Source organism: Siminovitchia sp. FSL W7-1587, from assembly GCF_037963795.1.
GTDB lineage: Bacteria > Bacillota > Bacilli > Bacillales > Bacillaceae_C > Siminovitchia > Siminovitchia thermophila.
The window spans coordinates 1,268,772-1,384,114 of the sequence record NZ_CP150169.1; the positions used below are offsets into that span (position 1 = coordinate 1,268,772).

At 43.0% G+C, this 115,343-nt stretch carries 90 protein-coding genes and 4 pseudogenes (1 of these 94 only partly in view); 30 read left to right on the forward strand and 64 right to left on the reverse strand.

The features are described from left to right. Positions 1–4: 4 nt before the first annotated feature. Complete coding sequence (locus tag NST31_RS05980) at positions 5–1,465, reverse strand: aldehyde dehydrogenase family protein (protein ID WP_339164543.1); 1,461 nt, start codon at positions 1,463–1,465, stop codon at positions 5–7. A gap of 2 nt (positions 1,466–1,467) precedes the next feature. Continuing rightward, positions 1,468–3,201 carry a thiamine pyrophosphate-requiring protein gene (locus tag NST31_RS05985; protein ID WP_339165488.1) on the reverse strand — a complete coding sequence of 578 codons (1,734 nt, stop codon included), beginning with the start codon at positions 3,199–3,201 and terminating at the stop codon, positions 1,468–1,470. A gap of 143 nt (positions 3,202–3,344) precedes the next feature. On the opposite strand from NST31_RS05985, the gene NST31_RS05990 reads away from it, so the two are divergent. The 5 genes from NST31_RS05990 (at position 3,345) to NST31_RS06010 (ending at position 10,532) form a co-directional block, all read left to right on the forward strand. Beyond that, positions 3,345–4,226, forward strand: a complete 882-nt coding sequence (locus tag NST31_RS05990; RefSeq protein ID WP_339164544.1) for a LysR substrate-binding domain-containing protein — start codon at positions 3,345–3,347, stop codon at positions 4,224–4,226. Between the two features lie 975 nt (positions 4,227–5,201). Beyond that, on the forward strand, positions 5,202–5,684 hold the full coding sequence (gene rraA / locus NST31_RS05995) for a ribonuclease E activity regulator RraA (protein ID WP_339164545.1): 483 nt from the start codon (positions 5,202–5,204) through the stop codon (positions 5,682–5,684). Between the two features lie 162 nt (positions 5,685–5,846). Continuing rightward, entirely contained in the window at positions 5,847–6,833 is a 987-nt protein-coding gene (locus NST31_RS06000) for a LacI family DNA-binding transcriptional regulator (protein WP_339164546.1), read from the forward strand. Between the two features lie 1,059 nt (positions 6,834–7,892). Continuing rightward, complete coding sequence (gene hisD, locus NST31_RS06005) at positions 7,893–9,179, forward strand: histidinol dehydrogenase (RefSeq protein ID WP_339164547.1); 1,287 nt, start codon at positions 7,893–7,895, stop codon at positions 9,177–9,179. 33 nt (positions 9,180–9,212) lie between these two features. Then, positions 9,213–10,532 (forward strand): SLC13 family permease, encoded by a 1,320-nt coding sequence (locus NST31_RS06010; protein ID WP_339164549.1) that lies wholly within the window; start codon positions 9,213–9,215, stop codon positions 10,530–10,532. 237 nt (positions 10,533–10,769) lie between these two features. Here NST31_RS06010 and NST31_RS06015 read toward each other — a convergent pair. From NST31_RS06015 to NST31_RS06025, 3 genes and pseudogenes are all read right to left on the reverse strand, one after another. Further along, a pseudogene (locus NST31_RS06015) lies at positions 10,770–10,969 on the reverse strand (IS3 family transposase); the annotation flags it as partial. 22 nt (positions 10,970–10,991) lie between these two features. Beyond that, positions 10,992–12,953: a TRAP transporter permease gene (locus NST31_RS06020; RefSeq protein ID WP_339164550.1), complete on the reverse strand. Its 1,962-nt coding sequence runs from the start codon at positions 12,951–12,953 to the stop codon at positions 10,992–10,994. 238 nt (positions 12,954–13,191) lie between these two features. Next, positions 13,192–14,202 (reverse strand): TAXI family TRAP transporter solute-binding subunit, encoded by a 1,011-nt coding sequence (locus tag NST31_RS06025; protein WP_339164552.1) that lies wholly within the window; start codon positions 14,200–14,202, stop codon positions 13,192–13,194. Between the two features lie 514 nt (positions 14,203–14,716). On the opposite strand from NST31_RS06025, the gene NST31_RS06030 reads away from it, so the two are divergent. Together NST31_RS06030 and NST31_RS06035 are read left to right on the forward strand one after the other, a co-directional pair. Further along, entirely contained in the window at positions 14,717–15,817 is a 1,101-nt protein-coding gene (locus tag NST31_RS06030; protein WP_339164553.1) for a tetratricopeptide repeat protein, read from the forward strand. Beyond that, a complete protein-coding gene (locus NST31_RS06035; protein WP_339164555.1) occupies positions 15,814–15,969 on the forward strand; it encodes a hypothetical protein in 156 nt (51 codons plus the stop codon). The genes NST31_RS06030 and NST31_RS06035 overlap by 4 nt, the downstream gene beginning before the upstream one ends. 317 nt (positions 15,970–16,286) lie before the next feature. Here NST31_RS06035 and NST31_RS06040 read toward each other — a convergent pair. Beyond that, positions 16,287–17,090 (reverse strand): annotated as a pseudogene (locus NST31_RS06040) (type I restriction-modification enzyme R subunit C-terminal domain-containing protein); the annotation flags it as partial. Between the two features lie 79 nt (positions 17,091–17,169). On the opposite strand from NST31_RS06040, the gene NST31_RS06045 reads away from it, so the two are divergent. Further along, positions 17,170–18,398, forward strand: a protein-coding gene (locus tag NST31_RS06045; protein ID WP_212951973.1) for an IS3 family transposase whose coding sequence is annotated in 2 segments (ribosomal slippage) — positions 17,170–17,458 and positions 17,458–18,398 — 1,230 coding nt in all. Because the reading frame shifts where the segments join, the coding sequence is not laid out codon by codon here. Between the two features lie 291 nt (positions 18,399–18,689). Here the strand turns inward: NST31_RS06045 and NST31_RS06050 are convergent. From NST31_RS06050 to NST31_RS06100, 11 genes are all read right to left on the reverse strand, one after another. Then, positions 18,690–18,959 carry a hypothetical protein gene (locus NST31_RS06050; RefSeq protein ID WP_339164557.1) on the reverse strand — a complete coding sequence of 90 codons (270 nt, stop codon included), beginning with the start codon at positions 18,957–18,959 and terminating at the stop codon, positions 18,690–18,692. 836 nt (positions 18,960–19,795) lie between these two features. Then, on the reverse strand, positions 19,796–21,760 hold the full coding sequence (locus tag NST31_RS06055) for a TRAP transporter permease (protein WP_339164559.1): 1,965 nt from the start codon (positions 21,758–21,760) through the stop codon (positions 19,796–19,798). 4 nt (positions 21,761–21,764) lie between these two features. Then, entirely contained in the window at positions 21,765–22,190 is a 426-nt protein-coding gene (locus NST31_RS06060) for a DUF1850 domain-containing protein (RefSeq protein ID WP_339164561.1), read from the reverse strand. Positions 22,191–22,258: 68 nt separating this feature from the next. Then, positions 22,259–23,254 (reverse strand): TAXI family TRAP transporter solute-binding subunit, encoded by a 996-nt coding sequence (locus NST31_RS06065; protein WP_339164563.1) that lies wholly within the window; start codon positions 23,252–23,254, stop codon positions 22,259–22,261. Positions 23,255–23,383: 129 nt separating this feature from the next. After that, positions 23,384–24,763 carry a sigma-54 dependent transcriptional regulator gene (locus NST31_RS06070; RefSeq protein WP_339164564.1) on the reverse strand — a complete coding sequence of 460 codons (1,380 nt, stop codon included), beginning with the start codon at positions 24,761–24,763 and terminating at the stop codon, positions 23,384–23,386. Next, complete coding sequence (locus NST31_RS06075; protein WP_077113101.1) at positions 24,744–26,789, reverse strand: transporter substrate-binding domain-containing protein; 2,046 nt, start codon at positions 26,787–26,789, stop codon at positions 24,744–24,746. Before NST31_RS06075 ends, NST31_RS06070 begins: the two co-directional genes overlap by 20 nt. A 79-nt stretch (positions 26,790–26,868) precedes the next feature. Beyond that, on the reverse strand, positions 26,869–27,399 hold the full coding sequence (locus NST31_RS06080; protein WP_077113100.1) for a chromate transporter: 531 nt from the start codon (positions 27,397–27,399) through the stop codon (positions 26,869–26,871). Continuing rightward, on the reverse strand, positions 27,400–27,999 hold the full coding sequence (locus NST31_RS06085; RefSeq protein WP_077113099.1) for a chromate transporter: 600 nt from the start codon (positions 27,997–27,999) through the stop codon (positions 27,400–27,402). 173 nt (positions 28,000–28,172) lie between these two features. Then, on the reverse strand, positions 28,173–29,327 hold the full coding sequence (locus tag NST31_RS06090; protein ID WP_236016996.1) for an ROK family protein: 1,155 nt from the start codon (positions 29,325–29,327) through the stop codon (positions 28,173–28,175). A gap of 237 nt (positions 29,328–29,564) precedes the next feature. Beyond that, positions 29,565–32,189 (reverse strand): ABC transporter permease, encoded by a 2,625-nt coding sequence (locus tag NST31_RS06095; RefSeq protein ID WP_339164565.1) that lies wholly within the window; start codon positions 32,187–32,189, stop codon positions 29,565–29,567. Continuing rightward, complete coding sequence (locus tag NST31_RS06100) at positions 32,186–32,869, reverse strand: ABC transporter ATP-binding protein (RefSeq protein WP_339164566.1); 684 nt, start codon at positions 32,867–32,869, stop codon at positions 32,186–32,188. Before NST31_RS06100 ends, NST31_RS06095 begins: the two co-directional genes overlap by 4 nt. A gap of 147 nt (positions 32,870–33,016) precedes the next feature. Here NST31_RS06100 and NST31_RS06105 point away from each other — a divergent pair, with 147 nt between their 5' ends. Then, positions 33,017–33,283, forward strand: coding sequence for an ATP-binding protein (locus NST31_RS06105; RefSeq protein WP_339164567.1), 267 nt, complete (start codon positions 33,017–33,019; stop codon positions 33,281–33,283). A gap of 163 nt (positions 33,284–33,446) precedes the next feature. Here the strand turns inward: NST31_RS06105 and NST31_RS06110 are convergent, their stop codons facing one another. Further along, the gene (locus NST31_RS06110) at positions 33,447–34,067 is read right to left on the reverse strand and encodes a putative bacteriocin export ABC transporter (protein WP_339164569.1); all 621 of its coding nucleotides are present in this window, start codon (positions 34,065–34,067) and stop codon (positions 33,447–33,449) included. A gap of 299 nt (positions 34,068–34,366) precedes the next feature. Between NST31_RS06110 and NST31_RS06115 the strand changes: the two genes are divergently transcribed. Beyond that, a protein-coding gene (locus tag NST31_RS06115; RefSeq protein ID WP_212951973.1) for an IS3 family transposase occupies positions 34,367–35,595 on the forward strand; the annotation gives its coding sequence in 2 pieces (ribosomal slippage) (positions 34,367–34,655 and positions 34,655–35,595; 1,230 coding nt in all). 291 nt (positions 35,596–35,886) lie between these two features. On the opposite strand, the gene NST31_RS06120 is transcribed toward NST31_RS06115, so the two are convergent. The 4 genes from NST31_RS06120 to NST31_RS06135 all read right to left on the reverse strand — a co-directional run bounded on the left by NST31_RS06120 (position 35,887) and on the right by NST31_RS06135 (position 42,027). Then, positions 35,887–37,848 carry a hypothetical protein gene (locus tag NST31_RS06120; protein ID WP_339164570.1) on the reverse strand — a complete coding sequence of 654 codons (1,962 nt, stop codon included), beginning with the start codon at positions 37,846–37,848 and terminating at the stop codon, positions 35,887–35,889. A gap of 622 nt (positions 37,849–38,470) precedes the next feature. After that, on the reverse strand, positions 38,471–39,472 hold the full coding sequence (locus tag NST31_RS06125; protein ID WP_339164571.1) for a HAMP domain-containing sensor histidine kinase: 1,002 nt from the start codon (positions 39,470–39,472) through the stop codon (positions 38,471–38,473). 1 nt (position 39,473) lies between these two features. Beyond that, on the reverse strand, positions 39,474–40,157 hold the full coding sequence (locus tag NST31_RS06130) for a response regulator transcription factor (protein ID WP_077113092.1): 684 nt from the start codon (positions 40,155–40,157) through the stop codon (positions 39,474–39,476). Positions 40,158–40,413: 256 nt separating this feature from the next. Continuing rightward, complete coding sequence (locus tag NST31_RS06135; protein WP_077113091.1) at positions 40,414–42,027, reverse strand: gamma-glutamyltransferase family protein; 1,614 nt, start codon at positions 42,025–42,027, stop codon at positions 40,414–40,416. 690 nt (positions 42,028–42,717) lie between these two features. Between NST31_RS06135 and NST31_RS06140 the strand changes: the two genes are divergently transcribed. The 3 genes from NST31_RS06140 to NST31_RS06150 are packed head-to-tail and all read left to right on the forward strand — an operon-like array spanning position 42,718 to position 44,349. After that, positions 42,718–43,179, forward strand: coding sequence for an Lrp/AsnC family transcriptional regulator (locus tag NST31_RS06140; protein WP_077113185.1), 462 nt, complete (start codon positions 42,718–42,720; stop codon positions 43,177–43,179). A gap of 40 nt (positions 43,180–43,219) precedes the next feature. Continuing rightward, positions 43,220–43,810 carry a chromate transporter gene (locus NST31_RS06145; protein ID WP_077113184.1) on the forward strand — a complete coding sequence of 197 codons (591 nt, stop codon included), beginning with the start codon at positions 43,220–43,222 and terminating at the stop codon, positions 43,808–43,810. Then, positions 43,807–44,349 carry a chromate transporter gene (locus tag NST31_RS06150; protein WP_077113090.1) on the forward strand — a complete coding sequence of 181 codons (543 nt, stop codon included), beginning with the start codon at positions 43,807–43,809 and terminating at the stop codon, positions 44,347–44,349. Before NST31_RS06145 ends, NST31_RS06150 begins: the two co-directional genes overlap by 4 nt. 483 nt (positions 44,350–44,832) lie before the next feature. On the opposite strand, the gene NST31_RS06155 is transcribed toward NST31_RS06150, so the two are convergent. Further along, the gene (locus NST31_RS06155) at positions 44,833–46,071 is read right to left on the reverse strand and encodes a MerR family transcriptional regulator (RefSeq protein WP_339164573.1); all 1,239 of its coding nucleotides are present in this window, start codon (positions 46,069–46,071) and stop codon (positions 44,833–44,835) included. Between the two features lie 172 nt (positions 46,072–46,243). On the opposite strand from NST31_RS06155, the gene NST31_RS06160 reads away from it, so the two are divergent. Beyond that, positions 46,244–47,917, forward strand: a complete 1,674-nt coding sequence (locus NST31_RS06160) for an amidohydrolase family protein (protein WP_339164574.1) — start codon at positions 46,244–46,246, stop codon at positions 47,915–47,917. 3 nt (positions 47,918–47,920) lie between these two features. After that, a complete protein-coding gene (locus NST31_RS06165; protein ID WP_077113088.1) occupies positions 47,921–48,979 on the forward strand; it encodes a spermidine/putrescine ABC transporter substrate-binding protein in 1,059 nt (352 codons plus the stop codon). A 602-nt stretch (positions 48,980–49,581) separates the two neighbouring features. Here NST31_RS06165 and NST31_RS06170 read toward each other — a convergent pair. The 6 genes from NST31_RS06170 to NST31_RS06195 are packed head-to-tail and all read right to left on the reverse strand — an operon-like array spanning position 49,582 to position 57,429. Next, a complete protein-coding gene (locus NST31_RS06170) occupies positions 49,582–50,919 on the reverse strand; it encodes an aspartate aminotransferase family protein (protein WP_339164576.1) in 1,338 nt (445 codons plus the stop codon). A gap of 27 nt (positions 50,920–50,946) precedes the next feature. After that, on the reverse strand, positions 50,947–52,488 hold the full coding sequence (locus NST31_RS06175) for a BCCT family transporter (RefSeq protein ID WP_339164579.1): 1,542 nt from the start codon (positions 52,486–52,488) through the stop codon (positions 50,947–50,949). Positions 52,489–52,518: 30 nt separating this feature from the next. Beyond that, entirely contained in the window at positions 52,519–53,967 is a 1,449-nt protein-coding gene (locus tag NST31_RS06180) for an aldehyde dehydrogenase family protein (RefSeq protein ID WP_339164581.1), read from the reverse strand. 18 nt (positions 53,968–53,985) lie between these two features. Then, positions 53,986–55,194, reverse strand: coding sequence for an amidohydrolase (locus tag NST31_RS06185; protein ID WP_339164583.1), 1,209 nt, complete (start codon positions 55,192–55,194; stop codon positions 53,986–53,988). Between the two features lie 21 nt (positions 55,195–55,215). After that, a complete protein-coding gene (locus NST31_RS06190; RefSeq protein WP_339164585.1) occupies positions 55,216–56,223 on the reverse strand; it encodes a cyclodeaminase in 1,008 nt (335 codons plus the stop codon). Positions 56,224–56,235: 12 nt separating this feature from the next. Beyond that, a complete protein-coding gene (locus NST31_RS06195) occupies positions 56,236–57,429 on the reverse strand; it encodes a M24 family metallopeptidase (protein ID WP_339164586.1) in 1,194 nt (397 codons plus the stop codon). 334 nt (positions 57,430–57,763) lie between these two features. On the opposite strand from NST31_RS06195, the gene NST31_RS06200 reads away from it, so the two are divergent. After that, the gene (locus NST31_RS06200) at positions 57,764–58,162 is read left to right on the forward strand and encodes a hypothetical protein (RefSeq protein ID WP_339164587.1); all 399 of its coding nucleotides are present in this window, start codon (positions 57,764–57,766) and stop codon (positions 58,160–58,162) included. Between the two features lie 19 nt (positions 58,163–58,181). Here the strand turns inward: NST31_RS06200 and NST31_RS06205 are convergent, their stop codons facing one another. The 8 genes from NST31_RS06205 to solA all read right to left on the reverse strand — a co-directional run bounded on the left by NST31_RS06205 (position 58,182) and on the right by solA (position 67,024). Next, positions 58,182–59,369, reverse strand: coding sequence for a M24 family metallopeptidase (locus NST31_RS06205; protein WP_339164589.1), 1,188 nt, complete (start codon positions 59,367–59,369; stop codon positions 58,182–58,184). Between the two features lie 32 nt (positions 59,370–59,401). Beyond that, positions 59,402–60,166, reverse strand: a complete 765-nt coding sequence (ehuA, locus tag NST31_RS06210; RefSeq protein WP_339165490.1) for an ectoine/hydroxyectoine ABC transporter ATP-binding protein EhuA — start codon at positions 60,164–60,166, stop codon at positions 59,402–59,404. Positions 60,167–60,241: 75 nt separating this feature from the next. Beyond that, positions 60,242–60,940 (reverse strand): ectoine/hydroxyectoine ABC transporter permease subunit EhuD, encoded by a 699-nt coding sequence (gene ehuD, locus NST31_RS06215; protein ID WP_339164590.1) that lies wholly within the window; start codon positions 60,938–60,940, stop codon positions 60,242–60,244. Beyond that, positions 60,937–61,644: an ectoine/hydroxyectoine ABC transporter permease subunit EhuC gene (gene ehuC, locus NST31_RS06220; RefSeq protein WP_339164591.1), complete on the reverse strand. Its 708-nt coding sequence runs from the start codon at positions 61,642–61,644 to the stop codon at positions 60,937–60,939. Before ehuC ends, ehuD begins: the two co-directional genes overlap by 4 nt. Positions 61,645–61,693: 49 nt before the next feature. Further along, on the reverse strand, positions 61,694–62,578 hold the full coding sequence (gene ehuB, locus NST31_RS06225) for an ectoine/hydroxyectoine ABC transporter substrate-binding protein EhuB (protein WP_339164593.1): 885 nt from the start codon (positions 62,576–62,578) through the stop codon (positions 61,694–61,696). Between the two features lie 372 nt (positions 62,579–62,950). After that, on the reverse strand, positions 62,951–64,645 hold the full coding sequence (locus NST31_RS06230) for a PucR family transcriptional regulator ligand-binding domain-containing protein (protein WP_339164595.1): 1,695 nt from the start codon (positions 64,643–64,645) through the stop codon (positions 62,951–62,953). Between the two features lie 40 nt (positions 64,646–64,685). After that, positions 64,686–65,666 (reverse strand): hydroxyectoine utilization dehydratase EutB, encoded by a 981-nt coding sequence (gene eutB / locus NST31_RS06235; protein WP_339165492.1) that lies wholly within the window; start codon positions 65,664–65,666, stop codon positions 64,686–64,688. Between the two features lie 227 nt (positions 65,667–65,893). Continuing rightward, complete coding sequence (gene solA, locus NST31_RS06240) at positions 65,894–67,024, reverse strand: N-methyl-L-tryptophan oxidase (protein WP_077111932.1); 1,131 nt, start codon at positions 67,022–67,024, stop codon at positions 65,894–65,896. Between the two features lie 204 nt (positions 67,025–67,228). Here solA and NST31_RS06245 point away from each other — a divergent pair. Continuing rightward, positions 67,229–67,474, forward strand: a pseudogene (locus NST31_RS06245) (AAA family ATPase); the annotation flags it as partial. A gap of 450 nt (positions 67,475–67,924) precedes the next feature. On the opposite strand, the gene NST31_RS06250 reads toward NST31_RS06245, so the two are convergent. The 14 genes from NST31_RS06250 to NST31_RS06315 all read right to left on the reverse strand — a co-directional run bounded on the left by NST31_RS06250 (position 67,925) and on the right by NST31_RS06315 (position 82,094). After that, positions 67,925–68,554: a nucleotidyltransferase family protein gene (locus NST31_RS06250; RefSeq protein WP_077111935.1), complete on the reverse strand. Its 630-nt coding sequence runs from the start codon at positions 68,552–68,554 to the stop codon at positions 67,925–67,927. Positions 68,555–68,568: 14 nt separating this feature from the next. Further along, complete coding sequence (locus NST31_RS06255) at positions 68,569–69,393, reverse strand: XdhC family protein (RefSeq protein WP_236016991.1); 825 nt, start codon at positions 69,391–69,393, stop codon at positions 68,569–68,571. 21 nt (positions 69,394–69,414) lie between these two features. Further along, positions 69,415–69,744: an XdhC family protein gene (locus NST31_RS06260; RefSeq protein WP_236016990.1), complete on the reverse strand. Its 330-nt coding sequence runs from the start codon at positions 69,742–69,744 to the stop codon at positions 69,415–69,417. Positions 69,745–69,859: 115 nt separating this feature from the next. Next, positions 69,860–70,018: a hypothetical protein gene (locus NST31_RS06265; RefSeq protein WP_171973909.1), complete on the reverse strand. Its 159-nt coding sequence runs from the start codon at positions 70,016–70,018 to the stop codon at positions 69,860–69,862. An 827-nt stretch (positions 70,019–70,845) separates the two neighbouring features. Further along, a complete protein-coding gene (locus NST31_RS06270) occupies positions 70,846–71,082 on the reverse strand; it encodes a hypothetical protein (protein WP_077111936.1) in 237 nt (78 codons plus the stop codon). Between the two features lie 84 nt (positions 71,083–71,166). Further along, complete coding sequence (locus tag NST31_RS06275; RefSeq protein ID WP_171973910.1) at positions 71,167–72,633, reverse strand: sodium/proline symporter; 1,467 nt, start codon at positions 72,631–72,633, stop codon at positions 71,167–71,169. A gap of 12 nt (positions 72,634–72,645) precedes the next feature. Further along, complete coding sequence (locus NST31_RS06280) at positions 72,646–73,059, reverse strand: hypothetical protein (protein ID WP_077111938.1); 414 nt, start codon at positions 73,057–73,059, stop codon at positions 72,646–72,648. Between the two features lie 543 nt (positions 73,060–73,602). Beyond that, a complete protein-coding gene (locus NST31_RS06285) occupies positions 73,603–75,132 on the reverse strand; it encodes an acyl-CoA carboxylase subunit beta (protein ID WP_077111940.1) in 1,530 nt (509 codons plus the stop codon). A 22-nt stretch (positions 75,133–75,154) separates the two neighbouring features. Next, a complete protein-coding gene (locus NST31_RS06290) occupies positions 75,155–75,367 on the reverse strand; it encodes an acetyl-CoA carboxylase biotin carboxyl carrier protein subunit (RefSeq protein ID WP_077111941.1) in 213 nt (70 codons plus the stop codon). A 25-nt stretch (positions 75,368–75,392) separates the two neighbouring features. Continuing rightward, positions 75,393–76,745 (reverse strand): acetyl-CoA carboxylase biotin carboxylase subunit, encoded by a 1,353-nt coding sequence (accC, locus tag NST31_RS06295; protein ID WP_339164599.1) that lies wholly within the window; start codon positions 76,743–76,745, stop codon positions 75,393–75,395. Positions 76,746–76,764: 19 nt separating this feature from the next. Further along, complete coding sequence (locus tag NST31_RS06300) at positions 76,765–77,559, reverse strand: enoyl-CoA hydratase (RefSeq protein WP_339164601.1); 795 nt, start codon at positions 77,557–77,559, stop codon at positions 76,765–76,767. An 18-nt stretch (positions 77,560–77,577) separates the two neighbouring features. Next, positions 77,578–79,161: an ATP-dependent acyl-CoA ligase gene (locus NST31_RS06305; RefSeq protein WP_339164603.1), complete on the reverse strand. Its 1,584-nt coding sequence runs from the start codon at positions 79,159–79,161 to the stop codon at positions 77,578–77,580. Between the two features lie 174 nt (positions 79,162–79,335). After that, entirely contained in the window at positions 79,336–81,018 is a 1,683-nt protein-coding gene (locus NST31_RS06310; RefSeq protein ID WP_339164605.1) for a sigma 54-interacting transcriptional regulator, read from the reverse strand. Between the two features lie 128 nt (positions 81,019–81,146). Further along, positions 81,147–82,094, reverse strand: a complete 948-nt coding sequence (locus NST31_RS06315) for a YafY family protein (protein ID WP_339164607.1) — start codon at positions 82,092–82,094, stop codon at positions 81,147–81,149. Positions 82,095–82,196: 102 nt separating this feature from the next. Between NST31_RS06315 and NST31_RS06320 the strand changes: the two genes are divergently transcribed. From NST31_RS06320 to pruA, 4 genes are all read left to right on the forward strand, one after another. Further along, positions 82,197–83,069 (forward strand): SDR family oxidoreductase, encoded by an 873-nt coding sequence (locus NST31_RS06320; protein WP_339164609.1) that lies wholly within the window; start codon positions 82,197–82,199, stop codon positions 83,067–83,069. A gap of 1,359 nt (positions 83,070–84,428) precedes the next feature. Further along, on the forward strand, positions 84,429–85,748 hold the full coding sequence (locus NST31_RS06325; protein WP_339164610.1) for a globin-coupled sensor protein: 1,320 nt from the start codon (positions 84,429–84,431) through the stop codon (positions 85,746–85,748). Positions 85,749–86,712: 964 nt separating this feature from the next. Continuing rightward, the gene (locus tag NST31_RS06330) at positions 86,713–87,612 is read left to right on the forward strand and encodes a LysR family transcriptional regulator (protein WP_339164613.1); all 900 of its coding nucleotides are present in this window, start codon (positions 86,713–86,715) and stop codon (positions 87,610–87,612) included. Positions 87,613–88,648: 1,036 nt separating this feature from the next. After that, positions 88,649–90,193, forward strand: a complete 1,545-nt coding sequence (gene pruA, locus NST31_RS06335) for an L-glutamate gamma-semialdehyde dehydrogenase (RefSeq protein ID WP_339164615.1) — start codon at positions 88,649–88,651, stop codon at positions 90,191–90,193. Positions 90,194–90,665: 472 nt separating this feature from the next. On the opposite strand, the gene NST31_RS06340 is transcribed toward pruA, so the two are convergent. From NST31_RS06340 to NST31_RS06360, 5 genes are all read right to left on the reverse strand, one after another. Beyond that, positions 90,666–91,076, reverse strand: coding sequence for a DUF3021 domain-containing protein (locus NST31_RS06340; RefSeq protein ID WP_339164616.1), 411 nt, complete (start codon positions 91,074–91,076; stop codon positions 90,666–90,668). After that, positions 91,066–91,530: a LytTR family transcriptional regulator DNA-binding domain-containing protein gene (locus tag NST31_RS06345; RefSeq protein WP_339164618.1), complete on the reverse strand. Its 465-nt coding sequence runs from the start codon at positions 91,528–91,530 to the stop codon at positions 91,066–91,068. The genes NST31_RS06340 and NST31_RS06345 overlap by 11 nt, the downstream gene beginning before the upstream one ends. Positions 91,531–91,555: 25 nt before the next feature. After that, positions 91,556–92,302, reverse strand: a complete 747-nt coding sequence (locus NST31_RS06350) for an ABC transporter permease (protein WP_339164619.1) — start codon at positions 92,300–92,302, stop codon at positions 91,556–91,558. Positions 92,303–92,323: 21 nt separating this feature from the next. Next, positions 92,324–93,229, reverse strand: coding sequence for an ABC transporter ATP-binding protein (locus NST31_RS06355; RefSeq protein ID WP_339164621.1), 906 nt, complete (start codon positions 93,227–93,229; stop codon positions 92,324–92,326). Positions 93,230–93,611: 382 nt separating this feature from the next. Next, positions 93,612–94,112 carry a PucR family transcriptional regulator ligand-binding domain-containing protein gene (locus tag NST31_RS06360; RefSeq protein ID WP_339164623.1) on the reverse strand — a complete coding sequence of 167 codons (501 nt, stop codon included), beginning with the start codon at positions 94,110–94,112 and terminating at the stop codon, positions 93,612–93,614. Positions 94,113–94,630: 518 nt separating this feature from the next. On the opposite strand from NST31_RS06360, the gene putP reads away from it, so the two are divergent. From putP to NST31_RS06395, 7 genes and pseudogenes are all read left to right on the forward strand, one after another. After that, the gene (gene putP, locus NST31_RS06365; protein ID WP_339164625.1) at positions 94,631–96,097 is read left to right on the forward strand and encodes a sodium/proline symporter PutP; all 1,467 of its coding nucleotides are present in this window, start codon (positions 94,631–94,633) and stop codon (positions 96,095–96,097) included. 102 nt (positions 96,098–96,199) lie between these two features. Beyond that, positions 96,200–97,429 carry a helix-turn-helix domain-containing protein gene (locus NST31_RS06370; protein WP_339164626.1) on the forward strand — a complete coding sequence of 410 codons (1,230 nt, stop codon included), beginning with the start codon at positions 96,200–96,202 and terminating at the stop codon, positions 97,427–97,429. A 601-nt stretch (positions 97,430–98,030) separates the two neighbouring features. Beyond that, positions 98,031–98,360, forward strand: a complete 330-nt coding sequence (locus tag NST31_RS06375) for a PadR family transcriptional regulator (RefSeq protein ID WP_339164628.1) — start codon at positions 98,031–98,033, stop codon at positions 98,358–98,360. Beyond that, positions 98,350–99,210 (forward strand): permease prefix domain 1-containing protein, encoded by an 861-nt coding sequence (locus tag NST31_RS06380; RefSeq protein WP_339164630.1) that lies wholly within the window; start codon positions 98,350–98,352, stop codon positions 99,208–99,210. Before NST31_RS06375 ends, NST31_RS06380 begins: the two co-directional genes overlap by 11 nt. Positions 99,211–99,229: 19 nt before the next feature. Then, a complete protein-coding gene (locus NST31_RS06385; protein ID WP_339164632.1) occupies positions 99,230–100,270 on the forward strand; it encodes a hypothetical protein in 1,041 nt (346 codons plus the stop codon). Between the two features lie 181 nt (positions 100,271–100,451). Continuing rightward, positions 100,452–100,802 (forward strand): annotated as a pseudogene (locus tag NST31_RS06390) (response regulator); the annotation flags it as partial. A gap of 855 nt (positions 100,803–101,657) precedes the next feature. After that, complete coding sequence (locus tag NST31_RS06395; RefSeq protein ID WP_339164634.1) at positions 101,658–102,866, forward strand: MFS transporter; 1,209 nt, start codon at positions 101,658–101,660, stop codon at positions 102,864–102,866. A 537-nt stretch (positions 102,867–103,403) separates the two neighbouring features. On the opposite strand, the gene NST31_RS06400 is transcribed toward NST31_RS06395, so the two are convergent. After that, on the reverse strand, positions 103,404–104,393 hold the full coding sequence (locus tag NST31_RS06400) for an NAD(P)-binding domain-containing protein (RefSeq protein WP_077113553.1): 990 nt from the start codon (positions 104,391–104,393) through the stop codon (positions 103,404–103,406). A 192-nt stretch (positions 104,394–104,585) separates the two neighbouring features. Continuing rightward, positions 104,586–105,596 carry a proline racemase family protein gene (locus NST31_RS06405; protein WP_077113554.1) on the reverse strand — a complete coding sequence of 337 codons (1,011 nt, stop codon included), beginning with the start codon at positions 105,594–105,596 and terminating at the stop codon, positions 104,586–104,588. 187 nt (positions 105,597–105,783) lie between these two features. Between NST31_RS06405 and NST31_RS06410 the strand changes: the two genes are divergently transcribed. Both NST31_RS06410 and NST31_RS06415 read left to right on the forward strand, forming a co-directional pair. Beyond that, positions 105,784–106,323 (forward strand): XRE family transcriptional regulator, encoded by a 540-nt coding sequence (locus NST31_RS06410; RefSeq protein WP_077113555.1) that lies wholly within the window; start codon positions 105,784–105,786, stop codon positions 106,321–106,323. A 267-nt stretch (positions 106,324–106,590) separates the two neighbouring features. After that, positions 106,591–107,613 (forward strand): proline dehydrogenase family protein, encoded by a 1,023-nt coding sequence (locus tag NST31_RS06415; RefSeq protein WP_339164637.1) that lies wholly within the window; start codon positions 106,591–106,593, stop codon positions 107,611–107,613. A gap of 659 nt (positions 107,614–108,272) precedes the next feature. Here the strand turns inward: NST31_RS06415 and NST31_RS06420 are convergent. The 6 genes from NST31_RS06420 to NST31_RS06445 form a co-directional block, all read right to left on the reverse strand. Further along, positions 108,273–109,349 carry a Xaa-Pro peptidase family protein gene (locus NST31_RS06420; RefSeq protein WP_339164639.1) on the reverse strand — a complete coding sequence of 359 codons (1,077 nt, stop codon included), beginning with the start codon at positions 109,347–109,349 and terminating at the stop codon, positions 108,273–108,275. 20 nt (positions 109,350–109,369) lie between these two features. Further along, positions 109,370–109,711 carry a DUF3899 domain-containing protein gene (locus NST31_RS06425; RefSeq protein ID WP_339164641.1) on the reverse strand — a complete coding sequence of 114 codons (342 nt, stop codon included), beginning with the start codon at positions 109,709–109,711 and terminating at the stop codon, positions 109,370–109,372. Positions 109,712–109,733: 22 nt separating this feature from the next. Next, on the reverse strand, positions 109,734–111,704 hold the full coding sequence (locus tag NST31_RS06430; protein WP_339164642.1) for an ABC transporter ATP-binding protein: 1,971 nt from the start codon (positions 111,702–111,704) through the stop codon (positions 109,734–109,736). An 11-nt stretch (positions 111,705–111,715) separates the two neighbouring features. Next, positions 111,716–112,732, reverse strand: a complete 1,017-nt coding sequence (gene opp3C, locus NST31_RS06435; RefSeq protein ID WP_339164644.1) for an oligopeptide ABC transporter permease — start codon at positions 112,730–112,732, stop codon at positions 111,716–111,718. Further along, a complete protein-coding gene (opp3b, locus tag NST31_RS06440) occupies positions 112,729–113,658 on the reverse strand; it encodes an oligopeptide ABC transporter permease (RefSeq protein WP_339164646.1) in 930 nt (309 codons plus the stop codon). Before opp3b ends, opp3C begins: the two co-directional genes overlap by 4 nt. 74 nt (positions 113,659–113,732) lie before the next feature. After that, positions 113,733–115,343 carry the 3' portion of a peptide ABC transporter substrate-binding protein gene (locus NST31_RS06445; RefSeq protein ID WP_339164647.1) on the reverse strand. 60 nt of this gene lie beyond the right edge of the window, so 1,611 of the gene's 1,671 nt are visible here — the last part of the coding sequence; its start codon lies off the right edge, out of view — the gene reads right to left on this strand; its stop codon occupies positions 113,733–113,735.

A 115,343-nucleotide genomic window follows, 5' to 3' on the forward strand; every position in this document is an offset into this window, starting at 1 on the left:
ATTGTTAAAAAGCAAATTCCCTTTCTTTCGTCTGTACAGACACCCATTTTGCGCTAGTAAATTCTTCTACTACCCAGGGATTTCCAAACCGGCCAAGCCCACTGGATTTCGTGCCGCCAAAGGGAATATTGGGGGCATCGTTTACTGTTTGGTCATTGATATGAGTCATCCCGGCATCAAGTTCCAAGGCATACCGTTCTCCTTTTTCCAAATCGCTGGTGAAAATGGCGGAACTTAAACCCCGGTCCGTTTCACCAGCAATTTTTATGGCCTCTTCATCCGTCTCCGCTTTTATCACAAGAGCGATTGGAGCGAATAATTCTGTCTGCGCAATATGACTGTCATTTTTTACATCGGCAAAGATAAAAGGGGTCATCACATTGCCTTCAATGCTTCCTTCCAAAACGGTCCGTGCTCCTTCTTTTTTAGCCAGTTCTACGTAGCCGGCCGCTTTTTTCAATTGCTGCTCATTAATAAGCGGGCCAATAACTGTATGTGGATCTTGGGGATTTCCACATGGAAGCTCTTTCGCCCGGGCCGCAAATGTTTCCACAAACTCCTCATACTTATCTTTGTGAACGATGATTCGATTAATGATCATACATATTTGCCCTTGGTGTATGAATTTTCCGAATATAGCTGCCTTTACTGCCTGATTCACATTGGCATCTGATAGAACAACAAACGGACTATTGCCGCCCAGCTCCAAGGCGACTCTCTTTAAGTTCCTTCCTGCTATTTCTCCTATACGGCGTCCTACCGCTGTAGAGCCCGTAAAACTGATCAGGCGGGGAATGGGGTTTTCTATCATTTCATCTCCAATTTCTTCTATATCGGTTAATAACATGTTAAACACGCCGGGGGAAAGGCCTGCATATTCAAATGCTTTCGCCAGTATGACACCGCCAACCAAGCCTACTTGGATATCTGGCTTATGCACAACCGCATTTCCGAGCGCGATGGCCGGAACGATTGTTCTAAGCGACAAATTCACCGGGAAATTAAACGGAGAAATGGACGAAATGACACCGAGAGGCAGACGATAAACCTTATTGATTTTTCCTTCCGGACCGCCGGGAACCTCCCTGACTTTTCCCACTTCATGAACATAGTTGAGCGCCTCCGCCATTACTCCCACAGCAAGGTGATGTTCCACATTTGCTTTTAAAATCGTTCCACCGGTTTCCCTGCTGATGAGTTGAACAATTTCTTCCTGATGTTCATTCATGTATTCCACCGCTTTTTCAATGACTTGCTTCCGTTCTTCAACCGAAGATCGCGCCCAGCTTTTCTGGGCCTCTTCAGCAAACTGGAAAGCGTTTTGGAGCTGCTCCTTGGATGCGATGTTCATTTCGGCAATCAGCGAACCATCGTAAGGATTTATATTCTGATATGTTCTCCCGCTGTCTCCTGCAACCCATTCTCCATTGATAAAACTGTTGGTCATCTGCTCAAAGCTTTGCATACTCAATCTCCTTCCTCATTTTCTTTATTAATGGCTTGCAAATAGACATCCAAAACAGCGGACCTGCCAGACTTTACTGCTTGAAGCGCCTTTTTTAACGCTGCTTTCACTTCTTCCGGTCTTGTAACCTTTTTTGCATAGGCTCCTCCTGCTGCTTCCGCGATTTTCGAAAGATCTGCATGCGGCGTAAAGTCTACGAAGAACTCGTTCATTTGTTTGGCAATCCCGTCAGGATGAACACCCAAAGTGGAAAGTTTGGGAGATTTCCAGCCCCTGTTATTAAAAATAACTGTAAGAAAGGGCAACTTATATTTACGGGAAATCCAATGGACGGAAGAAGGTACACTAAACAGATAGCACCCATCACCAATTAAGTTGATCACTGTTTTGGAAGGGTCTGCAAGCTTAACTCCTATGGCCGCGCCTCCATTCCAGCCAAGTCCCCCAGCCCCGCTGCCCAATATGGAACCGGGCTTCTTCCGGTGCAAATGGGTATACGATACTTCATAACTTGAAATTAACTCATTGGTTATGATGGTGTCCTCATCACATAATTCCCGGATCGCCGCCAACAGATATTCGGGCGTAATAACATCTTTTGGATATTTCTCCGCGGCACCCTGTTTCCCGCGCAGCGCATCATGATATGCTTTGATCCGCTGTCTTCGGTTTTTAACTTGCTCCCTATGAATGTCGGTTGTAAGCAAGGCGGCGTTTAATTGCTGAAGGGCTGTTTCCGCATCAGCGGCGAAAAACCGTTTTGCGGGAATGTACCATAGCGGCATACCTTCTTTTAATGGGTCCTCGTCGATATAATAAATGACAGCATTCTTTGATGGCTTGTTTTTAAAGGGAATCCAAGGAACATCACTATCGATAACGAGAATGAAGTCCGCTTCTTCCAGAACGGTATTTTGCGCTGGCGTATTCCACTGGTAACCACAATGGAGTATGTTATCAGACGGGAAGTTCATATAATTGGGAACAGACTCAAGTACCGGGATCGCCATTTTTTCACAAAATGCGATTAACTGTTCGACCGCCCTTTCGTTTTTTCCAATATACGAAGTAACCACCAGAGGGTTGGCAGCCTTTTTCAAGTCTTCTATTATCGGCTGTATTTCCATGGGCGCCAAACCACGCGGCGCCACTGGTTCCCACTGCTTTGGATTGATGCTTACCGGTTCGGTTTCCGCTTCCATTACTTCTCGTGAACCTATTAAATAAACCGGGCCTTGGGGACTTGTCTTGGCAATCTGCAATGCCCGATGTACGATTTGTTTTATATTCGTTCCCGTTTTGATTTCATAATCATATTTCATGTAATCTCTTACGATGCCCCGTTGATCGGGAACATCCTGAATCCAGTGAATAAATTCATTTCTGCTTCCTAAAAGCTCTCCTTCTTGCGTAATAGGCGAGGTCCCCGCAAAAATGAGAACTGGAACACGGCCTTTCCAAGCATTATGGATAGCCGCACCCAAGTTTTGCGTTCCGCACTCAACATGGACAACGACTGCCTGTGGTTCTCCGGTTATCTGGGCATAGCCATGGGCGGCACTGAGCGCGACCATTTCATGTGGACAAATGATGACCTCCGGCAATGTTCGACCTTCTTTTTTGGCATCAGCCAATGCTTCTATCATAGCCGGGTGATCACTGCCAAAATTGGCGAAAAGGTATGATACCCCCGCTTCTTGCAAAGCCTCAAGAAATGCTCTACTTGTTGTATACATACTCAAGTCCATTACACCTTTCTGTTATTTTTTGAAAAATGAAAATCGCGTTAATTAAATTGTAATTCCATTAGGACGTCAGTACAATACGATTACATCTATACTTTTGATAGATATGATCTATCAAAAAGGAGGAAGAAAACATGGAACTGCGGTTGCTGAACTATTTCTTGGCCGTTACAGAGGAACTCCATTTTACAAGGGCCGCTGAACGGCTGGGAATTAGCCAGCCCACACTCAGCCAGCAAATTCGCTTGCTTGAAAGCAGGTTAGACACTGTCCTATTTCATAGAAGCGGGAAAAAGGTTGAATTGACTGAAGCCGGAAGGATTCTGTTGGAGCACGTGAACAGAGTGTTTTTCGAATTGGATCAAGCAAAAACGATTATTCAAGAATTGAAGGGGCTCAACCGGGGAGAATTACGAATAGGAAGCTCTGGAAATCATCTCATTTATTCACCATTGCTTTCCTTTCATAAGCAATATCCCAACATTAAGATTTCTGTCTTTGACCTTAAAACTGAAAAAACCGTAGAAAGACTATTGAATTCCGAATTTGACCTAGGCATCGTTTTTTTGCCGGTTCATCATCCAAGAATAGAGACCATCCCACTTTTTTCCTCTAAGCTATATGTCGTATTATCCAACCATCACCCATTAGCCGAAAAAGACACAGTTCATTTGCAAGAACTGCAAGAGTACCCACTGTTTTTATTGCCTGAACAATATTTGATCCGCCAAGAGGTAGATTTATTTAGTAAAAAATCCGGTTTCCGATTAGAGCCGATCGTTGAATTATCCGATACAAACTCACTCATTAAAATGTCCATTCTGAACAACGGTTTTACTATACTTCCCAAGCTTTATGCAGATTACGCCACTGACCTGCCTATTAAATTGGTTAAAATAGCAGACAACGTTCCGGTTATGGAAATAGGCGCAATATATCGAAAAGGGATGATTTTTTCAACAGCTATTCAAGCGTTTTTACAGCATCTAAAAGACTTTTATCAAAAAGGGCATTAAGGAGCAGTAGGAAAAAGCCCACGGAACATGGCCGCACGATGTAACATGTTGGCCAGTAAAACCTCGAAACGCCAGCATCAAGAGCTGGGCATCAAAGTGAAGTGTTGAGTCAGCGAACCTCAAAGCCCCACTGCTAAGACGCTGAACAAAGGCTCATACCAAAAGCGTGCTGGCTGAAAAAAGGTTCGGATCAAAAGCGTGCTGTTGGCAAGATGCTCAGACAGCGATACTCTGAAAAAAATTACTCTTTATCTTCGAGCGCTTGACGATGCTATCAAGACTTTGCTTGTCTTGTCGGTTGCACAAATACACCTGTACGTCACGGCGCCTTTGGGAAGAAGGAAAATGCTTGGCGGTTGTCAATTTGACCATAAGAGTTGGACAACCAAACTTTCTTCTTTGGGAGGACAAAATGCGTGGCGGTTGTCAATGTTTGTGTATGGTGATTGCCGCGGGTTGCAACAATCTTTGGGAGGACAAAATGCGTGGCGGTTGTCAATGCCTTGGAGCGGTACCGGAATGAAGCAATAGCGAAATGAGGATAAGGATAAGGGACGGAAAGGTAATGACAACTTTGCTACACCCGAACCCTCTTGGCTTGGAACAAACATCGTTTCGCCTTTGTGAGCGCGTATCCTTGAAAACGCGGGAATGTTTCTGGCAACATTACTTGTCTGTCGCCGGCGGATCAATCGGGCCTTTACAGGCAGTCGCTTCACACTTTTCTTTGATGAGCTTAGCTGATGGCACTGTAACAAAAATAGTTGATTCATCCACCTCCAAATGGTGAATTATTTGTCCGCTCCTTAAAAAAGGGTTAAAAAGACCCCTTTTTTGATGATGATAACGCTCATTGCTGCTGTCATTGGCTTATTAAAGGGAGGACAAAATAAGAAGGAACTGCGACAAATTTTCCAAAACTTTGTATACTAAAGGTATACGACAAAGCTGAAATGATGTAGAAGGAGAGATTCCATGACAAATTTCAAAACGGCTGATCTATGCGACCATCATGCCGAGCATGTGCAAGTATGCAAAATAGACTTTCACTCATACGGGAAAAAAGCTCGCTTTTTCGGAAAAGTGGAGACCGTAAAAGTACATGAAGACAACGTCCTTTTTTTACAAGCACTGGAAAATGTCCCTGAACATTCGGTTGTGGTGGTTGATGGAGAAGGTTCCAGGAACTGCGCTTTAATGGGAGATCGTTTGGCAGGCATCGCAGCAGCCAGAGGACTTGCTGGAGTGATTATCAACGGCTGTGTCAGAGATTCGGCGGATCTAGCCAATATCACTGTCGGCATATTGGCCATTGGAACAAACCCTTTGAAAAGTAAAAAAGAGGGAAAAGGAGAACGCGGAGGTATTTTGGAGTTTGGAGGAGTTACATGGAAACCCGGAGATTACGTGTATGCCGATGAAGATGGCGTCATTGTTTCCGATCGGGAGCTTGGGTAAAATAAGCGCATATAGGTGACAAACGGACTCCCGGCAAAGCTTTTAGCCGAAGTGTCATCATTTAATTGAATTGAGATTTTATGTTAGCGAGAGATGTCCATTTAAAACCGATTTATCATGACACATTAAAAATTCATTGGAACAGTTTAAGGAGTATTTTAAATGGTAAAGAAAGTAGTTTCAGCCACTGAAGTTGCTAAATTAGCCAATGTATCGCAATCAACGGTATCCCGGGTTTTTACCCCAGGAGCCAGTGTATCGGAAAAAACAAGAAAAAAAGTGCTCGAAGCCGCAGAAATACTGAATTATCATCCGAATGCCTTAGCTAGAAGCCTGATTACCAAAAAGACGAATATCATCGGCCTGGCCATGAAAGATATTCAAAACCCATTCTACCATGAGGTATTAGGAATTTTTTCAAAAAAGCTTAGAGAAAAAGGATATTTTGTATTATTCGTTTATACGGAAAATGAAGAAATCCAGCAAGATGAAATCCATCATTTCCTGGAATACAATGTGGAAGCAATCATTGTGACAGATGCCCTCTTGTCTTCGAAGCTGGTCGAACAGCTCAGGAAAAATGATATCCCTGTCATATTGTTCAATCGGTATGAAAAGAGTTTATTATGCAACTCGGTTAGCTGTGATAATATATATGCGGCAAGAGAAATTGCGGCTTATGTCTATAAAAAAGGGTTCACAGACATCGTATATATTACTGGAAAAATCAATACATCTACCAATAGAGACAGGCAAAAAGGGTTCACAGAATATTTAAAAGAAAAAGGAATAGATGTAAAAATAATAGAGGGAGATTATACATATGAAAGGGCATTCCATGTGACAAAACAGCTCTTAGAAGACGGGCACAAACCGGAGGTCATTTTCGGCGCTAATGATATAACCGCCCTCGGTGCCCTGGACGCGCTTAAAGAAAAAAATATTCGCATCCCCAAAGAGACGGCAGTTATTGGATTCGATGACATTAGAATGTCTTCTTGGCCTAACTACGCTTTATCCACATGGAACCAGCCAGTTCATGAAATGGTTGATGAGACAATCAATATCTTAATGTCCACTAAACAAAGAAAAGATCCGCAAACAATCAAAGTGAAGGGACACTTTATTCACCGGAACACAACCGTTTAAAAACCCTGTTCTCAAAGAAGGCCATCTCACACAACATGAAAAGAGGCCTTCTTAGGAAGCAGAAAAGATCAATCTGCAAATGAGAAAATCGTAACTTAATAGAGTCACATATTGGAAAAACGAAACGCCGCATGTCAAGAACTTTCCGCTTATGCGCGGATTTTGCTTTATGCGCGGGTATTCTCCTGCATGCGCGGGTATTTTCTTCTATACGCGGGTATTCTCCTCTATGCGCGGGTATTTTTCTCTATACGCGGGTATTTTCCTCCATGCGCGGGTATTCTCCCTTATGCGCGGGTATTTTCTTCTATACGCGGGTATTCTTCTCCATGCGCGGGTATTCTCCCCTATCCGCGGGTATTTTCCTCCATGCGCGGGTATTCTCCCCTATGCGCGGGTATTCTCCCCTATACGCGGGTATTTTCTTCTATGCGCGGGTATTTTCCTCTATCCGCGGGTATTCTCCCCTATGCGCGGGTACTTTCTTCTATACGCGGGTATTCTCCTCTATACGCGGGTATTCTTCTCCATACGCGGGTATTTTCTTCTATACGCGGGTATTCTCCTCTATGCGCGGGTATTTTCTTCTATACGCGGGTATTTTTCTCTATACGCGGGTATTTTCCTCCATGCGCGGGTATTCTCCCCTATACGCGGGTATTTTTCTCTATACGCGGGTATTCTCCTCTATGCGCGGGTACTTTCTTCTATACGCGGGTATTCTCCTGCATGCGCGGGTATTTTCTTCTATACGCGGGTATTTTCTTCTATAAGCGGGTATTTTTCTCCATACGCGGGTATTTTCCTCTATCCGCGGGTATTCTCCCCTATACGCGGGTATTTTCCTCTATCCGCGGGTATTCTCCCTTATACGCGGGTATTTTTCTCCATGCGCGGGACACTCCCCCTTACGCGGGGCTTCTTATCGCTTTCATAAAAACATGTTGACAAGTGAAAACGGTTAATATAGTATTTTAAACATATATTTTGAATTGCATACGTATGCAACCCTCTATTGCCCCACTTTGCATACGTATGCATCAAAAGGGAGAGAAAAAAATGGCAACTTTTTTAAAGAAAGGGAAAGTAGCAGAAGCAATTCAACAAGACGATGAGAAAATTTCTCAAATTGTAAGCTCTACCATTAAGAGAATCGAAGTAGAAGGGGATCGGGCAATCAGGGAATTGTCACTTAAATTTGATCATTGGAACCCGAACAGCTTTCGGTTAAGTTATGATCAAATCAATGAAATCGTATCTTCCATTCCTCAACAAACGGTCAAAGATATTGAATTTGCCCAAAGTAATATAAGAAGATTTGCAGAAGAACAGAGAAAATCGATGCAAGATATCGAAGTGGAAATAATGCCAAATGTTATTCTCGGGCATAAAAACATCCCGGTAAACAGTGTAGGATGTTATATTCCTGGCGGGCGTTACCCAATGGTAGCCTCCGCTCATATGAGTGTGCTAACCGCAAAAGTAGCCGGAGTCAAAAGAGTTATTGCCTGTACCCCTCCTATTAATGGACAAATTCCGGCCGCGACGGTCTATGCCATGCATAAAGCAGGGGCGGATGAAATTTATATTCTTGGCGGTATCCAAGCAATGGCTGGAATGGCTATCGGAACCGAGAGCATTGAACCGGTGGATATGATTGTGGGCCCTGGTAACGCCTTCGTCGCGGAAGCCAAGCGGCAACTCTTCGGCCGTGTAGGTATTGACTTGTTTGCAGGTCCCACGGAAACATTGGTGATTGCCGATGAAACAAGTGATCCGGAAATGATCGCAACGGATCTTCTTGGGCAAGGTGAACACGGACCAACTTCACCAGGAGCGTTAATTACCACATCCAGAAAAGTTGCCGAACAAACCCTCGAGGAAATCAAGAGACAGTTGGAAATATTGCCTACTGCCGATGTGGCCAAAGCGTCATGGGAGGATTATGGACAAATTATTCTGGTGAAAAATGAACAAGAAACTTTAGTAGAAGCTGATAAATTAGCATTTGAGCATGTGGAAGTCCTTACAAAAAATCCAGATTTCTTTTTGGAGAATATGACAAATTACGGTTGCTTGTTCTTGGGTCCTGAGACAAATGTAGCTTATGGAGATAAAGTAATCGGAACAAACCACACGTTGCCGACAAAAAGAGCGGCCAGATATACAGGCGGACTTTGGGTAGGAAAGTTCCTTAAAACGGTTACTTATCAAAAAATCACCTCCAAAGAACAAAGTGCCTTTATTGGAGAATATGCGGCGAGGCTATGCCAACTGGAGAATTTTTCCGGTCACGCGGAGCAGGCTTTACTGCGCGTTCGGAAATATGGAAACAAAGGGAAATAATATATGTTTTTTTAAAAAAAGTAGGTGCCTTTTATGATCAATATGTTCGGATTGATTGGCGGACTGATTTTATTAACCGTTCTTGTGATGAGAGGGATGAATCTTCTGATCGTTGCTCCCCTTTCGGCATTTTTCGTAGCAGTGTTGAATGGAATCCCTCTCTTTCCCCCGTTTGCTTCTGAAGACCAGACGGACTTTATCACTGGATATATGGATGGTTTCGCCGGATTTATATCATCATGGTATCTGATGTTTTTGGCAGGGGCCATTTTCGGAAAGGTAATGGAAGACAGCGGGGCAGCAGATAGTGTTTCCCGCTGGATTGTCGAAAAAATCGGTATGAAAAAGGCTGTGCTCGCCATCATCCTTGCCTGTGCCGTACTGACATATGGCGGAGTCAGCTTGTTTGTGGTAGCCTTTGCAGTCTATCCTATGGCAGTTAGCTTATTCAAGGAGGCCAATTTGCCCAGGAGATTTATTCCTGCCGCAATGGCCTTTGGTTCCACGACGTTTACAATGACATCTGCGGGTTCACCCGAAATTCAAAATTGGATTCCAATCCCCTACCTGGGTACAAGCCCATATGCCGGATGGGAAGTAAGTTTCATCACCGCGATGTTTATGCTTATTTTCGGCTATTGGTGGCTGATGAAAATGATCAGAAAAGCCGTTAGGAACGGTGAACATTTTATGGAGAGGGCCACCGATCATACCGAAATCAGAAACGATTTGCCGCATCCACTTATCAGTTTGATTCCTTTATTATTTGTTTTGATCGTTTCTTTCATTTTTCATGATACATTAGCCCAGTCGGCACTTATACTAGCGTTGCTTAGCGGTATTCTTTCAACATGGATATTAAATAGAAAGTATTTTAGAAACTTTTCGGCTGCGGTGGGCGAAGGTACGATAGGCGCTCTCATTGCCATCGGAAATACGGCTGCTGTTGTAGGTTTTGGGGGAGTTGCCAAAATAACCCCTGCTTTTGAATCCGCAGTTGATTTCATGACAAGTATTCCCGGAGATCCATTGATTGGAGGGGCCTTGGCAGTCATGGTAATCGCGGGACTAACAGGTTCGTCATCTGGCGGACAATCGATTGCTTTGCCCATCTTAGGACCTTTTTATTTAGATATGGGTGTCAATCCAGAAGCGCTGCACCGGACGGTCGCCATGTCATCGGGCACTCTCGATTCTCTTCCGCATGGCGGATATGCCGTGACGACAATAAGGGCGATATCAGGGGAAACTCATAAAGACGCATACCCCGCGTTTGGAGCTATGACAGTGGCCGTTCCCATCATCACCGTCATTCTCGCAGTCATTCTCTTTTCCCTTGGCGTTGGTATTTAGAAGTAATATAGATTTGTAAAGTGAAATACCATTTGCTCTGCGGCTGAAAACCTTCTTGACATTGGTATTTAAAGTAAAAATAGATTGGTAGAGTGAAGGATTTACAATCATACTTGAATAAACTCTTGGTCATCTATAAGTTGAAGCTGGGACGTAAGTAGAAAACAAATTGAAATTCCTTGCAAAATGTGAAAAACCGCGTAAAATCAAGGTATTTACATTGGGATCACCCTTAAATTATGCAGCTGATCGGCTGGATTGAGTTCGGTATTGGACCTGACTTAGTCCAGTTTTTTTTGGATCGTTCATTGTTATACCCGTAGATATAGTCTTCTATTCTCCTCATAGCTTACTAGTTTTTCCCCATAATACATTTCTTGCTTTAAAATGCCAAACAAATTCTCCATGGAGGCGTTGTCTGCGCAGGCTGCTTTACGCCTTTGCAGACCATGGCGAACGCTATACGGAAGCCCTCTCATTCGCGCTTCCCCTCTCAACATCCTTTCGTTGTTTTTGTATAAACCATATTCCGATGATCAGCGCGGCGCCAACCAAATCCGAAATGGTTTCGGGGAAAATCATCATGATGCCGCCGGCAAACAGGACCATGCGCTCCCAAGGAAGGGAATTGCGATAAAAGTGGCCGATAACGGCGCTGCTGACGGCAATCATGCCGACGATAGCGCCCATTAAAGCAATGATGAGCTTTAGTGGTGTAACGTCCACCAACACAAATATGGGATTATAAATAAAAATATACGGAACGATAAATGCCGCGATAGACAGTTTTACGGCCGTTACTCCGGTTTTAAATGGATTGGCCCGGGCAATCCCCGCTCCGGCATAAGCAGCCAAACAAACCGGCGGCGTAATATCAGCGACAATACCAAAGTAAAACACAAACAGGTGGACGGCAATAGGTGCGAGTCCAAATTCATTAATAAGCGCCGGGGCCGCTACCGTTGCTGTCACGACATAGTTGGCCGTCGTCGGAAGGCCCATCCCAAGGACGATACAAGCAATCATTGTAAAAAAAAGTGCCAAAATCAAGTGTCCTCCGGATAAGGCGATGATCCCTGCTGCAAATTTGGCGCCTAGTCCCGTAATACTGACGACTCCCGCAATAATCCCCGCGGTAGCAACCGCGGCAATGACCGGGAGGGCTACCCTTGCCCCCTGCTCCAAAACATGAATGATTTTCCGGAAAGAAAGCCTTGTGCCTTTTTGAAAAAAACTGATGACGAAAACGGCGCCGATCCCCAACATCGCGGCACGCTGCGGCGTAAATCCTGAAAGAATGGTGCCGATCATGAGAATGATCGGAAGCAACATATAGCCGTTGCGAAGCATTAAATCCTTAAATACAGGAAGCTGAGACTTTTTCATTCCAAAAATACCCAGCTTTTTTGCTTCGAAGTGGGTGCCGATGAAGATTCCGGTAAAATACAATGTTGCTGGAATGATCGCTGCCAGCATGATGGTCGAGTAAGGAACACCCAAATATTCCATCATAATAAAAGCGGCAGCCCCCATAATGGGCGGCATGATTTGTCCTCCTGTTGAAGCAGAGGCTTCTGCCGCGCCGGCAAACTCCGGCTTGAATCCGGACTTTTTCATCATGGGAATCGTAAAAGATCCTGAGGCAACCGTATTTCCGACAGAACTTCCGGAGACCATTCCTTGCAAGGCACTTGCTACCACCGCTGTTTTTGCCGTCCCTCCCGTAAATCGTCCTGTCAAAGAAAAAGCCAAATCATTAAAAAACTGACCAATTTTCGTATGAATCAACATGACCCCGAAAAATAAAAATAGGAATATAAATTTTGCTGAAATTTGAATCGGGGTTCCGAAAACACCACTTTCCTGATACCAGATGTTGGGTGCAATCCTGTCAACCGAAAAACCCGGATGGGATAATATCGTAGTTGGAATGTGCTTGCCAAAAATGGCATACAAAATCGTAATGCTCGCCACTACAACAATCGGTACGCCGACTGTTCTGCGGGTTGCCTCCAATACGAGTAAAATGCCGATGGCGGAAATAATAATGTCGATTGTGCTGTACCCTGTCACACGGCTTTTTAAGAGGGCGTCGAAAAAAATGATTTTATGGTAGGTAACATACATGGCCGTAAAAGCCAACACAACATCATACCATGGCACATTTTTTTGTAACCGGTGCATACCTTTTTTGGCCGGATATAACAAAAAAATGATTCCCAAGGCTGTTCCCAGATGGACAGCTCCTTGCTTTTGAGAAGGGAGTGTGCCAAAGTAGCCCGTATATAAGTGAAAGACCGTCAAATAAACACCTAAAAATGTGACTACCCATTTCCACCTCCCTATTCTTTGTCTAAATTGACTTTCTCTATCATATCTCTCCAGGATTTCCTGGGCATTTTTATTGAGATTTTCGTTCATGCGCACAAGCCACCACCTTTAGAAGTAATAGGCAAGAAAGAGATGACCACTTCAAATCATCTCTTTCCTTCATTAAATAGTGTGTTTTAACGTTAAAAAACTTCTTTTCTCAGCGTATTGATGTAATACGCCTGTCATGCACACAACTGAAAAAAGCTTTTTGCGTTCTTGTTAATTGGTGAAGTTTCTGCATTTCCTTTACGACAATTCTATTTTTCACTTATTTTTTCAATGACGATTATTGTTTTAAATCTTCCAAACTGTTAATTCCCGTTTTTTCACGAGTCACAATTTGAATGACTTCAGGATAAATATGGCCGATAAATGCCGCATTTCCCACTTCGGCACCTTCAAAGTCCCCTTCTCCCTTTACAGCCGCAAGAGCTGGTACATGCACAGTCATGCCCAGATCCATATTGCCATCGCGAATGCTGGACAGATTCTCAATGGATGCGCCAGTTTCAGTATTTGTAATATTAATGCCGTCCAAATACTTATTCCAAATATTGGCCATTTCTCCACCGAGCGGGTAATAGGTGCCACCTTGGCTTCCCGTCCCCAAAATCAATTCTTGTTTTCTATCTCCCTTGTCAGCCTTCAATTCCGCTACTGGATTATCCACTGTTATTCCCTGCTCTTCATAATACTTTTTCGCACCGGGATGGATCGGCATCCCTTCGGCGCCTTTTAACGCATTTTCAAGCGTCATGTGTACCGCTTGGGCGTGTGTATTTTCACTCGCTTTTTCAATCATCGTTTTGGCCAGCTCATAACCAAGTTCCTCGTCAATCGTATTCGTATTTCCCATTAATATAGCGTAAGCTGTCACTGTTTCTATATCCGAATCAAGGAAATCATACGTATCCTTCGGTATCGTATACCTTTTATAACCGCTGTTTTCTTCAATGTATTGAATGGCTTCATCTGAAAGCTCAAGCATTTTCACATCCCCTACAGATGCTTGGAGGCTCTCGATGCTTCCGGCAGGCAACCCAAGAATGCCAACGGACACATCAATATTCCCATCCTGTACCCCTTCTGCCGCGTCACCAAATCCTTCCTGAAATTCTTCAAAATGCCCTTCTTCAATCCCATACGCGTCTAAAATCAACTTCGAAGCAGTGTTTGTCTCACTGGCTGGAGGTCCTATCGCCACTTTTTTCTTCTCTCCGGCTCCCCCGCATGCGGCCAGAGTCAACATAACCACCATCATCAGCACCAGGAAACCCAACCTTCTTTTCCTATGCATCTTTATTCCCCCTTTTTTGATAGCGTTTTCATAAAAGCGTACTCATAAAATGTTATTCAATATAATTGCGATTTATTTCTTTAGATCATGTGGATATAGTGTTAGTATAACAAAAGAAAATTTATGGAACAATAAAAATTCTGAATATTTATATCCAAATGAGAAAAAATCAAATTTTTTTACAACAACAAGGTTCATATTTCGAACTTTGATCTCCACTTTTATAGCCTGCCTTTTACTCGATTATCAAGTTATTGAATCACAACATTCATAGCAATAATGCCCGTTATACGAGGCATGTTGAAAAGAAGATCATAAGGAAGAAATGCTAACACATAACGTGTTAAACGAGGCAGATCCTCGGTTTAATAGGTTTGATATAACCATGCATAAGCTAAATTTTTATTGTTTTTTCAAAAAATTCCTTGCAATTTGCCGAATGTTAGATATAATATTAAATGAAAATACTAATAATTCATTTAAAACCAAAAAGAAAGGAGGGGATTGAACAAAGTTGAGCACGATAGCTTTTGAAGAAGTGGGACAAGCCATAAGCGACTGGTACGAAGTTATCAAACAGCGCAACGTTTCCAAAGCCGTCGCCATGCAAGAAGAGATTAAAAACATGTTGCCAGGCATGGAAGAAAATCAAAATGTGTTACTCTACTTCAACTTGATTGACTCGCGCTATAAACTTATGACAGAGGAATATAAAGAATCCGGAAAGTTACTAGACAAGGTGAAAGCGAAAGCTTTAGAAGAAAGCACCGATAACCTGATTCACTATTATTATTATTTTTTCTCCGGCATGTATGAATTTTACAAAAAACGCTACATCAACGCGATCATCAACTATAAAATGGCTGAAAAACAGCTGGAAAAAGTACCTGATGACATTGAGAAAGCTGAATTCCACTATCGGCTCGCGATTGCATACTATCGAATCGATCAACATTTTTTTTCAATCACACACACTAAAATCGCATACGACATATTCAAAGCGCACGACATCTATAAAGAAAACATGATTAACTGTGAAATGCTGTTAGGTTTAAATAAACTCGATATGTTGCTACACAAACAAGCTCAAAAACAATATGAGAAGGCACATGCTATCGCGAAAGAAAACGGTTTCCGATACACCGAAAGTTTGACGCTTTTTAATCTTGGCATCTGCTTTGAACGGCAAAAAATGTTCAGAGAAGCTGCGAACTGTTTTAAACAAGCTTTAAGCATTCCTGAACATGTAGAATCATTTGTCGCCGTCCGCTCTACTTATATGATAAGCAAACTTCTGTTTCAACTGGGAGATTATGATGCTGCCCAGTCATGGTACGAAAAAGCGCTCAAAAGAGCCACGGATGAAGGAGAACAAGAATATCTGGCCAAGTTAAAACTGGTATACGCTTTATATGCAAAACAAAATGACCAAGAAGTGAGAAAAAATCTGCATGTCCTCGATGACATGGAACTTTGGACAGAAACAGCCGATCTTTCACTTGAAATCGCGGAATATTATAAAAGTAAGGCTGATTTTGAAAAAGCCGCGTATTATTTTGAATACGCTCATTTGGCTAAAGACAAAATTATCAAAATATCGGAGGAATTACTATGAAAAAAATTACTTTGTTCAGTCTGTTAACAATGTCAGTTTTATTGCTAGCCGTTCCTGCTTTGGCGAAAGAGACAAATGATACAAACAAACCCGTTAAAACTGCAGAAAAAGGTGTAGTTGCCTCTCCTACTATGCTACAAGTCAAATCATGAAAAAGCGTTAAAACAAAAAATCCGTGTAGCTTGTTCTAATGTTGTGTTAAGTGAGGTGGAATCTCACTCAGCACAACATGTCTTCAATTTTTTTATACTTTAGGAATTTCCTAACTCCAACAGAGTGAAACACGAATTTTCAACAATGCCAAGAGTGTACGGGTGCGATTAAATGTCAACTCCTTTTATTCTCCTTCAGTAAGGTATGGGGGAAAATTAAAGAAAACCAATGAATGCCGTAAAAGAGCATTCTTGGTTTTTCAATTTTAAATTTTTTAGACAGCAGCCCCCTTGAGGCAGATCTAATGAATCATTATCTAAGCCCCACTATTAATCTCTTCCGCATTTCGATTCATTTCATCAATAACTTCAAGAATTTTCCTGGCATCATCCATATTATCTTTAAACAAACTCACGATACTGCCAACCGTTCTGAATGATTCTTGTTGGAGTACCTTCTTATCAAGCGTGCCGTTTTTCACAACGTAATCGACAATAAGTTTTACGAACCGAGCTTGGTTCATATTTAAACGATTTTCAGATAGGAATCCCGAGAAAGCGGCATTAGCTGCTTGCGGATCTAGCCCAACAATCTGCCGGACAAGTTTGGTAATTGGGGTTTCACCAAAATCCCTTTCATAGTCTTCCTTCGTATCAAGTTCCTGCCACAGTATTTCTTCCAATGTTTCCACATCTTGTTTGGTTAATGGCTTATTATGATTCAGTTTATAAATGGCCATTTGATCTTTATGATCTTTTAAATAATGATGAACTTTTTTCTTATAACTTTGTAAGTCATTCACATGGAACATCGGGCCATTCTCTTTTACTTCTATAACCTGATCTTGAAAATTCGTATAATAAATCTTTTGTGTTTCCTTTTGAATAAACTTAATTAAATCTCTTAATGCTTCTCGTACGGAATCTAATTCAAATATATCCGCACTATCCCAAAATTCTTCGGTTAGCACTTTGTCAATGACGTATTTTTGCTCTAGTACTTGCGGAATCGTACCTAACTTGGATAATGCTTCTGCTGTTTGCACAACACTACGAATTGGCTTTGTTGCATTATTCGCTTGCAGTTTGGCTAATTCTATCGTGTACATCACTAAATCAAAGCTAATTAGCCCCTAAATGAACTTGGACAATAAGGGTAAAAAATAATATACTGCTTAATGTACCAAGGAGGCTAACAACATGACACGAAACAAACACTCCAAGGAGTTTAAATTACAAGTCATCAAAGAGGCCCAGGAGACAGGCAATAACAGCCTTGTTGCCCGCCGTTATGAACTGAATTCCAACATGGTATGCCGTTGGGTGCGGGAATATAAAGACGGAAAATATGGTGATGTTGATGTCGCTGTTTTACCAGATTTTGACCCGAAAGAAGTATCCAAGGAAAATGAAAAGCTTAAAACATTGCTTGGTGAAAAAGACCTTGAAATCGCGATTTTACGCGACATTATAAAAAAGAAAAACCCTCACTTGCTGAAAAAATTGAAGTAGCCGACCACTGGATTCAAAAAGGCTATTCTATTTCTAAGGTGCTAAAGGTCATAGGGATCGCTCGTTCCACCTATTATTACCAAAAGAACTACCGTGTGGAAGAGAAAAAAGTGAGTGAGGGACGTCCAGCACCAGGTTATTCCTTCACAGAAGACGGACGAAAAGTATCAGACGAACAAATCAAAGAATTCCTTCTGGAGGAAATTGCAGGCGATGGCTTCAACTATGGCTACCGCAAACTGACTAAGAGGCTTCGCCGCGAATATAGCCTTGTCATCAACAAGAAGAAAGTCTACCGGTTGTGCAAAGAGCTGGGTATCCTGCGTCCACAACGCAAAAAGAAGACCCAACACCCTAGGAAACTGGCACGAAACCGTACGATAACAGACTCAAACCAACTATGGGAAGCGGATATCAAATACGGCTACATCGAAGGGGAAGACCGGTTTTTCTTCGTCATGTCCATTATCGATGTATATGACCGTGGAATTGTCGCCTATCATAACGGATTAAGCTGTACAGCTAAAGATGCCGTCCAGGCACTTCAACAAGCATTGTTAAGACGCCAACAATTCAACGCAGCGATCAAACCAGTGATCCGAACAGACAATGGGCCACAGTTTGTTTCCCATACTTTTGAGGAATTTTGCGAAAAATACCATATGGAACATGAAAGAATTCCGCCAAGAACGCCGAATATGAATGCCCATATTGAATCTTTTCATCGAATTTTTGAAGATGATTGCCTCTCAAGGTGGCAGTTTGAAACCTATGCGCAAGCCTATGAAGCTGTCACGGATTTTATGGTCTTCTACAACGAAAGACGGATGCATTCAAGTATTTTGGACCTATCACCTCAGGAGTTTTACGAACAAAATAAGCATCATAAATTGGAAATCAAAGAGGTTCGCGTGTGATCGATTTGAGGGAGTCAGGGCCGATAGGAATCCTAGTCAGGCTACGAAAGGAGCCACAGCGCAGCTGCTTGCCATTTACCGCAGCGCCCGATTCTTAGTAGGCGGTGGAAGGGGTCGGGGCCCCGCCAACGAATACTTAGAATCGACTTGTCCGTGTTACCATCTGTTGCAGGCGAGCCTCTAGGCTTTTATTTTCGCTAACCTGCATGGATACCGCTACACGGACAAAAGCAAGGTCAATGGTGGCGGACAAGAAGCACAGAATCCAAAATCAAGAAATAGAGAGCTATTTTAAGAAAAAGATAGATTAAGAGTAACCATGTCCAAAATACGGGGGTTAATCCGAAAGCGTTTAGCAAATTCATCATCATCAAAAGGAGCGATGATTGGAGAAATATGGTCTTTGATTTCGTTTGTATCCAGAACAGAAAGCACCTGCCAATTATCCCGATTCTTAAATTTTTCCACATATTGCAGATGTTGTCTTACACGGAAGTTTTCATGATCTAGCGTTAAGATATCCCCAATTACTTCGTTTACAAGTTCATTACGATGTTGCATGTATTCCTCTAAAAATATTTTTTACTGGAATCCGCAGACCCATAAAGTGAAACTTCATTCAGTAGGCGTTTTTTTCCATCTCCTACTAAATGTTAGTTGAACGAATCGGGCATGTAGGTACCGTTTTCCCCCACTTAGACCCTTTGTGCCTTGAAGTCGTATATATGGCACCTTACATGCGGGGAAAAAAAGAAATCCGAACGAATTCGAATTCTAACGAAAGAATTTTGCATCATCGTTCGGATTTTTCTTTGGCTATAAACACTTTTGTTTCAGCCTCTTCAAATAGTCGATAAACCCTCAAAAGCTTAATGACAGCAAATCGTTACACCCTTTGGGATTTACTCGTCTTTTTTGGGGTTAACCAGCGACTTTTTCGATTTACTATTCACTTTTTCGGTTACTAGCCACTTCTGGAAGTTACTATCCTCTTTTACTACTCACGCGCCACTTCTAGAAGTCACTAGCCACTTCTCCGATTTACTAGCAACTTCTGGAAGTTACTTTTCAATTCTAGAAGTCACCATCCATTTTTAAGACTCACTTGCGACTTCTATAAGTCACTATCCTCTTTTCTGGCTTACTTGCGACTTCTGAAAGTTACTATCCATTTTTAAGAATCGCTTGCGGCTTCTGGAAATCACTATACACTTCTCCGACTTACCAGCTGACTTCTAGAAGTCACTGTCCATTTTTTAGTCTCACTCGCGACTTCTGACACGAATGTCCACTTTTCCAATTCACTCGCCGATCCAAGTAATGCCTCGTCATGTTCAGATTCGCTCACGGCTTGCCATCCACTTCCTTTGCAAGCTGAAGGGCTAGCCACATCCCAGTTAGGATGCAGCCGTAAGTTCGTGATGATTCTTTTTCATTTTCATCCATTGAAGGATCGTTATAATGATTAAGATCACTAAGCCGGCCAAGTCTTGAAGCATGTTTGGCGTAATCAGCATGATGGAGCCCAGGAACATAACGATCCTAAGCGGCCAACTGAGCGGAACGAAATAGTGGCGTTCCACAGAGATTCCGAGCATGATGACACCCGTGATGGAAGTGAGTGTTACGACCGCTCCTTCGAAAAAGGTTGTATCTATCATGAGCAATGCATTGTTGTAAACAAAAATATACGGTACGATAAACCCGGCGATGGCCAGTTTCATCGACACAAAGCCGGTTCGCATCGGACTTCCCCCTGAAATACCTGCCGCAGCAAAAGCGGCGAGCGCCACTGGAGGGGTCAGGTTTGCAAACAATCCGAAGTAAAAGACAAACATATGAGCGACGAATGGTTCAACGCCCAATTTTACAAGGGCGGGAGCGGCCATAGTCGCAGTAATGATGTATGTGGGGATACTGGGCAGTCCCATTCCCAAAATGATACAGGCGATCATCGTGAAGATAAGAGTCAACATTAAGCTTTCTCCACCGATCGCAACGATCCCATTTGCGAGCTTTAAGCCAAAGCCGGTTAATGTTGCGACTCCGACAATAATGCCCACGGCGGCACACGCAATCGCTACCGACAACGCGGATCGTGCCCCATCTTCCAAAGCGCCCACAATATCTTTAAAAGACATTCTGGTGGTTTTTCTTAATTGGGCAACAAGGACAGTGATGATAATCGTCCAAAAGGCGGCGAATATGATTGTCTTTCCGCTGAAAAAGAGCATATAGATTAAAAATACGAGCGGCAAAAACAAATGTCCTCTTTCTTTCATCACTTCTGATATTGTCGGCAACTCTGAACGCTTGATTCCCTCCAATCCTTCTTTGGAGGCGCGAAGGTGAATTTGTGTAATGATGCCCAAATAATATAAAGCGGCCGGCAAAATGGCTGCAAGGGCAACGGTAGAATACGGAATACTCAATACTTCTGCCATAATAAAGGCTGCGGCTCCCATGATCGGCGGCAAAATTTGCCCTCCAACGGAGGCGGTCGCTTCTACAGCACCGGCGAAGTTATTCTTGTAACCGATTCGCTTCATCAGCGGAATCGTAAAAGCCCCGGTCGTCACTACATTTGCGATGGCCGAGCCGTTAATACTGCCGAGCATGCCGCTCGCCAAAACAGCTACTTTCGCGGGTCCGCCTTTTGTGTGGCCCGCAACCGCCAGGGCAAAATCATTGAAAAATTGTCCCATTCCCGATCTGCCGAGCACGGCACCAAATAAAATGAACAGAAAAATATAAGTGGCGGACACACCGATAGCGGTTCCAAATATTCCCTCTGTTGTCACATAAAGCTGGTTGACGACCATGTCCCACTCATAACCGCGATGCCTGAATATGCCTGAAAAATTTCTCCCATATAACGCATACAAGAAAAAGAGAACGGCCAAAACCGGCAGTGCCCATCCTGTTACCCTTCTTGCCGCTTCCAGTACGAGCACCACAAGTAGTACACCAAATACAATATCGGTATTGTTCGGTATCCCTCCCCGCTGAATGATCCCTAAATAATCCGCAAAAAGATAAACGCTTGTCGCCACCGATAAAAGCGCCAAAATCACATCATACCAAACAAGTTTGCTGCGGCTCCCTTTTTTGCGGGCGGGATAAAGCAAAAAGATGAGCGCCAATACGAACGCAACATGTACCGAACGATGTTTTAATGTTGGAGGAGCTCCCAATACCGAAGTATATAAATGATATAAGGAAAAACCGACGGCAATCAGAGTGATAATGAGCGTTATTTTTTTATTTTTAAATACCCTGAACCGAGATTCCGTATCGTATTTTTCTAAAATTTTCAAATGTCCATCTGGAGTATGCTCGTCTTGATTTACTGCTTTCTCCATTACCTCACCCCTTTTCTATTGTCATTTCCACTTTATGATGATGGGGAATTGCTTCAGGAAGCAGGAGCTTTTTTCCGTTTAGCAAAACGGTCAGCTCGGCAATTTGTGAATGGATCCAGTAGTATGCGGGTTTCGTTTCATGCAAATCCCCCATAATGACAAATCCATCTTCCACTTTCACGCTTCCTTCCTTTTCATTCGGTACGCCGGCCCCAAAAGATTGAAACTTCGTTTCGATTAATGTAAAAGTCTTGTTTTTTTCAATTAACAACTTTTCTTCCCAGATTGTTTTTTCAACAGAATGCCGCCAATGGATAACAATTTCATCTCCGGGGTAAACTGTTTCTCTTACACATTCCGCAGCTGTGTCCTTGTCACAGATCACGAGTTGGAGCGGCTTCTTCATTCCAAATAATAAATTGATAAGCATAAGGCAGACAGCTATTGCGCTGAACAAAAGTACATTTTTTCGAAAGAGGGGCCGCCAATGAATGCTTTCTATTTTAATACGCCTTCCTCTTTAAAATACTTTTCCGCACCAGGATGAAGCGGAATGCCCAAACCTTCTGTCGCATGTTGGATATCAATGTCTTCTGCCGCGCTATGGGCATCTTTTAACACATCGAGATTTTCAAAAATCGCTTTCGTCATATGATAGACTTCTTCCTCTGTTAAATCTTTACTGACAATCATGGCATTGGTAATGGAAATAGCTGGAACGTCCTCTTTATTGCTGTATGCTCCGGCCGGGATAACAGTTTTACCCAAGTATGAGTACTCTTTCGTCAAATATTCCATGGCATCATCTTCTATCGGAATGATTTTTACGCCATGAGATGTTTCCAAGTCCATGATGGCTGAGTTGGGAATGCCGCTGCTGAGCACCGCGGCATGAACAATGCCATTTTTCATTTGTTCTACCGATTCCGCAAAAGATAAGTAGTCTGGTGTAATGTCATCATAGCTCAACCCATGCCCTTCAAATAAGACGCGGGCAGCCAACTCTGTTCCTGAATTTGGTGCTCCCACCGCCACTTTTTTTCCTTTTAAGTCGCTAAAAGACTCAATACCGGAGTCTGCTGTCGTAATAATGTGCAGATAATTTGGATAAAATGCCGCAAGCGACCTTAAATCTTTCTTCGGGTCTTCGCCTTCAAAAGCGCCTGTTCCTTCATATGCCTGGAATCCAGTATCTCCCGTAATAAAAGCAAGTTCCGCCCTTCCGCTTAAAACAAGGTTGACATTTTCTACTGATGCCTGTGTCGCCTGTACAGAGGCATCCGCTCCCAACTGTTCCTGCAAAAGCGTGGCAAGTGCTCCTCCCAACGGGTAATACACTCCAGAAGTACCTCCGGTCGCAATCGTCACAAATAAATCTTCAAATGAAGCCTCTCCGTCTTTTCCATTATCTTTTCCTCCGGAAGTCTTCTCACCACCCCCGCAGGCAGCCAAAAACAGAATGAAAACAAAACATAAAGCCGATATTTTTTTCATTTTTTTGACCCTCTTTCTATTGTTTGTTCGCTCATTGTCAAAATTGCAAAAAACATGCCATCTTCAATTCTCTTGTTATATATAGCGCTTACATAAAAAAGAGCGTTAAAAAGCGGCAAATTTTTCCGCTTACCGGAATGTTTTGCCGCTTTCTTTGTAACATCTTAATTTTTCCCGCAAACCTCTCTCGCTAATTCCCAGCATTTTTGCTGTTTTTTTTCTGTGGTTTTCATTCCTTTTCAGTGTAGCGAGAATTACTTTTTCTTCAATTTCTTTTAACGGCAAGCCAACGAGGGTGTCGATTGCCGTATCGACATGTTGTCGAAGAGCGCCGCCAGCTTTTGTTTCATCGATGAAGCGGTTTGGCAAATCATGTAACTGAATCGTTTTTCCTTGTACGACAATCATGGCCGATTCGACGATATTCGCCAATTCTCTAATATTTCCCGGAAAATGATAGTTGATCAGCCACTTTAATGCCTGTTCGGAAAAGCCTTCTACCTGTTTGTTCATTTCTTTGTTAAACTTTGCAATAAAATGATTCAGTAAAAGCGGCACATCTTGCCGCCTTTCCCGAAGAGGCGGCATACGGATTTCCATCACATTCAAACGGTAGTATAGATCTTCTCTAAATGTTCCTTCTTCAACCGCTTTTTTTAAATCTTTATTGGTCGCGGCAATAATCCGCACATCAAGTTTTATCGCCTTGTCCGCGCCCAATGGAGTAACTTCCCTCTGCTGGATGACACGAAGCAGTTTGGCCTGCAAGGAAAGTGGCATATCCCCTATTTCATCCAAAAAAATAGTTCCTTTTTGCGCCAACTGAAATTTTCCTTCTCTTTTATACAAAGCCCCTGTAAATGCGCCTTTCTCATGGCCAAACAACTCACTTTCCAGTAATTGTTCGGGAATGGCGGAGCAATTGACAACCTCGAAATGCTCTTTTTTCCTTTTACCCGAAAAGTGAATGGCTCTGACAACTAACTCTTTTCCCGTCCCGCTCTCGCCAGTTACCAAAATAGTAGAATCAATATCTTTTACCTTATCAATCAGTTCAAACAGTTTTTTCATACTGGGACATGTTCCGATCATTCCTTCAAAAGCATATCTTTTTTCCAGCTCCTGGCTTAATTGTTCAACCCTTTTATTTAACTGTAAAAATTCTGCCGCCTGCTTAAGAACGGAAAACAATTCTTCCATATGAAGAGGTTTGGTAAGATACGAATATGCCCCTTTTTTAATGGCTTCAACAGAAGACGAAATGGAACCGTAGGCTGTCATCATAATGACAATCGTTTCAGGCTGGATATTCTTTATATCTTCCAATACTTGTAATCCATCTGTATGCCCCAACTTTAAATCGAGTAAACAGAGATCCACTTCTTCCTGCTTGATCAATTGTAATCCTTCTAATGGATCAGTCGTAGCTTGTACATCAAAATCATCTTCCAATGCAAATTGGAGGGATGAGCAAATGGCTGCTTCATCATCAATGATTAACAATTTCATGATGCCTGCTCTCCTTTTTTGGGAATTTTAAAATAAAAGTGCTCCCTTCCCCGAGCTTGCTCTCCAAAGCGAGACTCCCGTTATTCTCAATGACAAATTGTTTGGAAAGTGAAAGGCCCAATCCGGTGCCATGTTCTTTGGAAGTATAGAAGGGCTCAAAAATCTTCTTTGCCTGTTCAGCCGTCATGCCTTCCCCTTTGTCTCTAATAGTGATGACGGCTTCATCTCCCAAACATAAAGCGTTTACATATAATGTTTTTTCTCGCCGCACATGTTCCATTGATTCAATGGCATTTAAAAAAAGGTTGATCAATACTTGCTTCACCTGGCTTTCATCGGCCTCAATCCAAAGATTCGGCACAATGTCATATTCGATTTTGATATTTTTATTTTCCATATTCTGTTTAAACAATCGAATGACGTTTTTCAATAATGGCCCGATATCAAACCGTTTTTTCTCCTTGGAAACCGGCTTGGCGTAATGGATTAACCCTTCAATTAGTTGATTGAGCCGATCAATTTCCTTTGGGACAAGCGTTGCTATTTCATTTCTGAACCGCGCATTTTCCATTTTTTTTGGAATGAGTTGGACAAATGTCTTGATAGAAGTGAGCGGGTTTCGAATCTCATGGGCAATTCCGGCTACTAATTGAATGAGTGCCCGGCTTTTTTCCTCCTCTTGTAATTGGTCCTTTAATTGTTTTTCAACTGTAACGTCTTCAAACATGAGCAATACTCCTGAAATGCTTTGGTCAATATCATAGAGAGGATGGATGTCATATCGGATAATGGCGGGTGCCCCGCTTGGCGATGTGGTTTTTAATTCCTCTCCCATAATATTTTTACCAGAACCAAGCACAGCGTGTTTTCGCCCTTTCAGCATCTTGGACAGGAAAGAAAATTCATTCATGCGCCTGCCGGTCGGCTTCTGTTCTACACCGAGCATATTCATGGCCATTCTATTAATGGATGTAATGTATCCGTACAGGGAAAAAGTGATAACCCCCCGCGCGCTTGACTCCAGAATCTGTTCTTTTAGTTGGTCACTGTTTTTGGTTTTTTGAATTTGCCGCTTTAAAGATTCATTCATCATTTGCAAATCATGCGTCTTTAAAGCCACTTCTTTCTCCAGTTCGCGGTTCCACTTATAAACGACTAAAAATACTACAATAGCGAAAATGACAATAAATATGAGAAATTCCCTTATTTTCTTCAATTTTTCACTTAGCGGCGATTCAAAATTCTCGAACCATTTATGATAGATATCGGAATAACTTTCCGTCAGTTTGATTTGCCGGATTCCAAGGTTTAGTTGGTGCAGCAACGAGTAGTTTCCCTTTTGAACGGCAAAAGAGTATTCGAGGGGGAGCAAATGGGTGTTGATCAACTGATATTTGTCTTCCAATCCATTTTCTTCCAAAAAATATTTCGCAGTAATATAGTTTCCAACAAAAGCGTCAGCACGCTCTTTAAACAAAATGTTGATAGCTGTTTTAGGCTGATGGGCCGAATGGTAATGGATATCCCGGATATTTCGTAAAAAATCATATTCCGGCGTCCGATATTGAATCGCAATCCGCTGTTCTTGCAAATCGGTTACACTTTGTACCGGGCTGTTCTTTGGGACAAGCACACCCGCTGCAGACACGATGTACCGTTCGGAAAATTCCACACGCTCACTTAAATCCCCCGTAAAGGGAACCCCGAGTATGATGTCTATTTCCTGTTTTTGCAACGCTTCAATGCTCTTTTCAACATTCATCGGGATATATTTCACACGAAAACCGCTGTGCTTGGCCACTTTATTCATAAAATCGATATTGAATCCGGTGTATTCGCCATCTTTTTCAAACTGGTATGGGGGAAAATTCGGATCGAATCCTACTAACAGAACGTGTTGTTCCCGAATGTCAGGCACCGTCTCTTTACCGCCGTTTACTTCCTGATCAGTGTCTGCTAATGCTGTAACAAAAAAGAACAGATAAAAGATTGCGAGTAACAGAGCAGTCTTTTTAAACAGAAACATGCACCTCCCTTGATTGTTGCCTGGCCTGGTGATACTAGATTAGCCCAGCAACGAAAGAGGCGCAACTTTGTTATGCCATTTAGTAAAGAAGAATGCCCAGCCCTCCGGCGACCACGATGACCAACATCGGATGCCATTTGTATTTCAGCAAAGCAAGTAAGCAAAGTAAAAAGAGCAGACCTCCAATCAAAGAATCTTTTGTAAAAGCGAGCAGCCCGTTTGATTGGGCAAATGAAAAAGCGGCAAAGATGATCAGTGCCGTGATGATCGGGCGCATGCCGTAAAAAGCGGATTGAACAACAGGAGCCTCGTTGATTTTGTAAAAAAAAGAAGCAAGCAAAAGAACGATCAAAACGGAAGGCAGTGTCATGGCAAGGGCCGCCGTTGCTCCGCCCCAAAACCCCGCCACATGAAATCCAATGAAAACCGCTGTATTTGTGGCGATTGGTCCTGGGGACATGCCCGCCACCGCGATAACATCGATCAGTTCTTGGGAAGTCATCCAGCCATGGCGCTCCACTTCAAGCTGAATCATCGGTATGATCGCATATCCGCCCCCAAAAGATACAAAGCCGATTAACAAAAAGGTCAAAAACAGATCCAACAGCATCTAATCAGCCTTCCCTTCCGATTGTGACTTGCATGCGGACACGTTTTTTCTCTTCCTTTTTACGCGATGGATCGCAACACCGGAGATCATTCCGGCAAAAATTAAAACAATCGGATGGGCATGGAAGACAATTAATAAGAACAGCGCAATCACCACTAAACCGAAAGTACTTTTATCCAAAATGGAAGATTTTGCAGCAGTAATAGCCGCATATACGATAAGCGCTACAACGGCGGGGCGAATTCCTCGAAAGGCCGCTTCGACGAAATCGTGATCCCGCACCGTTAAAAAGAGCAAACTTAACACAATGACAATGAAAAATGTCGGCGTCATCATTCCGACTGTCGCGGCCAGCGCTCCTTTTAAACCGGCGATCCGGTATCCGATAAAAGCTGAAGAATTAACCCCTACCGACCCCGGTGCCGATTGTCCAAGCGCAAAGGCATCAACAATTTCTTCTTCACTCATCCATTTTCGTTTGTCAACGATTTCTTTTTGCATGAGCGGCATCATCGCAAACCCGCCCCCAAACGTAACAGGGCTGATTTTCATAAATGTCCAACATATTTGGAGAAGGGTTCCAGTCCGATTCTCCTTCATATACTGCCGCCCCCTTTCTAAGTTGAATTAATTTCATTTCTGACGCATAACAGATACTGCGGGCGAGCGTTTTTTGCAGATCCGTTTTAGCCTCCTCATCGCTTCTACGGGGGCTTCCGCTCAAGCAATCCCCGCAGGATCGTCGGCTTTTCGTTCAAAATCCACTTAGTTGATTAAAAATATGATTCATATACTTGGATTGCGGCTCCCAAAGCGATTGCTTCTTCTTTGAGCGAACCTTTTTTAAATAAAGTGGAAACAGTTTCCGGCATAAACGTGTGGGCACGGGCACTGGTTACGGTCTCTTCAAAGAAAAAGTCCGTCTCATAAACAAGCATACCGTGGAGAACGATAAGATCGGGTCCTAACGCATTCATCATATTTGCCAACCCGACCCCAAGATAATAAGCGCTCTTTTTGGCGATAAATAAGGCCGTTCGGTCCCCCGCCTTCACCAGTTTCACCAATTGGCCAATATCTATTTCCAGGCCGGTTGCTCTCTTGTATTCATCCAGCATGGCTGGATAGGAGGAATAAGCCGTCAAACAGCCTTGCTTGCCGCAAATACATATTTTTCCGTCTGCCTTTACGATGATGTGGCCGAGGGCGCTGGCATCTCCTTTGCCGGTATAAAAAGGACTTCCCTCATATAAAAAGCCGCATCTAATTCCAAATCCCATAATGCAATACAAAATTCGCCGATACATTTCCCGATGAACAAAAAACTCGGAAGCTGCTCCGCTGTTGGCTCCGTTATCAACGATGATGCGGACCGGAAAACGGGAAAGCTGTTCGGGAATGCTTACCCTTTCCCACCCTTTTGCCAGGAAAGATTCCGGATGTAACAACGTTCCTTCAGAGCGTAAAATCGGGCCAACCGCCCCGACCCCAATCCCAAGTAATTGCGCAAAAGAGATTTTATACTGATGAAGCCATTTATGAATCACTTCATGAATTTCAGCAAACACAACATCTGGCGTATGAGCTTTTGTCATTGGGATCATATGACTTTTCATGATTGCAAATGTAAGGTCCGTTAAAACTATTCTCGTTTCCGTTCTGGATATATCAACACCGATCAGCCAAGCCGCAGATTCATTTATCTTATATAAAATCGGAGGCCTGCCCCCGCTTGATGGGCCCAGTCCTCCCTCTTTGATCAAGCCGTTTTCCAGCAGTTCATCAAGAATTCTTGTCATGGTTGTCGGTTTTGTTTGCACGAGATTAATCAAATCGGCCTTTGAAACCAAATTTCTTTTATGAATGTGCCTATATACTTGCTTATATAATTCATTTTTTCTTGAATCGTTTTCCAAAAATGTTTTCATCACGGGCAGGTCCTCCAAAGCACTTTATTCCTTTTCGGAAAAAAGCATGCGCGATCGGCATTTCCTTCATTATTAAATGTATAGAACCGCAACACATAATTCAAGGCTTTATGGTTAGATCAGGCTCCTTTGGAAGACAAATCTTGGAGCAACATGCTGGACGGGCAAAATGGGCGAAGCCCATAAAGAGGCTGCCGGCAAAAGTCTGATTGATCACTTTTGTCGGCAGCCCTATTTTTACATATTTTCTTGTTTCAATGCGTCGATAATATTTTCTTTTTTTACTTTCGAGCTTGAATACATCATGGAAATCCCAACGATCACAAAAACAGCAATGACGACATAAAGAATACTGAGCCACGGTAAAAAGAAATCGTAGGAAAACGCATGTCCCAAAGCATAGTAAATACAGTACATGGCCACGAAGCTCAACGGCAATCCGTACAATAATGCTTTGATTCCATAAAAGATGCTTTCATAATGAATCATCCGACTAAAGCCTTTCGGTGTCATCCCGACCGATTTCAGCATCGCAAATTCACGTTTTCGTAACGACACACTAGTCGATATCGTGTTTAAAATATTGGCGATGGAAATAATGGTTATTAAACTAATAAATCCATACGTAAACACTGATAAAATCAAAATTAATTGTTCATCCCGTTGTTTTTCTTGATAATGATTTGCGATAAAATGTTTTATTCTTTGAACTTCCTCTATCTTTTTCTGTGTTTTAACGGGATCCGTACTATTTAAGTATAAATAGGGGGTACTTTCTTCTTCTGACAATCCAAACTGTTTGAAAGTGGACTCTGATACGATCATATTTAATTCACCAAGCTCGGCATGCTTTATTCCCATCGGCACCTGGTCCGTAAACTTGGCAACCTTGATTTTACCGACAGATTGCAATTTTTCTTCTTCTGTTTCTTCTGTTTCTACTTCTTCATCTGTTTCATTTGTTTCATCGTCAATCGGCCTGAAAAGCTCAAGCTCCTCCCCTTCTTTCAGATGAATAGCCTTTGTTTCTGTATATTTCCCTGTGCCTGCATCCCCAAATTGGACGGTGTCATGCAAAATCGCGAAGGAACCATTTTTTAAATCATCAAAGCTTGCTCCTGCCTGCTTCGCATAGGCTTGTAATTTTTCATCCTTTAAAGCGTGTAATCTGATATTGTAATGGTATTTGCCATCTACTAACATGTCTTCAAAACCATCCCACTCACGAATGGGGTCCGCCACCTTATCAGCTTCAACCATTGAAACCAAGGTGGACTCTGTGATTAAATTGTAATCCGTAATCTCTTCCGTTTTTATGATATTGCGCAAAAATTGTTCATCATCTTCATAGCCAAGACCGACCTGAATATCATAATTGACCCTTTCTTGTTGCAGGGAAAGTGCTTTTTTCAAGTTGTCCGTAAAGAAAGAGACGGACAAAAATAAAACAATACTAATGACCAATGAAAAAATGGTCGCTTTGTATCTGCGTTTATGGCGCTTTAAGTTTTTCAAGCCTATTTCCGCTTCAATCCCAAATATCTTTCGCACCAACCTGGAAGTTTTGACCGCTTTACCCGTTAATTTTACATCGGCAGTTTGTCTAATCGCATCAATGGCGGAAATGCGGGACGCTTTAATGGCTGGCAGAAAACAGGAAATAAATATAGTTATAACAGATACGATCACCGCGGCAATAAGTGAGCCAGGTGTGACAGTTACTTTTAATGGGACCGTTACACTAAATACATTTTGGATCAGCGAATTAATAAACATAAATGTAATGGCTATGCCGCCAAGTCCGGCTAAAATGCCGATCGGGATACTAATTAACCCAATAACCATTCCTTCAAAAAAGACAGAATTCCGCTTTTGTTGTTTCGTTGCCCCCACACTCGCCATCATGCCTAAATGACGTGAGCGTTCGGAAACGGAAATCGCAAAGGCGTTATAAATTAAGGACACGGAACCGATAAGAATGATCGCCATGATCACAGCGGTAACAGAATAAAGAGCTTGACGCATGCCGTCACTTTTCACCACACCGGAATAACGAAGCAACTCAATGTTCACTTCATAATCGCTAATGCCAAGCGATTGGGCAAATTTCTCTGTATCCTTGTAAAAAGATCCGGTTAATTTTTTGGAGACGACACTGACATTCAGTGGCTCATCCTTTCCAATTGAATTCTCATTTAAATAGGATATGATAGTATATCCCGGCGACCAGGGAATCTCCCATTTAGGACGTTTCATGATTCCCACAATCGTAAATTCTTTCGCCTGCAGATCAACTAATTGTTCAGAGACTTCACCATTTTCATCATAATTTAAAGCAGAATCTTGTTGTAAAGGCCCTGTTATTTCTGATTGTGGTGCCTCCCTTTTTCCAATTTCCAACTTCATGGAACTGCCGATTTTATAATTGACCAGTGCCTCGGTGACTATTTCCTCCGAAATCACAACTTCATTTTCCTTTTTTGGCAGTCTCCCGCTTGACAGTTCAATCGGAAAATGTTGAAAGCCTTCTTTGTCATACGATTTTAAAAATACATATGGCCGGTATTCATCTTGGCTTCCTTCTAAATAAGCATAGCCTATATCTTTCGACAAAATCACTTTTTTGGTCTGTTCGTCTTTTTGTATCGCTTCCAGTTGCTCTGGATTCACGTCTCGATACAAGACATGCCATTCACCTTTATCGGCAATGGTTTGCCTTTTTAATAAGTCCATAAACGATACACCAATTGTCGATACGCCAGTTAACATCGCTACAGAAATAATCACACCGATAATCGTAACAAGGGTACGCCGCTTATTTTCCTTCAAGTGGCGGATCGTTACTTTATTCACGATATTCATGGACGAACCACCTCGTCCTTTTTGATGTTCCCATCTTCTATCGCGATAATCCGATCGGCTTGTAAAGCAATGCGCTCATCATGTGTAATGATGATCAAGGTTTGCTGATATGTTTTATTGAACATTTTTAATAGCTCAATGATGTCTGCACTATTTTGACTATCCAAGTTTCCTGTTGGTTCATCGGCTAACATGAGAGCTGGATTGCAAATCAAAGCCCGTCCAATTGAAACACGCTGCTGCTGCCCGCCAGAAAGCTGATTGGGCAAGTGATGCAGTCGATTCTCTAATCCTAAGCGGTTCACAATATCTTGAAATTGCTTTTCATCCACTTTATGCCCATCTAATAAAAGCGGCAATGTGATATTTTCCTCAACGGTCAACACCGGAATCAAATTATAAAATTGATAGATCAAACCGATTTGCCGACGGCGAAAAATCGCCAGCTGTGTTTCATTTAATTGGTATATATCCGTATTATCAACAAATACTTTCCCGTTTGTTGGCTGATCGACCCCGCCTAACAAATGCAGAAGTGTTGATTTCCCGGAGCCAGATGGCCCGATAATCGCGACAAACTCGCCTTTTTGGACCGAAAAAGAAATATTGTCTAAAGCCTTGACGGCTGTTTCCCCTTTTCCATATACTTTTGATAAATGTTCCACTCGCAAAATCTCCATTACGAAACCTCCATCCTTTCACATTAGCCCTCCCAAGGACTTGGACACTAAGTGTGTAATTTCATAGAATACAAATTATCAAGAATGCCTATCAACATGAAACGAACAAGACATTCTAAAATTTAAATACAAGTGATTAAAGAAGCGATGAAACTTTGGCGCAGATTCAGATTCTATACAATAGCGAGTTTAGTAAATCAATTAATCGATGTTCATCATGGAGGGAAACTGCCCCAATTAATGAAACAGACCGTGAAACTTGACCTGCTAGTCTTGGATGATTTGAGATTCATCCCTCTTTACAAAGGAGGAGCCGAACTGTTCTTTCATGTCGTTCCCGTGTTCCAACCTGCAATTTCGCCAGTGGAAACCAATGTCTTTAGAGACACGATTTTAACGACAACTGTCATTTAATCATTTATTACTTTTTACAAGCGACAGCTTCCGTTGTAAGCAGTCCTTATGGCATCTTTAATACTGTTGGCAAGCACGATACTTTTTCATGACATTTTTGCTTGCCAAATACATTGGTTACATAGTAATTCTCCGCCTAATTCTTAACAGATAACATCAGTAACTAAAGTTCAATCCGATAATCGGCAAAATCAGCGACAACTTCATCATGGGTAGCAACAATAATAGTCTTACCTGCTTCATTGAATTGTTTTAAGTGTTGTAATACAAGATCTCTATTGTCCGAATCTAATGCACCTGTAGGCTCGTCCGCTAAGATGATGGAGCATGGCTTTAACATTAATCTGGCTAACGCTACTCTTTGTTGTTGTCCACCACTTAGTTGATACACTTTATGAGAAAGTTTATCAACCAGTCCTACTTTGGATAATACTTCTTTTTTTAATTCTTGTTTGTTCTTTCCAGTAGTATTAAACTTTAAAGCGATCTCCAAGTTTTTATCTACCGTTTCCTGATCTATCAAAGCGTAATTTTGAAATAAAAAACCAACTTTATTTCGCAATAGACTTATTCTTTGTTTAGCATTAGAAAGCGATTGATTGTCAATCTTAATTTCACCCGAATCAAATGGTTCGATTCCACCAATCATATTCAGTAAGGTGGATTTTCCTGCACCACTTGGTCCGACTAATGCAACAATATCCCCGTCTTTTATGGTAAAGCTCAGGTTATGAATGATATTTTTCCCCAGATAACTCTTGATAAGCTTATTTACTTCAATCATTTGTTACTCCCCTTTTACTATTAATACGGTATTTTTATTTTCATAAATTCTTATTAGCATCGTAATGATAGCGATCTCGGCACATACAAATGTGGTGATAATCACAAAAAATAGCATACTCACTTTCTCTGAGAGTAAAGCGAAAGTGCTTAATATAACCAACCAAGACAGGAAGTTAAATAAGTAGAAGTTTTTATGTTTATCCCAAGTAGTATACCCATCTAATTAGCCCCTAAATGAACTTGGACAATAAGGGTAAAAAATAATATACTGCTTAATGTACCAAGGAGGCTAACAACATGACACGAAACAAACACTCCAAGGAGTTTAAATTACAAGTCATCAAAGAGGCCCAGGAGACAGGCAATAACAGCCTTGTTGCCCGCCGTTATGAACTGAATTCCAACATGGTATGCCGTTGGGTGCGGGAATATAAAGACGGAAAATATGGTGATGTTGATGTCGCTGTTTTACCAGATTTTGACCCGAAAGAAGTATCCAAGGAAAATGAAAAGCTTAAAACATTGCTTGGTGAAAAAGACCTTGAAATCGCGATTTTACGCGACATTATAAAAAAGAAAAACCCTCACTTGCTGAAAAAATTGAAGTAGCCGACCACTGGATTCAAAAAGGCTATTCTATTTCTAAGGTGCTAAAGGTCATAGGGATCGCTCGTTCCACCTATTATTACCAAAAGAACTACCGTGTGGAAGAGAAAAAAGTGAGTGAGGGACGTCCAGCACCAGGTTATTCCTTCACAGAAGACGGACGAAAAGTATCAGACGAACAAATCAAAGAATTCCTTCTGGAGGAAATTGCAGGCGATGGCTTCAACTATGGCTACCGCAAACTGACTAAGAGGCTTCGCCGCGAATATAGCCTTGTCATCAACAAGAAGAAAGTCTACCGGTTGTGCAAAGAGCTGGGTATCCTGCGTCCACAACGCAAAAAGAAGACCCAACACCCTAGGAAACTGGCACGAAACCGTACGATAACAGACTCAAACCAACTATGGGAAGCGGATATCAAATACGGCTACATCGAAGGGGAAGACCGGTTTTTCTTCGTCATGTCCATTATCGATGTATATGACCGTGGAATTGTCGCCTATCATAACGGATTAAGCTGTACAGCTAAAGATGCCGTCCAGGCACTTCAACAAGCATTGTTAAGACGCCAACAATTCAACGCAGCGATCAAACCAGTGATCCGAACAGACAATGGGCCACAGTTTGTTTCCCATACTTTTGAGGAATTTTGCGAAAAATACCATATGGAACATGAAAGAATTCCGCCAAGAACGCCGAATATGAATGCCCATATTGAATCTTTTCATCGAATTTTTGAAGATGATTGCCTCTCAAGGTGGCAGTTTGAAACCTATGCGCAAGCCTATGAAGCTGTCACGGATTTTATGGTCTTCTACAACGAAAGACGGATGCATTCAAGTATTTTGGACCTATCACCTCAGGAGTTTTACGAACAAAATAAGCATCATAAATTGGAAATCAAAGAGGTTCGCGTGTGATCGATTTGAGGGAGTCAGGGCCGATAGGAATCCTAGTCAGGCTACGAAAGGAGCCACAGCGCAGCTGCTTGCCATTTACCGCAGCGCCCGATTCTTAGTAGGCGGTGGAAGGGGTCGGGGCCCCGCCAACGAATACTTAGAATCGACTTGTCCGTGTTACCATCTGTTGCAGGCGAGCCTCTAGGCTTTTATTTTCGCTAACCTGCATGGATACCGCTACACGGACAAAAGCAAGGTCAATGGTGGCGGACAAGAAGCACAGAATCCAAAATCAAGAAATAGAGAGCTATTTTAAGAAAAAGATAGATTAAGAGTAACCATGTCCAAAATACGGGGGTTAATCCGCCCATGAATAGTCTTGACGGCGATAAATAGTTTATTTCTTTCCAAATAATTAACGGTAATAAACGCTAAGATAATGATAGAGACAATCAAGATTGCAACCAGTATCATTATATTAAGGATAAACGCCGTCTTTACAGAGGAAATTTCATAACCAACCTCTGTATAAATATTTGGTGTAGTTAAAATAGTACTTTCTAACTTACTTTTTTCGATAGTCGGCAATAGTTCTGTGTAAGGCTTACTCGCGTTATCTGTACGTACAAATAATCTACTACTTACTATGCTTAAATAAGCGGAAGGACCTAATGTATCTGCTGTTATCATGGCAAAGATAGGATCATTGGCATAATCTACTTGATAAGAGTCCCCATAATTAAATAGAAAATATTTTTTATCATGATCTATGTACGTAATTTGAATCTCTAACTTCTTTTGATTGTATTCCGTTTCTGTTAATTCACCGGCTACTAATGCATCCATATATTTTTGACCTCTAAACCAGTCCAGATAAGTTTTTCTAATATCATCTTCCGAGTCTTTATACTTTTTTGGTACATATAACTGTAAGGTAGTGTCGTTTGTTGTTGGAATTGGTTTGTTTATAGGTTTTATAAATTTTTTCACATACGTTTTATTGACTACGATGCTATTACCTTCATACGGGTCTAAACGATTAGGTTGTGCATTATTACTACCATCTGGCATTTGTACATAACCTTGGCTAGGTTCAATCAATAAACTGTCATCATTTACAAGGCGAAATAGCTCCCTTGATTTTTCCCCCAATTCAGTCTCGATTTGCTTTCTTTTGTTTGAATCGTCAGATGAATATTCTTGGTATTCTAAAATGGAGTAATTCCTTAACACATCCCACTCATCCAGTACGGTTAGTTTCTGTTTTAACTGATTGTAAGTTTCCAATAAATTTAATAACAGCGTGGTAATAATAATCGCATAAAAGACTTTGGAAGCCATATTTAGAACGGTGATCCTTTTTAATGGCCGTTTATGTTTTATCATAGCCGGAATATTCACTTCGCGGATAACAAATAACGAACATAAATAAATGAGGATTAATATCACGGAAAAAATGGAATAGACGATGAGCCAATAGAACAAGAACCCTTGTAACCCCTTAAAATGGTTATAGAAATATACGGAAATGATACCGATGATTCCTAATATTACGGTTACTAAAAAGAATTGTCTCAATTTTTCTCTAATGAATGTTTGAACGATATTTGCTGAACGATATCCGTGAAGCTTATATACGGCAATTTCGTTATAACGCATAAAAATTTCATAGAGCGTTACTAATAAAAATAAAAGGATATATACACCGAGTATGATGGCTAATGCGATATATGAAGGATTTGAGACAAGCATATCAAAAAAGGTTGTCGTTTTTTCAAGACTGTACTTAAATCCCATGTCTGTAAGTTTATTTTTTATGAGGTTTATATCCTTTGCATTATTTATTTGAAATGTATAAAAGCCGCGGATATTCTCTTCATTAGCTTCTTCGAAAGGGTACAAATAGACGGAAAAATTAGAATTAAACACGTCCATTTTTTTATTTAATGGAATCTGGTTAGTGTTATTAAATTCCTTATCAAATAATTCCTTATTATGTATAGATGCATATATTTTTAGGCTTTGTTGAGTTGCTCCTCCTCCATACATCACTTTTTTATAGATGTTAAATTGATTTTCTTTTGCGAATGTATCCAACTCTGTTAATAGTTGTTTAGGAGGGACAGATTTTGACCAGTCACCTACTGTGATGTTAAAATGATTTTCATTAGATTTGTAATACATACCAATTTCTTTCTGTTGATAAGTTAATATAATCGCTAAGTTTATTAAAATTAAACCAACTGTTAAAAACGCGATCCAAACTTTTTTCATGCTGTTCCTCCTTGCTAATAAAGCGGAATAGTAAAAAGTTCATAATACCTTAACTTAAGAACTCAAAGAACAAAAAATTGTCTCTCCCTAAATAATTAGCTTAAGAGTGCTTTTGTCTAAATTTAGGGGTTTTATATTCCGCTTTCACGTCTTAAACATAGTGTATCGTTTGAAAATGACGTTAAAGTGACTCTAAAGTGACATTTGAGTCACATACAAAGAGGTTTTCTTGATATTCTGATTGCTGATTGAATGCCACGGAGGGATGGAATTCAATTTAAATGGCACCATTCTTTTTTCCGCTTTCAAAAAACGGAATCCGCTGGTAATGTCCTAACTTTTTCTGAGTGGTAAGCCAAGAAAAACTTCGGAAGCACCCTCTTATTTTTTGAATAATTCTGAAAATAAATAATGGACAACAAGACAACAAAAGATTCTGTTGGTATTGTCAACGCACGTGAAAAAATGAGAGGTCGGGACGGAACGATGCAATTAGGCGATTTCGTGTGAGCAATTGTGCACCGCTGTTGTATTCGTTCAATACGATTTTTGCGCCTGAGCAGCCGGGATCACCATAGTCTTACTTACGCTGCAATTACTTCGTTCCGGAATTCTAAACATGTTAAATAATTTGTTTGTAAAACTTAATATGGAAGGCCGTTCCTTCTCCTGGTTGGCTTTGGACATCAACCGTACCGTTTTGGCTCGTCACAATGGAATGAGCCATAGAGAGGCCAATTCCAACACTGTCTTTATCGGCCGTTTTCCCTTTATAAAACCGCTTAAAAATATGCGGCAAATCTTCTGAAGGAATTCCTATTCCATTGTCTGCTATCTTTATTTCGGTGAACAAAGCATTTTCTCTATAGGAAATCGCAATCGTCCCGCCAATCGGTGTATGTTCCACGCAGTTTTTTAACATATTGATGAGCGCCTCCGCCGTCCAATTGAAATCGCCAATAAACGTCACATCATCCTTTTTCTCTATTTGAACGGTTTGCATTTTAATATCAATGGGAACAAGGACAGGTTCTAAGGCTTTTTCAATTAACTCCTGCACGTTAATCGGCTCTTTTTTAAATGGTACACTGCCTGCATCAATTTTTGATAATTTTAATAAAGAAGAAACAAGCCATTCGATTCTTTCAAGCTGAACTTGGAGATTTTGAACAAATTCCTTCCGTTTAGAAGTTGGCAAATGATCATCACTCAATAAATCAGCCATGACGGTCATCGATGTTAAGGGCGTTTTTAATTGATGAGAAATATCGGATATAGCATTCACTAAGTGAATTTTATCCTTCTTTAACAAGTTGCCCTGTTCTGACAGCATCAGCGTCACTTTATAGATTTCGTTTTTTAATATACTTAATTCCCCTTCACGGTTATCCCGAATATCGAGTGTGTAATGACCGGCTGATATTTTTCGTAAATAAGCTGAGAGTTTTTCAAGATTACGATAGCGCCACCAAGTAAATGCAAAAAAAACACTGATGAGCATTCCAATAGTAGCCAGTAAAATATAGAGAGGAAGGATGGAAGTCATCACATTCCACATGACCGCAGCTATTGAAATGATACTAACAATTAAAAATAAAATACGGATCTCTATATTTCTCCACATATCAATCCCCAACCTTATAGCCTAATCCGCGAATTGTTTTGATCAATTGAGGATGTTGCGGATCATCTTCCAGCTTTTCACGTAATCTTTTAATATAGACAGTTAACGTATTATCGTTCACAAAATCGCCGGCTACATCCCAAATTTGCTCTAAAAGCTGATTACGTGATAGGACTTGGCCAATATGGTTCGCAAAAACAAGCAATAAACGATATTCCAACGCTGTTAAAATCAGCTCTTCACCGTTTTTATACACTTTTCCCTCTAACACATTAATCCGAACGGGGCCGATATCAATGTTCGCTTTTGCTTTCGGCTGCTTTTGATAGCGGCGCAACACGGATTTGATTCTTGATAATAGCTCCCGAATGCGGAAAGGCTTTGTAATATAGTCATCAGCCCCCATATCCAGCCCCATCACGACATTGACCTCTTCATCTATAGCCGTTAAAAATATGACCGGAATATCTCCATTCCTTTTCGCCATTTTGCATAATTCATAACCGCTCCCATCAGGCAAGGATAAATCAAATAAGCATAAGTCAATTTCCGCAAAATGCTTGGTTAAGTAATCCTGAGCAGATGCGGCATTATAGCACAGCGTTGTTTCATAACCATCTTGTTGCAGCGAATACTCTAAACCGGAAGCAATCGTCCGATCATCTTCAACAAGTAAAATACGCACGATCTCACCTCTGCCTTCTGCGCTAATCGAAATAGTTCCAGTTTTTTTGATACTTTACGTCTAACAAATTTAATAGGCCCCGGGCAAGCAATCAGTTGCGTTTGCCATTTATGTCATCAGGCCGTGTCTTTTATACAATCCTAACCCTCTTCTCCATTATCTTTCTTCCCCGCTTTTACATCAAGCGCTTCTACTATAAAAAAACTGGCTTCCGCTGTCAAAAGCAGAAACCAATTTCAATATTTTACTATGTTCTTCACCACAGTGCAATCGCGCCATCGGTTCTAGATTCTGTTCCGGCTACCAATACACCCGTTTCAGGGTCTCTCCAAATAATTTGGCCTCTGCCGAAGTTATTCGTTTCCAGCGCAATTCTTATATCATGTCCCAAATACGCCAAATCGCCAGCAATATGATGTGGGAATCTTTGTTCTACTTCAACTGTCCTTCCTTTTATCCATTGCCAGCGCGGTGCATCAAGCGCCGCTTGAGGATGGAGGCCAAAGTCGATTGAATTCATGATTACTTGAACATGGCCTTGGGGCTGCATGAAACCACCCATGACACCAAACGGACCAACAGCTTGACCGCCTTTCGTCAAGAATCCGGGAATAATGGTGTGAAATGTTTTTTTTCCACCTTCCAAAGCGTTCACATGAGTGGGATCCAATGAAAAGTTGTTTCCGCGGTTTTGCAATGCGATCCCTGTTCCCGGAACTACCAGACCAGAACCAAATCCCATGTAATTGCTTTGAATAAACGAAACCATATTTCCTTCCTTATCTGCGGTGGCCAAATAGACGGTCCCGCCTTTGAACGGCTCACCCGGCTGAGGCAAGCAGGCTTCTGCCGAAATCAGTTTGCGGCGCTCCTCGGCGTAGGCTTCACTTAATATTTCTTCCACCGAATATGTCATACGCTCCAAATCCGTAATAAACTTATACCCATCGACATAGGCCAACTTCATCGCTTCTATTTGCTTATGGTAAGTATCGAGTGATTCTTTGCTCGCAAATTCAAAACCTTTCAAAATATTTAATGCTTGAAGCGCCACAATGCCTTGGCCATTTGGAGGAATTTCCCACACATCATATCCGCGGTAATGGATGCCGATCGGCTCTACCCATTCGGGTTCATATTCCGCTAAGTCTTCTTCCGTAAAGAATCCTCCGGTTTCCTTGGAGAATTGAACAATTTTATCGGCTATTTCTCCATGGTAAAATGATTTACCATCGGTTTCGGCAATCATCCTCAATGTCGCGGCATGATCTTTTGAGGACCATACTTCCCCAACACTTGGAGCACGATTGTTTGGAGCAAAAGTATCAAACCAATACTTGAACATGTCCTCTTTTAAATGCTGTGAAAAAGCAAGATAAGCTTTTTTCCAAAACCGGCTGAGAGTGGGAGATACCGGATAACCCTCTTCGGCATATGTAATCGCATCCTTTAATACTTCCTTTAGCGGCAATTTTCCGAATCTCCTTGACAATTCCGCCCACGCTCCGGGTACACCCGGCACTGTTACAGGAATCCAGCCAAATTTGGGCATGGCATCATAACCCATTTGTTTAACCTTTTCAATTGAAATGTGTTTGGGAGCACGTCCACTTCCATTTAAACCATGGAGCTTTCCTTTTGTCCAAACAAGCGCAAAGGCATCCCCTCCGATTCCATTTGACGTCGGCTCACATACGGTAAGGCAGGCCGCAGTTGCAATTGCGGCATCGATAGCGTTTCCGCCTTTTTGCAAGATTGCCAGTCCGGCCTGAGCGGCAAGCGGTTGTGATGTGGCAACAACACCATTTTTGGCATAAGCCGAGTTCCTCGTAATGGGATAAGGGTGTGACAAGTGATTACAAGTAATCAACAATCTCCCTCCTTTTGATAACTAGTTGCATAGTTGATTTTCTATCCAGCCGGAAAACTGGTAACCATGAAAAAATACTGGAGCATGGAGTACGGGCAACTATGAGATGGCCTGTAGCTCCTAAGCGTTTTCTCATTAACTCCTGATCTTTATCCACACCATTCCTGTAAACATGCCCGCCTTAGTTGATGATTTTTTCTGATTGTTCATCCATTTCTCCAACCTAATCATGTATGCACTTACAAAAATTTGTCAAGCCCCACCCTTAAATTGAAAGGATTGTCGAAAAAGGAAAAACGATGCTGATTTTTATACGATGAAACAAACGAACAAAACGATCATAAAATCCCACAAAAACTTTCTTTTGATATATAATATAGCAAATATTATTTTCGTTTCGTATGTTTTTTTAAAATATGAATAGCAATCCGTTCCCGCGCAATTAATGAGGATAAAATATATATTTCGCAACTTCTTTGATTGATTTATATGATCGGCATGTGGATATAGCGTTCAAAGGATTTTGAAAGAGTTTTTTTGCGAAGAGCGGGAATGGCAAATATGAGAATAACGGGCGCATACAGAAAGTTCTTTAGGCGGGTAACATTCAAAATCAGTCGTGATATATTAACAAGACTATTAATCATAGAGGTGAGTACCATCCAATCCAAAGATACATTTGCAGAAAATATGATGCCTTCTTTGACATTAAATGAAACGGATCAAAAAATCATTGAGATACTTCTTGAAAACGCCAGAATTTCTTATACCGATTTAGCCAAACAAATCGGGATTTCCAGAGTAGCTGTACAATCCCGGATTCAATCATTGGTTGATGAAGGAGTGATCGAACGTTTTACAGCAGTTGTTAATCCGATAAAAGTCGGTATTCAGGTCTCCGCTTTTTTCAATGTGGATGTAGAACCAAAATATTTGGATAAAATAGCGGAAAAATTGGCTTTGCATCCCGCCGTTACCAGCCTTTATCATATGACAGGACCCAGTACCCTTCATATGCATGGTGTCTTTAAAAATATGAAAGAAATGGAAGAATTTCTTCTTGAAACACTATACTCCATGAAAGGCATCATGCGTGTGGATACCCAGATGCTTTTAAAGCGCTACAAAAGCAGGATGGGGCTTAAACTATAATCGTATACAGGGGGGATTGCGCTTGGACTTTCAAGGGTACATGGCCATATCAGGGGCCATGGCGCGAACCGGAATTTTCGGCTATGGAGGAGGACCTTCCGTCATTCCGCTATTTCGCCATGAAGCTGTTGTTCGCTATCAGTGGATGACTGATCAAGAATTTGCTGAATTGTTGGCTTTTGCAAACGCCTTGCCTGGACCGATTGCCACTAAACTTGCGGCACAACTTGGCTATCAGCAAAAAGGAGCGATGGGAGCCGTTGTTGCGGTGATCGCCCATATTTTTCCTACCAGTGTGGCGATCGTGGCTTTATTGGGCGTACTTTATACAATGAAAGAATCTGTTATTGTCGCAGGAATGATTGCGGCTGTCAGACCCGTCATCGCGGTACTGCTCGGCATAACCGCATATGAATTTTGCGTAAAAACATGGGGCGGAATGGGGAAGGTCCTCGGTGTTGTTTTTGGTGTCGTTGCTTTCTTGCTGCTCGGCGTATTGGACATCCATCCGGCATTTGTGATTATGGCGTTCTTGGCATATGGAACGATTCACATCAAGCTGTACAGTTGGACAAAAAGAAAACTCTCCGGAGGAAGCGGTAAGCATCATGATAAAGGAGTATCATCATGATCTATTGGCATTTATTCTGGGCTTTTTTTATAGCAAATATCCTTGGCTACGGCGGAGGCCCTGCTACGATCCCGTTAACACAGCAGCAAATAGTCGATCATTACGGCTGGATGACGAATGAGGAATTCGTTGATATGCTGGCAGTCGCCAATGCGCTGCCTGGTCCGATCGCCACAAAAATAGCCGCTTTCACTGGTTTTCAGGAAGCGGGCTGGCTTGGGCTTTTAGTTGCCACAATAGGAACGGTGGCTCCATCTGCCATTGCCATCATTCTTCTTTTAAAATTGTTGAACCATTTTAAACAGTCGCCGGTAGTAAAAGGAATGACACTGTTGGTCCAGCCGGTTATTGCCGTGATGATGATCCAGCTCACATGGCAATTCAGCTCGGTTTCTTTTGCGTCCATTGGTGTGTGGCAATCTATTTTTATTGGCCTTGTTTCATTGATAGCGATTGTTTGGTGGAAAATTCATCCGGCCATCATCATTGTCGCCGCTTTTATTTATGGCGGTGCCCTTTTACCTTATTTTATGGCATAAAAAATGATTCCAGCAGGCAGACATATTTAGATTCAACTGAAAAAACTTAGTGGCGATCAGATTCAACTGAAGAAAGATCAAACGGCAGCTAACACCAAAACCATGTCTTCCGCCTGTGATGACGGGCACTAGTAAGACAAAAACGGTGTGCCGGTCAGGTGGGGTACGCTATATTTTCAAAACTGTGATGACGGGCACTAGTAAGACAAAAACGTCCCCTGTGCATTTGCTATCCCCTTGAGTTTTTTGAAAAATGGGAGTGCTTACGTAGCGCAAGCGCCGCCATAATCGTAAAAAGCCGCAATAAATTGTCATGGCTTTTTACGAAGTTGCCCGCTTTGCACTCACACCAGTTGGAACAAATCGGCAAGCAAAGACAGGAGATTCGTTTGCTCTCACACCACATACGATAGATCCCCTTGGATTGGAACATAGCTTATACTAATGAAATAGACTTGGACTTAACACGCACCCGTCATATCGTTATGTATCTATTTTTCTATGAGCAGCATAAGCCATGCAATACAGCTTTTCATTTTCCATATGGTAATCGATATACTCGCCGGGATGATCCGTAAATCCGATACATTCTTTTTCCACTAATTGAAATCCGCCGCTGAGGAGATTATTTTCCAGAAAAAGGGGCTGAATATTTTGAATATGGGAGTTTGGATATAGCTTCCGCAATTGTTGATGCGATTTAGCGTCCAAATCATAATAAGCCGTATATCCCAAAATAATCGTTTCTTTATTTAAATAAGGGCGCAATTTTTCCAAAGGCAAATAGCTGTTAAACAAGGAAAAATCGTTAAACGATAATACATCAATAACAACATCGATTACTGCGTGCTTGAAAGGAAGATCCAATTGGCTGTTTACTATGTATAGCACTCGCAACCCCGGATTAAAATGCTCTATTTTCCTTTTTAGTGTTCGCAACATTTCCATTGTATTGCCGCAGAACACATATAGCGCATCCGGCGTAAGGGAACAAAGCAGTTTGGGAGGAAATACATATGTCTCCACATTTGTCTCCAAAATCACTTTATGGGAAAAGTCTTGCCGCAGCAACCGATTAAAAATCCATTGATTCCCTTTTTCCAATAAACTGACAAAACTTGGCGTGATTTCTTCGATCATTTGCTGATCATATATATAATGTTCATTTTGCGGCGAAGTGCTGATATCCGGTGTGACGATAATGCCGTCCTTGATGACTGCCTCGTATCCGCAAGCGCAGTGCAGAGCACCTGTAAAGACATATTGTTCCTTAATAAAAGCATCTGTCAGATGCAGCGCCTTTTGACAGTGCGGACAATGGAACATCGATAAAAATGTAATGGGAACACCTGTAACAGCAGCCGCAACATTCATTTGATAAATGGATTCAATTTTTTCATCCAGCAAACGGAGGGAATGATTTGTTTTTTCCTTTTCCTGAAGGAGATTCTGCTTCTTTTCGATTAATACTTTTAAATAGAAATCTATTTCTTGGATGTCCACGAAATGGGTGACCCGTTTAATGGATATGACTCGATGGATTTCCTGCAAAGTGAATTGCAAGTCCTTCAGCTTCATGATTAACGTCATATCGTCGATGCAATTTTGATCAAAGTAATAGTGGGTTCTTTCTTTTGTCGGAATTAATAACCCCAACTCCATATAGTGGCGAACTGTATCAACGGTAACGCCGACATTTTTGGCAAATTGCCCAATTTTCAAGTTGGAAACCTCTCCTTTCCCGGACTGGTACTCTATTTATACAACAAACATGGGGTATGCTCAATGCTTTTTTATACATCACTTGTAATCTGCAATTGACGTTGTGTGAACCCAATGTTTTATGATATGTATAATATTATTGTAAGCGCTTCAATTAGAAAGGGGGAGTTTTGTGAACACATACGCTGATACCATCTTTTACAACGGCAACATCTATACCGTCGACAAAAACAGAAGCTGGGCGGAAGCGGTCGCCATATCCAACGGCAACATATTGTTTGTCGGCTCAAATGAGGAGGCGCAAAGCTATAAAAGCGCATGGACAAAAACGATTGATTTGAAAGGAAAACTGGTCCTGCCCGGTTTTGTTGACAGTCATGCCCATGTCAGTATGGGCGGAGCCGAAGCGCTCTTTACCGTCAAATTGAATCATTGCCGAAGCCAACAGGAAGCGGCAGATGCTGTAAAAAAGTATCTGGATGACACTCCCGGGGCTGAGGTTGTTATCGGAGTGGGCTGGGGAAATGCGATTGGAGCCGGGGTCGGACCGAGAAAAGAATGGCTGGATGAAATTGCGCCGCATGTGCCGGTTTGTCTTTACTCGGAAGATCACCACTCGCTCTGGGTCAACTCAAAGGCATTGGAACTTGCAGGTATTCGCAAAGAATCGGCCAACCCGAAAGGCGGGGTGATTGAACGGGACCGGGTAACGGGAGAACCTTCCGGAACGCTGCGTGAAAGCGCGATGAACCTCGTGACAAAAAACATCCCCGATTACACCGTCGAACAATACAAAGATGGAATTGTAGCCTATCAAAAAAGAGCCGCCGCGTGCGGTATCACATCTGTACATGAGCCCTTTATGAGAAATGGAAATGCGATTAGAGCATACAGCGAATTAGAAAAGGAAGGGAAGCTGACGATTAGGTATCGCAACTCCCTCTTTGTCGATCCGCACCTCGGTATTGATCAAGTGGATGAACTAGTGGCCGAAAGAAAAAAGCATCGTCATGGGCCCTATTTCCAGACAAATTCAGCCAAAATTTTTATTGACGGTGTCGTGGAAGGCGCAACAGCCTATCTGGAAGAGCCGTATGAACATATTGATTTCCGCGGCGAGCTGATCTGGGAGCCGGAAGTCTATAAAGAAACGGCGGCCAGGCTGCATAAAGAAAGATTTACGATCCACATTCACTCTATTGGGGACGCTTCTACTAGAATTGCATTGGACGGGCTTGCGTATGCGGAGGCGCAAGGCGAACCGTTTGATGCCCGGCACGCCATCACCCATCTCCAGCTCGTCAATCGTGAAGATATTGCCCGAATGAAGAAACTGAATATTGTGGCCGTTCCAAACCCGTACTGGTTCATGAAAGAGCCAAGCTATTACTTTGAGATCGAAGAGCCTTATCTTGGCAAGGAAAGAGCGGAATCACAATATCCGATGAAAAGCCTGATTAATGCGGGACTGATTGCCGCTTCCGCCAGCGACTACCCGGTGACATTGAATTTCCATCCGTTAAACGGCATCCAATTAGGTGTGACTCGGATTGAAATCGGGAAGTCAGATGAGCGTCTGATCCATAACCCGGCAGAAAGAACCTCACTCGCCCACATGATCGCAAGCTTTACAATCAATGGCGCTTATTCGCTCAAACTCGACCACCTGACAGGCTCGATCGAAAAAGGCAAAAAAGCCGATTTGATCGTGCTGGACCAAAACATATTTGAAATACCTGAAAGCAACATCCATCAAGCCAAGGTGCTGCTGACGTTATTTGAAGGAAAAGAAGTATTTCGCCATCAAGAATTTTACAACGATGAAGTAACGAAAGGAGAAGTTTGAAAAATGAGCAAACCGATCAAATTCTGTTTATCACTGTTCCTTGTGACTTCATTATTTTTGTCCGGCTGCGGCTCAAGCAGTTCTTCCGAAACCAGGGGAAAAGCGGATGAAAAGGTGTTGAATGTATTTAATTGGTCGGAATATCTGCCTGATTCAGTTATCCAGCAATTTGAGGAAGAAACAGGCATCAAGGTGAATTACACCACTTTTTCCTCCAACGAAGAGATGTACGCCAAGCTAAACAGCGGCAACCTTGGATACGATATTGCCGTTCCCACACTGTTTTTCATTGAAATGTTGGTGAAAGAGGGAATGCTTGAAAAAATCAATAAAGAGAATATCCCAAATTTAAAACATTTGAATCCCGATTTTACCGGCACATTTGCAGATCCCAATGATGAATATTCCGTTCCCTATTTATGGGGATCTGTCGTCATCGCCGTGAATAAGGAGCTTGTCAAAAAAGATATAAAGGGATATGAAGACTTGTTTGATCCCGAATTTAAAAACAGCTTAGTCATGCCCGAAGATAACCGGGCAGCCATTGGCGCGATGTTGGCCATTTTGGACTATCCAATCAACAGTACCGATGAAAAACAAATTGAAGAAGCCGGGGAACTCCTAAAAAAAATAAAGCCAAATATTAAAGCGTTTGATGGAGACAATCCGAAAGGACTGCTCATTACGGGCGAGGCAAAAGCCGGCATCATGTACAGCGCGGAAGCCGCACTGGCAAAACGGTCAAACCCCAATATTGAGATCATCTTTCCAGAAGAAGCCTCTTTCTTATGGCAAGACAATTTCGTCATCCCGAAAGGAGCCCCACATAAAGAAAATGCCGAGAAATTTATTGACTTTATTCTGAGGCCGGAAATGAGCAAAGAAATTTCCGAATCCTATCCGTATGGTAATCCTAACAATGAAGCTGTCAAGCTTCTTTCCGAGGAAATTCAACAAGAGATGACCATCCCGCAAGATTTCTTCGAGCGCTCCGAATATGCGAGAGATGTTGGGGAGGCAACTCTTCTTTATGATCGTATTTGGACCGAAGTAAAACAATAAAGCATAGAACAGCTTCCGGATACATATTCGAAGCTGTTCTTATTTTTTCGCGCCGCGGCGAACCCGTTTACACTTTGTAATGGTTTCGCTACCTCCCAATGATTGTCATGTACTCGCCACTTCTGAGACATTACTAGCTACTTTTTGTATTTACTCGCGACTTCCAAGTGATAAACTTTGCATTATGATCACCACTTACCGGAATACTTCATACTTTTTTCGTTTTACTCGCCAATTCACGAAGATGACTTGCCTCTTTTGCAATTGCTCCAATTTCAAGTGATAAGCATCTTGGATCTGCATCACCACTTACCAGCGGCTACTGGCCAATTGCGCATTTTACTCACAACTTCCTGAAGTTACGCCATTACTCGCTACTTACCGGAATTACTTGCCAAATTGCCATTACTCGCCAATTTCCTGAGTTACTATCCGCTTTTGCATTTTACTCGCCAATTCATGGAGATTACTCGCCAATTGCGCAATTTACTCGCCACTTCCTAGAGATACCTTTCCGCCTCTTTACAAATGGCAAGTCCGCCGCCAAGTCGGCAGCGGATTGTTTAACATGGCAACTTATTTTTGAACCGCACCATCTTTCCTTATCGTTCCTTCTTCACTTCTGCAATGGAATCGTCGATGATGGAGATGATGGTTCCCACTTCTTCTTTTGTGATACAGAATGGCGGCGCAAATGCCAATGTATCTTGACCTCCATAAACAATGCTTCGGCCCAGAAGTCCCCTGTCAAGCGCTTTGGCGACGACTTTTGCGGAAACCGGTTCGGCATACCGTTCTTTTGTTTCCACATTTTTGAAAAATTCTATGGCGCCAAGCAAGCCGGCTCCCCGGCGGTTCCCCAAGTTGTCATGCTTCTCTTCCAGGTATTTGAGCCCTTTTTGCAACTCGGCTCCCATGTTGCGGACATTTTCAACCATGTTTTCATTTTCAATGATTTCCAAGTTTTTCAGGGCAACGGCACAGCACATCGGGTGTCCGCTGTAAGTGTAGCCATGCCAGAAGTTGCCTGCGTAGTTTTCCATCAATTCTTTTTTGATTTTGTCGGAAATGACCATTCCGCCGATGGGCGCATATCCGCTTGAAATCCCCTTAGCCATACAAATAATGTCCGGAACGACACCAAACAGATCCATGCCGAACTTCTCGCCTGTTCTCCCGAAGCCACAAATGACTTCGTCCGCAATGAACAAAATATCATGTTTATCACACATTTCACGAACTTCTTTAAAATAGTCCTTTGGCGGCAGATTGACCCCGCCGGACCCCTGGATCGGCTCGGAAATGAAGGCCGCGATACTTTCTGCTCCCTCTTCTTCAATCAGCGCTCGCAACGATTCAATGGATGAATCAACATAGAGGAAGCCTTGTGCCAAAGAAGTGGTAAACTCCCTGAACGGCTCAATTCCCGTTGCGCTTGTCGATCCCATCGCAACCCCATGATAAGAAAGGCTGCGGGAAATAATTTTTGTTTTATTTGGCTGGCCTTTCACTTTCCAATAATGGCGAGCCGTTTTAAATGCCGTATCGTTTGATTCCGATCCTCCGGAAGTAAAAAAGGTGGTGTTCAAATCACCCGGTGTCCATTCCGCCACCTTTTTCGCCAGTTCGATGACAGGTTCATGGCTGTTTCCTCCGAAAGTGGAGCTAAAAGCAAGTTTTGACATTTGCTCTGCCGCCGCCTGGCCCAGCTCCGTTCTTCCATGCCCGATGTTGACATTCCAAAGAGATGATAAGCTGTCAATCAATTTCCTGCCTCTGATGTCTTTTAAATAAATGCCTTCTCCTTCTGTAAAAATAAAACCCGGTCCATTTTCCACATGCTGTCTAATAGAAGTGGACGGATGCAAAAAGTGTTTTTTGTCTAATTCCGCGAGTTCCGTAAATTTTATTTTCGCTTCATTTTTCATTTGTAAAGACATGTTGTATTCCTCCTATGAATTTTATATTTATTGAGCCTTTCTTTTTCTGACAAATTCAGGTATCGATTCCGCTGTCATATTTGGTCTATGATCTTCCTTAATTGTTTTGATCAGTGAATAGGTGATCAAAAGCAATATGACTGTAAAAGGCAGCGCTGTCACGAGGGAAGCTGTCTGCAGTCCTTGAAGCCCGCTGCTCTTGATAAGTACAACGACGATTGCTGCCATGAGTACACCCCATATCACTTTTACCATCATCGAAGGGTTTAAGTTTCCTTTGGAAGTCATCATGCCTAATATAAAAGCGGCTGAATCGGCAGATGTCACTAAAAATGTAACAATCAGTACGATAAAAATAAGAGATAACAGCGTACTCATTGGAAAATGTTCAAAAGTGGCAAACAAGGCACTTGTCACGTCGGTTTGGACGGCCGCGGCAATATTCGCATTTTGAAATAGATCCATGTGGATGGCTGTTCCGCCAAATACGCCGATCCAGACAATGGCGATGAATGGGGGCACGATCAATACACCGAAAATGAATTCACGGATGGTTCTCCCTTTTGAAATTCGGGCAATAAAAGCCCCGACAAAAGGCGACCAGGCGATTACCCACGCCCAATAGGCGACAGTCCACTCTTTTGTCCACATTCCGTTGTCATAAGGAGAAATGCCCAAACTCATTCCGAAAAAGTGTTGAATGTAATCCCCTATACCGAGTACTAAGCCATCCAGTATAAAACGGGTGGGTCCCAAAATCAGGACAATAATGATCAACCCCAAGGCCAAACTTAAATTCAATGTGCTTAGCCATTTAATTCCTTTGTCAAGACCCGTTACGGCAGAAGTGAGGTACATGACGAGCAAAAGCGCCGTAATGATCATCAGGTTGACATTATTTTGCGAAATGGAAAATACGTAATCGAGACCGCCGTTAATTTGCAAAATCCCCATGCCCAAGGAAGTCGCCACGCCCATCACCGTGGCGATGACCGCCAGTATATTAATCGCTTTATGGATTCCCTTTTTTACCGTCAGCGGCTTCAATATCGTGCTCATTTCGCCACTTTCCCCTTTGCGGAATTGAAAATAAGCCATAGCAAGCCCGACGATTGTAAAAACAGACCATTGATGTACACCCCAATTAAAGAAAGAGTATTGCATGGCGACCCTGGCTGATTCGGGCGTCTTTCCCTCGACAGGGAGGGGGCTTTCTACGAAATGGCTCATCGGCTCGGCGATTCCCCAAAAGACAAGCCCCGCTCCAAAACCACAGCTAAATAACATGCCGATCCATGTATAGAAAGGATAATCCGGCTTTTCATCATCCTTTCCGAGCCTTATCTTTCCGTATTTGCTGGCGGCCAGAACAAAGAGAAAAATGACGATAAACAAGACAGACAATAGATAGAACCATCCAAATGAATTTGTCATAAATTCATAGGCTGTATTAGCCGCATTTGCCAGACTTCCCGGATCGATCACTCCCCATAAAACAGCCAAAAAAACAATGACCGATGAAGTCCAGAAAGTGCTATTCATGAAACTCGAGTTTTGTTTATTGTTCATATATGACTCCTCTGCTCATTCTCTGATCCTTTACTTGATTCCAAGTCTGAAACTGACAACCTTTGGTTCTGTCATGTCTTGAATGGCATATTTGACTCCTTCACGCCCGAGCCCCGAACCTTTCACACCGCCAAACGGCATCCCATCAATTCGATAGTCACTGCTGTCATTGATCATGACTCCGCCCACATTCAGCCGATGGATTACCTGAAATGCCTTATCGATATCCTTTGTAAAAATCCCGGCTTGAAGACCGTAATGGACATTGTTGGCTTTATTGATGGCTTCCTCCACATCATCGACTGCATATAGTAATGCGACGGGGCCAAATATTTCTTCTTGGGCAATGGTGCAATGTTCCGGCACGTTTTCGATGACTGTGGGGGAGTAAAAAGCCCCATTGCGTTCGCCCCCAATTAAGAGATTTGCCCCCGCTGCGACAGCTTCTTTTACCCAGTTTTCCACGCGGATTGCTTCTTTTTCGTGTATAAGAGGGCCCATGTCCGTCGCTTCAAGCCCTTTATCACCCACTTTATATTTGGCGGTCTCCACAATGAACTGTTCTTTAAACGATTCATATGCTTCTTGTTCAACGTACATTCTTTGCACACCGATACAATTTTGTCCGGCTGCGGAAAATGCGCCCGAAACACAGGCCCTAGCGGCTTCTTCGATATTCGCATCTTGCAAAATGATCGCTGGAGAGTTGGAACCAAGCTCCATGCTTAATTTTTTCAAACCTGCTTTGCGCGCGATCCGCTCCCCTGTTTCCAACCCTCCTGTGAAAGAAATCATGCGTATGGCCGGATGCGTCACAAGCACATCTCCTATTTCTCTTCCAGTTCCTGTTACTACAGATAATATTTTCGGCGGAAGTCCCGCATAATCGAAAGCCTTCGCCAGCAACAACGCGCTTAAAGGGGTCACCGCTGCCGGTTTTACGATAATGGCGTTTCCCGAGGCGATCGCCGGCCCTACTTTATGGGCGACCAAATTTAAAGGATCGTTGAACGGTGTGATGGCCCCGATGATTCCGATTGGGAAACGATAATAATAGCCGACGCGGTTTTCACCTGTTTCCGATTGATCAAAGGGAATGGTTTCTCCTTGAACTCGCCTGGCTTCTTCGGCGCTCAACCTCAGTGTTTGGATACAACGCTTCACTTCATTTCTCGCTTCCCGGATTGTTTTGCTTCCTTCTTGTGAAATCGTGACAGCATATGCTTCACTTCGGTGTTCAATATAATCCGCCGCCCGGTTTAAAATGCTCATCCTCATGTGGACGGGCAATGCCTCCGCCACTTTTGCCCCTTCTTTTGCTTCTTCAATGGCGAATAACATCTCTTCCTTCGTAGCGGCGGGAACGGTTGTAATCAGAGCATTATCCTGGGGATTAAGAACGTCTATCGTCTTTTCGCTTCCAACCCATTTCCCGGCGAGATACATTTCCCGCCCCAGCACTTTTGTCGACAATTCCATCACGCCTTTCCGGATGTTTTAACAATCTATTTTTCCTGCCAATAAACGGATGGCCGTTTCGGTTAAAATGGAAGCTCCGATTTCAAGGCAACGTTCATCAATATCAAAAATATTGGTATGAAGATCACGGTTTTTTCCGTCCTCCAGCGCACATCCTAGAAAAAACATCGAACCCGGCACTTTTTCCGTCATGTATCCGAAGTCTTCCCCGCCCATGCCAAAAGGAGCTTTTACCACCTTCATATCCGGATATAAGTCTTTCGCCACTTTCGTTAGCAGAGTGTTGATGCGAGGATCATTTTTCAAGGCGGGCTCTCCCTTCTCTAAAGTGAAGGAATACCTCCCTCCTAATGACTCCGCTATTTTAAAAACATTTTCCACCTCGCGCCCAAGCTTCTCCCTTGTATCAGGTGAATACGTACGGATCGTCCCTGTAATCTCCACCTCTTGAGGAATGATATTGCTTGCGGTTCCAGTGTGAATTTTTCCAATGCTTGCAGCGGCGGTTTCCAAAGGAGAGGCCCTTCTAGAAATCAATCCGTAAAAAGATGGAAGGATGGCTCCCAGCATCCATATAGGATCTTTTGTAAGATGAGGATATCCTCCATGTCCGCCTTCCCCGATGATTTTCGCTTGGAAGACATCAACATTTGCCATGCTAAATCCATCATTTACTTGGATAACCCCTGGGGGTTGCCACGGACATACATGGAGTGCCAATATCGTTTCCACATGATCTAATGCTCCTTCTTGAATCATCCTTGGAGCACCTGACAGTCCCTCATGATCGGTATCTTCCTCAGCCGGCTGGAATATCAATCTCACTGTTCCTTCCACTTTTCCTTGCTTAAAAAGATTGGAAAACATGGTGGCCACACCGAGTAAAATCGCTGTATGGGCATCATGCCCGCAAGCATGCATCACGCCTTTTCGTTTAGACCTATACTCATGTTCATTTATCTCATCAATCGGAAGGGCATCCATATCAGCGCGCAAAGCGATGACTGGCCCGCTACCTGATGAGATTGTCCCCACTACTCCGGTTTTGGCCACTCCCGTTTCAATGGCAACATTGCCCAACTCTTTTAGCTTCTCGCAAACAAATGCAGCCGTATCATGTTCCTGAAAACTCAATTCAGGATACTGATGAAGGTGGCGGCGCCACTCTCTCATTTTTGCTGCTGCCGCCTGTGCTTCACTAACAATCGAAGTTTGACCCGCTGTCATCCCTAATCCCCCAAACGCTTTTTATGTGAAATGATGAGATTTTTTGTTGTGGATCTCCAGCCCAATCTCTCCATTTTCTATTAAAAATTGATAGGCATATAACGCAATCGCCGTATCTTGAGCACCCGTTCCAGTCAGGTCGCATACCGTGATTTCTTTATCATGTAGTCTTCCCGCCATTTTTCCTGCCGTCACTTCCCCAAGCTCGATTACGGGAGCATCTGAAGAGAGATAACCTTGCGCAATGGCATGGTGCAATTCTCCGAGCCTTTCACACTGCGCTTTCGTATCGCACACATATCTGTCTGCTATTTTCGGAATGTTGGCCGCCAATTCTTGCTTTTCTTCGGCGTCAGAACCCATTGCTGTAATATGCAGTCCAGAATGAAGCCAATCCGCCTGGATAATCGGTTGTTTGGCAGGTGTTGTCGTTACGACAATTTCGCTGTTTCGCACGACTGCTTCCGCTGTGTTTTCCAATTGGATGTCGACTTGTAAAATGTCCTCCATTTCATCCTTGAACTTTCGGGCATTTTCCCGGGAACGCCCAAAAACGATGATCCGTTCAAAATCCCTCACAAGTTGTAACGCTTTCATTTGATAGCGGGCTTGTGCCCCGGTCCCTATCACCCCAACCGTCTTTACGCGCTCTTTTGCTAAATACTTTGCAGCGATCGCTCCGGCGGCAGCCGTCCTAATCTCCGTTAGATAGCCGTTATCCAAAAGCAAGGCCTTCGGTTCGCCGGTGACGGCACTGATCAACATCATCAACCCGTTGGCACTCGGAAGCCCGAGCTGATCATTATTGAAAAATCCGGATGATACTTTTAAGGCAAACAAATCTTTTCCTGGAATATAAGCTGTTTTTACGTCCACTTCCCCGTTGTTTTCTTTAACGTCTACTCTCATGATGGGCGGCATGATCACTTCTTTTGTCGCCAGTTGTGTGAAAGCATCCTCAACGACAGGTAGCACCTGTTCATTTAACGTGACAAACTGTTTGATTTTGCTTTCCGTAAAAATATGCATGGTTTTCACCACCTAACTGATAATCGTTAAGTCCAAATCCTCTTTTACAATGAGCTCCCTGCGGTAATTCGCCAGCACTTCACAACCATTCTCCGTTACCCGGAACGACTCGCTGATTTCAATGCCGTATTCATCAAACCATAGGCCCGGAATTAAATGAAAAGTCATATTGGGCTGAAGGACGGTCAGATCTCCCCGTCTGATGCTAGCCGTATGCTCCCCCCAATCCGGCGGGTAATTTAAGCCCATCGAATAACCGACCCGGGATTCTTTTTCAATGCCATATTTTTGAATGACATTTGTCCAAGCCATCTCCACTTCTTCGCAAGTTATCCCCGGCTTTACCGCATCCAACGCTGTATTTAAACCTTCAACAACGATTTTCGATACTTCCAATGCTTCTTCACTTGGCTGGCCAATCGAGACGGTCCTGGCAAGCGGAGAGTGGTAGCGCTGATGACACCCGGCCAATTCAATAATGACCATTTCACCGTATTGATATTGTCGATCGGTCCATGTTAAATGTGGTGTCGATGTATTTTCTCCCGAGGGGAGCAACGGAACAATAGATGGATAATCTCCTCCAAATTCGGGTGTTCCCGTGATTAACTCTTTATAAATTTGCGCGACCACATCACATTCCCGGACACCTTCGGCAATGTGGGCAACAGCGGTATCCATCCCTCTTTCAACAATTTTCGCCGCCCGTTTTATATATTCAATTTCCTGTTCCGATTTGATGATGCGAATATAGTTTACAAGCAAGCTCGCATCCACAAAAGTGGCGTTCGGGAGGCTCTGCTTGAGACGCTCATAAGCCAGAGCCGAGAAATAGTAAGATTCCATTTCAAGTCCGATTCTTCGGTTTGACTGGCCGATTTGATGCAATATATCGGCGACAAATTCCATGGGATGCTTTTCTGAATGAATGTACGTGTCAGGATAAGGAATAATGTTACTTTCAAACAACCAAGTCGTAGCCCTTGCTCCGTTAGCATCCATATGCCTGCCAATCCAAATCGGCTGTTCCTCGTCAGCTATCACGGCCAAAACTTGATCAACATAAAAAGACCATCCGTTATAACCTGATAAATAGTTCATATTTGCGGGGTTTGTAATGAGCAATACATCGATTCCTTTTTTCAGCATTTTTTTCTTTGTTTTCATCAGCCTGTTTTGGTATTCTTGATGACTGAATGCCAACATATAAACGCCTCCTTTATGCAAGTGCTTTCAAAGCTGTAATCTCATTATAAAATGACGGTTATCGGAAAAACATCGTTCATTTTGTATGAACTTTTCACCCCCGCTTTTATACAATTTTTCCAAGTTGACATGATCAAAAAAGGAGCGCCCTTATAGATAAAGAACACGAAACTTGTTGCATTTTACTCGTGATACAGATTCCGAAAAAGCGCGAGCCCGTTTCTCTCTTGCCACCATGAAAGCCGTTTGGCATTAAGCGAAAACGCCGTTCCTCAGCCAACATTCTATCGATTTCATTACAGGACAAAAATAGGGAGCCAACGCCATTCTACCGATGTCAGTACAGGACGTAATTGGGGAGCAGTTCCATTCACCCTATTCGTTACAAGAAAAAAGTGGAGATCAGTCACCATTCACCAACAGCGTTATAGGAAAAAATGGAAATCAGTCACCATTCGCCAATATCGTTACAGGAAAAAAGCGGGATCCACCACCATTCGCCAATATCGTTACAGGAAAAAAGTGGGATCCACCACCATTCGCCAATATCGTTACAGGAAAAAAGCGGGATCCACCACTATTCGCCAATATCGTTACAGGAAAAAAACGAGCTGCAACATCTATTCAACCCATTCGTTACAAAAGTTGCGAAATGGCTCGACCTCTGTTTGTCGATTATCGAAATCGGATTAGCTGTAAAAAGGCTGCCGCGGCCTTTGCGACAACCTCATAAAAAAATACTCTTTTTACAGTTACGCCAGCCGAATGTTTGGTCGAACAAACAATTCACGTGGAAAATCGGCGAGTACTTCACATCCGGTTTCTGTCACTCTGAACGACTCACTAATTTCTATTCCGATGTGATCGAGCCAAATCCCGGGAATCATATGAAACGTCATATTGGGCTTTAATATTGTATGGTCACTCGGTCTGAGGCTTGCTGTATGCTCTCCCCAATCCGGCGGGTAATTAAGCCCGATAGAATACCCAATCCTGGATTCTTTTTTGATGCCGCTCTTTTCAATTGCCTTGCGCCATACGAGCTCCACTTCTTCGCAAGTCATTCCCGGTTTTACGGCATCCAAAGCCATATTGATGCCTTCAATGACAATGTTGGCGATATGTTGCATCTGATCAGTAGGCTTTCCCACAACAACCGTTCTCGCCAATGGTGAATGATATCTTTTATAGCATCCCGCCAATTCAATGATCACCGGATCGCCATTTTGCAAAACATCGTCTGTCCACGTAAGGTGGCAAGCCGAGGTTTTTTCTCCTGTCGGCAGCAGGGGGACAATCGAAGGATAGTCGCCGCCGAAATCTTCTGTTCCACTGATTTGTGCATGGGAGATCGCGGCTGCGACATCGCTTTGCCGAACTCCCTCCCAAATCGAATCAACACCCGTTTGCATTGCTTTTTCGGCAATTTTAGCCGCTTTTTTAATATACTCAATTTCTTGTTCTGATTTAATAATCCGCACCCAATTCACCAAGTTTGTGGCATCCTTAAAAGTCGCATTTGGGAGCCCGTCGGTAAGCTGAATATAGTTTTTGGCGGTAAAATAATATGCATCAAATTCAACACCCATGACACGATTAGCTTGCTTTTTCTTCTGCAAAACTCCCGCAACAAAATCCATAGGATGCTTTACATCCGATTGTACGTAGTCATCTTCATAAGGAATGATATGATCCTCATCCAACCACGTCGTATGTTTGGCCGCACTTGCGTCTTGTCCACGCCCAATCCAGAAAGGCTGTTCCTCATCAATCATGACAACAAGCATTTGATGGACATAAAAAGACCAAGCGTTATATCCGGTGAGGTAACATATATTCGCCGGATCTGTCACAAGCAAGAGATCCATTCCTTCAGCCTGCATCCTTTGTTTTGTTTTCCTGATCCTTTCTTGATATTCCAATATGTTAAACGATAACAAATCAATCCCTTCTTTCCATATATGATGTTGTTTTAAAACCCGTTTCTAAACCGTTTTAAAAACAATTGCAGCCGTTCCGTCTCCGGATTTTCCAGCACTTCTTCCGGCGGCCCTTGCTCAACAATGTTTCCCTGGTCGATAAACACGACGCGATCGGATATTTCACGGGCAAAATCCATTTCGTGCGTAACAAGAATCATCGTCATATTGCTCGTTTTCGCAATGTCTTTGATCGTCTTTAACACTTCTCCGACCAGTTCCGGGTCCAGAGCCGAGGTCACTTCATCAAAGAGCATTACCTTTGGTTCCATGACGAGTGCCCGGGCAATGGCCACACGCTGTTGCTGGCCTCCGGACAACTGCGACGGATATTTATCGACATGGTCTTTCAATCCGACTTTCTCCAGCATTTCAAGCGCCCGCTCCACCGCTTCCTGCTTCGGCACACCAAGCACATGGATCGGCGCCTCGATAACGTTCCTTAATATCGTCATATGCGGGAAGAGGTTGTACTGTTGAAAGACCATTCCGATTTTCCCGCGCACTTTCCGCAAATGTTTCTCATCCGCGGGCACTAGTCTTCCGTTGACTTCCTTGTGCCACAGCGGCTCTCCGTCTACTTCAATCACTCCGGACGTCGGTTCCTCCAATGTCATGAGCATCCGGATAATGGTCGTTTTACCCGAGCCGCTCGGACCGATAATCGTGATCTTTTCCCCCGGCTTGATATCAAGCTCAATTCCTTTTAACACTTCCGTTTCCCCGAACGATTTGCGGATATCCTGGTAAGAAACCATCGGACGTTCTGGCGGATGATCTTGGATGGCTCCCGGGGCCGGATCGTCCCCAACGGCTTTTTTCAATACGGTCATTTACAGGCTCACTCCTTTCGTGGCATGGTGTTTGCCGCCTGCCCTTTTCAGCTTTTTCTCCACATGCTGCACAAGCAGGGACGACGGGTAACTCAAAAGCAGGAACAACAGTCCCACAATCGTGATCGGTTCCAAATAACGCCACGTTTCAGACCCGATGATTTTGGCCGTCTGCAACATCTCCACCACCAAAATGGCGGATAGCAGCGGCGTCTCTTTAAACAACACGATGAGATAATTCCCAAGCATCGGGATGACGGGCGGAATCGCTTGCGGCAAAATCACTTTCACCCATGTCTGAGTCCGGGAAAAGTTCAGCGCCGTGCTTGCTTCCCACTGGCTTTTGGGCACCGCCTCTATCCCGGAGCGGTATATTTCAGATACATACGTGCTGTAGTGGATGCCAAGTCCCAAGGCACCCGTGAGAAACGGGCTCATGGCAAAACCGATGTACGGAATTTCCGGCAAAGCATAAAAGAGGAAAAACAGTTGGACGAGTGGCGGCGTACTGCGGACAAACTCGATAAATCCGACCGCCAGCCACTTCACCGGCTTGATCTTCGCCCGGCGAAGCAGTGTCAGCACAAGCCCGAGCACAAGCGCAATGAGATAAGCGACAACTGTCGCGCCAAGCGTAATCCACATCGCCTTGAGAATTCTCGGAAAAATATCAATCGCAAAACCCCAATCCCAGGTCATCCGGCCGCCACTCCCTTCGCCGCGCGTTTTTCAAGCCAACGCGCGCCAAATATGAGCGGCAGGGCGATGACAAAATAGAGCAGGAGAAGAAGCGTAAAGATTTCCACCTGATCCCCCGTATAATTATCTTTCAGCATCCTGCCTTGGAACGTCAGGTCGGCCAGAGTCACGAGCGAGACAAGTGACGTTCCTTTCAGGAGTTCAATCGAAATATTTCCGAACCCGGGCAGCATGATTTTAAACGCCTGCGGCAAAATGACGAGCCGCATTCGCTGCCAACGAGTCATATTAAGAGCAATACCGGCTTCCGTCTGTCCGCCGGGTATGGCCAAAATCGCTCCCCGGACAATCTCCGATGCATAAGCCCCATAGTTCAGGCTAAGGGCGATCACCCCTGCTGTAAACGGAGACAGTTCCACACCAAAGGCCGGGAGAGCAAAGAAGAAAAAGAACATTTGCACAAGCAGGGAAGTGCCGCGAAACAGCTCGACCATCACTCCCGTCAAAAACCGGACGATCCAAAAGCGCGACACTCTGCCCAAACCGAAAAGAAAGGCAAGGAAAAAAGCTAACACCGCCGATAAAACCAGCACCTGGATGGTGACTTTCGCTCCCTGCAACAATTCTGGAAGAAACTGTATATACGAATCTATCGTTCTTCGGCCTCCTTCTGTTTTCTGATGAAACAAAAGAGCGGCAGTCATGATCACCGCTCCTCTCCTTTTGTTTACTTCTCTACATCCATCTGTTTCATTACTTGGAACAACGGTCTGCGGTTGTGACCTCATCCGGCAAATTATCTTCGCCAAAACCAAACTCTTGATAAATCTCCAAAATCTTACCTGAATCGATTAACTTCTTTAATTCGGCGTTGTATGCTTCCCTCAGCTCCTTGTCTTCCTTGCGGAAAACAGCGGCCCCGTAGCTCATGACGCTCTCTTCGTCAATGACCGGCTGTGTGAAAGGCTTGGCTTCTTCGATTTTGGATTCATCGGCTGAAGCGACCGCTTCACGCAACGTCGCCTCCGTCATGACTGTCGCATCGACACGTCCGGATGAAACAGCGGCAATATTCGACGAAATGCTGTCGGCCGTTTCAATTTGGCTTTCATCCACACCAAGCGATTTCAGGAAATTAAACTGATTCGCTCCCGCCATAATGGACACTTTTACATCCGGATTCGCGGCAATATCTTCATAGCTGTGCAAATTTTTCGGATTGCCTTTTTGAACAGCCATCCCTTCCCCGTACCGGATTTCAACATCACCAAACGCCGCTTCCGAGCAACGTTCCGGACGGATATCCATTCCGGCGGTAATAACATCAAACCGGCCCGCCTTCAAAGCCGGAATCAAGGAACCGAACTCCGTTACCTCTCCTTCCACTACTTCTACACCCATCTCTTTAAAAACGGCTTTTGTTATTTCGGGAGCGACACCTGTGACTTCGTCCCCGTCCATATAGCCGTACGGCTTTTCATTGGCTACGCCAAGTTTGACCTTTCCTTCTTTCTTGATTTGTTCAAGAGTGTTTTGTCCGTCTTTTCCTTTCCCTCCGCTTTTAGACGAACTGTTGGAACCGCATGCACTAACAACAATCAAAAGTACGGCCGCTAAAATGACAAAATACTGTTTCATGAATACTCCCCCTGTTCACTATTTTTTTAATGGAACCTTAAAAAGTGTTGTAGGCAACGGTTTCCCCTTTTCAGCTGTACAGCACTAAAAAGATGTCAAGTCCTGGCGCTCCCATATCATCATGCCGGTGAAGATTTATGATGAATTTTGTCGTTATATGTAATTGTAAGTGCTTTCATTAGCCTTCATTATAAATAGTTGAAATGTAAAAAACATTATAAAATTTGTATGAACTTCATGGGCGTGTCTTTATACAATTTGATGAAAAGAACGCCATCGCCTAGACAAATACACATGCGTATGGCGTATACTTCATATGTTTCTAAGTATTAAAAATTAATCAGACAGGTTGAAAGCCTGTCTGATGAAAAGTCAGAGTGCAAGACGGTCTTTATTTTCATTCATCCCGCTCATCCATATTTTAATACTGAAATCAAGCAAAAACATATCATCGGGATTCGTTAAAGAAAGATTTGTCAGTGATTCAATTTTTCGAAGCCTGTACAATAAAGATTGGCGGTGTAGATTTAACACACGGGCAGCTTGGCTTACATTTCCGGAATTTTCGTTGTAAGCAATGAACGTGTTAATTAAATCCATTTCTCTTTTTTGATCATATTTGATTAATGGGGACAATGTGGAAGTGGCAATTTCACGCACTTCCTCGTTTTTGGATAAATGTAAAATAAGGCGGCTGATTCTTGTGTTGTCAAAGTGGTAGCGCTTTCCAACTCCTTTTTGTTTTCTTCCCACTTCCAAGGCGGAAAGCGCCTTCTGATAACTTCTGTAAAATGCCATTTTTCCATCTTGATGTTTTCCAATGCCCCACGAGATCACAAGCCCCGGCAACAATTTATTTAGTCTTCTCTCCACATGATCCAGAAATTGATTAATCGTCCCGTTGGAGGTGGATGGAGATGCGAATTCAGTTGTCTCCAGAAATATAACAAGTTTATCTACTTCTTGGGCATACATGACTTCCCGATGAACCGATTGCCCGGCATCAGCCAATTCACTCTCAATATACGTCATCATACTTTCAAACCATGAATGCTTCGTTTCATGGCTCGTCCCGCCATCTTTATAAAAAAGAGTATCTAAATTTTCCGGATAACCGATAATACACTCATATTTTAAATCGATATGAAAACCAAGACTCTTAGCCTTCTCTCGCAACGTTTCCTCCTCGGGCTCTTCTTCCGTTGTTAATGAGATGACAAATTCATTCTGTAAGAGACTTTTATTTTCGACAATGGCGGACTCACTCGTCAGCCACAATGCAGAAACCATTACCGCCTGTTCGATAATATTGACTTCCCTTAGTTTTATTTTATACGTTGATGAAGCAACGATAAAAAAATCCCCTTGCTCTTGATCGCTAGATTGAATTTTCATATGAAACAACTGAACTTCTTTTCCCTTTTCTCTACGCAATTTTGAAAAAATCGGGTGATGCGATTCTTCAGTTGCAAGATTCCGTTCCATACTTCTCCATAGACGGCGAACATGGTGAATATTGGCCGAACCTGCTATCACATGCCCTTTACGATTCATGACAATCACCGGCAGGCCTAATTCCTTCTCAACGACGGTGATGATTTCCGCAAAGGGCTTCTTTGTTAAAAACAGTTCGATCAATTGTTGCTGAAATTCCTTCAATCTGATCAATTCATCGTGTTGAATACTGTTAATGGCGCTTGTTACTTCATGTATGATGTCCGCGAACCGGATTTCCCACGGCAAATCCACTATGACAAAATCTTTCTTCTCTGCAAACCGGATAATTTCTTCCGGTATTTTATTAATATAGTGGCCGGTAGCAATGGCCAAAGCGGATGCGCCTGACTCATACACGTCTTTGCAAAATTCAAAGAAAGATTGCATATTCATATAACAGCCGATGCCCGTCGTTAAAACGAGTTCATTTTCTCTCACGAAATTTTCCACGGGACTTTCAATGACAGATACCCATTCAACTAGTTTCTTACTGACGACACCTTCACCAGTAATCACCTTGGCAGTCTCAAAAATTGGAAATTTCAATACATCTTCCAGTGACAGATTCAATGTTCACCCTCCCCCTTGATGCGATGTAACCCAATGTGCGTTATTTTCGTAGATAGTCTTGAATCACTGTTGAAATAACAGAGAGGTCTACATTATTTCCAGTTATAATCACTCCTGTTTTCATGCCTGTTATATCTATTTTTCTATTTAGCAGCACGGCAACTCCGGTAGCGGCAGCCCCCTCTACAATCATCCGGTGCTCATCCGCCATGAAGCCCATTGCTTCGGCTATTTCTTCTTCAGATACGAGCACAAAATCATCGACGAACTGTTTGACAATCTCAAATGTGTACGTATTGTCCAATCCAATTCCTCCAAGCAAACTATCCGCAAGAGTAGGCTGTTCCTTTAAGATAACAGGCTTTCCGGCCATGATGCTCTCAAACATAACAGGAGAACGCTCCATTGAGACACCAATCGTTTTAATTTTCGGATTATATAATTTTAAAGCGGTTGCAACTCCGGCAAACAAGCCTCCCCCTGATATCGGTATGACAACAACATCAATGTCTGGCTCTTCTTCTGCCATTTCAAGGCCAATCGTTCCTTGTCCGGCGATTATAGCGGAATCATCAAAAGGTTTAATCACCGTCAAACCATATTTTTCCTCTAACTCATAACAATATGTTTCCGCATCATCTTGCCCTTCCCCGACAATTTCAACATGAGCCCCCATCCGGCGAATGGCATCCACTTTTGCTTTTGGAACACGATTGGATATGCAAACGGTTGCAGAAATCCCCCTTTTTTTAGCGACATAGGCGACAGCCAATCCATGGTTTCCTGTCGAAAACGTCGCAACTCCGCGCTTTTGTTCTTCATTTGACAATTGTAATATTTTATTGGCGGCACCCCTTACTTTAAAAGCACCAATTTCATGGAAGTTTTCAAGCTTCAAATAAACAGAGGAGCCGTATTGTTCCGATAGTTGAATGGATTGGAAAAATGGTGTGGGTTTTACTACTTGATAGACGCGTTTCTTTGCTTCTAAGATCAGTTGGAGTGTCATCTGTTTTCTCATTGAAGTTTGATCCAATCTGATTCCCTCCCTACAAATACAGAATGTTGTCTGGAATATTACTAATACTATCACAAGAAGTTTAATATATATAAGCTCATTTTAAACGGGAATATGTGGAGGTCATTGAATTCAATCAGGCGGTAGCTCCTTTCATACCCCTTTGATTCATATCCTGCCGATCGGAGGTTTGCGTCTCACTCCCAACCTCTCCGGATAAAAGAGGGTGCTCACACCCCCATTCTGCTGATTGAAAAGCCGGACAGATCGAAGCCTGTCTTCTTCCCCGCAGCCATTTCGCTTAATATTTCTCCTATAACACTCGCAAATTTGAATCCGTGTCCCGAAAATCCGCATGCCACTAAAATATGTTCACTCCCGGGAAGGCTGTCAATGATAAAGTCCGTATCAAGCGTGTTTGTATATGTACATGTTTTTCCTTGCTTATGGGGCATCTTTTGAGAGAGCATGCGTTGGGCAAACTCACTTACATCTTGTTCATCTTCAGGAAAAGCGCCAAATGCAGCCAATGCCTCATCCGGCAGAATCGGCCGGCCTCCATCATGGCGTCCTATTTTTACTCCGGAGCCGTGAACGCTCGGAAAACCATAGTATACCCCATCCGCCAAATCGAACGTAAAGCCCGGAAATTGTCCTGTCCGATACAGATGTTCATCCGAATGAAACCAAGAAAATGTTTTTCTGACAAGTTGCAGCGGTAATTGAAGATCCAAGTGTCTCAACACCGCATTCGTCCCTTTTCCAGCAGAAACAATCAGTTTTTCAGAACGGAATGTTTCTGTATTTGTGCGAACGGTAACATGAGAGTTTGTCGTTTCGATTGACTGAATGCGGGTATTCTTACGAATCTCTGCCCCTCTTTGAATAGCCAGATCACGGTAGGCTCGTACACATTTTTCACTCATCAATACGCCGGATTCATTTTCGAAGCATCCTATTAATCCATCAGGAATTTGAAATCCGGTCCATCTTTGGTTGACTTCCCGTGCCGATAGGACTTCCAGTGGAAGTGAATATTTCTTCGCGCTGTCGATGACATTTTGGACGAATAGCGAATCCGGCAAACCAACGTTCAACACGCCCGTTTTAAGGAAAAGCGTTTCGCCTGATTCTTTTTCCAATTGTCCCCATAGCTCCTGCGCGCGAAGTGCCATGGGAACATAACTCTCGCCTTCTCCATACGCATGGCGGATCAGCCTCGTTTCACCGTGATGCGCCCCTTCTGTATGAGGAGGATCATTGGCATCAACCAATAATACTTTTACTCCCTTGTTTGCGAGCTGAAATCCCGCAGCCATTCCCATTGAACCCGCACCTATAATAATAACCTCGTAGTCCATCAATCATTTCTCCTTTCTAACCGATTATATCTGTTTATACATTATTTTCGGGATTCTCATAACGTTTTCTAGTCTTATTACTTTCAAATGTGAAATGGTAGACGCCAAGTTTTTCCCCAGTTTCAAAAACTTCCAATCGCCCCGTCATTTTTGAGCATGGTAAGCCATTCCATACATTGATAGATTGATACCGCAAGTGACTCCATGTTTTTAAAAAGACTTGCACTGCTACATGGTCATATTCCATCTTGTAGTGATGAAAAATCTGCACATTTCTTGTTCGAGTGAATGGGATGGGAAAATCAATATTGTTGGAAGCGATTGCTGAAAAACATGAATTTCGTGCTGGCGGGAGATGTCCATGACTTTAAGTCAGCTCTCGGCGAATATTTAAAGCTTTCTTGGCTTCTTAAAATGACGAACGGTTTCTTTCAACGAGCAGAATCTTTTGTAAGGGCAAGCCCCATATTTTTGGGCCGTTTTCACGTATAAAGACCATTTGGAAGTTGCCATCCATACGTAGGAAGCCGACTTTCGCTCCATAAATTGATTCTTTTAACGGCTTTTTTGCGTGCCTGCTGAATTGTACAATAGCCAGACACCGCTCACAATAAAGATGGGAAAAAGTTTCAACCGTTTTCTATTCAGACACTTTGCTTTTGATACTGATGGCTGATCCAGATGGTTGGCTTGTTACATCACCTGCCAAAGCCCGCATGATCGACGAACTTCCCGATGGCTCGCCATTAGGCTGAACATTGATTGTAACGAACAGAGATGGTCTACGATGAAAATTGGCTTTAGAATACCATTCCACAAAAATCAAATAGTTCCCCCATTCATCTACACGCATTTATTTCATTTTGCCAAACATTCCACTATTCGGCAAACAGTTGTTATTCAGCCGTCCTCATCAAGGTCACCCTGTTTCAAAGCCTGTCTGTAGTCATCACGGGTATCAATATCTTTTACAATTCCCGAATCATGTACAAAGAGTTCTCTTTTCACCTTGATCATGTTTAGGAGAGCTCTGCCTCCTTGATCACCATCCAGAACCTCCAAGACGGCGTCGCGGAGATGACCGAAAAACACGGGATGTCCTCCTGTCTTTTGATAAACGGGCCGCATGACGAAAGGTTCCGAACTACATTTCAGCAGCCTTGCACCTTCATGAAATACGAAGCTGGTTGTATATTGGGAGATAAAGGGCAGGTCACCCAAAAAGACCATCACGCCCGGACCGTCTGTACTTATATGCTGAACTCCGGCTCTCAGACTTGAGCCTTGACCACTCCCATATTGTTTATTTTCGACCCATTTGAAGCGGGAGTCCCGTATATGAATAGTCCTTTTTATTTTATCGGCTTCATGGCCAATGACGGTGATCACTTCTGAAAAAGGATGATACAGCACCTTGTGAATGACATGGGACAACAAGGGCCGATCACCCCAATCAAGCAATTGTTTTGGCCGTCCCATTCGTGAAGAAGTTCCAGCCGCTAAAATAATGGCGCTGATTGAATCTTTCATTTGCTCTCCTTTTGTTACAATCTATTGATCATTTTTGAGGTACGGTGAATGTGAGGGGAATCTTGTAAAAAACCACCGGAATGGCCATTTTTAACCGCGATGATTTCAGCTAAAATGCTGATGGCAATCTCTTCAGGTGTCTCGGAGCCAATATCGAGACCAACCGGACTGTGCATCCGTTTCAGTGTCTCTTTTGCAAAAACATGCCCTTCTTCTTGCAACACCCGCAACATCCGCTCCCGTCTCCTTTTGGGACCGAGCACACCAATATATGGAGAGGGTGAGGGCAAGACAAATTTCAACGTCTCTTGATCCCTTTCCAGATGATGGTTCATCACAATTATATAAGTGCGATCCGTTATCCTAACTTGATCGGACACTTTACCTGCATCCGCCACAATTCTCTTTGCACCCGGAAATCTTTCCTCGCTATTATAGTAAGGTCTTGGATCGACTACAGTTGTTTTCCAACCAACAGATAAAGCATACCGGGCGACTGGAATGGCATCATGTCCAGCCCCAAAAATCATGATTTCAGACCGGGGAACGTATACATCCAAAAAAATGGGAAGTTCCCGGCCATCCGATAAAGAAATGATTACCGTTTCCGATTTGGGATTTCTTTGCTTTAACTTTTTCTTTGCCAACTCTATGATTTGCGTCTGCGCCTCCCCAACACCAAGACATCCAGCTAAAACTCCTTCCGGCGAAATGAATAAACGCCTTGAGCCGCCTTTAGAGGAAAAAGGAGCGGACATATCCAAACTGGTCGCGAGCACACAAGGTTTTTCGTCATTGATAAAAGCCAGCCAACGATCAAAAGCAGATGAATGATTCAAAGCATGCCCCTTCCTTCCAGATTATTCAGACGATGAAACAAGCTCTATGTGGATTTTAACCGTTCCCGGACAGCCAAGCCCCAACCCCCATACAACCTCTTCATCCAGATGATAGGTTTTCAAAACGGGTTGGCCGGTAGAGATCACCTCTTTCGCGGCTTCGGCTACATCCGCTTCCAGACAGCCGCCTGAAATCATCCCCGTCCTATTCTCATACTCATCAATCAACATCTTGGCCCCTTCACGGCGATAAGCAGATCCATATACTTTTACAACAGTGGCAATTGCCGATTTGATCCCCATTTGTCGTAATTGTAAAACTTGTTCCATGACCCGTTCATTTTCCGTCATCCCTATCATCCTCTCCTATACTGTTTCCAAGACATTGAAAAGAGGAAGATCACTCGCTATCATTCATCCTGGTTCAAAGCCTTCCAGTGTCAAAAGCGAGAGTTTCATATTATTTTTAATCGACGAATGTCTCCTGCTTCTTGTCAACATCCGGGAGCCATACACGCGGCAAAGTCGAATGTGAATCACCAATACAAATCCCGCGTCCCCCGTCATATGTAACATGGGACATGGACTCCGGCATTCTTGTAATGGTCGGGTTGCCTTCTTGCAATATAAATACTTCATAATTCGCAAATAATGACTATTGTCAGACACTGAACGGCTGGCGCCAACGTTTTTTTAAGACCGCCAGTTTGAAGACTGTTGCGTATTGTGTTACCAGCCGGTTTCCAGCTGCGGGATTGTTTTCTGTCCCTATTCGGCTTTTTTGTCAACACTTTTGCCACAGCGGTCATTCCTTCATACTCACCATCGGGATCGGAATATTATATGATTTGGCGGCTTGGTTCATTATATAATGGAAGCCAACCAAACAGACGCCGTGATGGTCACCTCTCGGCTTCTTCTTGATTATGTTGACTTACCTCCCTCTGAAGTGGTGCAATTTTGTTCCTTTTTATTACATTAAGAGTGACTGAATCAACGCTTATGGGGGCAAATCTCTGACTTCGAGCATAGAACGGAACAGTATACCCATCCGAACCTGCTGTCAGATCAACCGATTGAAAAATACCTTCACTCGCTTCTTGATACCCGATCAGGACCCCTTTCTCTCCAATAAAGATTTGCCAGATGCCACAACGTCACATTAAGCCGTTATTCCATCGGAAAATCCGGGTTCGTATGTTAACCAGCAAAAAGGCGTCCAAAAAGCCGATATTTTTTCGACCTGGACACCTATTTTTATAAAAAAGCATTCCTTCCCCTTCAGCCAACCATTTAAGATTTATGGTTGAAAAATTGGAGGGCTGTCCGAAAAATAATACTTCAGCTTGAAAATCCCAAAAAAACTAACCCCAGAATACCGTAAAATCAACTTTCTTGGGTTGAGCGCTTTTACTCTAAATGGGACTTTTTAGACAGCCCTGTCATCTTTATTCACGCTTTTTTAGCAAGCATTTCCGTCAATTTTACATTTCTTCCGGCTCGTTCTTCTTCACTGGCCAGGTCATACTTTTTCAACAGATGAAACAGTTCATTTAATGTGTTCTGTGAAAGTTTCTCCTGCAAAAATTGTTCTGTCCGATCAGCCAATTCTTTCGGCAAGAATGGTTTTTGGTCATCAAGCTTTTTTACAACATCCTCAAGCGAGTGATCTATTGGACATGTTCCCATTACAATTCACCTGCCTTCGACTTGTACTCTTCTTTCATCATAAAGAATTCAAGCCAAAAAAGATAGACTTTCGCCAATACCCCCTTACCCTTCCATCGCGTCGATAACCTGATTATCCAATGGAACGACAGATTCTTTTGTCAAAAGGGAAACGCCGATAAATACGATAATCGATACGGCAAAAGCAAATGCTCCGACAATAACACCTGAAGGCAAGATAGCCAAGTCGTATTTATTTAACATTTCCAGGGAGAAGTTTAGAAACAACCCGACGACAATGCTGGAAATAGCCCCGTATTTGGTAGCCTTTTTCCAAATTAACCCCAAAATAATGGGAGGGAATACGGCTGACGCGAATGTTCCCCAACCGAAGATGCCGAGCAATGCAACGAGTGTATCCATATAAAAAGAGAATAAAAGAGATAGTGTCAAAAGGCCAAGCACAGTCAACCGATTCCATAAAAGCTCATTCTTCACTTGTTTGTTGAAGGCCCGCGGAATATCCCGGATTAAGCTCGCGGCTCCAAGGGTAACAAAAGCCGAACCTGTTGACATGATCGCCGCAAGCAGTCCGGACAGAACAAGCCCTGCCACAATGGGCGGTGTAAAGTGCGTTACAAATGCTGTAAGCGACTCATCCGGAGTGGAGATAGCCGGAAATTTTCCTTGTATATCAAGAGACCTTGCCGTCAGCCCGATTCCAACGACCAACAGCGTTGTGAAAGCGTATGCAAGACCTGCCGTGAAGGCGCCCCACTTTAATTCTTTTTGGCTTTTAATCATCAAAAATTTATGAATGAAATGCGGCTGTCCTGCCGCTCCCAGGCTGAATAAAAAGAACCAGCAAGCGACGGTCATAATCGGATACGTACCGAATGACGAAGTTAATTGGGGATCAACGCTTTGCAGACTTTCGGAAATGTGTTGCACGCCGCCTCCGGCATGGATAGCCATAAAAAATACAACCAATGAAACAGCGACCATAATGACACCTTGAAAAAGATCCGTATAAACACTCGCTATGATCCCTCCGCCCACGCAATAAAATGCGAGAATACCCAATCCAATGATGGCGCCCAACTTGGGAGAAAGCCCAAAAATACTGTGCATAATAATGCCCATCGCCTGGACTTGTGTTCCCAAATAACCGATCACGCCAAAAATGATCGCCAATCCGAGCCAGCCGCGGACTGCTTTACTTTCGTATCTTTTTTCCACAATATCCCCGAGCGTATAAACTTCACCCATGCTGCCGATTTTCCAAATCCGCTTTCCTGCCAAATACCATGTCAACCCAAAGCCCAAAGAAGCCGAAATGCCGATTCCCGCAATAAATCCCATCCCATTGCTAAAAGTCAATCCGGTTCCCCCAAGCATTCCAAATCCGCTTTGAATCGAAGAAAACGCCGCAATCGCCATGACAAACATGCCCAAATTCCTGCCGGCAATTAAAAAATCACCCGCCGTTTTCGTTCTTCTCGTTGCCCATAATCCGATCAAAATACAAATTAACAAATAGATAGCGACAACTGTAATGATCGTAGTGCCCACTGACATCCCCCCTTACATGTTGATATTCTTTTGGCCATCTTGGCGCAGCTGTTGTGTGACGGAATCCTTTTGAAAGGTCAACGTATATAACAGACAAACAAGCACAGCAAGCGGCCAAATACCGAAAATATACAAAGCCATTGCCGGCGACAGGCCCCATATAAAGCCTTTTCCACCTGTCGGCGAATCCATCGTGATCACATCATGGAATATATACAAAAACAAATAAATAGCTGTAACCGTTACGGGAATCCAGATTTTACGGGGATTCCTTCTAATATCTTTTATCAGCCCCAAAAAGATGGCCAGCCCGACCATGATCAAAAAGGGATAAAGAACGGCCCTCCATGAATTTGTTACCATTCCAATCACCATCACAACAGCAAGCCCAAACAGGGCGTAAATGGTTTGATCAATTCGCGACATTATTTTCCTCCCTTTTCAATTTTTTTACTTCAGCAGTTGGCGGAAATGTTTCTTTTGCTTTATTCATTCGTTTGGCGCTTTGCTTTTCAGAAGTACTCATGCGATGCCTGAGGTTTTTTTGGATAGCCTCCACATTCATCGTTACAAGTTTGCCACTTCCTTTGAGGGCTTTTCCTTCCACAAGTCGACATTTCGAGGATGCGAATAGCAATAACAAGGTTATGAAAAGATGGAATATTCAGACCCTTATTTCGGATAGAAATGATATCCGCCTTCTTTCCCGGCTCTAAACTGCCGATTTTATGAACTGATCCAATGGATCGCGCTCCTTCAATAGTGGCAAATTCTACTGTTGCACGTGATGTGAATCAAGCTTGGCAGGTACTTTTCCTTGTTTTAACAGTAGCTCATTTTTTAGCGCGCGATCCATATCCTCATTTGTGAAAAAAAAATCGCGATTATACTTGTGACAACATTCGCAAACATTATTGAATATTCCGTATTTTTTGCATCCAAGGGTTCACATGGAACCCTTGAAGGCTTTTACACGGGATAAACCGGATGTTTCCGTTCAGAAAAAATCGTATGCTTTGACGAGTACGCCTCGAACCGTTGAATGAGTTCCCCGCGCAGAGAATTTGCTGGCACGATGCCGTCAATAATCATTTCCGAAGCCAGCTTGTATATATCAATTCCCTCTTTATAATCTTCTCTTTTTTGCTGGATAAAGGCATTTCGCTCACTTTCATCAAGCTCCGCGATTTTCTTAGCATAGACGGCGTTGACCGCCGCTTCCGGCCCCATGACGGCAATTTGGGCGGTCGGCAACGCCAGACAGCAATCAGGCTCAAATGCTGGACCGCACATCGCATATAATCCGGCGCCATATGCCTTCCGGACGATAATCGAGATTTTCGGCACTGTTGCTTCTGACATGGCCGAGATCATTTTCGCCCCGTGGCGGATAATTCCTTCCCGCTCCACTTTTGTTCCGATCATGAAACCGGGTACATCGACAAGGAACAAGAGCGGAATATGGAAGGCGTCACAAAGAGTCATAAATCGGGCCGCTTTGTCTGCCGAGTCGTGAAATAATACCCCGCCTTTCACCCGGGGCTGGTTTGCGATAATGCCGATCGGTTTTCCATCCAGGCGGGCAAGCCCTGTTATGATTTCGCCCGCAAATAACTTTTTAATTTCAAAAAATGAGTCCGCATCAATGATTCCTTCAATAAAATCATACATATTGAATGGCGCATTTTGATTTTCCGGAATGAGCTCCTCCAATGTTTTCTCCAATTGCTTTGCAGGAGTCGCCTCCCGAACAGGCGGTTTTTCCGAAAAATTCGCCGGAAAATATGAGAGATAGCTTTTGACCAGCTCGATGGCTTCTTCTTCATTTTGGGCCAATACGTCCCCACATCCCGATACCGAACAATGCATGCGGGCCCCGCCCATTTCTTCCAACGTCACTTTCTCGCCAATGACCATTTCCGCCATCCGCGGCGAACCGAGATACATGGAAGCATTTTTATCTACCATGATGACGATATCGCAAAAAGCGGGTATATAGGCGCCGCCAGCAGCCGATGGGCCAAACAACACACATATTTGCGGGATTTTCCCGGACAGTTTTACCTGATTGTAAAAAATTCTTCCGGCCCCCCGCCGTCCCGGGAACATGTCGACTTGGTCCGTAATTCTCGCACCTGCCGAATCTACGAGGTAAATAAGCGGAACCCTCATTTTTTCGGCCGTTTCCTGGATACGGATTATTTTCTCCACCGTTCTAGCGCCCCAGGAGCCGGCCTTTACAGTGGAATCATTTGCCATGACGCATACCGTTTGGCCGTCCATTTTTCCAACACCTGTCACTACACCATCTGCCGGCAGTCCCTCGGCCTCACAATTGGCAAACATGGCGTCTTCTAAAAATGAATCCGGGTCAAGCAGCAATCTTAAACGATCGCGGACAAAAAGCTTTCCGCGTTTTTCATTTTGTTCATGATATTTGGCGGCACCACCTTGCCGAATGGACTCCGCTCTTTCATCAAATGTTTTTTTTGACATCATGTACGGCTCCTTTGCAAAGAATTTACTCCAGCTCAATCAGTACGTCACCTTCATTGACAAAGTCACCTTCATTTACTTTTACTTCCTTTACGGTTCCGCCTGCTTCTGCTTGGATGGGAATTTCCATTTTCATTGATTCCAATATGACTACATCTTCTCCAGCTTCGATGCTATCTCCTTCTTTACAAAGAATCTTCCAGACGCTTCCAGCCATGCTGGCTACCACTTTACTCATCGCTGATTCCTCCTTTTATACGTTTTCACTTCGCTGTTTCGCCCTGCAAATACTGTTCTATGAAATTGGTTGTTGTTTCTCCCTGTTGAAAAGCGGGATGATCTGCTATTTTCCTGAGCAGAGGGATGTTTGTTTTAATCCCTTCCACCTCATAGGCTGACAGAGCATTTTGAAGTCTATTGATTGCTTCATCCCGGTCTTTTCCTTTTACAATCAGCTTCGCAATCATCGGATCATAAAAAGGGGTTACTGTTGATTCATGATGAACGCCGACATCATTGCGAACACCGGGGCCATCAGGAAAAACCAATTTCGTGATGTTACCAGGAGACGGGAAAAATGTCATCGGATCTTCCGCATAAATTCTCGCTTCAATAGCATGCCCTCTCGGATTGATATCCGACTGAGACATCGTCAAAGAATAATCAGCAGCCATTTTCAGTTGCTCGGCAACTAAATCGAGACCGGTAATTTCTTCCGTGACCGGATGCTCAACCTGAAGGCGGGTATTCATTTCAAGAAAGTAAAAATTCTTGTTCCGATCTACCAAAAATTCAACCGTGCCCGCATTGGAATATCCAATGGCCCGGGCCGCCCTGACAGCCGCTTCCCCCATTTTCTTTCTTGTTTCATCGTCTAGAAAAGGTGAGGGCGCCTCCTCAAGCACCTTTTGGTGCCGCCGTTGAATAGAGCATTCGCGCTCCCATAAATGAATAACATTGCCAAACTTATCTGCGAGAATTTGAATTTCAATATGACGCGGATTTTCAATATATTTTTCGATATACATGGCGCTGTCTCCGAAAAAGCTTGCTGCGCGTTTCTGATTTCCGGCAAAAGCTTTTCGCAATTCATCAGCATTACGGACAATTTGCATCCCGATCCCGCCGCCGCCGGCAGAAGCTTTTAACATAACCGGAAAACCAATTTCCTCCGCCGCCTGAACGGCAACTTCTTCATCCGCAAGCGAATGGGCAATTCCGGGAACAACCGGAACACCTGCTGCCTGCATTGCTTTTCTCGATTCAATTTTGCTGCCCATGCGGGCAATCACGTCTGAAGAGGGACCAATGAAAACAAGCCCCTCCGCTTCACACTGCTCGGCAAATGAGCTATTTTCCGAAAGAAAGCCATACCCTGGGTGAATGACATCCGCTCCGGATTTCCTGGCAACGTCTAACACTTTATCTGCATGCAGATAACTTTCAACAACCCTGGGGCCTCCCAACAAATAGGCTTCATCCGCCATTTTGACGTGCGGTGCGTCCGCATCTGCTTCCGAATAGATAGCGACTGTTTGAATACCCAACATTTGGCATGTTCGGATAATTCGAACCGCAATTTCCCCCCGGTTTGCAATCAATACTTTTTGAAACATAAATGAACACCGCCTTTCTTTACTGATGCGTAAAAGTGGGTCTTCTTTTTTCAATAAAGGCTGATACTCCTTCTTTCACATCTTCCGTTTGAAATACCTTCCCGAAATATTTGGCTTCCACAGCCAACCCTCTTTCAAGAGACTCATTCCGTCCCTCTGTGATGGCTTTTTTCATCAGGGACAAAGCAGGCAGGGAGTATCGGGAAATTTTTTCAGCCAGCTCTTGAGCTTTTTTTAAGGCCTCTCCTTGAGGAACAACAATATTGACGAGCCCGATCCGGAGAGCTTCACGAGCGGAAACAGGTTCACCTGTAAACATCAGTTCTTTTGCTTTCCCTTCCCCGACGAGTCTCGGCAGTCTTTGTGTGCCCCCTGCTCCCGGAAATAGCCCAAGTGTGATTTCGGGAAGCCCGATTTGCGCGTGCTCTTCCGCAATACGCAAATCACAGGCAAGGGCCAGTTCGCAGCCTCCGCCCAAGGCCAATCCGTTAATGGCCGCAATCGTGGGCTTTGACAACTGGTCGAGCAAATCGAAAGGATGTTGAAGCCACTTCGATTTTTCTTCAGCCACCTCCTCTCCTTTGCCGATCCAATCCGGAAACTCTTTGATGTTGGCTCCGGCAACAAACGCTTTTTCACCGCTTCCAGTTATGATGACTGTCCTCACTTGGGGATCGTCTTCCATTTTCTGCAACAGACCAGTCAGTTCATTGACCACTTCCGCGCTTAACGAGTTTACCGGCGGATGGTCGATTTCCAAGGTGGCGACCCCTTCATTATTCCATACACGCACCACTTGATCTGCAGACACCATTTTCACCCCATCCCCACATTATTTTTTCTCAATACGGCCCATGGCTTGTTCCCTGTCCCATGCGTTCCCAATACCTTCTTCTTTTAGTTTAAACTTCTGTACCCGCTCCGTGGCGGTTTTGGGAAAAGAGTCAACATATTGGACATAACGCGGAACCATGAAGTATGCCATTCGCTCTTCGCACCATTTGATGAATTCTTCATACGGCAAATTTTCACCTTTTCTCAAAATGACATACACTTTGACATCTTCTTCCCCTACTTCAGAAGGCACCCCCACCGCCGCTGACTCCAGCACCTTCGGATGGGCGTTGATCACTTTTTCTACTTCCCATGATGAAATGTTTTCACCTCTTCGTCTGATGCATTGTTTTAAGCGGTCACAGAAGTACATATAGCCATCTTCATCTGCATACCCGAGGTCACCAGTTCGAAACCATCCCTCCAGCATGGACTCTTCCGTTTTATCAGGCATCTTATAATACCCTTCCATGAATGTGTGTTTCTTTAAAGAACGGATAAGAATCTCTCCGACTTCGCCGACTTGCAAACGCTTACCGTTTTCATCGGCAATTTTCGTTTCTACAAATGGAAATGGCTTCCCGATCGATGGGACTTTCCTTTTGTCAAGAGGATTGGAAACGCAAAATCCGGATGTTTCCGTCAGGCCGTATCCTTCCACAATTTTTATTTTAAACCGTTCTTCAAATTGTTTCCAGAATCTTTCTGGTGTTGCCGCACACGCAGTGATACGAGCAGGGTTGTCGTGATCATTTTCCTGTTCAGGTTGTTTGCACAAAATGGGAATCATCGAACCCAAGGAATTAAAAATGGTCGCTTGATGATAACAGACTTCCTCCCAAAAGCGGGAAGCGCTGAATCTTTTGCTGAGAGCGACCGTGGCATTGGAGTGAATGCCGCCCAAAACGGTATGGGCTTGAGCATTAATATGGAATAAAGGCAATGTTGTTAGGAGAGTATCATCAAAACGGACACCGACCATCCGCTCCGAAAAGGCTTGGGCGGCGTTTATATAGGCGGCATGGCTGAGCATAACCCCTTTTGGCGGCCCTGTCGTTCCCGATGTGTACAGAATACTGTTGATCGCAGCTCCTGAAAAATCTAAAGAAGGCCATTCACTTTCCGAATAAGTGAATATATCTTTAAGGCTACTATATCGGTTCGAATATGAAAAGGCTTGATCCTTCGTCTGGATCATAATCTTTACATCTTTTGGCAATGAAGATAGGCATGGACGTATTCGCGCCAAATACATTTCATCAACTATTATTGCTTTGCAGTCTGAGTGCGTTAAAATGTACTGCAAGCCTGCTCCTTTTAAATGAACATTGATTGGTACAAGAACGGCGCCTATACATGTGAGACCAAACCATACATCCACATATTCAGGGCTGTTGTCAAGCATGACACATACTTTGTCTTCCTTGCCAATTCCCAGCTCCGAAAATCCGCCTGCTGCCCGGGCGACGCGCTTATACAAATCTTCATACGTAATCCGCTGCTCTTCGAAGCGGAGATACACTTTTTCCGGTGTTTTTTCAATTCGCCGGACTAAAAATTGCGCCAAATTTTTCTCACCCATTCTTCTCCCCCTTCCATGACTTTTGATCGTGCTCCTTTTTATATGTTGCAAAAAGCATACCAACTTTCTATTCAGGTATGAGAAGGGGCTCTTTTGCTACATTGGTTCTTTTTTCTGTCGCATTCATGCGAATCTTTTGCAATTTCGCAACAAAAAAAGGAGCTGTTTTGCCCCTCACACATCGGATATTTTGTATTTTTCCAATTTCCTGTATAGACTGGCCCGGTGGATTCCCAATAAACTTGCCGCTTCCATTTTATTTCCTCCTGCTTTTTCCAATGCTCTTAAAATGGCCCTTTTTTCCGCTTCCTCCAAATGTTTCTTCAAGGAATAGATGCTTTCTGCTTGAGCCAATCCTCTTCCTTTTACCAAATATACAGGCAAATGATATGTACGAATGTGATCATCGTTGTCAATGACGTTCAGAGAGCGTTCAAGCACATTTTCAAGCTCGCGAATATTTCCCGGCCAATGGTATTTCATGAATATTTTTTTTACATCATCCTCCATGGATGTCACGTTCAGGCCCATTTCCTCATTCAACTTTATGATGAGGCGGCTTGCAATCGGAAGGATGTCCTCCTTTCTTTCCCGCAATGGGGGAATATCGAGCATAAAAACGTTCAGGCGATAATACAAATCATCGCGAAAGCTTCCTTTCCGCGTCATTTCCCATAAATCTCGATTTGTTGCCGCAATGATGCGAACATCGACTTTTTTAGATGTCGTTGCGCCAATTCGTTCTATTTCCTTCCTTTCCAGCACCCTAAGAAGCTTTGCTTGCATATCGAGCGGCAAATCTCCTATTTCATCCAAAAATAAAGTGCCATGATTCGCCAACTCAAACTTTCCCGGCTTTCCGTCTTTTTTCGCTCCGGTAAAAGCACCACTCTCATAGCCAAACAATTCGGCCTCCAATAGTTCTTTGGGAATCGCCGCGCAATTGACCGGAAGGAACGGGCCCCCATTTCGCGGACTTGCCAAATGGATGGCGTGGGCAAATAGTTCTTTTCCCGTGCCTGTTTCCCCTTTGATCAAAACGGTTGATCGGCTTCTCGCAACTTTCCGGGCATTGTTTTTCACTTCTCTGATTTTGTCGCTGTTCCCGACGATGCTTCGGAAAGAATATTTGGCCCCTCGAATGCGCTTCATTTCTTTTTCGTAAAATTCGATTTTGGACTCCATTTCCTGCACCCGATTCGCCAATGCTTTCAATTCGTCGACGTCATGAAACATGATCTTGCCAATAGCTCCTGTAATTGTTCCGTTATGAAAAATCGGTATCCGGGTCGCCAATACCGTTCTTTCACCAATTTGAATAAAATGCCCAATCTCCGCCTCTCCCGTTTGAATGACGATGTGCATTCTCGTATTTTCAACAACCTCGGTACAATGCTTTCCGATAACGGAATTCGGGTCATCAATTCCGAGCAGCTTGGCATAGGAGCGGCTTAAAAAGTTGACATTGCCTTTGTCATCAACACCCATAATGCACTCAGACAACCCCTCGAGAGCGCTTTCATATTTTTCAATTGTTTGCTGGAGCAATCCATCAGGCTGATCATCCATTGTCCATAACACGCCCATTTCGCCTTGCCCATCATCTATAGCCGATCGATGTAAATAGAATCGTTTCCCAGCGATTAGACGATCTACATGCCTATTATGTACCTTCGTCTCCGGAATGATGACATCCAACTTTTCGCCAATCAGTTCATTCTTTTGTTTCCTTAAAAAAATACCGGCCAAATGGTTACAGGCAGTGATCGTTCCGTTATGGTCCGTGATGATCATCGCTCTTTGAACATGTTGAAGCAGGCGGCCCAATTCCAAATGTATATCGAGACGAGTTTTCATGACAACATCTCCCTTTATTTGGTCACCTATATGTTACTGTTTATTGTAACATTAATTTGAATGGATGGATGGGTTAGTTGCAAAGCTTTATCATATCAGAATGGTGTTTTACCACCGATACTCTCTGCCTATTCGTACATTTCGGCAACAGCCAGCGCCTCGGCTTTTACTCTTTCACAGAGCTCTAGTGGCGCAAGTACTTTGATGAGTGAACCATAACCAAGGACGATTTCACTGGCCGATTCAAGCGTGTTAAATTCAACATCGGCTTCGATCCAGCCGTCTTGCGCCGCTTTGACAGCGCAAATTTTCATGTAAGGCTGTTTAGCCAGGCGATCGTGCACCTTTTTACTAAAGCAAATTTGGGCCAGGTAACGGGGAAGCTGAGCCTTGAACTGTTTTGTGGATTGCTCCCAATATACCGCCAAGTTAAAATGATTTGGCCGTTGAAACGATTCCGCTGTAATTCGGGCCCGCTCGATTCGCGAGATGCGGTATGTGCGCAGCTCACCATCCACCGCCCCAACCAAATACCAGATATTTCCTTTTGCCACCAGGCCTAGCGGATCAACAACCCTTTCCAAAATGTTTTCATTTCGCCGATACGCCATTTCCAACTTTCTTTCCTGCCAGACAGCTTCCTGGACTGTCGAAAGGCATGGAAGTGCTTCCTCTCTTTGATGCCAGCCGGCTCCATCAATATGGATGCGCTCACGCACCAATTTTGCCTCAGAATGCATTCTTCCGGGGATCGCTGCCAACAATTTTTGAAAGGCGGCCTCAAAAGGCTCCTCCATTCCCAAATCGTTAAGCAGTGATGAAGAATGAGCTAGCAACAATGACTGCATTTCTTCCGTCTTCATGCCGGTCAAGTTCGTCCGATAGCCGTCAGTAAGCAACCACCCGCCGTTCGTCCCACGCTCAGAAAATATCGGCACACCCGCTGTGCTTAACGCCTCCATATCTCGGTGCACCGTCCGCTCTGATACTTCCAGTTTTTCCGCCAATTCTCTCGCCGTCATTTTTCCGTTGTTTTGCAGCAACAACAAAATAGCAATTAACCGATCTGCGCGCATGTCACAACCTCCTGTCTTCTTTATTTTATTGTATCAATATGACAACAGATGTCACCTTTTGCTATTTATAATAAAAAAGAAATTTAAAAGGGGGATGATGAAATGAAACCATTACAAGGAAAAATAGCGGTCGTCGCTGGAGCAACCCGCGGTGTCGGACGGGGCATTGCGGTATCGCTTGGCGAGGCCGGAGCGACAGTATACTGTACAGGACGAAGCACACGTGAAAAGCTTTCCGACATGGGCCGTACGGAAACGATTGAGGAGACCGCAGAAATGGTAACAGCCCGTGGCGGCAAGGGCATCCCGGTGCGCGTTGATCACACAGTCGAAGCCGATGTGAAAGCTTTATTTGATAAAATCAATGAGGAACATCATGGCCGTCTCGATATATTGGTCAATGACGTCTGGGGCGGCGATCCCCTCACGGAATGGGGCCAACCATTTTGGAAGCATTCACTTGTGAACGGTTTGGCTATTCAAGAAAGGGCGGTCCATTCTCATATGATAACAAGCTATTATGGGGCACCATTAATGGCGGCGCGCAAAGACGGATTGATCATGGAAATTACCGATGGATGGGATTATCGCTATCGGGGAAATTTGTACTACAGCCTAGCGAAAATTTCCGCGATTCATTTGGCGGAAGCCATGGCGGCAGATCTTCGTCCTTATAACGTCACTGCTCTGGCAGTTACCCCCGGGTTTCTGCGTTCGGAAGCCATGCTTGACCATTTTGGTGTCACCGAAGCCAATTGGAAAGACGCAGTAAAAAAAGAGCCCCATTTCATCGAGTCGGAAACACCTTATTTGATTGGACAAGGCATCGCGGCACTGGCTGCCGATCCGAACATCTTCGAAAGAACAGGAACAGTTCAAACTAGCTGGGATCTATCGGATGAATACCAGTTTTCCGATATCGATGGGAGAAACCCCCATTGGGGAAATTATGCAAAGAAGCATGGTTTAGGATAAAAGCTAAGAACCGTTTTAGCTTTTGCGGGATTAGGGAAAGAGAAAAAAGATGAGAACCTATAGGTTTCATCTTTTTTTAGGTTTATTTTTTTTGTGTGTTCTTGTTGGTAGTAAATTGGAAAGTAAAAAGAGTAATGCGAGTCCAATCAATAGATATGTACTTAATTCATTGTTGACGAAAAAGACATAGCTGAGTGTGATGGCTGTAATGATGAATAAAATAGTGAAAAATAATTTGTATTTTGAAGGTGTTTGGTGTTTGGAGAAGTTAAAGATTGAGTTTATAAACATAACTATTATTAAGATTGTAACGGCTATGTCTAATAAATTCAGAAAATTCATGGGAAGTACTCCTTTTTTAGGAAAAATGTGTTAATGTATACTTGTTTCACATATTAACATAAAAAATGTTAGGGAGAGTTTTAATGTCTAAAAAGAGTTTCAAAGTAATTATTATTGTTTTAGCTGAAATATAAAGAGACTTGTTAGACAACGCGTTTTTTGTTTAGACCTGGCACGTTTTTTTCTTATTCATGATCTTTTTTGAAGGATAGCTTATTTTGGTTATCCGACCAGTTTGTTGCTCTTTTTCAGTAAAACCGCTCCTTTCAAGCATCATATGAACTAGCGGAAAGTCGCCAGCCTCGGCTTCCGTTTGCTTGAAGCCCGCTGTCTGATCTCCGCATATTTATGCTGGAGTAATTTTTCCCATTGACAAAGCATTTTCAGATCAAACCACCTCCGCTTCACACAATACACACTATAGAAGGCAAAAAAACCGCTAGAACCATAAAAAATGAAGAAAGAAGTACGGTCCGCACAAAAATAACAGAACTTTTTTAATTATTATATAAATAATCATTAAAAGAATCCGATATAAAAGGAAACTGCCGGATATAGAAACGAGTTGAGACTTTTCCAATGTGAGGTAACGGCCATATTTTCTCACAATTCAGAACGATTCTGAGCCGATGTGAGATTTCTCCCCTACTCATCAAGAGACTGTTTTAAGAAACTCTTGAAATCAGCTTTTTTAGCGTTTCGATGATGAGAAAATGATCTACATGGAGTTTTCGACTCAGACTCATTCACTGGCTGTTGCAGGCTTTTCAAACATGTTTTTACGATAGGCAAGGTTTGCAAGGAATGAATAGTTATGAATCACTTGATCTTGATACTTGATACATTCGAGTAAATAAGTTAACAACCGAGGGTATAGCTTGTCATTTGGTGTTGTGGTAACCTCATCAAGCCTTCACATGTGAGGAGCGGCAAGTTTTTTCATTGAAAGCCTTTTTACCCCCGGGCTGATTAACTTTTTACTATAAAGTTTTGACAAAAAAGTATAGGAGTGAAAATATGAAAATTTTCAAATCAAGATCAAAAAGGACAGCCGGATTGGAAGCGGTTACTACTATTTCTCCGCAAGTGCTCCAGCTGTCAGTGACTTCAAGCAGCGACCTGGCAAGCCAATTGGAGATGACTGGTTTAACAAAACGGGACTTGAAAATAGTTAAGTCATTAAAGCCCGTTGTCGACGCCCATGTTGAAGAGATTGTCATCAAGTTTTATAATGCTGTCATTAAACAGCCGAATTTGCTGGCGATTATCGAGGAGCACAGTAGTGTTGAACACCTTAAAAAAACATTAAAACGCCATATTCGCGAGCTATTTACCGGTAATATTGACGATGAGTTTATTCAAAAACGGATCCGCATCGCCAATGCCCATGTCCGTATCGGCTTAAAAGCAAAATGGTATATGTCTTCTTTCCAGAAGCTGTTCAATTTACTCGTCACAATGATTTCCAAACAATCGAAAATAGAACACGAGAAGATCATCGCCATTACAGCCGTCTCGAAACTGCTCAGCCTGGAACAGCAGCTGGTCCTCGAAGCTTACGAAATTGAGGAAGAGCGAATCCGCTCCGCCAACAAACACAAAAAAGAACAAATGGCCGGCTATGTTCATTCTATTTCACAAGAACTGGCCGCTATTTCCGAAGAGACGAGCGCTTCTTTAAAAGAGTTAAGTACACAGTCAGACTCCATTCTTGAACTGGCTAAACAAGGAATGGAGCTGGCAGACGACTCGGCCGCCCGATCTTTACGGGGAAAGCAAATGCTCAATGATCTGGGAAAGAAGCTAAGCGATATTCAAAAGGCTGTAGCCGACATTCACACCTTCTCGACTGAATTAAACGAGATCGCTTTAAGCATCACTGAGGTGATCACTCTTGTCGGCAATATTGCGGATCAAACTAACCTGCTGGCTTTAAATGCTTCCATTGAAGCGGCGCGCGCCGGCGAATACGGCAAAGGCTTTGCTGTTGTAGCCGAAGAAATCCGCAAGCTGTCGGATCAGACAAAAACATCGACCTCAAGCGTATCAGACCAGATTATCAAAACAAACACTTTGATTAGCCAAGCAAGCCAATCCGTGGACAAAGTAAATCACCTGATGGCCCAAGGTATTGAGAGCATGGATCGAACAGATAAAGACTTTAATGAACTTCTTGAATTAATTGAAAAAACGAAAGAACAAAACCACCGCATTGAAGACCAACTGCAACAATTAAGCGATATCGTAGTTGAAATTGAACACGCTTCGGAAGAAGTCGCTAACTCTGCCATGACTCTCAATGATTCCACAGAAGACTTTCTAAAACATGAATCGTAAAAACGAGCTTGGAGGAGCCAAGTTTTCAAGAAATAGAACATATATCCCAACTTGTTCGTTCCTCCCTGCGAAACAAAATTGAATCTTCCATCCGCAAAGCCCCTCCCTCCCAGGCCTTTCGTTGAACAGCCCGCGGCGGCAGGTATTCGATCCGCTCCTTCTGTCAGCCATTACACGCTGTTCCCCCATCCACAGCGGATTGTCCGAAATATAAAGCGCTTCTCCTCTGCTTCCCTCCGACTCCTCCCCGTCTTTTCACATCCGCTGTCATACCTGGGAAAACCTTTTCCGCCTTTTCAAAAGCCCCTGCTTTCTTTTCCAGCTCCCCCTCTCCCTTCGCCTTATAATGCTTCCTTATCTCCAGACAGTTTGATCAAAGAGATGATCAGCCAAATAAATTCGATACCAAGCATCCAGCTAACCGGTTCATGTTTATTTGGAAGTCATCCCGAATAACGTTACGTTACCAACGCATAATCGACTTGCTTTCCCCCAACCAGTCAGGAACGACAAGCCAAATAGATGTAATGAAACAACCGGCAACAAGTCTCGGAAGTGTAGGCGGTATCGTTACGTCAAAAAAATTTTACAGAGCACGCTCCCAAATCTGCCGATGCCCTAAAACGTACTGATCATATAGCACTTTTTACATCGAATTTATCCTTAAAGCCTTTTCCTCCTTCCTCTGGCCAATCATCTCCGTATGAAAAGAATGTTAGTTCTTTAGCCAAATTGTCTTCACCGGTTTTCTCCGTAGAAGCACCGGATGAGTCCTTGACTGAAATGCCGCAAGCAACAAATCCAATGAACATGAAAGAAAATACAGCGCAAAAATCTCTCGTTATCACGTTTTAATATTTCGATTTGTTATAAAATTTAGTATATATTGGTTTTTTTGTAATTTCAAATATATAATGTGAATCAGTTATATATATATTTTAAATAAATTGAAGAGGAGGTCTCCATGGATCTACATCGATTACGTTATTTTATTACAATTGTAGAATCAGGAAGCATTTCAAAAGCAGCGGAAGTATTGAATATGACCCAGCCTCCGTTGAGCATCATGATCAACAAGTTGGAAAAAGAATTAAACGTTTTTTTATTCGACCGTTCCGGCAAGCGGTTAAAACTGACAAAACATGGTGAATTTTTATACCGGAGAGGGAAGGAACTGCTCGTGGCGGCCGAAAATATTGAGAAAGAGCTATTGGAACATCGGGACGGATTAAGGGGTACTGTAAATGTCGGCTGCATTACATCAGCCAATTTATTTATCCTTCCTCAAGTCGTTCAAAAAGTGAGGGGAGAATCACCAAACGTGATTGTCCGCGTAAAAGAAGGAAACTCAGCCTATATTTTAAGCGAGCTCAGAAGTCAGGAGCTCGAACTCGGGATCGTACGGACCATCTTTGAAGCAGACGACCTGAACATAACGCCCCTTATAGAGGAACAACTTCTTTTAGCAGTGCCTCCGGGACATCGACTGCTCAAAAAATCTTCAATCGACCTCAATGATCTTAAAAATGAAAAGTTTCTGCTTCCGACTACGTCGTTTGGGCGGGGGATAGCAGACGAAATTATTGAGTCATGCCAAAATATCGGTTTTTCTCCCGAAGTTGTATACTGGGGAACCGAAGTCCTTCCCATGCTCAAGATGGTGAAAAAAGAAGTCGGCATTACTTTCGTGCCAGAAAGCTTCAACAAACTGCAATGGCCCGGAATGCCTATACTCATACCATTGGAAAATCCGAAACTGCGAACGAAGCTAAGCCTCGTGACACTGCGGAATGAATATATTCAAACCGCGTCCAAGCACTTTATCGATATGGTGAAAGATATGGCGAGTCTTTCCTGCTCTTGAGAGAAGCGATAGCGGGGTTCAAGGCTGCTTTTCGGCCTTTAAATGCCCCTCTTTTAAGTGAATGACAGGTCGGGATATCCCCTGATGTAGCTGTAGCTGGATGTGTTACGTTTCACAAAGCTTACCCGTCTTTTGCTGAAGCGTATTACTTCCAATGTTGTCCACCAGTGGACATTCCGGTTTACGCATTGTCTTTCTTTTCTTTGTACAGAGCAAACATTGTTGCGCGGATACTATCCTCACCTGATCCTGAATACCGCAAGTCGTACAAACCCGTTTCCTCATATTTGTATAACTGGTAAATGTTCGTTTCCAACGAAGGCAGTCCAAACCCTATTGTCCGATACCCACAACAAAAAGCCGGAAAGATTGTCAGAGGCCGACATTGTTGGATCCTTAGATTCGTAATACGATAATTTATGAGACAAAACGGTGGGGTGGTGGTCCTCTGAAAGCGATCACATAAGCTGTTTCTTATTTATTCATCATCAGTAAAAACAACATAACCTCTGAAAAAACAGGAAATTGGCCGCGATAAAATCACCGATTGCGGGATTTTTATCACTCCATTTCTGTCGATGAGACAGGACATTTGGGAGAGTCTATTCGATTCATAATACGAAAATCGACTTTGACGATCAACAAAGAAAACTCAAATCAAATGCTGAGGACATGGTTCGACCTTCTAAAAAAAGTGAAAATCGCCATGCAGCAAATCCCATAATAGGAAAAACAAGATCGGGAACGCTCATCAACAGATGTTTTGTCAAGGGGACTGTCAAACTGATGATGATAAAAAACAGATTGAACAGAGCTTTCAATCCCCAAGTCCGCAAGCTTCTGAAAGACCCCGTTAAGCACATTTCAACTGGCATGTACATGCTGTATGACATGGGGAGAAAACACCGCTTGCGCTTGTTGAACCAAGCTGCACAGTGAAAGTAAACGTCCCTTATCGTCTTTTGGGTAAGAATAGACATTCTCCCTGCTTTAAAAGGAATCATAAGAAGTAAGATGAAAAAGGAGCTGTGACAAAATGATTGAATACAAACATGAACCATTCACGGATTTTTCAAAAGAGGAAAACAAGAAAGCGTTTCAAGCGGGAATGGAGCTTGTAGAAAGCTATCTTGGCCAGGATTATCCATTAATCATCGGCGGTGAACGGATCGAAACGGAAGAAAAAATCACTTCGGTTAACCCCGCGAACAAAGTGGAAGTTGTCGGCCGCGTATCCAAAGCGAACCGGGAATTGGCGGAGCGCGCCATGAACAGTGCGCTGGAAGCCTTTGAGTCGTGGAAAAAAGTAAAGCCGGAAGTCAGAGCAGACGTTCTTTTTAAAGCCGCGGCCATTGTCCGCCGCCGGAAGCATGAATTTTCCGCCTTGCTTATGAAAGAAGCGGGAAAGCCGTGGAAAGAAGCCGATGCCGATACGGCAGAAGGCATTGATTTCTTGGAATACTACGGCCGGCAAATGCTTGAGCTCAAAGACGGCAAAAAAGTGCAAAGCCGTCCGGGGGAATATAACCGCTATGATTATATCCCGCTTGGCGTCGGCGTCGTTATTTCTCCGTGGAACTTTGCGTTTGCGATTATGGCGGGGACAACCGTTGCTGCCGTCGTGAGCGGAAATACGGTTCTTTTGAAACCGGCTTCCACAACACCTGTTGTTGCTGCCAAATTTGTGGAAGTGCTGGAAGAAGCAGGCTTGCCAAAAGGCGTTGTCAACTACATTCCGGGAAGCGGCGCGGAAGTCGGCGACTATCTCGTCGACCATCCGAAAACACGCTTTATCAGCTTTACAGGCTCAAGAGAAGTCGGAACGCGAATTTATGAGCGCGCGGCTATCGTGAACGAAGGACAAATCTGGTTGAAACGTGTTATCGCCGAGATGGGTGGAAAAGACACGATCGTGGTCGATAAAGAAGCGGACCTTGAACTGGCTGCTCAATCCATCGTCCAATCGGCATTCGGCTTTTCCGGACAGAAGTGTTCTGCTTGCTCCCGAGCCGTCATCGTCGAAGACGTATATGACCAAGTGCTCGAACGGGCAGTGGCGCTTACGAAAGAATTGACAGTCGGCGACCCGATAAATCCGGACAATTTCATGGGGCCGGTGAATGATCAAAACGCATTTGATAAAATCATGAAATACATTGAGATCGGGAAAACAGAAGGCGAATTAATGGCTGGCGGTGAAGGAGACGACTCGAAAGGATATTTCATCCAACCGACGATTTTTGCGGGGCTTGATCCGAAAGCGCGCCTCATGCAAGAAGAAATCTTCGGACCGGTCGTGGCTTTTGCCAAAGCGAAAGACTTCCATCATGCTCTGGAAATCGCCAATAATACGGAATATGGCTTGACAGGAGCCGTTATTTCCAACAACCGCGCGCACTTGGAGCAGGCGCGGGAAGATTTCCATGTGGGCAACTTGTACTTCAACCGCGGCTGTACGGGAGCCATTGTCGGTTACCAGCCTTTTGGCGGTTTCAACATGTCGGGAACCGACTCAAAAGCGGGTGGCCCGGATTACTTGCTGCTTCACATGCAGGCGAAAACAACGTCTGAAATGCTGTAGTCGTCCATATATCATTACTCACTTTTTAAAAAGAAAAATGGATAGCCCCCCCAAGTTGGGGGGGTTTAATATGAACACACTCACTTGGTTTATCGCCTTGACTGCCTTTTTTTGCGCTTCCAATGCAATCTCAAAAACTTCCTTTTTTTCCTCTGAAACATGTCCCAAAGAAAAGGTCCTCGTTATATCTGAGCAATAGCCGTTTAAAATACACCATATCAAAGAGGATGAGCTCCCCTTCTGTCAGCACTTTATTGGTAGAAATTATTCAGGGAAGGGCGGCATCCAATCCTGACATGATAAATGGTTCAAATGAAACGTTTTTCACACCATTTTTATTCATGCTACAATTGGCGTATCCTGATGCTTCCCGTTCTATCACTCCGGTATTTTCGCTTATATAATGCTTGGTTTCATCCATTGTCAAACTGGCGCTTGCAGCTCCAATCCATAAAATCCTTTTTTTACCTTTCTACTTGTGTTTCTGTAATGTATCGTTTAGAGAGGATTCCACTCTTTTATAATAAAGCGTGTATCCAAACCAATATAAGACATAAATAAGTGTAAAGCCAATAATCGTAAGTACAATTGCTTTCCAATTGAAAGGAACCCAATGAAGAGAAAGCGCCCATATAAAGAAGACAGTTATAGATAAACTATAATGCACCACGGTTCTCTTTAGTGGGCTCCAAGCTTCCAGCTCAAAAATAAAGGAGGCAAGCCCGTAGTAAATACCAATGAAAAAACTTGCTAGCATATAAAGCCAAATCTGCGATACAGGGAGATTTATATTGAACACCATAAGAAACGTTAATGCGATGAATGTTACAATTGACCCAAAAGCGACTCCGTACATGGATCGGTGAATCATTTTAGATATCATTAGCGGGTCCTCCTGACGTCAGTTTTTCCTTTACGCTTGCCACATATTTTCTTGTAATATATTCTTTATTTCCTGAGGAAAAATAAACACAGAGATTTCCATTAAATGATAGTTCAAATCGTTGAATACGATTTACATTACCGATTACAGATTTGGAAAAACGAGTAAAACAACTGTTTCCAAGCAAATTCTCTACTTCAAATAACTTCATTTTAACTTCCAATCGCCGCCCATTTTCCAGTGCTGCGTAAACTTTTCTTTTTTCCGCATAGATGTAATCGATCGTTTCCGGATCTAAGACAATCGTTTGATCCTCCTCCACACCAAATAACCGTTTTGGTTTTTCCTTTTTAATGAAACTAACGAGTTGCTCCAGCTCATCCGTCCACTCATTCGTTTGAATCGTAATGGAAGTATTTTCATATTGATCGTCGATATCGATTTTTACTTTCATTATACTCCCCCCATTCATGAACTCATTAATGCTTGGCACGTCTTAAAAAGCTTGGGTAGGCAAAGAAGGCAATGATGAAGCCAACCGCACCGAATACGAGCAAAATGAGACTGGCGATCAAAAAATCAGTGTAAGTCAATGTGCCGGTCATCGTTTCTTGAAACGCATTATGCGCCCAATACTGCGGCGTTAGCTTTCCAACTTTTTGGAAGAGTGCCGGCATTGCCTCCATTGGCATCCAAAGCCCGCCTAATAACGCACCACCTAAAGTAATGACTTGTGTAATCGCGACTCCCATATTGCTAGTACGGATGAATAAAGATAAAGCTAACCCGAGTCCGGTAATGCAAAATGTCAGAATAAGTGCTAACATACCGAGCAATAAAGGTTGTTCAATTGGAAAATTATAAACTATTTTTCCAAAGGCAAGCAACACAATCATTTGAATAAATACAATCACTACATACGGTAACCATTTTCCGAAAAGATAAGCGTACGGAGAAAGGGGAGTACTCGCAAGGCGCGCCACCATTCCTTTATCACGGTCTTCAATAAACGAAAAGCCCATCGAGATCATAATGAAAAAGACGAACATGACGGTGTATCCGGGTACGATCGAGATAATCACATACTCTTTATCGGCTCCTTCTGTCCCGGCGGTAAAGATTGAAATAAATAAAACGGTAAAAATGATTGGCAAAAGAAATGTCCAAAAATAGAGTCCTTTATCTTGCGCGTTTTTTATCATTTCCATTTGAAAAATGGCTTTCATGGTGATTCCCTCCCATCAGTTTTAAGCACGAAGCTCCGTTCCAGTCAGTTTGAAAAATATATCTTCTAATGTAGGATGGGTAAGTTCAAGTTGCTTTAACACCACCTTTTTCTCCCTGCATACACGCAACACTTCCTCCATTGTCAGCATAGGATTGGCCGTTGTGATCTTGTATCCATTTTTATATGGTGTCACATCACCGGAAACTCGGATATCCTCAAGCAGCTTTGCACGATGATGACATGTAAAAAATATGGCGGGGACGGCATATTTTTCAATCAATTTGTCAATTGTGTCATGTTCTATTAATGTTCCTTTATCAATAAATGCGACTTCATCACAAATCTTATTTACTTCCTCTATATAATGACTAGAGTAGATAATGGTGCGATTTTCATTTTTCATTTGCTGAATCATGTCTAAAATATACCGTCTTGATTGTGGATCAATCCCCACTGTCGGCTCATCCATAATAATGAATTGTGGCTCATTCATTAGGGCGCACCCAATATTTAAGCGGCGTTTCATACCACCTGAAAAAGTTTTCACTTTATCTTTTTTTCTCGCGCTCAAACCGATATAATGCAGTACTTTCTCCGCCTGTTGTTGCAACGCTTTTCCCCGTAATTGATACATCCTGCCAAAGAAATACAAATTTTGTAAGGCAGAGACATTTTCTTCTAAACAAATATCTTGGGGAACGTATCCGATTGTTCGCTTCTGATCAGTATTGGCCGCGCTCGTAAATGTGACTTTTCCTTCATAATCTTGAACAATGTGGACAATGATTTTCAAAAGAGTCGACTTCCCTGCACCATTAGGTCCCACTAAACCCAAACAAGTCCCCTTGTTCAGATTGAGGGAAATCTTATGTAAAGCTTTTATTTTCCCGTAATATTTACTCACATTGTTTATCTTTAACATCATGGCCACCACCTTAAATAGATGTTTTTATCATAAAATACAAGAGGGGAAAACAGGTGGAATACTGCATAACATCACTCTTTTTTCGCACAAGATGCCAGCATTCATGTTTCACCATAAAAAAAGCTCCAAGAAACAGGGATTACTAGTTTCATAGCGCTTTTCCAAAGTATAATGTTAAGTCATAAACCCCTATTTCGTTCTCTTGAAAGAAAACAGGGGGTGTCTAAAAAGCCCCTAAAATAAATCGGTCGTAGAAAAACGAAACATTTTTACGACTGATTTTGCATTTGTAGGGTTTCCTCCTGAAAGTAGTCGGTGGATGCCCGCCACTTTCAAGAGGTTGTGGGCAAGGGCCACGATCCCGAATTCCAAGCGGACCTTTTCAAGTCCCCGCAGAGAAAATCGGCGGAACCTCTTTCAAGTTTATATGGTGTGATAAAAATTGAAAGTATAGTTGATTGACTTCATTAAGTGTATCAATTTCTTGATGTTGTTTTTTCATTTTAAGTTGAAAATCAATTCGATTATTTCGGCATAAGTGACTGTAGGAAATACTTGGAAAACAGGAAAATGAAAGCGTGGCAACTTCCAAAGTCTCATGAAAAATTGCTTGTTTTTCATGGATATTGCCGGGGTGAAAAACGAGACAAGCAGCCTTTCCTTTTATAAGTTGCTGGAACAGGGATAGCTGAAGCTCTTTCGTATGAAAGTTTTGGATCGTAGTAAGCGCTAATTCATTACCTTTCACCCAAGAACCGAACTCTTTCACTTCTATGACAGATACTTTCTGAATCATTCTGTCACGCTTCGGAGGAACTAGTACTTTTTGGAAAATAGAGGTAAAGTGAACGATTTCTTTAACACTTACCCCATGCTTTATCATGTTTTGTTGTTCCTTCTGAAAATCTTGAGCGCCAACAACTTTATACGTATGTTCAATGAAACCTCCCCCTTACTATCCTGTTCACTGTACTAAATACCATTTTACTAAAAACGTAATTCAGTAACCTATGAAAGCACTCCTCCATGTAGTGGCTTTAGGCTGACAAAACCTCCTTTCCAGCGAGAAAATTTGACATAACGGTTAATAATTTGTAATGTCTCACTCCAAACGGCCCGAAAAATTTGCTATAATTCGATTGGAGCATTTCTGATTTAAACCTCCCCCCGTATTTTTTTAAGGTTTGATTCATAAGAGCTGCGCTCATAGCTGTTCATGCCATCAAATGATCCATTTACGTGCTCTTATCTTATTTTTTCGTCGTAGATGATACACCAGATTTCTATGATCTTGGTTCGACAATAAGATGGCAGCTTCCACCATACTCCTTAATTGAACCTTATTTTATTATTAATCAAGTTGGTATGGGCCCAAAAAACAGAACAAGGAGAGATAAAAACATGTCAGATGAAGCCTTAAAGTTATTGACGATAGTGATTTATATGTTGTTAATGCTGTTCATTGGGTGGGTAGCCTACCGAAGAACAAAGGATCTAACGGATTATATGCTTGGCGGTCGTTCACTTGGACCAGCAGTAACAGCACTTAGCGCGGGTGCTTCAGATATGAGCGGATGGCTGCTAATGGGATTGCCCGGTGCTATCTATGCAAGCGGTTTAACAAGTATCTGGATGGCCGTCGGTCTGACGATTGGCGCCTATTTGAACTGGATATTTGTAGCTCCCCGGCTCCGCACATATACACAAGCCAGCAATGATTCTATTACCATTCCTTCTTTCTTGGAGAACCGTTTGAAGGACCATACGAAACTGTTGCGAATCGTATCCGCACTTGTCATTTTAATATTTTTTACTTTTTATGTTTCGTCCGGTCTTGTCGCCGGAGCGGTTTTCTTTGAAAGCTCTTTCGGGTTTGGCTATCAGCAAGGACTGCTGATTATTGCGGGTGTCGTCGTCGCCTACACACTGTTCGGAGGTTTTCTCGCCGTAAGCTGGACTGATTTTGCCCAAGGATTGATCATGCTTACCGCCCTACTCATTGTTCCTGCACTGGCTGTGACCCAAACGGGCGGTCCGGCAGAAACAGTGAGTATCATTAAGTCAATTGATCCCACCCTGTTAACCTTTTTCAAGGATACGACATTTATCGGAATCATTTCATTACTCGCATGGGGGCTTGGATATGTGGGGCAGCCCCATATTATCGTTCGTTTTATGGCGATCAACTCGGTAAAAGAAACGAAAGTCGCCCGCCGCATCGGGATGGGCTGGATGATTCTTTCCCTCATCGGCGCTGTATTAACGGCTCTGATTGGAATTGCCTACTTCCATACAACCAATAAGACGTTGCATGATAAGGAGGCTGTCTTTATTGAGCTTGGACAAATTCTTTTCCACCCGCTGTTTGCCGGATTTATACTGGCGGCCATTCTAGCGGCGATTATGAGTACGGTCTCTTCACAGCTAATCGTTACATCGAGCGCATTGACAGAGGACTTGTACAAATTATTATTCCGCCGGGCCGCAAGCGACAAGGAACTTGTATCATTCGGCCGTTTGGCTGTATTAGCCGTAGCAATAGTCGCTTACATTTTGAGTTCCAACAAAACGGAAACGATATTAAACCTGGTTTCCCATGCTTGGGCGGGTTTTGGCGCCTCGTTCGGACCGATTATCGTCTTAAGCTTGTATTGGAGGAAACTGACGAACTGGGGAGCAATTGCCGGAATGGTGTCCGGTGCGATCACAGTCCTTGTTTGGCAATGGACGGGGTCGGAATTGTATGAAATTGTGCCCGGTTTTTTAATCAACCTATTAGTGGCCGTTATTGTCAGCCTGGCCACATATAAGCGCAACGAAGAAATCGAAAAAGAATTTGATGAAAGTCTTCGTTTGCTGAAAGAGTAAACTTTTTTCTGTCGGGGAAGCGATTCCCCGGCTTTTTCATGCATTCGGGAAAATATGATAAAATAGCGATAGCTGGATTTTCTTGAGATAGAGGGGATTGGAATGGAGCGCATGTTGGAAAAAGTCATGATGATGACAAATATAGAAGAGATTACGGAGGCGATCAGCAGCTATTTAAAAAAACCGGTCGTTATCGAAGACGACCAATTTTCCTTACTGGCTTACAGCTCTTTCTATATTGAGCAATTTGACGAAGCAAATAAGCAAACGATCTTTTCCAAACGCTGGCCAATCTCCATCTTGGAAATGTTTATGGACAAAGGCATTGTGACACAGTTAAAAACGAGCCCCAAGCCATTTCGGGTAAAGCAAATCAAGGAAATAGGCTTGAACCAACGCATTGTCGCAAGTATGAGGTATAAGGACCACATTCTCGGCTATATATGGATACAGGAAACCGGCAAACCGTTGACGGAGGCTGAACTTGACTTTATTGATGAAGTTTCCCATCATGTCGGAAAAATCCTGTATCAAAAAAAACAATTGAAACTAAAAAAAGATCAGGAGAAAAATGATTTTTATAAAAAAATCATGGAAGACGAATTTCAAACCGAAGCTCAAGTCAAGTGGGAGGCCGCCAATGTCAACCTCCCCATCCCGGATTCTTACATTATTTGCGTATTTACCGTGGGACAGACGAGCGAAGATGTTTTTGGGGAGCTACTGGAAAAATCCGGGCTTTTTTCAAATGCCCTGAAACTACCTACCCACCTTTTTATCGACCAATTAAAAATTATCGTCATGATTGGCAGCAACCTGTCACACCGTGGGGAGCTCGTTGATGGCGCCAATGAATTGACAACCACCGTCCTGAGCCAGTTCAACGGCCAGCGAATATACGCGGGAATCAGCACGGAGCGTTCCTCCATCCTTCACTTGAAAAAAAGCTACATGGAAGCAATGGAAGTGATCAAAACAGCGAAGTTTGTCGGGCTGGACTCCCTTCCATCCTTTGAATATAAAAAACTTGGCTTGTTCCGTTACCTGGAATCAATTTCCCAATACCAGAAAAAAATGAATTACGTAAACGAAGATCTGCTGAAACTACAGCAAAAAGACAAAGAAGACCACACGAGCCTGCTCCATACGCTTGAAGTCTACTTGTCGCAAAATTGCCGCTTAAAGCCTACGGCGGAAAGGCTATTTATCCACATAAACACGCTCAAATACCGTTTGAACCAAATTACCGAATTAACGTCCATCTCATTCGACAACTTTCAGACGAACTGTCAATTATATATAGATTTGCAGATGTTAAAAATTAATGAGTGAGAATCTACGGAAGGTTGTCCAAAAAAATGGGATGGTACATGTTATCTCAACGCTTTCACATAAAAAAAGCCATCGTCCAAAAGCCAAAAATCGACGATGGCCTCCCTACTTCGTTCATGCACAACTACGTTCCGACTTTCGGGTTTCCCCGTTTGACGGGCACGCTCCACCTTGAACTGTATCCAATTGTTGGAAAAGTTAAACAATGAATGAAGGCCCCCTGTCAAAATAAATAGCGGTTTTAAGCGGCATTCGTCCCGTAGTTTCAAAGGGCTAATGTCGTTTAACGCTCCCCGTAACGAATGTGATTGTAACATTCTATATATTGTTCAACCGCAATACTCCATTCTTCAAAAGTTGAATACTGCTGTAGATAATATTGTTTTACATTTGAATATTCCCTATAACATCATTATATCTTCCTCCACGCTCTGTATATTATTTCATCAACCTTTCTTTTAAAGCCATATGATGTAACTTTGTATTGGTCAGCTTTTTAGAAAAAGCCAGTCATGCCCACTTCATGTGAATAACGAACTTGTAATGCGATGTACATCGTATTACAATATTAAGTATATTGATTCTGAGAGAGGTGAAAGAAATGGATAAGGAAATGATGAAAGGCAGTATAGATTTATTGCTCCTATCTTTAATTGCACAACGTGATTTATATGGGTACGAGATCATCAAAACGTTAAAGCAATTAAGTGACAAAGCTTATGAAATGAGTGAAGGCACTCTTTATCCCGCACTGAGACGACTAGAACGGAAACAGTGGGTAACTTCTTATTGGAGTGAAACGCAAGTTGGAAGGCGTAAATATTATAGCATTACCGATTTGGGTAAAAAGGAGCTTGAGGTTAAGAAGGAAAATTGGAATTTCATTCACAACCTCGTGAAAAAGAGTTCGGAGGGATTAGGTGAAATCTAATTTCAAATGCTATGTTGAAAAAATACTACAGCAAACCGAGTGCAGAAATGAAGAAAAAGAAGACATAAGAGAAGAACTTCTCATTCATCTGGAACTTTCAAAAGAGGAACTGTTAAGAGAAGGGATGAATGAGAAAGAGGCTGAATTGGAAGCGATAGAACGTTTTGGATCGGAGGTAGAGATAGGACATCAATTGCAACAGTCCATTTTTCCATACCGTAAAGAACTGATGCTGACATTATCTGTGACTTCCTTCGTTTTTTCTATCAGTGTCTACCTGCTTTCATTGTCTGTTGAGGGGGAAGCACATGTTGGCTGGTTAGTTCTATCTATGTTTGTTCATTCATTGATCTTGCTTATCTCTTTAAATCAAGTTGCTCAATTTAACCGTAGACGCTGGATGAATAGCATACTCGTTACTCATATTATTACCTATTTATACGGGTATACAATTGTATCTTCTATTGATCATCCAGCTTTTTTGCCGTTCGCAATTCTTAGTTGGATGAACATTCTTTTAGCACTCTTTTTGGTTTATCGAACAACCATTTATGAGCTTGACTTACAAAGTGAAATGGTAAAAGAGGCAAAATGGCTGCACCTTATTAATCTCGTTTTAGGTGTCATTGTCACTAGTGTCATATTATTTAACCTATGGATTGGAATGTGGTTGTTTGGCGGTTATCATCCATTCATGTTGCTACTAACGATTCCTTTTATATTGTGGATTTTATTATATTTTCTGCAGATGCGATTACTGAAAAAACACAAAAGAAGTGCTTTTGTTATTGCGATAATTTCAATTTTAATGAATGCTTTCATACTCATTTATATTTATTTCCCGTTTTAACAGACTAAGGAGGTTTACTATGAAGAGAAGGAAATGGCTTTGGATTTTCGTCACCATCGTTATCATTCTCACACTTGCCCTTATTGTCATCGGCTTGTTGTTTGGTAAAGATGAAAAAGAAAAACAAAATGGATTGTCGGGCGACTTTGATATTTCTAAACAAGGAACAATTGCTTATGTCCATTACTTACAGGGTAAACCAGAAATTCACTTGTACAATCCTGAACAGTCACTGAAAATGAAAGCATTAGAACTAGAAAATGATCAAATTATTGTAGACCCCAGCTTTTCAAATGACGGTTCCACTCTGGTCTACATAGCTGCGAACAAAGATTCAGATGAAAAGTTGGCAAGCACCGTTTATCAATATGATCTTGAAAAAAAGGAAGTAAAGGAGCTGTTTTCTGTCCAATCAGCTATTACTGAAATCGAATTTTCACCGACAGGAACATCATTGTTTTATTTGCAAGCAGAAGTATTCAAGAACTATTCACCGATTGCAAGTAAACGTCCGCATGATTTTGACTTGCATGAGTACAGATTTGCGGATAAAAAACAAATGAAACAAACAAACCTTAAGAAATACTCAATGGAATCCCTTACAATTGCACAAGATGGTAAGTCTGTATTTGTACAAATGCCGGATGATGAAGACGTAAATACTGCTGAAGGCAGCTTTGAATCGTTCCAGCGGATCTTCCAGATTCCTCTAGACCAACCGACAAACTTAAAAGTTGTCAGCAACCCTGAACGAAAAAACGATATCTATGACTTTACAGTAGTTCCGAATAAAAACGAATTCATCTTTCAATCGGTTAGTAATCCGGACACAGGAGAAACCTTTCAATATGAGTTATACACATACAATGCAGAGACAAAAGAAGAAAAGCAACTAACCAATTTAAAAGAATATACTGAAGGACCTGAAATTGCTCCTGGGAACAAAATTTACTTTATGGTTGATAAGCGTTTTGGTCAAAGAAATAGCGATTATCATCTTTATCAGATGAATTTGGATGGAACGAACATTACGGAGATTCCGCTTCCGAATGATAAATAGAATCCGGACTTGATGAATGGCTTTCTCATAGTCAAATTCCGACTTCTGCCAAACCGCTCAGTATTATGGATAGTCCATTTAACTTTCCTGAATTAGCCTGATTAATGAAAAGCTAACTTATTCGTTCAATAGTGCAAAAGGTAAAGATGAATAATGTAGCAAGGTTGGAGGAGAAAGTGCTATGAAGACGAAGATTATTATTATAGATGACGAGAAACCGATAGCTGATATATTGCAGTTCCGCTTCCAGAGGGAAGGATTTTCTGTACAATGTGCTTATACGGGCCAAGAAGCGCTTAAACTTGTTGAGGATATGCGGCCGGATATCGTTCTGCTTGATGTCATGCTTCCAGATTGCGATGGGATGGAAGTGTGCTATGAGATTCGTAAAAAATACAAAATGCCTATTATTATGCTAACAGCCAGTAGTTCGGAAAAAGATAGAAAACGCAGTTTTGAACTTGGGGTGGATGATTATGTGGCGAAGCCCTTCTACACAAAAGAGCTGGTTGCTTTAGTAAAAGCAAGGCTGTCCAGCCTTTAACCCTACATGAGTTTGTGGATTGAAATCGTCCGTTTGACAGGACTTTCGATCTCCCGCAACCGTTGCGTCGCACTCTATAATCCAAGGGAATAAGGCCGCTTAATCGCTTACCTTTCTATCTTAGGGGGAACATGCCACAATTGAGGCGCAGTTGACCGCCTTTCAAGGCCGCTCTTCGGTTTCCCGCACGGGACAGATATGATCACCGGGCTTGGTCACCGTTCTTCACGTTTCCCCCGCTCGACGGGCGCGATATTTCCATTCGGATGATTGCTTTTTTGGTTTCCCTCGTGGAAGAGGTGCGATACTGCCATGCGGGACACCGGGCTTGTGAACGCTCTTCGGTTTCCCGCACGGGACAGATATGATCACCGGGCTTGGTCACCGTTCTTCGGGTTTCCCCCGCTCGACGGGCGCGATATTTCCATTCGGATGATTGCTTTTTTGGTTTCCCTCGTGGAAGAGGTGCGATACTGCCATGCGGGACACCGGGCTTGTGAACGCTCTTCGGTTTCCCGCACGGGACAGATATGATCACCGGGCTTGGTCACCGTTCTTCGGGTTTCCCCCGCTCGACGGGCGCGATATTTCCATTCGGATGATTGCTTTTTTGGTTTCCCTCGTGGAAGAGGTGTGATACTGCCATGCGGGTCACCGGGCTTGTGAACGCTCTTCGGTTTCCCGCACGGAACAGATATGATCACCGGGCTTGGTCACCGCTCTTCGGGTTTCCCCCGCTCGACGGGCGCGATATTTCCATTCGTTTTTCCCTCACGGGACGGGTACGATTAAAAGGGGCTTATTTTTCAAACCCTTATCTAACGAAACATAGGGGGGGATACAATGTCTTTATATCAGTTAATCCGAGCGAATTCCAACTTTCGATTGACTTGGTTTGCCATGTTTGTTTCAAGACTTGGAGACGGATTGTATTCGGTGGCCATAATCTGGATGACATATCAGGTAGATAGATCGGCATTGTCGCTGGGGATTGTGCTAGGAGCCTTTACTTTTTCAACTTTCGTGTTTGGAATCTTTGCTGGTGTTGTAGCGGATCGAATGAACCGCAGAACCCTTATCATAAGCTCTAGTTTGCTATGTGGAGTCACTGTGCTGGTTATCCCTCTGACCTTTTATTTTGGGATGCTCCATTTACCTTTGTTGGTCTTTTTCTCTTTTGTTTTCGGGGCTTTGACCCAGTTCTTTGAACCCGTGGTTAGAGCATCCGTGTCGAATCTCGTGTCCAAAACAGAACTTACCCAAGGAAATGCGGCATTAGGAACTACAGAGAGTATAGGATATTTGGTTGGACCTACTCTAGGTGGAATCCTGATTACGTTTTTTAATGTGGAGATGGTTCTTGTTTTAAATGGAATATCGTTTCTACTAGCCGCGTTATTGATCTCAAAAGTGAACGTTCCATTAAATAATATGCCCGACGCCATATCCCCGACGAAATGGACTCATGACTTAAAAGAAGGATTGCAATTTATTAAAGAAAATCAATTTGTTATACGTTTATTTCAAATATCCATCTTATCCACCATTGCGTATTCACCTTTTTTTGTCAATCTTCCTATTTTCCTTGATGAAGGATTAACGTTATCCTCAAAAGAACAAGCTACCTTTCTAGGAATCCTTTATTCAATTTTGTCGTTAGGCCAACTCATAGGGTTTTGGCTTATTGGATATGTACCAGATCGCATCCGAGTGAATTTAACCATCGGATATCTCTTACAAGCAATTGGTTTTGGATTGCTTTTCGTTTTAAGTCATCCAGTAGCGATTATGCTTTCAGTAACGGTGGCCGGTATCTCCTTTGGTTTGGTGAGTGCCCCCTTTTACAGTGCGATTCAACGCGAGGTCCCGGGACGTTTGCACGGAAGAGTATTCGGGGTGCAATCTACATTCAATGGGCTTCTATTACCAGCAGGACGAACCATAACCGGGGGCGCTCTAGAATTTGTTAACGCTCGATCGATATTTCTTTTTATGGGAGTCTTGTATTTTATAAATGCTTTCCTTGCAAATCTACTATCAAAAGAGAAATGAAGCGGCATATACAAAAATATGCAAGAATGATGACTCTTCGGCTTCACCAGCCCGTTTTTGTTAAAAATAATCTGGAATATTCTTGCGCTGAAGAGAAGATATTTACAATAAAAATGATTGAGTACACGCATATCGGCATGACGAGCATGAAATAAAAATAAGGGAGGATCAACTCCCTTTGTACTGATCGGGTGCAAGCGTAGGGAGGTTTTAAATGAAATAGTTACCATCTTAATGAGCCAGGACCGATTGGCGCACTCACTTTAAGAAAGACTTTAGTTGCCATTTCTATAAAGAATTGCTCTGCTGCTATGGATTTTGAGCCATTCTTCTCTATCCTTCACATTGCGTTGTAAAATAGGATATTTTCTTAATACCTGCTTTCATTGTCTGCAGAGGGAGAAGCACATGTTGGCTGGTTATAGTTCTATCCATTTTGTTTCTCAAGCCGCAAAACGCTCCCCTGATCCGCTAACACCTTTTTCCAATAGTATCAAGATTGAAAGAAATACTTTCGTTCATTCGATAGCCAAGCATTTACATGGGCACTTCTGTCCCATATCCTAGTTTCACGGCTTTTTTATAGGCGGCAGCGGCAACGGCGAGATCAAAATAAGCAGTCCCGACAGATTTGAAAAAGGTGATTTCTTCTTCTTTCTCTCTTCCTGTAATCTGGCCTGCAGCAAGTTGATCGAGTTCACCATGCAGCAACGAAAAATCCCATTTGCCTTCCTTTTCAGGGATGAGAAAATCACCCGCCTCTTCTTTTGCCCCAGCGATCGTATCGACGATAATTTTACTGCATCTTTGCAAGGTGACTTCATCTACTTCCTGCATATGCGGAAGGTAAGAACCCACACCGTTAATATGCGTGCCCGGCCGCAATGCGTCTCCGGAAAAAACAGGCGTTTCAGCGCGTGTGCTGCAAATGACAATATCCGCCTTTTCAACTGCCGCATTCGCTTCGCCCGCGATTCTTACTTCTCCAGTGTAATTTGGCGAAAGCTTGGAAATACGTTTGGCAAATTGCTCTGCCCGTTCTGTCGTACGATTAAAAAGCCATATTTGTTCAATTGGGCGAACTTCCAAGACAGCCTGCAACTGTTCTTCCGCCATGCGCCCGCATCCGATCACCGCAACAACCCGGGCATTTTCTCTCGCCAGCTTTTTCGTGGCTACACCGCTTGCCGCCCCCGTCCGGAGTCGTGTTAAATACGATGCTTCCAAACAGGCGACATGATCCCCTTCATTTGTATCACTGAGCAAAATGACACCTTGTGTCGTATTTTTTCCCACCGAAGGATTATCCGGAAAAATCGTGACCACTTTTACAGCGGAGATCCCAATTGGTTCAACCGCACTCGGCATTATTAAAGTAGACGCATTCTTTTCGGGATATTGAATCACCGTCCGGACCGGATTTTCCACTGCGCCTTTGACATGTAATTGAAGCGCATGTTCAATATCCGCAATCGCCTCCTTCATTGTATAAACGGACCGAATCTCTTTTTCTGATAAAACCAACATGATAAAACTCCTCTCTTGTTCAAAATCGCGTGAGCGACTCTTTCAATGGTAACACGTTGCGGTGACCATTCAGCCATTAAGGATAACTCCTGCACTTAACAATGGACCATCAAGCGGAAAAGCGGGCCATTTATTGATAGCCGATTCCCCATCATGCGACCATGACAGTTTATCCCTCTATTGCGAAGTTCACTATTTTTCCTCCAATAAAAATCCTTTCGGCAAATTGTCATGAGGATCCACAACAAACTGATGAAAACCAGTGATAAAGGCGTTGCCGGTCACTTTCGGGACAATTGCTTCATACGGCCCAACCTTTGTCAAGGAAAGTATTTCGCCGGTAAAGTGTCCATTCGTAATACTTTCATGGACAAAACTGCCACGCTCTCCCAATTTTCCATGAGCATGCAATGTGGCAAGCCGGGCACATGTGCCGGTTCCGCAAGGAGAACGATCCACTTGTTCATCGGCAAAGATGGTTACGTTCCGCAAATCGGCTTCCCCACTTACAGGTTCATCCGAAAAAATGACGCCATAAATCCCATGCAAACCTTTTTCAATTGGGTGGACAACGTTGATTTTCTCCTCTATAAAGCGTTTTATTTTTGTCCCCCACTTTTGGATTGCCGGCAAATCTTTTTTATTTACTTTTAATCCGAGATCACCGCTATTGACTACAACGTAAAATGCCCCGCCGAAAGCGATATCCACGTGAAACTCATGTCCACCCAGTTGTACGGAGACATCTTTTTCCAATACAAAAGAAGGAACATTCTCAAAAGAAACCGCTTCTACGCGATCGTCAGTGGATTTTACGTACGCAACAATCTCCCCTGCGGGGCTGTCGATGATGAACTTCTGATTTTCTTCTGTCACTTTCAACCTTCCCGTTTCAATACCCATTGTCATGACCGCGACGATTCCGTGGCCGCACATCGTGCTCCAGCCTTCGTTGTGCATAAACAATACGCCAAAATCGGCGTGAGGACTGGCGGGTGGTGTCATGATGCATCCGTACATCCCATGATGGCCCCTTGGTTCGAACATGAGAACTTGCCGAATGTCATCCAAATATTCCATGCAATAAGCGCGTCTTTCCAATTGAGTTCTTCCTTTTATTTCAGGAAATCCATCGGTGATGATTCTAAGCGGCTCTCCAGATACATGAACATCAATGGTTGAATACAGTTGATTCATCATCATTTGACAGCACTCCATCCTTTGGTAAAAATCAAAGTAAAACGCTAAAGAAATTGAAGTACCACTTCAATTTATCCATAATACTATAGCAGTTGAAAAAATCTGTCAACATACTCTTTATACTTTTCTGATAAATTTGCGTTGATAAAATGTTTTATAATAGATAAAAAGTGAAAAATGAGGGAATCAGATGAATGTGTCAATCGGACAAAAGATGAAAATGTTGCGGAAGAAAAGAAAGCTTACTTTAAAGGAAATCGCAGATCAAACAGGATTGTCCATCAGCTTTTTATCACAAGTGGAAAGAATGAAATCATCGTTGACACTCGAGTCGTTGAAAAAAATATCGGATGTGCTTGAAGTCAACCCAAGTTACTTTTTCTCCGATGATGAAACGGCTGAACAGCCCACAGTCATTCGGGCAGGCGATGTACATGCGGATGAAACGGGGAGCCAGTTTGTCTACAAAAACTTGGCCGGGCAATATAAAGGATTGGGGTTCATCCCTTTACTCGTTTTATTAAACCCAGGCGAAAACAAAGGGAGTCAGTTTACCCATGCCGGAAAAGAATTCCTGTTTGTGCTTGAAGGCATGTTAACGGTGCAAGCGGGCGAGCAAGAATATCATTTGCATCCCCGCGATTCCATTATTATTGATTCCAGCCAGCCGCACTACTGGCTAAATGTAACAGAAAAGCCGGTTTCATTTTTATGTATTTCTACCGAGTAATCCAAAAGTCTCTTACTTTCAAATAACCCGATTACAATCCCTTGTAAGTAACCAACAATAGAAGCAGGCTTTTCTCGTTTCTTTACAACAATGCTAAAAACGATAAAGCAATTTATAATTGAATTAGGCGCTACATTCACTAAACTTGCAAGATGCCGTCAGGTAAAACCATGTTACAGCCTTGCTGGACCTATTGGCAGGAAATGATTGCGCTTTCTATCGTTTTTTATTCCCAAGAAAATTGCTATAAAAGGAGAGTTGAGGCTAATGGGACTAACGAGGGATTTTTTTATAACGCTTTCTCAAAACCAGGCATTAAATAGTGCTGCGAAACGTTGGGGTTTAAAACTGGGAGCCCAGTCTGTTGTTGCCGGAACAAATATAGAAGAAATGATCGCCAGTGTAAAAAAACTGAACGCACAAGGTATTTCTGCAACCGTTGACAATCTGGGAGAATTTGTTTATGAACGTGAAGAAGCTTTAAAAGCAAAAGAAGAAATTTTGGCAGTCATCCAGGCGCTTCACGATCATCAGGTGGATGCTCATATTTCGTTAAAGCCCACTCAATTGGGACTGGATATCAGTTACAATTTTTGTCTTGAAAATTTAAGAGAGATTATCGAAAAAGCAAATCAATATGGTATTTTTGTCAATTTCGACACGGAAGATTATGGTCACTTACAACCCACGTTTGATTTGATTGACGAACTATCTGCTGATTACAACAATATAGGCACTGTCATTCAAGCTTATTTTTACCATTCCATGGAAAATATTAAGAAATATAAAGATTTTCGCTTAAGAATTGTCAAAGGGGCCTATAAAGAGCCTGAACATCTTGCTTATCAAGATAAAAAGGATATTGATGAAAACTACATCAAATTAATTGAGTATCATTTACTCAACGGTAAATTTACGTCCATTGCCACCCATGACCACCATATTATTAATCATGTAAAACAGTTTGTGAAGCAACATAACATCCCGAAAGATAAGTTTGAATTTCAAATGTTATATGGATTTAGGAAGGATCTGCAGCTTCAGTTAGTGAAGGAAGGATTTCATTTTTGCACCTACGTCCCGTTCGGCAATGATTGGTTTGGCTATTTCATGCGCCGCTTGGCCGAGCGCCCACAAAATCTTTCGTTAATTGCCAAACAAATATTCAACAAGAAAACGAACACCGCGATTGGAGTAGGAGCTTTGGCTTTGATTTTAATGAGGGCAAATAAAAAGAGAAAAAAGCATACCGCTAAACAACGGAAATGCTCCGGGAATTACAAAAAATAGAACATTGGAATATCAAACAGGTGGGAGAACAAAACGTTTTCTCCACCTGAATTTGTATAAAAGATCAATTTTCTTTTGGCTAGTGGCGCCCTTTTGTGAACCTGTACTGAATGTAAAGCGCCGAGAGAGCCACTTGTGAGCGAAGTACTGAATCAGATCCTTTGGGAAATTCCCATATGATAACCGCTGTAGAAAATCCCATATATATGGAAACAAAGGAAATTCAGTGGGAGAAGACGGCACCTACATGCCCGATTCGTTCAACGAACACTCAGTAGGAAATGGAAGAAAACGCCTACTGAATGAAGTGTCACTTTATGGTTCGTTTTTTCATCAGCTGATTTAGTTGTGTCCCACCCCCAATTGCAGGGTGTAGCCAACCCTTTTACCAGGAGAGCAAAAGTTCTCATATCTACCACCAAATAGGTTTCTTTGTCATGGGAAGGGCGAACTTCTCCATACCGATTGATCCAACATGATGCAATCCCAAGCTCGGAGACAGGAATAATATCGTATTTAAAACCAAAACCCGCACGTAGAATCTCTGATTGATCAAGCCCTAATGTTTCAAGTGCTAAATAAATCGCGAAGCCAAGGCAATTCTTTTAAATGTGCAAAGCTTCGTGCCGCGTTTTCTTTAAAAGCATTTACCTAGCCATCTAAATAATGATTAGTTCTTTGGTGGAAGGAGACAAAACCTCACATCCGTTTTCTGTAATGAGAAGCATGTCTTCGACACGGGCTCCTCCGATATCTTCCAAATAGATGCCCGGCTCAATGGTGACGACCATTCCCGGCTGCAATGTTTTCTCGAGGTCCACTGAAAACAGCGGCTTTTCATGCACTTCCAGACCGATCCCATGCCCTGTTCCGGTGCCGGAATATTTGTTGTAGCCCGATGCAATCAAAATTTCTCTCATATACTTGTCCACTTCCTGATCGGTCATCCCGGCTTTCAAATGGTTGAGACAGTTCTGAAACGACTCTAACACCACTTGATGAATCTCTTTCATTTTTTGGCCTGGATCGCCAATCGCCACGACTCGCGAAATATCAGACCAGTAGCCGTTGTAGTTTGTCCCAAAATCAATGGTAATCATATCTCCTTTTTCGATTACTTTGTCGCTGGCCCTTCCATGCGGCAACGACGACCTCTTTCCCGAAGCAACAATGGGCGTAAAGGTGGATGCGCTACCCCCATTTTGTTTGATGAAGCTTTCCAACTCCGCCGCTACTTCCATTTCCGTTAATCCCGGCCTGATTATCTCCAACACATGGAGAAAAGCTTCGTTCGTAATGCGGGAGGAAATTCTTATATTCTCCAGCTCATCATCGTTTTTCACCATCCGCAAATCTTCCACCATATCATAGGTAGGGACAAGCTCCATATGCAACTGTTCTTTTAATCTTGCATAGTTTCCAAAGTTCAAGTGTTGCTGCTCAAAACCGAGACGTTCCACACCCAAACGTTTGATTTGCTTCGTTGCTTCGTCATAAATTTTATGTTTATGACCGGTATGCTCCTTATGCAGGACGATGTCCAATTCTGTCTGTTTTTTCGCTTGTTCAAAATAGCGGTAGTCTGTTATCAAAATCGCCTCGTCCTTCGTAATCAAGATAAGCCCGTTAGACCCGGTAAATCCGGACACATACCGCCTGTTCCATTCCCCAGTGATCATAAAGCCGTCCATATCCAGCTCATCAAATCTGTTCCGCAGTTGTACAATCCGTTCCATAATCAGAACCTCCTGCTATATTAAAAATAATAGAATCCTATTACCGTAGTCATCAACATGACAAACAATCCGGTACGTAATGCCCAGACACTGAAAGAAGAAGTACGAATGACAGCAGGCTGTCGGGAACCTTCCGTTTCAGAGACGTATTCTTCCAGCTTAGAGGTACTCCGCAAAAACTTTTTAAAGCTTTGGAAGAAACGATCAAACACTCTTTTTTCCAACATAAAAACAAATCCGCCTGCCATAAAAAGAATAAGTCCCCCTAAAAATAAGGCATCCAAATAGACAACATGGGCCCAGCCAAATAATGATGCTGCCACAATGAGGCCAGTCAGTATACGCAACCAGCTTTTTTTCATTGGTTGTCCCCCTTTAACCTGTTTAGATAAAATGGGAGCAAGTTTCTTTTGTCAACCGTTCATACTCCTCTTCATTGCATAATACCCAGTGGTCTTTTGTTACCTCTCTCAACAGACAATCCGCCGAAGCTACTGTCCAATCCTGTTTCGGCAGTCTGATCCTTTTCTTTTCCATCTTGGGATCGGGAACCGGTATGGCCGACAAAAGGGTTTTTGTATAAGGATGGAGCGGATTTTGATATAGCGTATCGCTTTCCGCCACCTCCACCAATTTTCCCTGATACATCACCCCGATACGGTCGCTGATGTACTTCACCATAGAAAGGTCGTGGGCGATAAATAAGTACGTCAGTCCTTTTTCCCGTTGCAGTCTTTTCATCAAGTTAATGATCTGGGCTTGAATGGAAACATCCAACGCGGAGATCGGTTCATCCGCTATTATAAATTCCGGGTCAACAGCGAGCGCTCGGGCAATCCCGATCCGCTGCCTTTGTCCCCCGCTGAATTCGTGGGGATAACGGTTGGCATGCTCTTTTCGGAGCCCGACCGTTTCCAACAGTTCATACACTTTGTCTGTCCGCTCTTGCCCGGACGTATATAATTGATGAATATCCATGCCTTCCGCGATGATATCGCCAACTGTCCATCTTGGATCGAGTGAAGAATACGGGTCTTGAAAAATCATTTGGATGTCCTTATGTAAATTCATCCGGTGCCGTCCATGCATGTTGGTTCCTTTAAACAAGATTTCTCCCGCTGTTGGTTCATATAAGCGCGTGAGCGTCCTCCCGGTTGTCGACTTTCCACAACCCGATTCACCGACAAGACCGAACGTTTCCCCTTTAAAAATGTGAAACGTAATGCCGTCCACCGCTTTCAAAATGTTGTTTTTTCCACTCTTAAAATGCAGCGCGAGACCGTTTACTTCCAACAATTTTTCATTGCCGACCGTTTTAGAAGGACTTTGTTTTTCGTTTAACATAAGCTTTTGTCCCGCCTGTTTCCCCTTCTTTTTTCCGGCAGCTTTTTTATGAAGCAGCCAGGTGGCCGCAAAATGGGTTTCCGACACCTGAAACATGGGAGGCTCGTACAAAAAATCAATTTTTAAAGCAAGAGGATTTCTTAAAGCAAAGGCGTCCCCTTTTGGAGGATGCAACAGGTTCGGAGGTGCGCCGGGAATCGCCTTCAGCTCTTCCTGATCCGTATGCAAATCAGGCATGGCCGCCAACAGTCCTGTTGTATAAGGGTGCTGGGGATTGTAAAAAACTTCGTTCGTTTTTCCAACCTCCACTATTTTTCCGGCATACATCACGGCAACCCGATCTGCCACATTGGCAACGACTCCCAAGTCATGGGTAATAAAAATGATCGATGTTTTCTTCTTTCTTTGGATTTCTTTCAACAGGTCCAGCACTTGTGCTTGCACAGTGACATCCAGGGCGGTCGTAGGTTCATCCGCAATTAATATTTCCGGATTGGATGAAAGAGCCATCGCAATAACCACTCTCTGTTGCATTCCTCCGGAAAGCTGATGAGGGTATTGCTTTAAACGCTCTTCAGGATGGTTAATGCCAACAAGGTCCAATAGCTCAACTGTTCTTTCGTTCGCTTCTCTTTTTGACAGTTGTTGATGCGCCAAAATCCCTTCCCTTATTTGCTTTCCCACTGTCATCGTCGGATTTAACGACGTCATCGGATCTTGAAAAATGACCGATATGCCAGATCCGCGGATATCCATGAATTCTTTATTCGAGTAATTTGCGATATCCCTCTGTTCATACCAAATGCTTCCGCTCACCACTTTTCCCGCCGGCTTCGGAATGAGCCCCATAATGCTTTTACACATCACTGACTTCCCGGACCCGGATTCACCGACAACAGCCAATGTCTCTCCTTTATACAAGTCGAATGAAACACCCCGGACAGCCTTCACTTCCCCATCAGTCGTATCAAATGATATGTGCAGGTCCTCTACTGACAGTATTTTCTCCACCTTTTTCACCTCTACTTCTTCATTTTCGGGTCAAAAGAATCACGAAGACCATCGCCAAGTAAATTGAAACTGATCATGATCAAGCTAATAATCACCGATGAAAACATCAGCATATGCGGGTAAATTTTCAACAGCTTAAATCCGTCATTTACGATTGTTCCGAGAGAAGCGATGGGCGGCTGCAGGCCCAAGCCGATGAAGCTGAGAAATGCCTCCGTAAAAATCGCGCTTGGAATGGTAAACATCGTCGTGATAATGATTGGACCCAATGAGTTTGGAATGAGGTGTCCCCAAATAAGTCTGCGATCCGTGGCACCCAATGTTTTCGATGCCAGGAAAAACTCATGTCCTTTCAGTTTCAGTACTTGTCCTCTAACAATCCTCGCCATATTCACCCATCCGGTAATCACCATTGCCAACGTAATCGAAACGATTCCGGGCTTTAAAACTAAAATAAATAAAATGACGACAATTAAATTCGGAATTCCCATTAAAATTTCGATGATCCGCTGCATCGCATTATCGACCCTGCCGCCATAGTAAGCAGATATACTCCCGTATGCCACACCGATCAACAAATCCAACGCCGCCGCCAAAAACGCGATATATAAAGAAATTCTCGTCCCCTGCCATATTCGCGTCCATAAATCCCGGCCCAAATCATCGGTTCCAAACCAAAAATAACCGGCAACATCTTTTTCCTGATATTGATCCGTCCCGTTTATATCCACGCCATCCAATCCCAAAAATGGGATGTGTTCTAGGACCGGAATCTTTGGCGGCAGATTGGCCCTAGTCAAATCCTGATCGTCAAACCCGTGAGAATTCATGAGCGGACCGAATACCGCCAAAAAAACAATGATGATAATGCAAATCAGCCCGGCAAAAGCCCCTTTGTTTTTCTTCAGGCGAATCCATGAATCCCGCCAAAAGGTGGAAGCGGGACGGCTTTCTTCCTTTTTTTGATGATATGTTTCATCCGATTGCTCAAATAGCTCGTCGTTTAATTCCATCTCATTGATGTTCATTTTCGTCCACCCCCTGATAGGCGAATTCTCGGATCCATCACACCGTACAGCAGATCGACAATAAATATGGCCAGGATAAATAGGAAACTATAAAACAAAGTCACGCCCATGATCACAGGATAATCATTCGTTAATATCGACTTGACAAACTGTTCACCCAGTCCCGGTACGCTGAATATTTTCTCGACAACGAGCGTCCCCGTCATCAGTGAAACAGTCAAAGGACCCATGATCGTAATAATGGGAATCATGGCATTGCGAAGACCGTGCCTGAAAATGACAGCCACTTCCCCCACCCCTTTCGCGCGGGCCGTTGTCATATATTCATGTCCAAGCACTTCAAGCATTTCGGTTCGCATGAAACGGGCAATGGTCGCGACAACGAATGCCGCTAGCGCGATTGTGGGCAAAATGGAGTACTCAAACCCCTCCCAAAACGCGACAGGAAGCCATTGGAGACGCACTCCCACCCAATATTGAAGAAGACCCGCCAACACAAAGTTGGGAATGGACAATCCCAAAACCGCCACAACCATCGCTCCATAATCAATAACCGTGTTATGTCTGATGGCAGCGACAATTCCCAACAGCAGTCCGATGATTGTTCCCACCGCCAACGACTGTGCTCCAAGCACAGCGGACACGCCAATCCTCTCTCCAATAATGCTTGTCACTGGCCGCCCGTCAAACTGAAAAGAAACACCAAAGTCCCCTTTGATAATATTGCTTACATATTTGACATACTGAACACCCATCGGTTCATTTAAGCCATATCTCTCATACAAAACTTCTTTTTGCTCAGGGGTCAGGCGTTCATCGTTAAAGGGAGACCCGGGCAATGTCTGCATTAAAAAAAATGTGAAAGTTGTGATCAATAAAAAGGTTAGCGCCATATACCCAAGTCGGCTGGCAATATATTTCTTCACATTTTTCACCACCTTTAAAGGAATATCATTCCACGACAAGCTCCACCACTGAAGAAAATTCGGATATAAATGAACTACTTTTCAACGGATACCCACTGGAATGAAGCGGTTGAATTCGCATGGGCCACATACCCTTTTACATACGGTTTGATGAGTCTTGCGGACCCCGCTTGGTACATTGGTGAAATGGCGGCTTCCTGGCCGATCAATAGCTTTTCCGCTTCCTGGAGTTCTTCAAATCGCTGTTGAATATCAGAGAAATCAGACATCGCTTTTTTGACTAGGCTGTCATACTTTTCGTTGTTAAAGTCTTGCCAATTATATGGGCCGTCAGATAAAAAGACAGATAAAAATTCAACCGGGTCGGACACATCGTTTCTCCAGCCCGAATGGGACAAGTCGTAATCCTGCGCTTCTTCAAGCGCCAACTTCTGCTTGTTTGGCTGTTGATTAATCGAAATGCTCAAACCGGGCAAGTTCTTTTCCAACTGATTTTTCATATATTCCGCAATCGACTTTCTTTGTTCATCGTCATAACTCAACAGTTCCAAAGAAATGTCCTTTGTACCCAATTCCTCAAGACCTTTTTTCCACAACGCCTGCGCTTCTTTCAGATCTCCCTTATTCAAATCACCGAATTTCTCCCGGAAATCTTCTCCGCCCTCAGACTGTACAAACCCCGGAAAAACAAGCCAATATGCGGCTTTTGATCCGTTTTTCAATATGGAATCGGCAGCCTGTTCTTTGTCCCAAGCCATGTCAATCGCTTTCCGGATGTTTACGTTTTGTAGATATTGATTCTTTTGGTTCATCCTTAAAAAGTACACTTCCGACTTTAATGAAGTCGTAAATTCCGCATGATCTTTATAGGCATCGACAAAGTCAGATGATAAATTGACAGCATCAATAGCGCCGGTTTCATACAAGTTCACGCTTGTCGCCATATCTTTTGCGACATTGTAGCGGATTTCTTCCACTTTTACATTTTCCTCATCCCAATATGACGAGTTTTTCTTCAACGTCCATTTTTGATCGTGATCCCAAGAATCAAGCTGGAAAGGTCCATTAAAGATCAAATGTTCCGGTTCCAACGCGTATTGATCGCCTTTGGATTCGACAAATTCTTCATGTTGCGGATAAAAAACAGCATGGGCTAATAATTCTGTAAAATACGGAACACTGTTCACCAACTCGACTTCGAGAGTGGATGCGTCAATCGCTTTTACTCCGAGCTGATCTGTTTTTCCGTACAAATCGCTTTTGGAATTTTGAATCTCTTCCGCCCCTTTTACCGCATTCATTAAATACGCATGTGGAGAAATTGTTTCCGGAGCCAGGTTCCTTCTCCATGCATAGACAAAGTCGTCGGCCTTTACAGGATCACCATTGCTCCAAACCGCGTCTTCCTTCAATTGAAACGTATACTTTTTCCCATCTTTACTGACTTCATACGAATCTACCACACCTTCAATAATTTCATCATTCTCATTCAAACGAAAAAGACCTTCAAAAATGTTTTGGATGATCGTTTGTGACAGCCCGTCCATGGTGCCATTCGTTCTTAATGTTGGTATTTCACCTTCCACCGACAGATTGAGAACCTGCCCAGATTCCGCTTTCTCTCCTCCACCTGTATCCATTTTCCCGTCCTTCGTCGCCTTTTTGTCTCCTCCGTAGCAGCCGGC

What these genes read in the sequence shown, in the direction of transcription:
- NST31_RS05980 (WP_339164543.1), bottom strand. Translation starts at nt 1,465, where the DNA reads ATGCAAAGCTTTGAGCAGATGACCAACAGTTTTATCAATGGAGAATGG.
- NST31_RS05985 (WP_339165488.1), bottom strand. Translation starts at nt 3,201, where the DNA reads ATGTATACAACAAGTAGAGCATTTCTTGAGGCTTTGCAAGAAGCGGGG.
- NST31_RS05990 (WP_339164544.1), top strand. Translation starts at nt 3,345, where the DNA reads ATGGAACTGCGGTTGCTGAACTATTTCTTGGCCGTTACAGAGGAACTC.
- rraA (WP_339164545.1), top strand. Translation starts at nt 5,202, where the DNA reads ATGACAAATTTCAAAACGGCTGATCTATGCGACCATCATGCCGAGCAT.
- NST31_RS06000 (WP_339164546.1), top strand. Translation starts at nt 5,847, where the DNA reads ATGGTAAAGAAAGTAGTTTCAGCCACTGAAGTTGCTAAATTAGCCAAT.
- hisD (WP_339164547.1), top strand. Translation starts at nt 7,893, where the DNA reads ATGGCAACTTTTTTAAAGAAAGGGAAAGTAGCAGAAGCAATTCAACAA.
- NST31_RS06010 (WP_339164549.1), top strand. Translation starts at nt 9,213, where the DNA reads ATGATCAATATGTTCGGATTGATTGGCGGACTGATTTTATTAACCGTT.
- NST31_RS06020 (WP_339164550.1), bottom strand. Translation starts at nt 12,953, where the DNA reads ATGAACGAAAATCTCAATAAAAATGCCCAGGAAATCCTGGAGAGATAT.
- NST31_RS06025 (WP_339164552.1), bottom strand. Translation starts at nt 14,202, where the DNA reads ATGCATAGGAAAAGAAGGTTGGGTTTCCTGGTGCTGATGATGGTGGTT.
- NST31_RS06035 (WP_339164555.1), top strand. Translation starts at nt 15,814, where the DNA reads ATGAAAAAAATTACTTTGTTCAGTCTGTTAACAATGTCAGTTTTATTG.
- NST31_RS06050 (WP_339164557.1), bottom strand. Translation starts at nt 18,959, where the DNA reads ATGCAACATCGTAATGAACTTGTAAACGAAGTAATTGGGGATATCTTA.
- NST31_RS06055 (WP_339164559.1), bottom strand. Translation starts at nt 21,760, where the DNA reads ATGGAGAAAGCAGTAAATCAAGACGAGCATACTCCAGATGGACATTTG.
- NST31_RS06060 (WP_339164561.1), bottom strand. Translation starts at nt 22,190, where the DNA reads ATGCTTATCAATTTATTATTTGGAATGAAGAAGCCGCTCCAACTCGTG.
- NST31_RS06065 (WP_339164563.1), bottom strand. Translation starts at nt 23,254, where the DNA reads ATGAAAAAAATATCGGCTTTATGTTTTGTTTTCATTCTGTTTTTGGCT.
- NST31_RS06070 (WP_339164564.1), bottom strand. Translation starts at nt 24,763, where the DNA reads ATGAAATTGTTAATCATTGATGATGAAGCAGCCATTTGCTCATCCCTC.
- NST31_RS06075 (WP_077113101.1), bottom strand. Translation starts at nt 26,789, where the DNA reads ATGTTTCTGTTTAAAAAGACTGCTCTGTTACTCGCAATCTTTTATCTG.
- NST31_RS06080 (WP_077113100.1), bottom strand. Translation starts at nt 27,399, where the DNA reads ATGCTGTTGGATCTGTTTTTGACCTTTTTGTTAATCGGCTTTGTATCT.
- NST31_RS06085 (WP_077113099.1), bottom strand. Translation starts at nt 27,999, where the DNA reads ATGAAGGAGAATCGGACTGGAACCCTTCTCCAAATATGTTGGACATTT.
- NST31_RS06090 (WP_236016996.1), bottom strand. Translation starts at nt 29,327, where the DNA reads ATGAAAACATTTTTGGAAAACGATTCAAGAAAAAATGAATTATATAAG.
- NST31_RS06095 (WP_339164565.1), bottom strand. Translation starts at nt 32,189, where the DNA reads ATGAATATCGTGAATAAAGTAACGATCCGCCACTTGAAGGAAAATAAG.
- NST31_RS06100 (WP_339164566.1), bottom strand. Translation starts at nt 32,869, where the DNA reads ATGGAGATTTTGCGAGTGGAACATTTATCAAAAGTATATGGAAAAGGG.
- NST31_RS06105 (WP_339164567.1), top strand. Translation starts at nt 33,017, where the DNA reads ATGAAACTTTGGCGCAGATTCAGATTCTATACAATAGCGAGTTTAGTA.
- NST31_RS06110 (WP_339164569.1), bottom strand. Translation starts at nt 34,067, where the DNA reads ATGATTGAAGTAAATAAGCTTATCAAGAGTTATCTGGGGAAAAATATC.
- NST31_RS06120 (WP_339164570.1), bottom strand. Translation starts at nt 37,848, where the DNA reads ATGAAAAAAGTTTGGATCGCGTTTTTAACAGTTGGTTTAATTTTAATA.
- NST31_RS06125 (WP_339164571.1), bottom strand. Translation starts at nt 39,472, where the DNA reads ATGTGGAGAAATATAGAGATCCGTATTTTATTTTTAATTGTTAGTATC.
- NST31_RS06140 (WP_077113185.1), top strand. Translation starts at nt 42,718, where the DNA reads ATGATGCCTTCTTTGACATTAAATGAAACGGATCAAAAAATCATTGAG.
- NST31_RS06145 (WP_077113184.1), top strand. Translation starts at nt 43,220, where the DNA reads ATGGCCATATCAGGGGCCATGGCGCGAACCGGAATTTTCGGCTATGGA.
- NST31_RS06150 (WP_077113090.1), top strand. Translation starts at nt 43,807, where the DNA reads ATGATCTATTGGCATTTATTCTGGGCTTTTTTTATAGCAAATATCCTT.
- NST31_RS06165 (WP_077113088.1), top strand. Translation starts at nt 47,921, where the DNA reads ATGAGCAAACCGATCAAATTCTGTTTATCACTGTTCCTTGTGACTTCA.
- NST31_RS06170 (WP_339164576.1), bottom strand. Translation starts at nt 50,919, where the DNA reads ATGTCTTTACAAATGAAAAATGAAGCGAAAATAAAATTTACGGAACTC.
- NST31_RS06175 (WP_339164579.1), bottom strand. Translation starts at nt 52,488, where the DNA reads ATGAACAATAAACAAAACTCGAGTTTCATGAATAGCACTTTCTGGACT.
- NST31_RS06180 (WP_339164581.1), bottom strand. Translation starts at nt 53,967, where the DNA reads ATGGAATTGTCGACAAAAGTGCTGGGGCGGGAAATGTATCTCGCCGGG.
- NST31_RS06185 (WP_339164583.1), bottom strand. Translation starts at nt 55,194, where the DNA reads ATGACAGCGGGTCAAACTTCGATTGTTAGTGAAGCACAGGCGGCAGCA.
- NST31_RS06190 (WP_339164585.1), bottom strand. Translation starts at nt 56,223, where the DNA reads ATGCATATTTTTACGGAAAGCAAAATCAAACAGTTTGTCACGTTAAAT.
- NST31_RS06195 (WP_339164586.1), bottom strand. Translation starts at nt 57,429, where the DNA reads ATGTTGGCATTCAGTCATCAAGAATACCAAAACAGGCTGATGAAAACA.
- NST31_RS06200 (WP_339164587.1), top strand. Translation starts at nt 57,764, where the DNA reads ATGTCAGTACAGGACGTAATTGGGGAGCAGTTCCATTCACCCTATTCG.
- ehuA (WP_339165490.1), bottom strand. Translation starts at nt 60,166, where the DNA reads ATGGTTTCTTACCAGGATATCCGCAAATCGTTCGGGGAAACGGAAGTG.
- ehuD (WP_339164590.1), bottom strand. Translation starts at nt 60,940, where the DNA reads ATGACCTGGGATTGGGGTTTTGCGATTGATATTTTTCCGAGAATTCTC.
- ehuC (WP_339164591.1), bottom strand. Translation starts at nt 61,644, where the DNA reads ATGACTGCCGCTCTTTTGTTTCATCAGAAAACAGAAGGAGGCCGAAGA.
- ehuB (WP_339164593.1), bottom strand. Translation starts at nt 62,578, where the DNA reads ATGAAACAGTATTTTGTCATTTTAGCGGCCGTACTTTTGATTGTTGTT.
- eutB (WP_339165492.1), bottom strand. Translation starts at nt 65,666, where the DNA reads ATGAGAAAACAGATGACACTCCAACTGATCTTAGAAGCAAAGAAACGC.
- solA (WP_077111932.1), bottom strand. Translation starts at nt 67,024, where the DNA reads ATGGACTACGAGGTTATTATTATAGGTGCGGGTTCAATGGGAATGGCT.
- NST31_RS06250 (WP_077111935.1), bottom strand. Translation starts at nt 68,554, where the DNA reads ATGAAAGATTCAATCAGCGCCATTATTTTAGCGGCTGGAACTTCTTCA.
- NST31_RS06260 (WP_236016990.1), bottom strand. Translation starts at nt 69,744, where the DNA reads ATGACGGAAAATGAACGGGTCATGGAACAAGTTTTACAATTACGACAA.
- NST31_RS06270 (WP_077111936.1), bottom strand. Translation starts at nt 71,082, where the DNA reads ATGGGAACATGTCCAATAGATCACTCGCTTGAGGATGTTGTAAAAAAG.
- NST31_RS06280 (WP_077111938.1), bottom strand. Translation starts at nt 73,059, where the DNA reads ATGTCGCGAATTGATCAAACCATTTACGCCCTGTTTGGGCTTGCTGTT.
- NST31_RS06285 (WP_077111940.1), bottom strand. Translation starts at nt 75,132, where the DNA reads ATGATGTCAAAAAAAACATTTGATGAAAGAGCGGAGTCCATTCGGCAA.
- NST31_RS06290 (WP_077111941.1), bottom strand. Translation starts at nt 75,367, where the DNA reads ATGAGTAAAGTGGTAGCCAGCATGGCTGGAAGCGTCTGGAAGATTCTT.
- accC (WP_339164599.1), bottom strand. Translation starts at nt 76,745, where the DNA reads ATGTTTCAAAAAGTATTGATTGCAAACCGGGGGGAAATTGCGGTTCGA.
- NST31_RS06300 (WP_339164601.1), bottom strand. Translation starts at nt 77,559, where the DNA reads ATGGTGTCTGCAGATCAAGTGGTGCGTGTATGGAATAATGAAGGGGTC.
- NST31_RS06305 (WP_339164603.1), bottom strand. Translation starts at nt 79,161, where the DNA reads ATGGGTGAGAAAAATTTGGCGCAATTTTTAGTCCGGCGAATTGAAAAA.
- NST31_RS06310 (WP_339164605.1), bottom strand. Translation starts at nt 81,018, where the DNA reads ATGAAAACTCGTCTCGATATACATTTGGAATTGGGCCGCCTGCTTCAA.
- NST31_RS06315 (WP_339164607.1), bottom strand. Translation starts at nt 82,094, where the DNA reads ATGCGCGCAGATCGGTTAATTGCTATTTTGTTGTTGCTGCAAAACAAC.
- NST31_RS06320 (WP_339164609.1), top strand. Translation starts at nt 82,197, where the DNA reads ATGAAACCATTACAAGGAAAAATAGCGGTCGTCGCTGGAGCAACCCGC.
- NST31_RS06325 (WP_339164610.1), top strand. Translation starts at nt 84,429, where the DNA reads ATGAAAATTTTCAAATCAAGATCAAAAAGGACAGCCGGATTGGAAGCG.
- NST31_RS06330 (WP_339164613.1), top strand. Translation starts at nt 86,713, where the DNA reads ATGGATCTACATCGATTACGTTATTTTATTACAATTGTAGAATCAGGA.
- pruA (WP_339164615.1), top strand. Translation starts at nt 88,649, where the DNA reads ATGATTGAATACAAACATGAACCATTCACGGATTTTTCAAAAGAGGAA.
- NST31_RS06340 (WP_339164616.1), bottom strand. Translation starts at nt 91,076, where the DNA reads ATGATATCTAAAATGATTCACCGATCCATGTACGGAGTCGCTTTTGGG.
- NST31_RS06345 (WP_339164618.1), bottom strand. Translation starts at nt 91,530, where the DNA reads ATGAAAGTAAAAATCGATATCGACGATCAATATGAAAATACTTCCATT.
- NST31_RS06350 (WP_339164619.1), bottom strand. Translation starts at nt 92,302, where the DNA reads ATGAAAGCCATTTTTCAAATGGAAATGATAAAAAACGCGCAAGATAAA.
- NST31_RS06355 (WP_339164621.1), bottom strand. Translation starts at nt 93,229, where the DNA reads ATGATGTTAAAGATAAACAATGTGAGTAAATATTACGGGAAAATAAAA.
- NST31_RS06360 (WP_339164623.1), bottom strand. Translation starts at nt 94,112, where the DNA reads ATGATAAAGCATGGGGTAAGTGTTAAAGAAATCGTTCACTTTACCTCT.
- putP (WP_339164625.1), top strand. Translation starts at nt 94,631, where the DNA reads ATGTCAGATGAAGCCTTAAAGTTATTGACGATAGTGATTTATATGTTG.
- NST31_RS06370 (WP_339164626.1), top strand. Translation starts at nt 96,200, where the DNA reads ATGGAGCGCATGTTGGAAAAAGTCATGATGATGACAAATATAGAAGAG.
- NST31_RS06375 (WP_339164628.1), top strand. Translation starts at nt 98,031, where the DNA reads ATGGATAAGGAAATGATGAAAGGCAGTATAGATTTATTGCTCCTATCT.
- NST31_RS06385 (WP_339164632.1), top strand. Translation starts at nt 99,230, where the DNA reads ATGAAGAGAAGGAAATGGCTTTGGATTTTCGTCACCATCGTTATCATT.
- NST31_RS06395 (WP_339164634.1), top strand. Translation starts at nt 101,658, where the DNA reads ATGTCTTTATATCAGTTAATCCGAGCGAATTCCAACTTTCGATTGACT.
- NST31_RS06400 (WP_077113553.1), bottom strand. Translation starts at nt 104,393, where the DNA reads ATGTTGGTTTTATCAGAAAAAGAGATTCGGTCCGTTTATACAATGAAG.
- NST31_RS06405 (WP_077113554.1), bottom strand. Translation starts at nt 105,596, where the DNA reads ATGATGATGAATCAACTGTATTCAACCATTGATGTTCATGTATCTGGA.
- NST31_RS06410 (WP_077113555.1), top strand. Translation starts at nt 105,784, where the DNA reads ATGAATGTGTCAATCGGACAAAAGATGAAAATGTTGCGGAAGAAAAGA.
- NST31_RS06415 (WP_339164637.1), top strand. Translation starts at nt 106,591, where the DNA reads ATGGGACTAACGAGGGATTTTTTTATAACGCTTTCTCAAAACCAGGCA.
- NST31_RS06420 (WP_339164639.1), bottom strand. Translation starts at nt 109,349, where the DNA reads ATGGAACGGATTGTACAACTGCGGAACAGATTTGATGAGCTGGATATG.
- NST31_RS06425 (WP_339164641.1), bottom strand. Translation starts at nt 109,711, where the DNA reads ATGAAAAAAAGCTGGTTGCGTATACTGACTGGCCTCATTGTGGCAGCA.
- opp3C (WP_339164644.1), bottom strand. Translation starts at nt 112,732, where the DNA reads ATGAACATCAATGAGATGGAATTAAACGACGAGCTATTTGAGCAATCG.